General features: G+C 72.0%; 97 protein-coding genes, 2 tRNA genes and 1 pseudogene (1 of these 100 cut by a window edge). 47 read left to right on the top strand and 53 right to left on the bottom strand.

The window, feature by feature from the left end:
• Window positions 1–62: 62 nt before the first annotated feature.
• Window positions 63–1,310: an LCP family protein gene (locus AC3AGO_RS20955; RefSeq protein ID WP_487821759.1), complete on the top strand. Its 1,248-nt coding sequence runs from the start codon at window positions 63–65 to the stop codon at window positions 1,308–1,310.
• A 142-nt stretch (window positions 1,311–1,452) separates the two neighbouring features.
• On the opposite strand, the gene AC3AGO_RS20950 is transcribed toward AC3AGO_RS20955, so the two are convergent.
• Window positions 1,453–1,824, bottom strand: coding sequence for a VOC family protein (locus AC3AGO_RS20950; RefSeq protein WP_487821758.1), 372 nt, complete (start codon window positions 1,822–1,824; stop codon window positions 1,453–1,455).
• 76 nt (window positions 1,825–1,900) lie between these two features.
• Here AC3AGO_RS20950 and AC3AGO_RS20945 point away from each other — a divergent pair, with 76 nt between their 5' ends.
• Window positions 1,901–2,461, top strand: a complete 561-nt coding sequence (locus tag AC3AGO_RS20945; protein WP_487821757.1) for a CGNR zinc finger domain-containing protein — start codon at window positions 1,901–1,903, stop codon at window positions 2,459–2,461.
• Window positions 2,462–2,515: 54 nt separating this feature from the next.
• On the opposite strand, the gene AC3AGO_RS20940 is transcribed toward AC3AGO_RS20945, so the two are convergent.
• Window positions 2,516–3,868 carry a UDP-glucose dehydrogenase family protein gene (locus tag AC3AGO_RS20940; protein WP_487821756.1) on the bottom strand — a complete coding sequence of 451 codons (1,353 nt, stop codon included), beginning with the start codon at window positions 3,866–3,868 and terminating at the stop codon, window positions 2,516–2,518.
• Window positions 3,869–4,184: 316 nt separating this feature from the next.
• Between AC3AGO_RS20940 and AC3AGO_RS20935 the strand changes: the two genes are divergently transcribed.
• The gene (locus AC3AGO_RS20935; RefSeq protein ID WP_487824739.1) at window positions 4,185–5,291 is read left to right on the top strand and encodes an acyl-CoA dehydrogenase family protein; all 1,107 of its coding nucleotides are present in this window, start codon (window positions 4,185–4,187) and stop codon (window positions 5,289–5,291) included.
• 19 nt (window positions 5,292–5,310) lie between these two features.
• Here the strand turns inward: AC3AGO_RS20935 and AC3AGO_RS20930 are convergent, their stop codons facing one another.
• Both AC3AGO_RS20930 and AC3AGO_RS20925 read right to left on the bottom strand, forming a co-directional pair.
• Window positions 5,311–6,240, bottom strand: a complete 930-nt coding sequence (locus tag AC3AGO_RS20930; RefSeq protein ID WP_487821755.1) for an alpha/beta hydrolase — start codon at window positions 6,238–6,240, stop codon at window positions 5,311–5,313.
• A 170-nt stretch (window positions 6,241–6,410) separates the two neighbouring features.
• Entirely contained in the window at window positions 6,411–7,925 is a 1,515-nt protein-coding gene (locus AC3AGO_RS20925; RefSeq protein WP_487821754.1) for a peptide MFS transporter, read from the bottom strand.
• A gap of 342 nt (window positions 7,926–8,267) precedes the next feature.
• Here AC3AGO_RS20925 and AC3AGO_RS20920 point away from each other — a divergent pair, with 342 nt between their 5' ends.
• Both AC3AGO_RS20920 and AC3AGO_RS20915 read left to right on the top strand, forming a co-directional pair.
• Window positions 8,268–8,948: a response regulator transcription factor gene (locus AC3AGO_RS20920; RefSeq protein WP_487821753.1), complete on the top strand. Its 681-nt coding sequence runs from the start codon at window positions 8,268–8,270 to the stop codon at window positions 8,946–8,948.
• Between the two features lie 12 nt (window positions 8,949–8,960).
• Complete coding sequence (locus AC3AGO_RS20915) at window positions 8,961–10,253, top strand: ATP-binding protein (RefSeq protein WP_487821752.1); 1,293 nt, start codon at window positions 8,961–8,963, stop codon at window positions 10,251–10,253.
• On the opposite strand, the gene AC3AGO_RS20910 is transcribed toward AC3AGO_RS20915, so the two are convergent.
• Window positions 10,158–10,634, bottom strand: coding sequence for a GtrA family protein (locus AC3AGO_RS20910; RefSeq protein WP_487824738.1), 477 nt, complete (start codon window positions 10,632–10,634; stop codon window positions 10,158–10,160). The genes AC3AGO_RS20915 and AC3AGO_RS20910 overlap by 96 nt on opposite strands.
• A 177-nt stretch (window positions 10,635–10,811) precedes the next feature.
• On the opposite strand from AC3AGO_RS20910, the gene AC3AGO_RS20905 reads away from it, so the two are divergent.
• The 3 genes from AC3AGO_RS20905 to AC3AGO_RS20895 all read left to right on the top strand — a co-directional run bounded on the left by AC3AGO_RS20905 (window position 10,812) and on the right by AC3AGO_RS20895 (window position 13,776).
• The gene (locus tag AC3AGO_RS20905; RefSeq protein WP_487821751.1) at window positions 10,812–11,951 is read left to right on the top strand and encodes a 5-(carboxyamino)imidazole ribonucleotide synthase; all 1,140 of its coding nucleotides are present in this window, start codon (window positions 10,812–10,814) and stop codon (window positions 11,949–11,951) included.
• Window positions 11,952–11,989: 38 nt separating this feature from the next.
• Complete coding sequence (gene purE, locus AC3AGO_RS20900) at window positions 11,990–12,493, top strand: 5-(carboxyamino)imidazole ribonucleotide mutase (protein ID WP_487824737.1); 504 nt, start codon at window positions 11,990–11,992, stop codon at window positions 12,491–12,493.
• Between the two features lie 104 nt (window positions 12,494–12,597).
• Window positions 12,598–13,776: a dipeptidase gene (locus AC3AGO_RS20895; RefSeq protein WP_487824736.1), complete on the top strand. Its 1,179-nt coding sequence runs from the start codon at window positions 12,598–12,600 to the stop codon at window positions 13,774–13,776.
• Between the two features lie 219 nt (window positions 13,777–13,995).
• On the opposite strand, the pseudogene AC3AGO_RS20890 reads toward AC3AGO_RS20895, so the two are convergent.
• The 6 genes and pseudogenes from AC3AGO_RS20890 to AC3AGO_RS20865 all read right to left on the bottom strand — a co-directional run.
• Window positions 13,996–14,808, bottom strand: a pseudogene (locus AC3AGO_RS20890) (hypothetical protein); the annotation flags it as partial.
• A 206-nt stretch (window positions 14,809–15,014) separates the two neighbouring features.
• The gene (locus AC3AGO_RS20885; RefSeq protein WP_487824735.1) at window positions 15,015–16,208 is read right to left on the bottom strand and encodes a hypothetical protein; all 1,194 of its coding nucleotides are present in this window, start codon (window positions 16,206–16,208) and stop codon (window positions 15,015–15,017) included.
• A 587-nt stretch (window positions 16,209–16,795) separates the two neighbouring features.
• A complete protein-coding gene (locus AC3AGO_RS20880) occupies window positions 16,796–17,725 on the bottom strand; it encodes a COG1470 family protein (RefSeq protein ID WP_487821750.1) in 930 nt (309 codons plus the stop codon).
• Window positions 17,726–17,732: 7 nt separating this feature from the next.
• The gene (locus tag AC3AGO_RS20875; protein ID WP_487821749.1) at window positions 17,733–18,473 is read right to left on the bottom strand and encodes an LPXTG cell wall anchor domain-containing protein; all 741 of its coding nucleotides are present in this window, start codon (window positions 18,471–18,473) and stop codon (window positions 17,733–17,735) included.
• A gap of 267 nt (window positions 18,474–18,740) precedes the next feature.
• Window positions 18,741–19,454, bottom strand: a complete 714-nt coding sequence (locus tag AC3AGO_RS20870) for an ATP-binding protein (protein WP_487821748.1) — start codon at window positions 19,452–19,454, stop codon at window positions 18,741–18,743.
• Between the two features lie 164 nt (window positions 19,455–19,618).
• Window positions 19,619–19,999, bottom strand: a complete 381-nt coding sequence (locus tag AC3AGO_RS20865; RefSeq protein WP_487821747.1) for an STAS domain-containing protein — start codon at window positions 19,997–19,999, stop codon at window positions 19,619–19,621.
• A gap of 273 nt (window positions 20,000–20,272) precedes the next feature.
• Between AC3AGO_RS20865 and AC3AGO_RS20860 the strand changes: the two genes are divergently transcribed.
• From AC3AGO_RS20860 to AC3AGO_RS20850, 3 genes are all read left to right on the top strand, one after another.
• The gene (locus tag AC3AGO_RS20860) at window positions 20,273–21,208 is read left to right on the top strand and encodes an RNA polymerase sigma factor SigF (RefSeq protein WP_487821746.1); all 936 of its coding nucleotides are present in this window, start codon (window positions 20,273–20,275) and stop codon (window positions 21,206–21,208) included.
• 264 nt (window positions 21,209–21,472) lie between these two features.
• Window positions 21,473–21,928 (top strand): nitroreductase family deazaflavin-dependent oxidoreductase, encoded by a 456-nt coding sequence (locus tag AC3AGO_RS20855; protein WP_487821745.1) that lies wholly within the window; start codon window positions 21,473–21,475, stop codon window positions 21,926–21,928.
• A 256-nt stretch (window positions 21,929–22,184) separates the two neighbouring features.
• Entirely contained in the window at window positions 22,185–23,942 is a 1,758-nt protein-coding gene (locus AC3AGO_RS20850) for an APC family permease (protein ID WP_487821744.1), read from the top strand.
• 80 nt (window positions 23,943–24,022) lie between these two features.
• Here the strand turns inward: AC3AGO_RS20850 and hutI are convergent, their stop codons facing one another.
• From hutI to hutU, 4 genes are all read right to left on the bottom strand, one after another.
• A complete protein-coding gene (gene hutI, locus AC3AGO_RS20845; RefSeq protein ID WP_487821743.1) occupies window positions 24,023–25,195 on the bottom strand; it encodes an imidazolonepropionase in 1,173 nt (390 codons plus the stop codon).
• Between the two features lie 72 nt (window positions 25,196–25,267).
• Window positions 25,268–26,623, bottom strand: coding sequence for a formimidoylglutamate deiminase (locus AC3AGO_RS20840; protein WP_487821742.1), 1,356 nt, complete (start codon window positions 26,621–26,623; stop codon window positions 25,268–25,270).
• Window positions 26,608–27,807, bottom strand: a complete 1,200-nt coding sequence (locus tag AC3AGO_RS20835; RefSeq protein WP_487821741.1) for an allantoate amidohydrolase — start codon at window positions 27,805–27,807, stop codon at window positions 26,608–26,610. Before AC3AGO_RS20835 ends, AC3AGO_RS20840 begins: the two co-directional genes overlap by 16 nt.
• Before the next feature lie 92 nt (window positions 27,808–27,899).
• Complete coding sequence (gene hutU / locus AC3AGO_RS20830) at window positions 27,900–29,576, bottom strand: urocanate hydratase (protein WP_487821740.1); 1,677 nt, start codon at window positions 29,574–29,576, stop codon at window positions 27,900–27,902.
• A 125-nt stretch (window positions 29,577–29,701) separates the two neighbouring features.
• Here hutU and AC3AGO_RS20825 point away from each other — a divergent pair, with 125 nt between their 5' ends.
• Window positions 29,702–31,063: a type III PLP-dependent enzyme domain-containing protein gene (locus tag AC3AGO_RS20825; RefSeq protein WP_487821739.1), complete on the top strand. Its 1,362-nt coding sequence runs from the start codon at window positions 29,702–29,704 to the stop codon at window positions 31,061–31,063.
• Window positions 31,064–31,096: 33 nt separating this feature from the next.
• On the opposite strand, the gene AC3AGO_RS20820 is transcribed toward AC3AGO_RS20825, so the two are convergent.
• Both AC3AGO_RS20820 and AC3AGO_RS20815 read right to left on the bottom strand, forming a co-directional pair.
• Window positions 31,097–32,302: a carboxylesterase family protein gene (locus AC3AGO_RS20820; protein ID WP_487821738.1), complete on the bottom strand. Its 1,206-nt coding sequence runs from the start codon at window positions 32,300–32,302 to the stop codon at window positions 31,097–31,099.
• 146 nt (window positions 32,303–32,448) lie between these two features.
• Window positions 32,449–33,609, bottom strand: a complete 1,161-nt coding sequence (locus AC3AGO_RS20815; protein ID WP_487821737.1) for a 5-methyltetrahydropteroyltriglutamate--homocysteine S-methyltransferase — start codon at window positions 33,607–33,609, stop codon at window positions 32,449–32,451.
• A 926-nt stretch (window positions 33,610–34,535) separates the two neighbouring features.
• Here AC3AGO_RS20815 and AC3AGO_RS20810 point away from each other — a divergent pair.
• From AC3AGO_RS20810 to AC3AGO_RS20800, 3 genes are read left to right on the top strand one after another with little or no spacing between them, the layout of a single operon-like run.
• The gene (locus tag AC3AGO_RS20810) at window positions 34,536–35,972 is read left to right on the top strand and encodes an ABC transporter substrate-binding protein (protein ID WP_487821736.1); all 1,437 of its coding nucleotides are present in this window, start codon (window positions 34,536–34,538) and stop codon (window positions 35,970–35,972) included.
• A complete protein-coding gene (locus AC3AGO_RS20805) occupies window positions 35,969–36,871 on the top strand; it encodes a carbohydrate ABC transporter permease (protein ID WP_487821735.1) in 903 nt (300 codons plus the stop codon). The genes AC3AGO_RS20810 and AC3AGO_RS20805 overlap by 4 nt, the downstream gene beginning before the upstream one ends.
• Before the next feature lie 4 nt (window positions 36,872–36,875).
• Window positions 36,876–37,709, top strand: a complete 834-nt coding sequence (locus tag AC3AGO_RS20800; protein WP_487821734.1) for a carbohydrate ABC transporter permease — start codon at window positions 36,876–36,878, stop codon at window positions 37,707–37,709.
• Here the strand turns inward: AC3AGO_RS20800 and AC3AGO_RS20795 are convergent.
• Complete coding sequence (locus AC3AGO_RS20795) at window positions 37,699–38,253, bottom strand: pyridoxamine 5'-phosphate oxidase family protein (RefSeq protein WP_487821733.1); 555 nt, start codon at window positions 38,251–38,253, stop codon at window positions 37,699–37,701. The two genes, AC3AGO_RS20800 and AC3AGO_RS20795, sit on opposite strands and share 11 nt — an antisense overlap.
• A gap of 74 nt (window positions 38,254–38,327) precedes the next feature.
• On the opposite strand from AC3AGO_RS20795, the gene AC3AGO_RS20790 reads away from it, so the two are divergent.
• Together AC3AGO_RS20790 and AC3AGO_RS20785 are read left to right on the top strand one after the other, a co-directional pair.
• On the top strand, window positions 38,328–39,689 hold the full coding sequence (locus AC3AGO_RS20790) for an APC family permease (protein ID WP_487821732.1): 1,362 nt from the start codon (window positions 38,328–38,330) through the stop codon (window positions 39,687–39,689).
• Between the two features lie 72 nt (window positions 39,690–39,761).
• Window positions 39,762–40,394: a TIGR03086 family metal-binding protein gene (locus tag AC3AGO_RS20785; RefSeq protein ID WP_487821731.1), complete on the top strand. Its 633-nt coding sequence runs from the start codon at window positions 39,762–39,764 to the stop codon at window positions 40,392–40,394.
• Between the two features lie 28 nt (window positions 40,395–40,422).
• Here AC3AGO_RS20785 and AC3AGO_RS20780 read toward each other — a convergent pair whose 3' ends face one another.
• Both AC3AGO_RS20780 and AC3AGO_RS20775 read right to left on the bottom strand, forming a co-directional pair.
• Window positions 40,423–41,265 (bottom strand): MurR/RpiR family transcriptional regulator, encoded by an 843-nt coding sequence (locus AC3AGO_RS20780; RefSeq protein WP_487821730.1) that lies wholly within the window; start codon window positions 41,263–41,265, stop codon window positions 40,423–40,425.
• Entirely contained in the window at window positions 41,262–42,791 is a 1,530-nt protein-coding gene (locus AC3AGO_RS20775) for an aromatic amino acid ammonia-lyase (protein WP_487821729.1), read from the bottom strand. The genes AC3AGO_RS20780 and AC3AGO_RS20775 overlap by 4 nt, the downstream gene beginning before the upstream one ends.
• Before the next feature lie 152 nt (window positions 42,792–42,943).
• On the opposite strand from AC3AGO_RS20775, the gene AC3AGO_RS20770 reads away from it, so the two are divergent.
• Both AC3AGO_RS20770 and AC3AGO_RS20765 read left to right on the top strand, forming a co-directional pair.
• The gene (locus AC3AGO_RS20770; protein ID WP_487821728.1) at window positions 42,944–44,422 is read left to right on the top strand and encodes a purine-cytosine permease family protein; all 1,479 of its coding nucleotides are present in this window, start codon (window positions 42,944–42,946) and stop codon (window positions 44,420–44,422) included.
• Window positions 44,403–44,834 (top strand): hypothetical protein, encoded by a 432-nt coding sequence (locus AC3AGO_RS20765; protein WP_487821727.1) that lies wholly within the window; start codon window positions 44,403–44,405, stop codon window positions 44,832–44,834. The genes AC3AGO_RS20770 and AC3AGO_RS20765 overlap by 20 nt, the downstream gene beginning before the upstream one ends.
• Window positions 44,835–45,123: 289 nt before the next feature.
• Here AC3AGO_RS20765 and AC3AGO_RS20760 read toward each other — a convergent pair whose 3' ends face one another.
• Window positions 45,124–46,512 (bottom strand): cystathionine beta-synthase, encoded by a 1,389-nt coding sequence (locus AC3AGO_RS20760; protein WP_487821726.1) that lies wholly within the window; start codon window positions 46,510–46,512, stop codon window positions 45,124–45,126.
• A 309-nt stretch (window positions 46,513–46,821) separates the two neighbouring features.
• Between AC3AGO_RS20760 and AC3AGO_RS20755 the strand changes: the two genes are divergently transcribed.
• The 3 genes from AC3AGO_RS20755 to AC3AGO_RS20745 all read left to right on the top strand — a co-directional run bounded on the left by AC3AGO_RS20755 (window position 46,822) and on the right by AC3AGO_RS20745 (window position 50,800).
• Window positions 46,822–47,862: an SGNH/GDSL hydrolase family protein gene (locus AC3AGO_RS20755; RefSeq protein WP_487821725.1), complete on the top strand. Its 1,041-nt coding sequence runs from the start codon at window positions 46,822–46,824 to the stop codon at window positions 47,860–47,862.
• Between the two features lie 305 nt (window positions 47,863–48,167).
• On the top strand, window positions 48,168–49,388 hold the full coding sequence (locus AC3AGO_RS20750; RefSeq protein WP_487821724.1) for an acetyl-CoA C-acetyltransferase: 1,221 nt from the start codon (window positions 48,168–48,170) through the stop codon (window positions 49,386–49,388).
• A 254-nt stretch (window positions 49,389–49,642) separates the two neighbouring features.
• Window positions 49,643–50,800, top strand: coding sequence for a hypothetical protein (locus AC3AGO_RS20745; RefSeq protein ID WP_487821723.1), 1,158 nt, complete (start codon window positions 49,643–49,645; stop codon window positions 50,798–50,800).
• Window positions 50,801–50,847: 47 nt separating this feature from the next.
• On the opposite strand, the gene AC3AGO_RS20740 is transcribed toward AC3AGO_RS20745, so the two are convergent.
• Window positions 50,848–51,162, bottom strand: a complete 315-nt coding sequence (locus AC3AGO_RS20740) for a hypothetical protein (RefSeq protein ID WP_487821722.1) — start codon at window positions 51,160–51,162, stop codon at window positions 50,848–50,850.
• 98 nt (window positions 51,163–51,260) lie between these two features.
• Between AC3AGO_RS20740 and AC3AGO_RS20735 the strand changes: the two genes are divergently transcribed.
• The gene (locus AC3AGO_RS20735; RefSeq protein WP_487821721.1) at window positions 51,261–51,488 is read left to right on the top strand and encodes a DUF4287 domain-containing protein; all 228 of its coding nucleotides are present in this window, start codon (window positions 51,261–51,263) and stop codon (window positions 51,486–51,488) included.
• Window positions 51,489–51,679: 191 nt separating this feature from the next.
• Here the strand turns inward: AC3AGO_RS20735 and AC3AGO_RS20730 are convergent, their stop codons facing one another.
• Window positions 51,680–52,540, bottom strand: a complete 861-nt coding sequence (locus AC3AGO_RS20730) for a Bax inhibitor-1/YccA family protein (RefSeq protein WP_487821720.1) — start codon at window positions 52,538–52,540, stop codon at window positions 51,680–51,682.
• Window positions 52,541–52,750: 210 nt separating this feature from the next.
• On the opposite strand from AC3AGO_RS20730, the gene AC3AGO_RS20725 reads away from it, so the two are divergent.
• The gene (locus AC3AGO_RS20725) at window positions 52,751–53,089 is read left to right on the top strand and encodes an I78 family peptidase inhibitor (RefSeq protein ID WP_487821719.1); all 339 of its coding nucleotides are present in this window, start codon (window positions 52,751–52,753) and stop codon (window positions 53,087–53,089) included.
• 43 nt (window positions 53,090–53,132) lie between these two features.
• Here the strand turns inward: AC3AGO_RS20725 and AC3AGO_RS20720 are convergent, their stop codons facing one another.
• The 3 genes from AC3AGO_RS20720 to AC3AGO_RS20710 all read right to left on the bottom strand — a co-directional run bounded on the left by AC3AGO_RS20720 (window position 53,133) and on the right by AC3AGO_RS20710 (window position 55,827).
• Window positions 53,133–54,185 carry an NAD(P)-dependent alcohol dehydrogenase gene (locus tag AC3AGO_RS20720; RefSeq protein ID WP_487821718.1) on the bottom strand — a complete coding sequence of 351 codons (1,053 nt, stop codon included), beginning with the start codon at window positions 54,183–54,185 and terminating at the stop codon, window positions 53,133–53,135.
• A gap of 158 nt (window positions 54,186–54,343) precedes the next feature.
• The gene (locus AC3AGO_RS20715; protein WP_487821717.1) at window positions 54,344–55,048 is read right to left on the bottom strand and encodes a phosphonatase-like hydrolase; all 705 of its coding nucleotides are present in this window, start codon (window positions 55,046–55,048) and stop codon (window positions 54,344–54,346) included.
• A complete protein-coding gene (locus AC3AGO_RS20710) occupies window positions 55,045–55,827 on the bottom strand; it encodes a GntR family transcriptional regulator (RefSeq protein WP_487821716.1) in 783 nt (260 codons plus the stop codon). The genes AC3AGO_RS20715 and AC3AGO_RS20710 overlap by 4 nt, the downstream gene beginning before the upstream one ends.
• A gap of 157 nt (window positions 55,828–55,984) precedes the next feature.
• Between AC3AGO_RS20710 and AC3AGO_RS20705 the strand changes: the two genes are divergently transcribed.
• The gene (locus AC3AGO_RS20705) at window positions 55,985–57,199 is read left to right on the top strand and encodes a TIGR03364 family FAD-dependent oxidoreductase (RefSeq protein ID WP_487821715.1); all 1,215 of its coding nucleotides are present in this window, start codon (window positions 55,985–55,987) and stop codon (window positions 57,197–57,199) included.
• A gap of 58 nt (window positions 57,200–57,257) precedes the next feature.
• Here AC3AGO_RS20705 and AC3AGO_RS20700 read toward each other — a convergent pair whose 3' ends face one another.
• On the bottom strand, window positions 57,258–58,496 hold the full coding sequence (locus AC3AGO_RS20700) for an ROK family protein (protein WP_487821714.1): 1,239 nt from the start codon (window positions 58,494–58,496) through the stop codon (window positions 57,258–57,260).
• Window positions 58,497–58,693: 197 nt separating this feature from the next.
• Between AC3AGO_RS20700 and AC3AGO_RS20695 the strand changes: the two genes are divergently transcribed.
• A complete protein-coding gene (locus AC3AGO_RS20695; RefSeq protein ID WP_487821713.1) occupies window positions 58,694–59,866 on the top strand; it encodes a Gfo/Idh/MocA family protein in 1,173 nt (390 codons plus the stop codon).
• Between the two features lie 2 nt (window positions 59,867–59,868).
• Entirely contained in the window at window positions 59,869–60,792 is a 924-nt protein-coding gene (locus AC3AGO_RS20690; RefSeq protein ID WP_487821712.1) for a sugar phosphate isomerase/epimerase family protein, read from the top strand.
• A gap of 133 nt (window positions 60,793–60,925) precedes the next feature.
• On the opposite strand, the gene AC3AGO_RS20685 is transcribed toward AC3AGO_RS20690, so the two are convergent.
• A tRNA-Leu gene (locus AC3AGO_RS20685) sits at window positions 60,926–61,008 on the bottom strand.
• A 438-nt stretch (window positions 61,009–61,446) separates the two neighbouring features.
• On the opposite strand from AC3AGO_RS20685, the gene AC3AGO_RS20680 reads away from it, so the two are divergent.
• Entirely contained in the window at window positions 61,447–62,235 is a 789-nt protein-coding gene (locus AC3AGO_RS20680) for an ABC transporter ATP-binding protein (RefSeq protein ID WP_487821711.1), read from the top strand.
• Window positions 62,236–62,315: 80 nt separating this feature from the next.
• Complete coding sequence (locus AC3AGO_RS20675; RefSeq protein WP_487821710.1) at window positions 62,316–64,895, top strand: ABC transporter permease; 2,580 nt, start codon at window positions 62,316–62,318, stop codon at window positions 64,893–64,895.
• 296 nt (window positions 64,896–65,191) lie between these two features.
• On the opposite strand, the gene AC3AGO_RS20670 is transcribed toward AC3AGO_RS20675, so the two are convergent.
• From AC3AGO_RS20670 to AC3AGO_RS20610, 13 genes are all read right to left on the bottom strand, one after another.
• Window positions 65,192–66,496, bottom strand: coding sequence for a class I SAM-dependent methyltransferase (locus AC3AGO_RS20670; protein WP_487824734.1), 1,305 nt, complete (start codon window positions 66,494–66,496; stop codon window positions 65,192–65,194).
• Window positions 66,497–66,692: 196 nt separating this feature from the next.
• Window positions 66,693–68,141, bottom strand: a complete 1,449-nt coding sequence (locus AC3AGO_RS20665; protein WP_487821709.1) for an NAD(P)/FAD-dependent oxidoreductase — start codon at window positions 68,139–68,141, stop codon at window positions 66,693–66,695.
• 433 nt (window positions 68,142–68,574) lie between these two features.
• Window positions 68,575–69,534, bottom strand: a complete 960-nt coding sequence (locus AC3AGO_RS20660; protein WP_487821708.1) for a Ppx/GppA phosphatase family protein — start codon at window positions 69,532–69,534, stop codon at window positions 68,575–68,577.
• The gene (locus tag AC3AGO_RS20655; RefSeq protein WP_487821707.1) at window positions 69,531–70,079 is read right to left on the bottom strand and encodes a DUF501 domain-containing protein; all 549 of its coding nucleotides are present in this window, start codon (window positions 70,077–70,079) and stop codon (window positions 69,531–69,533) included. The genes AC3AGO_RS20660 and AC3AGO_RS20655 overlap by 4 nt, the downstream gene beginning before the upstream one ends.
• An 85-nt stretch (window positions 70,080–70,164) precedes the next feature.
• On the bottom strand, window positions 70,165–70,635 hold the full coding sequence (locus AC3AGO_RS20650; protein WP_487821706.1) for an FtsB family cell division protein: 471 nt from the start codon (window positions 70,633–70,635) through the stop codon (window positions 70,165–70,167).
• Between the two features lie 123 nt (window positions 70,636–70,758).
• A complete protein-coding gene (eno, locus tag AC3AGO_RS20645) occupies window positions 70,759–72,039 on the bottom strand; it encodes a phosphopyruvate hydratase (RefSeq protein WP_487824733.1) in 1,281 nt (426 codons plus the stop codon).
• A gap of 217 nt (window positions 72,040–72,256) precedes the next feature.
• The gene (locus AC3AGO_RS20640; RefSeq protein WP_487821705.1) at window positions 72,257–72,904 is read right to left on the bottom strand and encodes a transglycosylase family protein; all 648 of its coding nucleotides are present in this window, start codon (window positions 72,902–72,904) and stop codon (window positions 72,257–72,259) included.
• 215 nt (window positions 72,905–73,119) lie between these two features.
• Entirely contained in the window at window positions 73,120–74,079 is a 960-nt protein-coding gene (locus AC3AGO_RS20635; protein WP_487821704.1) for a transglycosylase family protein, read from the bottom strand.
• Between the two features lie 179 nt (window positions 74,080–74,258).
• Window positions 74,259–75,641 (bottom strand): cytochrome P450 family protein, encoded by a 1,383-nt coding sequence (locus AC3AGO_RS20630; protein ID WP_487821703.1) that lies wholly within the window; start codon window positions 75,639–75,641, stop codon window positions 74,259–74,261.
• Window positions 75,642–75,749: 108 nt separating this feature from the next.
• On the bottom strand, window positions 75,750–76,652 hold the full coding sequence (locus AC3AGO_RS20625) for a lysoplasmalogenase (RefSeq protein ID WP_487821702.1): 903 nt from the start codon (window positions 76,650–76,652) through the stop codon (window positions 75,750–75,752).
• Between the two features lie 130 nt (window positions 76,653–76,782).
• The gene (locus AC3AGO_RS20620) at window positions 76,783–77,133 is read right to left on the bottom strand and encodes a DUF6479 family protein (RefSeq protein ID WP_487821701.1); all 351 of its coding nucleotides are present in this window, start codon (window positions 77,131–77,133) and stop codon (window positions 76,783–76,785) included.
• 60 nt (window positions 77,134–77,193) lie between these two features.
• The gene (locus tag AC3AGO_RS20615) at window positions 77,194–78,168 is read right to left on the bottom strand and encodes a nucleoside triphosphate pyrophosphohydrolase (RefSeq protein ID WP_487821700.1); all 975 of its coding nucleotides are present in this window, start codon (window positions 78,166–78,168) and stop codon (window positions 77,194–77,196) included.
• A gap of 76 nt (window positions 78,169–78,244) precedes the next feature.
• The gene (locus tag AC3AGO_RS20610) at window positions 78,245–78,916 is read right to left on the bottom strand and encodes a SurA N-terminal domain-containing protein (protein WP_487821699.1); all 672 of its coding nucleotides are present in this window, start codon (window positions 78,914–78,916) and stop codon (window positions 78,245–78,247) included.
• A gap of 390 nt (window positions 78,917–79,306) precedes the next feature.
• Between AC3AGO_RS20610 and AC3AGO_RS20605 the strand changes: the two genes are divergently transcribed.
• Window positions 79,307–79,612: an EF-hand domain-containing protein gene (locus AC3AGO_RS20605; protein ID WP_487821698.1), complete on the top strand. Its 306-nt coding sequence runs from the start codon at window positions 79,307–79,309 to the stop codon at window positions 79,610–79,612.
• Between the two features lie 177 nt (window positions 79,613–79,789).
• Here the strand turns inward: AC3AGO_RS20605 and mfd are convergent, their stop codons facing one another.
• The 3 genes from mfd to AC3AGO_RS20590 all read right to left on the bottom strand — a co-directional run bounded on the left by mfd (window position 79,790) and on the right by AC3AGO_RS20590 (window position 87,287).
• On the bottom strand, window positions 79,790–83,368 hold the full coding sequence (gene mfd / locus AC3AGO_RS20600; protein ID WP_487821697.1) for a transcription-repair coupling factor: 3,579 nt from the start codon (window positions 83,366–83,368) through the stop codon (window positions 79,790–79,792).
• 503 nt (window positions 83,369–83,871) lie between these two features.
• Entirely contained in the window at window positions 83,872–86,406 is a 2,535-nt protein-coding gene (locus AC3AGO_RS20595) for an ABC transporter permease (RefSeq protein WP_487824732.1), read from the bottom strand.
• A 44-nt stretch (window positions 86,407–86,450) separates the two neighbouring features.
• Window positions 86,451–87,287 carry an ABC transporter ATP-binding protein gene (locus AC3AGO_RS20590; RefSeq protein ID WP_487821696.1) on the bottom strand — a complete coding sequence of 279 codons (837 nt, stop codon included), beginning with the start codon at window positions 87,285–87,287 and terminating at the stop codon, window positions 86,451–86,453.
• Window positions 87,288–87,665: 378 nt separating this feature from the next.
• Here AC3AGO_RS20590 and AC3AGO_RS20585 point away from each other — a divergent pair, with 378 nt between their 5' ends.
• Together AC3AGO_RS20585 and AC3AGO_RS20580 are read left to right on the top strand one after the other, a co-directional pair.
• Window positions 87,666–88,085: a DUF485 domain-containing protein gene (locus AC3AGO_RS20585; RefSeq protein WP_487821695.1), complete on the top strand. Its 420-nt coding sequence runs from the start codon at window positions 87,666–87,668 to the stop codon at window positions 88,083–88,085.
• Window positions 88,086–88,091: 6 nt separating this feature from the next.
• Window positions 88,092–89,696: a sodium/solute symporter gene (locus AC3AGO_RS20580; RefSeq protein ID WP_487821694.1), complete on the top strand. Its 1,605-nt coding sequence runs from the start codon at window positions 88,092–88,094 to the stop codon at window positions 89,694–89,696.
• A gap of 87 nt (window positions 89,697–89,783) precedes the next feature.
• Here the strand turns inward: AC3AGO_RS20580 and AC3AGO_RS20575 are convergent, their stop codons facing one another.
• The 5 genes from AC3AGO_RS20575 to AC3AGO_RS20555 all read right to left on the bottom strand — a co-directional run bounded on the left by AC3AGO_RS20575 (window position 89,784) and on the right by AC3AGO_RS20555 (window position 96,796).
• Window positions 89,784–90,707, bottom strand: a complete 924-nt coding sequence (locus AC3AGO_RS20575) for a cellulose-binding protein (RefSeq protein ID WP_487821693.1) — start codon at window positions 90,705–90,707, stop codon at window positions 89,784–89,786.
• A 109-nt stretch (window positions 90,708–90,816) separates the two neighbouring features.
• On the bottom strand, window positions 90,817–91,902 hold the full coding sequence (locus tag AC3AGO_RS20570; protein WP_487821692.1) for an LCP family protein: 1,086 nt from the start codon (window positions 91,900–91,902) through the stop codon (window positions 90,817–90,819).
• A 72-nt stretch (window positions 91,903–91,974) separates the two neighbouring features.
• On the bottom strand, window positions 91,975–94,911 hold the full coding sequence (locus tag AC3AGO_RS20565; protein ID WP_487821691.1) for an SUKH-4 family immunity protein: 2,937 nt from the start codon (window positions 94,909–94,911) through the stop codon (window positions 91,975–91,977).
• A 15-nt stretch (window positions 94,912–94,926) separates the two neighbouring features.
• On the bottom strand, window positions 94,927–95,907 hold the full coding sequence (locus tag AC3AGO_RS20560) for an SMI1/KNR4 family protein (RefSeq protein WP_487821690.1): 981 nt from the start codon (window positions 95,905–95,907) through the stop codon (window positions 94,927–94,929).
• 133 nt (window positions 95,908–96,040) lie between these two features.
• On the bottom strand, window positions 96,041–96,796 hold the full coding sequence (locus tag AC3AGO_RS20555; protein WP_487821689.1) for a hypothetical protein: 756 nt from the start codon (window positions 96,794–96,796) through the stop codon (window positions 96,041–96,043).
• A 295-nt stretch (window positions 96,797–97,091) separates the two neighbouring features.
• Here AC3AGO_RS20555 and AC3AGO_RS20550 point away from each other — a divergent pair, with 295 nt between their 5' ends.
• Window positions 97,092–97,676, top strand: a complete 585-nt coding sequence (locus AC3AGO_RS20550) for a YwqJ-related putative deaminase (protein ID WP_487821688.1) — start codon at window positions 97,092–97,094, stop codon at window positions 97,674–97,676.
• A complete protein-coding gene (locus AC3AGO_RS20545; protein ID WP_487821687.1) occupies window positions 97,673–98,182 on the top strand; it encodes an SUKH-3 domain-containing protein in 510 nt (169 codons plus the stop codon). The genes AC3AGO_RS20550 and AC3AGO_RS20545 overlap by 4 nt, the downstream gene beginning before the upstream one ends.
• A 36-nt stretch (window positions 98,183–98,218) precedes the next feature.
• Here the strand turns inward: AC3AGO_RS20545 and AC3AGO_RS20540 are convergent, their stop codons facing one another.
• Window positions 98,219–99,640, bottom strand: coding sequence for a sensor histidine kinase (locus tag AC3AGO_RS20540; protein WP_487821686.1), 1,422 nt, complete (start codon window positions 99,638–99,640; stop codon window positions 98,219–98,221).
• Between the two features lie 247 nt (window positions 99,641–99,887).
• Here AC3AGO_RS20540 and AC3AGO_RS20535 point away from each other — a divergent pair.
• The 6 genes from AC3AGO_RS20535 (at window position 99,888) to AC3AGO_RS20510 (ending at window position 104,741) form a co-directional block, all read left to right on the top strand.
• A tRNA-Gln gene (locus AC3AGO_RS20535) sits at window positions 99,888–99,959 on the top strand.
• Window positions 99,960–100,030: 71 nt separating this feature from the next.
• On the top strand, window positions 100,031–101,491 hold the full coding sequence (gene glmU, locus AC3AGO_RS20530) for a bifunctional UDP-N-acetylglucosamine diphosphorylase/glucosamine-1-phosphate N-acetyltransferase GlmU (protein WP_487821685.1): 1,461 nt from the start codon (window positions 100,031–100,033) through the stop codon (window positions 101,489–101,491).
• Between the two features lie 98 nt (window positions 101,492–101,589).
• Window positions 101,590–102,567 (top strand): ribose-phosphate diphosphokinase, encoded by a 978-nt coding sequence (locus tag AC3AGO_RS20525; protein ID WP_487821684.1) that lies wholly within the window; start codon window positions 101,590–101,592, stop codon window positions 102,565–102,567.
• 210 nt (window positions 102,568–102,777) lie between these two features.
• Window positions 102,778–103,368: a 50S ribosomal protein L25/general stress protein Ctc gene (locus AC3AGO_RS20520; protein ID WP_487821683.1), complete on the top strand. Its 591-nt coding sequence runs from the start codon at window positions 102,778–102,780 to the stop codon at window positions 103,366–103,368.
• A gap of 130 nt (window positions 103,369–103,498) precedes the next feature.
• A complete protein-coding gene (gene pth, locus AC3AGO_RS20515; RefSeq protein ID WP_487821682.1) occupies window positions 103,499–104,107 on the top strand; it encodes an aminoacyl-tRNA hydrolase in 609 nt (202 codons plus the stop codon).
• A 61-nt stretch (window positions 104,108–104,168) separates the two neighbouring features.
• On the top strand, window positions 104,169–104,741 hold the full coding sequence (locus AC3AGO_RS20510) for a hypothetical protein (RefSeq protein ID WP_487821681.1): 573 nt from the start codon (window positions 104,169–104,171) through the stop codon (window positions 104,739–104,741).
• A 59-nt stretch (window positions 104,742–104,800) separates the two neighbouring features.
• Here the strand turns inward: AC3AGO_RS20510 and ppc are convergent, their stop codons facing one another.
• Window positions 104,801–107,551 carry a phosphoenolpyruvate carboxylase gene (gene ppc / locus AC3AGO_RS20505; protein WP_487821680.1) on the bottom strand — a complete coding sequence of 917 codons (2,751 nt, stop codon included), beginning with the start codon at window positions 107,549–107,551 and terminating at the stop codon, window positions 104,801–104,803.
• A gap of 268 nt (window positions 107,552–107,819) precedes the next feature.
• On the opposite strand from ppc, the gene AC3AGO_RS20500 reads away from it, so the two are divergent.
• From AC3AGO_RS20500 to AC3AGO_RS20485, 4 genes are all read left to right on the top strand, one after another.
• Window positions 107,820–108,854, top strand: coding sequence for an acyl-CoA desaturase (locus tag AC3AGO_RS20500; protein ID WP_487821679.1), 1,035 nt, complete (start codon window positions 107,820–107,822; stop codon window positions 108,852–108,854).
• Complete coding sequence (locus tag AC3AGO_RS20495) at window positions 108,851–109,519, top strand: TetR family transcriptional regulator (protein WP_487821678.1); 669 nt, start codon at window positions 108,851–108,853, stop codon at window positions 109,517–109,519. Before AC3AGO_RS20500 ends, AC3AGO_RS20495 begins: the two co-directional genes overlap by 4 nt.
• 238 nt (window positions 109,520–109,757) lie before the next feature.
• The gene (locus AC3AGO_RS20490) at window positions 109,758–110,378 is read left to right on the top strand and encodes a Uma2 family endonuclease (protein ID WP_487821677.1); all 621 of its coding nucleotides are present in this window, start codon (window positions 109,758–109,760) and stop codon (window positions 110,376–110,378) included.
• A gap of 119 nt (window positions 110,379–110,497) precedes the next feature.
• Window positions 110,498–110,797: a DUF1330 domain-containing protein gene (locus AC3AGO_RS20485; RefSeq protein WP_487821676.1), complete on the top strand. Its 300-nt coding sequence runs from the start codon at window positions 110,498–110,500 to the stop codon at window positions 110,795–110,797.
• 76 nt (window positions 110,798–110,873) lie between these two features.
• On the opposite strand, the gene AC3AGO_RS20480 is transcribed toward AC3AGO_RS20485, so the two are convergent.
• Window positions 110,874–111,275, bottom strand: a complete 402-nt coding sequence (locus tag AC3AGO_RS20480; protein ID WP_487821675.1) for an RNHCP domain-containing protein — start codon at window positions 111,273–111,275, stop codon at window positions 110,874–110,876.
• Between the two features lie 286 nt (window positions 111,276–111,561).
• Window positions 111,562–112,413: a trans-aconitate 2-methyltransferase gene (locus AC3AGO_RS20475; protein ID WP_487821674.1), complete on the bottom strand. Its 852-nt coding sequence runs from the start codon at window positions 112,411–112,413 to the stop codon at window positions 111,562–111,564.
• A gap of 72 nt (window positions 112,414–112,485) precedes the next feature.
• Between AC3AGO_RS20475 and AC3AGO_RS20470 the strand changes: the two genes are divergently transcribed.
• The 3 genes from AC3AGO_RS20470 to AC3AGO_RS20460 all read left to right on the top strand — a co-directional run.
• Window positions 112,486–112,983 (top strand): MarR family winged helix-turn-helix transcriptional regulator, encoded by a 498-nt coding sequence (locus AC3AGO_RS20470; RefSeq protein ID WP_487821673.1) that lies wholly within the window; start codon window positions 112,486–112,488, stop codon window positions 112,981–112,983.
• Window positions 112,984–113,101: 118 nt separating this feature from the next.
• Window positions 113,102–113,860: an SDR family NAD(P)-dependent oxidoreductase gene (locus AC3AGO_RS20465; RefSeq protein ID WP_487821672.1), complete on the top strand. Its 759-nt coding sequence runs from the start codon at window positions 113,102–113,104 to the stop codon at window positions 113,858–113,860.
• 9 nt (window positions 113,861–113,869) lie between these two features.
• Window positions 113,870–114,358: the 5' end (the start) of a beta-galactosidase gene (locus AC3AGO_RS20460; protein WP_487821671.1), read on the top strand. 1,521 nt of this gene lie beyond the right edge of the window; 489 of the gene's 2,010 nt are visible here — the first part of the coding sequence; it begins with the start codon at window positions 113,870–113,872; its stop codon lies off the right edge, out of view.

Raw genomic sequence — 114,358 nt, 5'->3', positions numbered from 1 at the left:
CATTCGTCCGAACTGGACACCGGGCTGGGTTCACGCCGGGGGAAAGAGGCACACTGCCGGGCATGAATCAGTGGCCCGACGGATGGACCGACGGCTCCCGGAACCGGCGGCGCGGCGGCGCGCCCGGACCGGACCCGACGAGCGTCATGCCGCACACCCAGCAGCCGGGTATACCGCCCCAGTCGAGAGGCGGATACGACCCGTACGGCGACCCGGGCGCCGGTTACGACTCCGGATACAACACAGGCCAGGTCTACCGCGGCGGCGGTGACGGCGGCGGTTACGACGACGGCGGCCCCGGCCGGCGCGGCGGACGTCCGCGCCCGAACTACGGCCGGCGCTTCAAGGTGGGAATCATCACCCTGGTCGTCGTCGTGGCGGCGTGGTCGATCGGCACGTACTTCTGGGCCGACTCCAAGCTCCAGCGCAAGGTCGACCTGGGCATCGTCGAGAACCGTCCCGAGGCGGGCAGCGGCACGAACTACCTGATCGTGGGCTCGGACAGCCGCGAGGGCATGACCGCGAAGGAGAAGAAGGACCTGCACACCGGGTCGGCCGAGGGGAAGCGGACCGACTCGATGATGATCCTGCACGTCGGCTCGGACGGGCCGACGATGATCTCGCTGCCGCGCGACTCCTGGGTGGAGATCCCGCCGTTCACCGGCTCCACGTCCGGCAAGCACTACCCCAACACCCAGCACACCAGGCTCAACGCCGCCTACGCGCAGGACGGCCCGACGCTGCTCACCCGCACCGTCGAGCACAACACCGGCCTGAAGATCGACCACTACGCGGAGATCGGCTTCGGCGGCTTCGCGAAGATCGTGGACGCGGTCGGCGGTGTCGAGATGAACATCCCCGAGGACATCAAGGACAAGAACTCCGGGGCGGACTTCAAGAAGGGCAAGCAGACGCTGGACGGCAAGCAGGCGCTGTCCTTCGTCCGCAACAGGCACTCGGGCACCGGCGACAGCGACCTGGGCCGTACGAAGAACCAGCAGAAGTTCCTGGCCGCGATCGCCAACCAGACGGCCACCCCGTCGACGATCCTCAACCCGTTCCGGCTCTACCCGACGATGGGCGCGGGCCTGGACACCCTGATCGTGGACAAGGACATGAGCCTGTGGAACCTGGGCTCGATGTTCTTCGCGATGAAGGACGTCTCCGGCGGCCAGGGCAAGCGGATGAACATGCCCACCCAGATGGTCTCCGGCCCCTCCGGCTCCCTGCTGTGGGACAAGCCGAAGGTGCAGAAGATGGTCGAGCAGCTGAAGAACGACGAGAAGGTCACGGTCAAGTCCGACCGCTGACCGCACGGCTGCCGGCGCGCCACTGATTGCCCGGCCGCTCCGCGAGGGGCCCGTACGCACCCCGTACGGGCCCCTCGTGCTGTTCTGCGTGCTGTTCTGCCGTCCCGCCGGCCTGCAATCCGGTCGGCGGTCAGCAGTCCGGTCAGCAGGCGCAGAGGCAGAAGGGATGGCCGGCCGGGTCGAGGTACACGCGGAAGTCGCGCTTGCCCTCGTCGCTCTGGACGAGCTTCGCGCCGAGTTCGGTCACCTGCCGCTCCGCCTCGTCCCAGCGCGCCTTCGGCACGTTGAAGTCGAGGTGCAGCTGCTGGGCGTGCTCCAGGCTGGGCCACTGCGGCGGGATGAATCCGGGCGACTCCTGGAAGGCCAGCCGGACGCCGGGCGCGGACATGTTCACCCACTCGGTCTGCTCCCCCGGGTCCTCGACCTCCCCGCCGAGCACCGCCGCGTAGAACTCCGCGAGCTGCTTCGGGTCGGGACAGTCCAGGACGACGACGTTCATCGTTGCGATAGCCATGGTTACCCCTTGGTCGGGTCTACTGGTAACGCTCTCGGTTACCTCATGATGGGCCGCAACCGGTAACCTGGCAACCGTGGCAGACAGCGCGACGCCGGATTCCCTCTTTCTGGTGCAGGAGTTGGTGAACACCCTCGACGTCGAGACGGGTGAGGACTCCCTCGCACAGGACGACGGCGTCGGCGCGTTCGCACGCCGTCACGGGTTGACCGGTACGGGCCTGACCACACACGACCTGCCCGGCCTGCGGGAGCTCCGCGAGGAACTGCGGGCCGTCTGTCTCGCGCACAACACCGGTGCGGACGTCCCGGAGGGGACCGCCGCGGCGCTGGAGAAGCGGCTCGGCCGCGCCCCGCTCACGCTGACCGTGGACCCGGCGGGCACGGCCCGCGTACGCCCTGCCGCAGGGCTCGACGGGCTGGCCGCGCTCACCGCACGGATCGCGGCGGACATCGCCGCCGCGTCGGCGGACGGCGACTGGCAGCGGCTGAAGGTCTGCGAGACCCACGACTGCCTGTGGGCCTTCTACGACAGGAGCCCGGCGGGCCGCAGACGGTGGTGCACGATGTCCGTCTGCGGCAGCCGGGCGAAGATGCGCACCTACCGCGCCAAGAAGGCGCGCGGCGAGCAGAGTTGACGGGAGCGCCGTACGGGACGGGCCCCGGCGGTCACGGCGCGGGCGCCCCGGCGCTCACGCCGTGGGGCGGCCCAGGGCGCGGTACGTCCAGCCGGCCTTGCGCCACACCGCCGGGTCGAGGGTGTTGCGGCCGTCGAGGATGTGCCGGCGGCTGACATTCTCGCCGAGCACCGCCGGGTCCAGCTCCTTGAACTCGCGCCACTCGGTGAGGTGCAGCACCACGTCGGCGCTCCGTACCGCCTCCACGGCGCTCGGCGCGTAGCCCAGGGTCGGGAAGAGGGCGCGCGCGTTCTCGTTGCCCTTCGGGTCGTAGACCGTGACCTGCGCGCCCTGGAGGTGCAGCTGCCCGGCGACGTTCAGCGCGGGAGAGTCGCGCACGTCGTCGGAGTCCGGCTTGAAGGTGGCGCCCAGTACGGCGACCCGCTTGCCCAGCAGCGCGCCGCCGAGCGCCTCGCGGGTCAGCTCGACCATGTGGGCGCGGCGCCGCATGTTGATGGAGTCGACCTCGCGGAGGAAGCTCAGCGCCTCCGAGGCGCCCAGCTCGCCCGCGCGGGCCATGAACGCGCGGATGTCCTTGGGCAGACAGCCGCCGCCGAAGCCGATGCCGGCCCGCAGGAACTTCTTGCCGATCCGGTCGTCGTACCCGATCGCCTCGGCCAGCTTGGCCACGTCGCCGTCGGCGGCCTCGCACACCTCCGCCATGGCGTTGATGAACGAGATCTTCGTCGCCAGGAAGGAGTTGGCCGAGGTCTTCACCAGCTCGGCGGTCGGGAAGTCGGTGACCACGAAGGGCGAACCCTCGGCGATCGGCTGCGCGTACACGGTGCGCAGCAGGGTCTCCGCGCGGTCGCTGCGGACGCCCACGACGAGCCGGTCCGGGTGCAGCGTGTCCTGGACGGCGAAGCCCTCGCGGAGGAACTCCGGGTTCCAGGCGAGCTCGGCGTCCTCGCCCGCGGGGGCGAGTTCGGCGAGCCGGACCGCGAGCCGCTCGGCACTGCCGACCGGCACGGTCGACTTGCCGACCACCAGCGCGGGGCGCGTCAGGTGCGGGGCGAGGGACTCGACGGCGGCGTCCACGTAGCTCATGTCGCAGGCGTACTCGCCGTGCTTCTGCGGGGTGTTGACGCAGACGAAGTGGATGTCCCCGAACTCACCCGCCTCCGCGTACGAGGTGGTGAAGCGGAGCCGTCCGCTGGCGCCCTCGTGCCCGGCGACGTGCCGGCGCAGCAGGTCTTCGAGCCCCGGCTCGTACATCGGGGCCTCGCCGCGCTCCAGCGTGGCGATCTTCTCCGCCGAGATGTCCAGGCCCAGCACCTCGAAACCCAGCTCGGCCATGGCGGCGGCATGGGTGGCACCGAGGTATCCGGTGCCGATCACGGTGATCCTGGGGGCTGCGGACGGGGCCATGTGGAGTGCTCCTGTGAACTGCGGGAAAAGCTGGAACCCAGCAAACGCTGCCGCGAGCATAACGGGGGCCGTACGCGCGCAGGCCGGGGCGGCCACCCAGGGGCCCGAACGCCCCGGCAGAAGAGCTCGCGCACGGCCCGTTGTCGTGAAGCTCACGTATCCCCGGCCCGGCAACGACGCCTAGAATTCCTGTTACTTAACGGTAATTAGCTTGCGCGCTCACGGCAGCAGCTCAGAGGAGTGAGACAACTTGGCGTCCACCGGAAACAGCAACGCCGCCGACTTCGACCTCTACAGGCCGGCGGAGGAGCACGACATGCTCCGGGACTCGGTCCGTGCGCTGGCCGAGGCGAAGATCGCGCCGTTCGCGACCGCGGTCGACGAGGAGGCACGCTTCCCGCAGGAGGCGCGCGACGCGCTGGAGGCCAACGACCTGCACGCGGTGCACGTACCGGAGGAGTACGGCGGCGCGGGCGCGGACGCGCTGGCCACGGTCATCGTGATCGAGGAGGTCGCGCGGGTGTGCGGCTCCTCCTCGCTCATCCCGGCCGTGAACAAGCTCGGTTCGCTGCCGGTGATCCTCTCCGGTTCGGAGGACCTGAAGAAGAAGTACCTGGCGCCGCTGGCCCAGGGCGCGGGCATGTTCTCCTACTGCCTGTCCGAGCCGGACGCGGGCTCGGACGCGGGCGGCATGAAGACCAAGGCCGTCCGCGACGGCGACTACTGGGTGCTGAACGGCGTGAAGCGCTGGATCACCAACGCCGGTGTCTCGGACTACTACACGGTCATGGCCGTCACCGACCCCGACAAGCGCACCAAGGGCATCAGCGCCTTCGTCGTGGAGAAGGACGACGAGGGGGTCTCCTTCGGCGCGCCGGAGAAGAAGCTCGGCATCAAGGGCTCCCCCACCCGCGAGGTCTACCTCGACAACGTGCGCATCCCCGCCGACCGCATGATCGGCGAAGAGGGCACCGGCTTCGCCACCGCGATGAAGACCCTCGACCACACCCGCATCACCATCGCCGCGCAGGCGCTGGGCATCGCGCAGGGCGCGCTGGACTACGCGAAGGGCTACGTCGCCGAGCGCAAGCAGTTCGGCAAGCCCATCGGCGACTTCCAGGGCGTGCAGTTCATGCTCGCCGACATGGCCATGAAGCTGGAGGCCGCCCGCCAGCTCACCTACGCGGCGGCCGCCAAGTCCGAGCGCGTGGACGGCGACCTGACCTTCTTCGGCGCCGCGGCGAAGTGCTACGCCTCGGACGCCGCCATGGAGATCACCACCGACGCGGTGCAGCTGCTGGGCGGCTACGGCTACACCCGCGACTACCCGGTCGAGCGCATGATGCGCGACGCCAAGATCACCCAGATCTACGAGGGCACCAACCAGGTCCAGCGCGTCGTCATGGCCCGCAACCTGCCGTAACGGCAAGGGACTTGGGGGGTCACCCGCGCGCCTTGCTCCAGCGGAGCACCTCGCCGGTGGCCCCCTTCAGCCGCATCAGCGACAGGCCGTGCACCGTGCCCGGCTCTGTCCGTACGGCGATCTTCCGTGCGGAGGCGCCCTTCCGGCGCTCGGCGCGTTCCAGCGCACGCGCGTGCGTGGCCGGCACGAAGTCCCGCTCCGAATGGAGCAGCAGCATCGGCGCGTCGTCCTTGCCGGAGGCGTGCCGCAGTGCGCGCATGTCCTGCCAGCGGCGCGAACAGGGCGAGTGGGGGCGGCCCTTGTGGGGCGTGCAGTCCGCGAGCCGGCGGGCGGCCTTCCTGAGCCGCTGCTTCTGTGCGGCGGCCTTGCTGTCACGGCCGGCGTGCCGTGCCCCGTCGCGCCAGGCGCGCAGCGGGTCGGCCGGAGCGGACAGGCCGACGACGCCCGCCACGTGCTTCCGCCCGTGTCCGTACGTACCGGCGCTGACGGCGAGATGGCCTCCGGTTGAGGAGCCGATCAGCACGATTTTGTCCGGGTCGGCGCCGAAGGCGCGGGCCCGCTTCTTGATCCAGCGCACGGCGCGCAGCACGTCGTCGCGCGGTCCCGGCCAGCCGGTGTCGACGTGGCGGCGGTACTCGACCGTGAACGCGGAGACGCCGTGGTCCGTGAGCTCGGCCGCCCAGTCGTCCCAGCCGGGGCTCTTGTTCCCGCCCCAGAATCCGCCGTGCAGAAGGACGAGGGCCGTACGGTGCCCGGTGCCGCGCTTCCAGTGCGCGGTCAGCTTCTGCCGGGAGTGGGGGCCGTACGCGTACGTGTGCTGCGCCCGGGACGCGGCCGCGGCGCCGCCGGACGGAGGGGGGCTGTCGGCCGGGGAATCGCCGGGCACGGCGGGGGCCGTACCGAGCAGAACCGAGGCACAGACGGCGAGACAGATCAGGAGTCGGCGCACCCCCACAGCCTCACGAGCCCCGCACACCCCCGCACCAGCAGCACGCCCGAACGGGGCGAGCCCCGTCGGCGGCGGTGCCGCACATGCGGAACGGCCCGCGCGTACCGGAGTACGCACGGGCCGTTCCGGCCGGGGGCGGGACCCTGCGGGCCCCGGTCATCCGGCCGAGGTCACTTCACCTCGCTCATGTTCTCGGTCATCTTCTTGCGGTACATGAAGACCGCGAAGCCGGCGATCACGGCGAGGGCCGCCTCCAGGGCCACCACGCCGGCGCCGCTGAGGTCGGCGCCGCCGATGGAGAGCAGACCGGTGACGGAGTCGCCGGCGGTGACGGCGAGGAACCAGACGCCCATCAGCTGGCTCGCGTACTTGGCGGGCGCCAGCTTCGTGGTCACCGACAGGCCGACCGGGGACAGGCACAGCTCGCCGACGGTGTGCATCAGGAAGATGAGCACCAGCCACAGCGGCGTCACCTTCGTGTCACCCGTGGCCATGTTCATGGGGATGGTGAACACGAAGAACGAGAGCCCGATCATGACCAGACCGAAGGAGAACTTCACGGTCGTGCTGGGCTCCTTGCCGCGCCGGTTGAGCGCCAGCCAGAGGGAGGCGAAGACCGGGGCGAGCAGGATGATGAAGAGCGGGTTGATCGACTGGAACCAGGTGGCGGGGAAGCTCCAGCCGAGGATCTCGGTCTGGGCGTGACCGGCGCCGAACGCCTGGACGGTGGAACCGCCCTGGTCGAAGATCATCCAGAAGACGGCAGCGGCGGCGAAGAACCAGATGTAGCCGGACATCCGGCCCTGCTCGGCCTGCGTGAGCTCCTTGTCCCGCTTGATGCGCACCAGCATGCCGACGGGGATCAGCAGCCCCAGCAGGGTCAGCGGGACCATCGCCCAGTTGAGGGTGAAGGTGCCGGTGCCGACGACGATGCCGTAGAACACGACCGCGACGAGCAGCCAGATCAGGCCCTTGCGGAGCACGGCGTTGCGCTCGTCGGTGGAGAGCGGGCTGGGCACCTGGCTGCTCTTGGCGTCCAGGTGCTTCGAGCCGATCAGGAACTGGATCAGGCCGAGGGCCATGCCGATGGCGGCCAGGCTGAAGCCCAGGTGCCAGTTGACCTTCTCGCCGACGGTGCCGATGACGAACGGCGCGGTGAAGGCACCGAGGTTGATGCCCATGTAGAAGACGGTGAAGCCGCCGTCACGACGCGGGTCGTCGGGGCCGTTGTAGAGGTCGCCGACCATCGTGGAGATGTTGGCCTTCAGAAGGCCCGAGCCGAGGGCGACGAAGACGAGGCCCACGAAGAACATCGCCTCGCCGGGAACGGCGAGGCACAAGTGGCCGACCATGATGGTGCCCGCCGCGACGGCGACGGTCTTGCGCGGTCCCCATACCCGGTCGCCGATCCAGCCGCCGGGCAGTGCCAGCAGGTAGACCAGCGCGTTGTAGACGGAGTAGATCGCCGTCGCCGTGGCCAGGGTCATGGCCAGGCCGTTGCCCTGCGCGCCCGTCTGGTCAGGACCGCCGGAGACGAGATACATGACGAGCAGTGCCCGCATGCCGTAGAAGCTGAAGCGCTCCCACATCTCCGTCATGAACAGTGTGGCCAGGCCTCGTGGGTGGCCGAAGAAGGTCTTGCCGCCGGAGTTGCCGACCGCGCCCTTCGTCACGCTGGACGCCATGTGCGATTCCTTGTAGCTCGGGACGCGCGCGGGACCGTACACCCGCGTACGGAGGGCGCGCCCGGTGGGGGAGGTGCGTGCTCGGCCAGGGGTCGGCGCCGCTTGGCAGGCAGGTCAACCCTGGCGGTGCCGCGGAACCCAGAGGCCCTTGACGGTCACTGTTGAAGCTTCCACACCTTACGTCACACTTCTGCGTTCAACGGAAGGCGTTGGGACGCAGATCACAGGGAGATCATGAAACTTTCCTGTGCAATCAAAGGTGACGTGCCCATGCCGGTCCATGATCATTCGGGCTTGCCGGGCAGCGCCCTCGCGCTCCGGTACGAGGACTACCATCGGCGCATGACCCGTGTATTGCTGGCCGAGGATGACGCGTCGATCTCCGAACCGCTCGCCCGCGCGCTGCGCCGCGAGGGGTATGAGGTCGAGGTGCGGGAGGACGGCCCCACCGCTCTCGAGGCCGGCCTGCGGGACGGCATCGATCTGGTCGTGCTGGACCTCGGACTCCCCGGCATGGACGGCCTGGAGGTCTGCCGGCGCCTCCGCAACGAGGGCCATGCCTTTCCCGTACTCGTCCTCACGGCCCGCGCCGACGAGGTGGACACCGTCGTGGGGCTCGACGCCGGTGCGGACGACTACGTCACCAAGCCGTTCCGGCTCGCGGAGCTGCTCGCGCGGGTCCGCGCGCTGCTGCGCCGCGGCGCGACGGCGGAGCCCACGCCGCAGCCGACCACGCACGGAGTGCGCATCGACGTCGAGTCGCACCGCGCCTGGATGGGCGAGGAGGAACTCCAGCTGACCGCGAAGGAGTTCGACCTGCTGCGGGTGCTCGTACGGGACGCGGGCCGGGTCGTCACCCGGGACCAGCTGATGCGCGAGGTGTGGGACACGACCTGGTGGTCGTCCACGAAGACGCTCGACATGCACATCTCCTGGCTCCGCAAGAAGCTCGGTGACGACGCGGGGAACCCGCGCTTCATCGCCACCGTCCGCGGTGTCGGCTTCCGCTTCGAGAAGAACTGAGGCCCTGCTCAATTGAGGCGACGTCTGATCCAGTCCACCCTCGCGGTGGTGCTGGTCGTGGTGGCCGTCTTCGGCGTCTCGCTGGTGATCGTGGAGTCCCGGACCATCGAGAACAGCGCGCAGGAGAGCGTGCAGTCCGAAGCCGTACGGCTGGTGTCCGTCGTGGAGAGCCGGATCGTCGCGGGCGAGAAGGTGACGCAGGGGACGATGGGCACCACCGTCACCGGCAACCGCTATGTGCGGATCGACGTGCCCGGCAAGCGGCCCATCGAGCTGGGCCACAAGCCCTCCGGCAAGGTCATCAAGGGTGAGCAGACCGGCGGGCACGGCGAGAGAGTCACTGTCGAGGAGGCGCACAGCACCGTACGGGACGAGGTCGGCCGCACACTGCTGATCATCGCCGCCGTCGCGCTGCTGGCCGTCGGCGCCGCCGCGGTCCTCGCCGTACGCCAGGCGCACCGCGTCGCGGCCCCGCTCACCGACCTCGCCGAGACCGCGGAACGGCTCGGCTCCGGTGACCCGCGGCCGCGGCACCGCCGGTACGGGGTGCCCGAGCTGGACCGGGTCGCCGACGTGCTGGACGGCAGTGCGGACCGGATCGGGCGGATGCTCACGGCGGAGCGGCGGCTCGCCGCGGACGCCTCGCACCAGCTGCGTACGCCGCTGACGGCGCTCTCCATGCGCCTGGAGGAGATCATCGCGACCGCCGACCACGACGACCCGGAGGAGCGGGCCCTCGTGAAGGAGGAGGCGACGATCGCGCTGGCGCAGGTCGAGCGGCTCACGGACGTGGTGCAGCGGCTGCTGACGAACTCCCGCGACCCGCGCTCCGGTTCGGCCGTCGCCTTCGACCTCGACGAGGTCGTCAAACAGCAGATCGAGGAGTGGAAGCCGGCCTACCGCAGCGCCGGGCGGGCCCTGGTGACGTCCGGGAAGACGGGGCTGCGCGCGGTGGGCACGCCGGGCGCGGTGGCGCAGGTCGTGGCCACGCTCGTGGAGAACTCGCTGATGCACGGCACCGGGCGGGTCGCCCTGCGCACCCGTGTGACGGGCAATCAGGCCGTGGTCGAGGTGACCGACGAGGGCCCGGGCGTCGACCCCGAGCTGGGCTCGCGGGTCTTCGAGCGCACGGTCAGCGGGCGGAACTCCACCGGCCTGGGACTCGCCGTGGCCCGCGACCTCGCGGAGGCGGACGGCGGACGGCTGGAGCTACTTCAGCAGCATCCGCCGGTCTTCGCCCTCTTCCTCGGCCGGGAGTCGTCCGCCACGTCGGACCCGGACCCGGCGGACCACGCCCCCGCGTGAGCGGTCCCTGAACACCCAGGTGCGGTACGCCCAGAAGCGGAAGACGGTGCCGATGCCGAGGCCCACGACGTTCTTGGCGATGTTGTCGGCGAGCGGTGTCGTGTAGTCGAGGGCGTAGTGCGAGAAGGCGAGGATGCCGTTCTCGATGACCAGGGCGATGCCGCTGAAGAAGAAGAAGCTGACCGTCTCCCTGCGCACCCGCCGCTTGTCGGTGTGCCGGTACGTCCAGTAGCGGTTGCCCAGGTAGTTCGTCCCGATGGCGAGCACCTGCGCGATCACTCCGGAGCGCACGGGGGCGAGCTGGAACGTGTGGATGCACAGGTTGAACACGACGAGGTTGACGAGGAAGCCGACGGCGCCGACCGCGCCGAACTTGGCCAGTTCACCGGAGAGCCGCGCCAGCCGTGGGCGCAGAGTGCGCCATCCGCTCCTAATGATCGCTAAGCCCCGTTCCGGTCGGCGTTGTCCCGCAGCGTCCTCATGCTAACCAGCGGGCGCGCGCTCCCACAGAGGAAGCGCGGGCGCAGGCCGGTGCGCGAGGGCCGATAGGCTGGGGGCGTGACGTTCCCGGTAGTCGGCATGGTCGGCGGGGGGCAGCTCGCCCGCATGACACATGAGGCGGGCATCCCGCTCGGCATCAGATTCAAGCTCCTTTCGGACAGCCCCCAGGATTCCGCGGCGCAGGTGGTCAGTGATGTGACCGTCGGCGATTACCGCGACCTGGAGACGCTGCGCGAGTTCGCGCGCGGATGTGACGTGATCACCTTCGATCACGAGCACGTCCCGACCGAACATCTGCGCGCGCTCGAGGCGGACGGCATCCCCGTCCGCCCGGGGCCCGACGCGCTCGTGCACGCCCAGGACAAGGGGGTGATGCGAGCCCGTCTCGGCGATATCGGCGTGCCCTGTCCGCGGCACAGGATCGTGCGCGATCCCGCCGATGTGGCCGCCTTCGCGGAAGAGGGCGACGGCTTCCCCGTCGTCCTGAAGACGGTGCGCGGCGGCTACGACGGCAAGGGCGTGTGGATCGCGCGCAGCGCCGGCGACGCCGCCGAGCCGTTCAAGGCCGGGGTGCCGGTCCTCGCCGAGGAGAAGGTCGACTTCGCGCGGGAGCTGGCCGCGAACGTCGTCCGCTCCCCGCACGGCCAGGCCGTCGCGTACCCGGTGGTGGAGTCCATCCAGGTCGACGGCGTGTGCGACACGGTCATCGCGCCCGCGCCGGAACTGCCCGAGGACCGGGCCGTACGGGCGCAGGAGCTGGCGCTCACCGTGGCGCACGAGCTGGAGGTCGTCGGGCATCTCGCGGTCGAGCTGTTCGAGACCCGGGACGGCCGGATCCTCGTCAACGAACTGGCGATGCGTCCGCACAACAGCGGCCACTGGACGCAGGACGGCGCGGTCACCTCGCAGTTCGCCAACCACGTACGGGCTGTGCTCGATCTGCCGCTGGGCGACCCGCGGCCGCGGGCGCAGTGGACCGTGATGGCGAACGTGCTGGGCGGCGACTACCCGGACATGTTCGCCGGCTATCTGCACTGCATGGCCCGCGACCCGCAGTTGAAGATCCACATGTACGGCAAGGACGTGAAGCCCGGCCGGAAGGTCGGACACGTCAACACCTACGGCGACGACCTGGACGACGTGCGCGAGCGCGCCGCCCATGCCGCCGGCTACCTGCGAGGGACGATCACCGAGTGACAGCAACCGACGCCGAGAGCCCCGTCGTCGGCATCGTGATGGGGTCGGACTCCGACTGGCCCGTCATGGAGGCCGCGGCGCAGGCGCTCGCCGAGTTCGAGGTGCCGTTCGAGGTCGACGTGGTCTCCGCGCACCGGATGCCGCGCGAGATGGTGGCGTACGGCGAGGAGGCCGCGGGGCGCGGTCTGAAGGCGGTCATCGCCGGGGCCGGCGGCGCGGCGCACCTGCCGGGCATGCTCGCCGCCGTGACGCCGCTGCCGGTGATCGGTGTGCCGGTGCCGCTCAAGTACCTGGACGGCATGGACTCCCTGCTGTCGATCGTGCAGATGCCGGCCGGTGTGCCGGTGGCCACCGTGTCGGTGGGCGGCGCGCGCAACGCCGGACTGCTGGCCGTACGGATGCTCGCCGCGCACGACGAGGAGCTGCGGGAGCGCATGACGCGCTTCCAGGAGGACCTGAACGAGGAGGCCACGGAGAAGGGGCGGAGGCTGCGCGGCAAGGTCGGCGGCCAGACCGGCTTCGGCTTCGGCGGCGGCAAGTGACGGGCGGCGGCTCGGCGGACGGCTCGGCGGCGGAGGGCGGCGCTTCGGCGGACGGCTCGGCGGCGGGCAGCGCTGCGGTCGCCGGTGCGGCGGTGGACGGCTCGCTGTTGCGGCAGGCGCGTGAACTGCTCGCCGGATACCCCGTGGTGGACGGGCACAACGACCTGCCGTGGGCCCTGCGCGAACAGGTCCGCTACGACCTCGCACAGCGCGACATCTCCGCCGACCAGTCGGCCCATCTGCACACCGACCTGCCGCGGATGCGCGCGGGCGGCGTCGGGGCACAGTTCTGGTCGGTGTACGTGCGGACCGATCTGCAGGGCGACGAGGCCGTCAGCGCCTGCCTCGAACAGGTCGACGTGGTCCGCCAGTTGGCGGCCCGCCACCCGGACGAACTCCAACTGGTCTGCACGGCGGACGACATGGAGCGCGCCCGTACGGACGGCCGTATCGCCTCCCTGATGGGTGCCGAGGGCGGGCACAGCATCAACAACTCGCTCGCCACCCTGCGCGCGCTGCACCGGCTCGGCGTGCGCTACATGACGCTGACCCACAACGACTCGCTGGAGTGGGCGGATTCGGCGACGGACGAGCCGCGGGCCGGCGGCCTGTCGCGGTTCGGCGAAGAGGTCGTACGGGAGATGAACCGGGTCGGCATGCTGGTCGACCTGTCGCACGTCGCCGCGTCGACCATGCGGGACGCGCTGCGTGTGACGGAGGCGCCCGTCGTCTTCTCGCACTCCTCGGCGCGCGCCGTGTGCGACCACCCGCGCAACATTCCCGACGACGTGCTGGAGGCCCTGCCGGGCAACGGCGGGGTGGCGATGGCGACGTTCGTACCGAAGTTCATCCTGCCGGAGGCCATCGCCTGGACGCAGGACGCGGACGCCAACATGCGGGCGCACGGGCTGCACCATCTCGACACGAGCGCCGAGGCGATGAAGGTGCACCGCGCGTACGAGGCGGAGCACCCGCGGCCCGTGGCGACAGTCTCCACCGTCGCCGACCACCTGGACCACATGCGGGAGACCGCGGGCGTCGACCACATCGGCATCGGCGGCGACTTCGACGGCACGGCCTTCACGCCGGCCGGCCTCGACGACGTCTCCGGCTACCCGAACCTCGTGGCCGAACTGCTGCGGCGCGGGTGGTCCCGCGGGGACCTCGCGAAGCTCACGTGGCGGAACGCGGTACGGGTGCTGCGTGACGCGGAGGCGTGCGCTCGTGAGGCCTCCGCCTCGCGTGGTCCGTCGAACGCGACGATCGGTCAGCTCGACCGCTAGCGCGGGGCGTTGCCGGTTTCTTCGTGGCCGGGTTTCGCCGGGACCGCCGGGCCGTTCACGTGTGGTGACTTCCGCTGCGGCGGAGTGGAGGGCCCTGCGGGCCCTCCGACCCGCTGCTCGTGGGGAGTTCCGGGGGGCCTGCGGCCCTCCGGCCCCGGCCGTGCGGGAGGGGGCGGGCCCGTGGGCCTGTCCCCTCCCGGCTCAGCGCGTATCGCGCAGCTAGCGGCCGGCGTGGCCGCGCAGGCGGCGCCAGGGGGTGAAGGTGAAGACTGCTCCGCCCAGCAGGATCACCGTGCCGGCCGCGAGGCCCAGGGCCTCCACGCCGCCGCCGTCGGACGCGCCGGTCTCGGCGAGACCGCCGCCACCGCCCGTGGACTGGGCCTCGGCCCCGCCCGCCGCCGCGCCGCCGCCGGAGGCCGCGCCGCCGGACGCGGCCGAACCGCCGCCGCCACCGCTCGTACCGCCCTGGTCGGTGGTGTCCAACTCCAGTGACGGGCCCGGGTCCTTGGACGGGGTGCAGGTCGTCGTGGTGCCCATGGCCTTCACCGTGAGCACGCCCGGGCTGAGCGTCGCCTTGCCGTCGCCGCCCGGCTTGTACGGGCCCTTCAGGTCGGGGATCTCGATCGGGTCGCCCTGCTTGATCTCCTTCTCGTTCGGCGGCCCCGTGACCTTCGCCGTGCCCTTGTCGGCGCCGCCGACCTTCACGTCCATGGACGGCTTCACCTCGCCCTTCGGGATCTGGGCCGGGCTGTCCATCACGGACTTGCTGAATTTCACGGTGAGTTCATAGCTCTCACCGCTCTTCGCGGCGTCGATCTTCACCGGCGAGGTGGCGCTCTTGTCGCCGATCGGGGTCTTGCAGGAGTACGGGACCTTCACTTCCTTGCCGGAGAACGTTTTGCCGTCACCGGAGGACGAGCCGCCCGAGCCGCTGCCCCCTCCGCTGCCGCCGCTCGCCTCGGAGCCGCCGCTGCCGCCGCCCGAACTGCTGCCTCCGCCACCGCCGTTGGCGCCCGGGAGTTCCGGGGCGCCCGGCACCTTCGGCAGGCCGTCCGTGGGGGGCTTGGGCAGCTTGTCGGCGCCGGGCACGGAGGGCGTTTCGGGTGCCTGCGGCGCGCCGGGCACCTTCGGCAGACCGCCGGCGGGATCGTCGGCGGCCTGTACGGGTCCTGCTGCCATCAGCACGCCCGCGCTGCCGAACATCAAGGCGGCGCCGAGCGCGCGCCGTCGTTGCCTCATCACCTGTTTCCCTTCGATGGGGGGCGTTCATCGGGAGGTGCGGAGAGCGTGGTGCGGTGTGGGGGGTGCGTTGTGCCGGTGCCGCCGTCCGCAGGCGCCGGATTGGAGCCCGTACGGCTGTCCGTACGGCCGTCCGCACGGGGTGCGGCGGTGAGGGTGTCCGGGGTGAACCACGGCAACGCGCCGCCGCCTCCCGGCTCTTCGGGCCCGGCCCCGGTCCGCGCCTTCGGCGGCTTCGGTGCCTTTGGTTGCGCCGCCCTCGGTTTCGGCAGCCGTACGGGGATACGGGTGCGGGCCGTACGGGGCCCGGGCTCGCGGCCCGAGACGACCTGGCCCGGGCGGCGGGGGCGCAGCCGGTCGACGAGGGCCATGCCGGCCCGGAAGACGGCGGCCGGGACGACGAGGCAGAGCAGCACCCAGAAGAGGGTCACGCCCCAGGGGCGGCCCACCTCCCAGGGCTGTTCGGTGAGTACCTTCCCGCCGTACTTGGCGGCGACCGTGTAGTCGCCGTGCGCGCCCGCGGAGAGCTCCGCGGGCAGCGTGACCTTCGCCTTGCGGCCCGGTGCGACCGTGCCGCGCCACTGCTGCTGCTCCCACTTCGGCGCGTACACGCCGTGCGACGTGCCGACGTCGAAGACGGGGTTCTTCGCGGGGGTGGAGCCCACATTGCCGACGGTGAGGACGAGTTGGCGCTGCGGGGCCGCGCCGAACCACGTGAGGATGCCGCTGTCGCCCTCCAGCCGGGCCGCGAGTACGGTCAGCCGTCCGCCGCCGGCGTTCCGCGGCAGCGGCTTCACGGGGTGGCCCGCGACCGTGAACTTCGCGTCGGCCGCCGCGTAGGCGCCGGTCACGGTGGCGGCGCGGACGACGCACGGGCAGGCCGCGGGGGGCTCCGCCACGGGCAGCTTCTTGCGGAACCCGCCGTCGGAGCCGGTGGTGACGGCGCGGCCCTGGGGGTTGGCGCACGCGTTGGTGCCGCCGATGGCGTTCTGCCCGCAGATCAGCAGCGTGAGCAGGGCGTTGGGGCGCCAGCCCTTGCCGGTCACGGTGACGCTGCCGCCTGTGCCGGCCTCCTGGGAGGAGAGGCTCACGCGCGGCGCGGTTGCGGCTTGCGCCGCGGGCTGGGCGGTTGCGGCTTGCGCCGCGGGCTGGGCGGCGAATGCGCCTGCGCCTGCGGCGAGCAGCGCCCCTATGAGGAGGGCTACCGCCCATGCGAGGCCCTTCCGGGCGGGGGGCCGGTCTCCGGTGACGTCACGCCCGGACCGCCGGCCGGCCCCGTGCGGGGGGCTTGCCGCTGCGGCGGAAGTGAGAGGGGTGACCCCTCTCGCCCCTGGCGCTGGCGCGCCGGGAGTTGGGGCCTCTCGCTCGGGCCGCCGGCCTGTCCCGTGCGGGGGGCCTGGCGCTGCGGCGGAGATGAGAGGGGCAGCCCCTCTCGCACCTGGCGCTGGCGCGCCGGGAGTTGGGGCCTCGCGCTCGGGCCGCCGGCCGGCCCCGTGTGGGGGGCTCGGCGCTGCGGCGGGAGTGAGGGAGGTGGCCCCTTCCCCGTCTGGCGCTGGTACGTGGGGAGTTGGGGCCTCTCGCTCAGACCGCCGAGCTCCCCCGTGCGGGGCGCTTGCCGCTGCGGCGGGAGTGAGGGGGGTGGCCCCTTCCCCGTCTGGCGCTGGCGCGCCGGGAGTGGGGGCCTCGCCCTCGGGCCGCCGGCCGGCCCCGCGCGGGGCGCTTGGTGTGGTGGGGGTGGGGTGGTGGGGGGCCCCGGCGGGGGCGTTGGTGTGGTTGGGCTTCACGTCAGCGCTCCTGTCGGCTCCGGCTGCTCCCCCGTCGGCTCCCCCGCGTCGTCCGCGTCGTCCGCGTCGTCCCGGTGGCGCGTACGCACGTACCACGCGCCGCCCGCCGCCGCGGCCGCCGCCGTACCGAGGGCGGCGAACAGCCCCCACGGGACGGCGGTGTACGAGGCGTGGCCCGTACCCTTCGCGCCCGCCTCGGCGCTGACCCGCAGGGAGACGTCGGCCGCGTCCAGGGCCGGCGGGGACGGCCAGGGCTCTCTCATGGGCATGCGGGCGCCGGGCGGCAACTCCACGTTCAGCGCCCGCTCCTGACGCCGCATCAGCTCGCCGAACAGGCCGTCGGCCCGTACGGCGAGGCGCGGGGACAAGGTGGTGTTCCCGCGGTTGACCAGGACGTACGCGATCTGTGCACCGTCGCCGGTCTCCCGCACCCGTACGTTCTCCACGCTCAGCGCGGACAGCGCGGGCCCCATGACGCGCAGCCGGACACCGACCCGTTCGGTCCGCTCGCCGTCGCCGACGAGCACCGCCGACGGGTGGTCGCCCGGTACGGCGCCGTCCGGCACGGTCACGGTGAAGGGGACCTCCGCGCGGGTACGCGCCGGCACCGTCACCTTCCGTTCGGCGAAGGCGAGCCACTCGCCGGACTGCCCTCCCCCGCCGGCCCCGCGCAGTGTGTACGTACGGGCCCGCGGGCTCTCGTTGGTGACCGCGACGGTGTCCTTGAGCACCGCGCCCGGTTCGCCCTCCAGATAGAAGCGCGACCGGGCGTCGGCACCCGACGAGGAGGCGCCGTCGCCCGACGAGGGGGCGGCGGACCAGTCCGGGCCGGCCGCGGAGGCGGCCGTCCCGCACAGCACCGGCAGGGTCAGCAGCACCAGCAGCACGGACGGGATCCGGGTGCCCGCCGCTCGCAGCGCACGCAAGGCGGCGTCAGCGGGTACGGACGGTCGCGCCGCGCCGGCGGGTCAGCCAGAGCGCCCCGGCCACCCCGGACAGCAGCACCGTGCCGCCGAGCGTGCCGAGGGCGACGGCCGAGTCGGCCGGGCCGGTCTGCGGCAGTTCGGAGGCTCCGCCGCCGCCCGCCGCCGCACCGCCGGAGCCGCCCGAACCGGCGGGGGCTTCCGCTCCCCCGCCCGCGCCCTTCACGTCCAGGTCGAGCGACGGTTCCGGCTTGCTCTTCGGCTTGCACGTGGTGGTCGTCCCCATCGCCTTGATGGTGAGCGTGCCCGCGGTGAAGGTGACCTTGCCGCTCTTCTTCGGCGTGTACGTCCCCGACAAGTCACTGATCTTGATGGGGGTGTTGGGCGGGATCGCCTTGTCGTTGGGCGGTCCCTTCACGTTGACCGTGCCGCTCTCCGCACCGCCCAGCTCGATGACCGCGCTGGGGTTCATCGCGCCCTTGCCCAGCTCGACGGGGCTGGAGGACACGCCCTTCTTGAAGGACATGGTGAGCTTGTAACCGCTGCCGCTCTTCGTGCTCTTGATGTCGATCGGCGAGACGGCGCCCTTCTGTCCGATCGGTGTCTTGCACTGGTAGTCGACGTCCACCGTCTTCGCCTGGGCGGCGGGCGCGGCCAGCAGCACCACTGATCCCGCGGCCACCGCCGTGGTCAGTGCCGCCGCTGCGCGTCCGCGCGGGCGGCACGCCTGTCGTTTCCTGCTCCGGTACACCGGGGGTACCCCCTTCGTCCTGACTGCGCAGATAACTGACGGCTCATCAGATCGAGGCCGGGCGCTGACAGTACGCCGGGGACCTTGGAGAGGGAAGAGAGCGGACAAGGGCGATGCGCGAGGGCCTCACGGCCCGCCACAGCCCGCCGGCGCGGGGTCCGCCGCACCGCACACGTACAGCCCGCCGTACCGCACACGTACGGCCTGCCGTGGCGTACACGGCAGGCCGCAGGAGAGGTGAAAGGGGCCGCCCTCGGGCGGCCCTGCTCAGCTGGGTGCGGCCAGTTCGGCCCACACCGTCTTTCCGGTGCCCTCCGGGTTGCGGACGACACCCCAGTCCAGGCAGAGCCGCTGGACGATGAACATGCCGTGTCCGCCCGGGCGTCCGGCACGGTGCGGGGTGCGGGGCGAGGGCGCCCCCGTGCCCAGGTCGACGATCTCCAGCCGGAGCACCTTCGGGCCGGTGCCGAGGCGCAGCTCCTCCGGGCCGTCGGCGTGCAGGCAGGCGTTGGTGACGAGTTCCGAGACGACGAGCAGTACGTCCTCGGCGGCCGCGCGCTGGTCGCCGGTGGCGGCGGGCAGCCAGCCCCAGTCGTGCAGCGCCTGCCGGGTGAAGTCGCGGGCGCTGGGAACGGCGCCGCCGGCGCCGGCCAGGCGCAGCCTGCGCACCTGCCGTACGGACTGCGTCACCCCGGGCACGGCGCCCTCCTTCTCGGTATCCAGCGCTGCGGTGTCCGGCGCCGCGGTGTCCGGCGCTGGGGCATCCGGCGCTGCGGCATCCTGCGGTGCGGTGTCCTTCGATGCGGCAGTACGCGGTGCGGCGGCCGCGGCCGCCGATGAGCCCGTCACCCCGGCCGGGCCGGCCGGGGTGTCCCCGGAGGTCCCGCGCGAGGCGTCCCCGGCATCCGGTGCGGCCTCGGTCGCGGCGCCCTCGGGCTCCGGCCCGCAGTCGCCCGCCGGGTGCGGCCGGGTGGTGCTCATCCGTGATTCACCTCACCGATCACCGATTTACCGTTTCATCGCCTTGTGCCCTTCTGGGCAGCCGGCAGACGAATGTCTGACAGATTCAGGAGTCTCCTGCCCCTCCGGACCGTGAGAACACCCACGGATCGGACCGGGCCGATGTGACTCGTGTAACGCGCGGATTACGCGCCGGGGACATTCTCCAACGCCGCATCAAGATCATCATGCACCGTGAAGACGGCCTCCGCGCCAGTGATCTCGAAGACCCTGGCGACCACGGGCAGCATTCCGGCCAGATGGACGCCGCCACCGGCGGCCTCGGCCTTGAGCCGGGCGCCGAGAAGCACGTTGAGACCCGTCGAGTCGCAGAACTCGAGCCGCGAGCAGTCCACGACCAGCCGGCCGTACCCGTCCTCGACGCACCGCTCCAGCGGCTCGCTCAGCAGTTCCGCAGTGTGGTGATCGAGCTCACCCTCGGGCGTCACGACAGCACTGATGCCCTCGTGGCGTACGTCGACCGTCAGCCGGCCCCGGCTCGTGCTGCCGGGCATCCCGCGGTCCATGCAGTTCCCTTCGATTGCCCTCTGCTTGCGAAAGCGCCCGCTCTCTGCTGCCCCCCGCCAGGCGGTCCGAACCCTACGCCTTCCCCGCGATGTCCGGTAGCCGAACAACCAACACATTGGGGCAAATTCGGACATTAAGGACTTGCCATGCGTACGTGAAAGCAGGTAGGCGTAGAAGAGACATCCGCACACCACGTCGGCTTTGGAGGCGCCGCACTCCGCAGTGCACGCATCGGCTCCGGCAGCCATATGCCGAGAATGATGGAGGACACCATGTCACCCCGGCTCGACAACGGGATACCGGAACCCGCCGACCCGGCAGCCATCCTGGCGGTACCCGAGCAGTACACGCCGGAAGAGCTCCCGGAACCCACGAGTCCGGAAACGGTCGAAGAGCTCTTCGACCAGCTCCAGCTCCCCGAGATCCCACCCTATGACGAGGTGGGACCGCTGGACGCGCGGGCCCTGTCCAAGACCCTCTTCGAGCGCATGGAACACCTCGAGGAAGGGACGCACGAGTACGCGTACGTACGCAACACACTCGTCGAACTGAACCTCGCGCTCGTCAAGTTCGCCGCCTCCCGCTTCCGCTCGCGCAGCGAGCCCATGGAGGACATCGTCCAGGTCGGCACGATCGGACTGATCAAGGCGATCGACCGCTTCGAGCTCAGCCGGGGCGTCGAGTTCCCCACCTTCGCGATGCCGACCATCGTCGGCGAGATCAAGCGTTTCTTCCGGGACACCTCCTGGTCCGTCCGCGTCCCGCGGCGGCTGCAGGAGCTGCGTCTCGACCTCGCGAAGGCCGGCGACGAGCTCGCGCAGCGGCTGGACCGGGCCCCGACGGTGGAGGAACTGGCCCAGCGGCTGAACATCACCTCCGAGGAGGTCGTCGAGGGCATGGCGGCGAGCAACGCCTACACGGCGAGCTCGCTCGACGCGCAGCCCGAGGAGGACGACACCGAGGGCACGCTGGCCGACCGGATCGGGTACGAGGACCACGGCATCACCGGGATCGAGTACGTCGAGTCCCTGAAGCCGCTGATAGCCGAACTCCCGCCGCGCGACCGCCGGATCCTCTCGCTGCGCTTCGTCGCCAACATGACGCAGAGCGAGATCGGCGAGGAGCTGGGGATCTCCCAGATGCATGTGTCCCGGCTGCTGTCGCGGACCCTGGTGAAGCTCCGCAAGGGGCTGACCGTCGACGAGTGACGGTCGACGGGTGACAACACTCGAACAGTGACGTGCGACGCGGGCCCTGCCCGCTTACACGTTCGTGGGTGGGCCGTCCCGGTCCGTGGATGCACCGGGGCGGCCCACTACGTGTCTCTGCGCCCGGGTGCCGCCGCCGCGCGCTCCGCGGGAATTCCGGTGCGCGGACCCGGCGTTGCTCCGCGGGCGGTGCTCCGTACGCGGAGACCGTGGGGTGACCGCGTACGGGCCCGTACGCGGAGCCGCACCGAGAGGAGCGCGCACATGGCGGACGCGGACGAGTACACCGAGGACGAGGTCGTCATCAGCCCGACCGGCTGGGTCGCCGAACAGGCCCGGCTCTACGAGGAGTCGGGCGGCACCGAGGGCACCGGGATGCGGGGCGTGCCCTGCCTGCTGCTGGACTACAAGGGCCGCCGCTCGGGGGCGTGGCGGCGCACCGTCCTCATCTACGGCGAGGACGGGGGCGATCTGCTGATCGTCGCCTCGTACGGCGGCGCCGACAAGCACCCGGCCTGGTATCTGAATCTGCTGGAACACCCCGACGTACGGCTGCGGGTGGGCACCGAGCGGTTCCCGGCGCGCGCCGAGACGCTGTCGGCCGAGGAGAAACAGCGGGTGTGGCCGTACCTGGTCGAGCTGTTCTCGCCGTACGCCGACTATCAGGCGAAGACGGACCGGGACATTCCCGTCGTCAGGCTGCGCCGCACCGACGGCTGAGGCCAACTACGGGCCCGTACGCGGAGCGTGCGGCGACGGTTCCCCGCGGAGGCACGGAGTGGCTTTTCTCACCTGTGCCTCCGCAAAGAACGTGTATTCCACAGCGTTCACGCCGTGAGAGCATTCCGAGGTTGTGACATGAGAACGACCCTGTTGAACGGCGGACCCAGCCCCTTGCCGTAATCCGGCTTCTCCCTGAACCGACTCCGGGGGCGCGGTCCGATCTCCGTCACGGAGGCGAAGGGAGACCCCCACCTTGAGCAGCAGTACGCCTACGCCCGCATCCGCGGGCAGCAGCGGAAACGGCGGCTACCGCCGCTCGCTCGGCACCATCGCCCTCACGGCGACCGGCCTCGGCTCGATCATCGGCTCCGGCTGGCTGTTCGGCGCCGAACGCGCCGCCGCCATCGCGGGCCCCGCGGCGATCCTCGCCTGGGTCATCGGCGCCGTCGTGGCGCTGACCATCGCGCTCACCTACACCGAGCTCGGTTCGATGTTCCCGCGCGCCGGCGGCATGGTGCGCTACGGCCAGTACTCGCACGGCTCGCTCGCCGGCTATCTCGCGGCCTGGGCGAACTGGATCGCGATCGTGTCCGTCATACCCGGCGAGGCCACGGCCTCGGTGCAGTACATGGCCTCCTGGGAGTTCGGCTGGGCCCAGGGTCTGTACGACGGCAAGGAACTCACCGGCAGCGGCGTCGCGCTCGCGAGCGTGCTGCTGGTCTTCTACTTCTTCATGAACTGGTTCGCGATCACCCTGTTCGCGAAGACCAACACGGCGATCACCGTCTTCAAGGTGGTCGTGCCGATCCTCACCGCGGGCGCGCTGGTCGCCGCGCACTTCGACACCGGCAACATCGAGCGCAACGGCGGCTTCGCGCCCAACGGCTGGAGCGCGGTCTTCAGCGCCGTCGCCGTGTCCGGCATCGTCTGGGCGTACAACGGCTTCCAGTCGCCGATCAACCTCTCGGCCGAGGCCCGCACTCCGGGCCGCTCGCTGCCGAAGGCCGTCATCGGCTCCATCGTCATCGCGCTGCTGATCTACCTGGCCCTCCAGGTCGCCTTCCTCGGCGGCGTTCCGGCCGCGGACCTGGCCAAGGAGGGCTGGAGCGGCCTCTCGTACGACTCTCCGCTCGCCGACCTGTCGCTGGCCTGGGGCCTCAACTGGCTGGCCATGCTGCTCTACGCGGACGCCTTCATCTCCCCCTCCGGCACCGGCATGATCTACGCCGCGACGACCTCGCGCATGATCCACGGTGTGCAGGAGAACGGCCATCTGCCGGGCATCTTCGGCAAGGTCGACAAGAAGACCGGCATTCCGCGTCCGGCGCTGGTGCTCAACCTCGTGATCGCCTTCCTCTTCCTCGCGGTGTTCCGCGGCTGGGGCTCGCTGGCCGAGATCGTGTCGATCGCGACCGTCATCTCGTACATCACGGGCCCCGTCGCCGTGATGTCGCTGCGCAGGATGTCGCCGGACCTGAAGCGCCCGGTGAAGCTCCGTGCCATGCCGTTCATCGCCCCGCTGGCGATGGTCTTCGGCTCGCTGGTTCTCTACTGGGGCCGCTGGCCGCTCACCGGCAAGGTCATCCTGATCATGGCGGTCGGTCTGCCGGTCTGGGCCTGGTACGAACTGCGCAAGCCCTGGGCCGAGTTGAAGCCGCACCTGAAGGCCGGCTCGTGGATGGTCGCCTACCTGCTCGTGATGGCCTTCGTGTCCTGGGCGGGCGGCGCCGAGTTCGGCGGCAAGGGCTATCTGCCGCCCGGCTGGGACATGGCCGTCGTCGCCGTGCTCGGCCTCGTCTTCTACTACTGGGGCATCCGCAGCGCCTGGCGGAACCCGACCCTGGAGGCGGTGGAGCGCGAGATGGCCGAACCGGCCGACTCCGAGGGCCCCGAGGGCCCCGGCAGCGAGGGCGGTTCCGGCGGTCCGGGCGGCGGCGGCTCCGACGGTCCGGAGGACCAGAGCCCCACGGACGGCTCCGGCACGAAGGTGCCCGAGCCCGCGGGAGTCTGACGCGGAGCGCTGAACGAAACGAAGGCCGGGGCCATGGGCCCCGGCCTTCGTTGTGTTCCGCCGCTGTTCCCGCGGCCCGCTCAGTCCGCGGTCTCGCCGCGCCGCCACACGCGGGACACGAGCGGGACGCCCGGCCGGTACGCGAAGTGCACGTGCGAGGGCGCGTCGAGGAGCGCGAGGTCCGCGTACGCGCCGGGGGCGATCCGGCCGACGTCGTCCCGGCGCAGCGCGCGGGCGCCGCCCGCGGTCGCCGACCAGAGCGCCTCGTCCGGGGTCATGCCCATCTCGCGCACCGCGATCGCGATGCAGAACGGCATGGAAGAGGTGTACGAGGAGCCGGGGTTGGTGTCCGTGGACAGGGCGACCGTCGCCCCCGCGTCGAGCAGCCGGCGCGCGTCCGGGTAGACGGCGCGGGTGGAGAACTCGCAGCCCGGCAGCAGCGTGCCGACCGTGTCGCTCTGCGCGAGCGCGTCCACGTCGGCGTCGGTGAGGTGCGTGAGGTGGTCGGCGGACGCGGCGCCCACCTCGACGGCGAGCTGCACACCGGGGCCGTACGACAGCTGGTTGGCGTGCACCCGCGGGATCAGCCCCTTCGCCGCTCCCGCGGTGAGGATCGCGCGCGCCTGGTCGCCGTCGAAGGCGCCCTTCTCGCAGAACACGTCCACCCAACGGGCGTACGGGGCGCAGGCGTCCAGCATCGGGCCGGTGACGAGGTCGACGTAGCCGGCCGCGTCGTCCGCCTCGGCGTACTCGGGGGCGACGATGTGCGCGCCGAGGTACGTGACCTCGTCGGTGTGCGAGGCGGCGATCCGCAGGGCGCGGGCCTCCTGGTCCGCGGTGAGCCCGTAACCGGACTTGGTCTCCTGCGTGGTGGTGCCCTGCCGCAGGCCCTCGCGCAGATGCCGCGCGAGGGTCCGGCCCAGCTCCTCGTCGCTCGCCTCCCGCGTCGCGGCGACCGTCGTCCGGATGCCGCCCGCGGTGTACGCGCGGCCGGACATCCGGGCGTTGAACTCCGCGGTGCGGTCACCCGCGTAGAGCAGGTGGGAGTGCGAGTCGACGAACCCGGGGATGGCGGCGCGGTGTTCCGCGTCGTGCACCGCGTCGGCGGCCGGGGCCTCGGCGGTGGGGCCGACCCAGGCCACACGTTCGCCGTCGACGACGACGGCCGCGTCCTCGACGATCCCGAGCGGCCCCTCGCCGAGGGACGGATCGTTGGTCACCAGCGACCTGATGTTCCTGATGAGGGTGCTCATGTCTGCCTTCCGTGCGGGGTGTTGCTGTACGGCCTTGCTGTGCGCGGGCCCGGCCCGGCTGTGTGCGGTACGTCAGCTGAGGGCGGCCAGGGCCGTGTTGAGGGCCGCGGGCACGTCGCCGACCGTGCTGTGGTGTCCGTCGCGGACCACGTGCCGGGCGCCGACCACGACGTCCCGTACGTCCGCCGAGGTCGCCGCGAAGACGGCCGCCTCCGCCGCCATCCGCGGCACCGGGCCCGCCGTGCGGACCGTGTCCAGCGCGACGGCGGCGAAGTCCGCCACGGCGCCCGCCTCCAGCCGGCCCGCCTCGGGCCAGCCGAGCGCCGCGTGCCCGTCCTCCGTGGCGGCGCGCAGGAGCTGGGCCGCCGTCCAGTGGCCGCGGGTGCGGGAGCGCAGCCGTTCGTTCAGCTCCATGCCGCGCGCCTCCTCGAACAGGTCGATCACCGCGTGGCTGTCGCTGCCCAGCGACAGCACGGCGCCCGCCCGCTGGAGTTCCGGCGCGGGCCCGATGCCGTCCGCCAAGTCGCGTTCCGTTGTGGGGCACATGCACACGCCGGTCGACGCGTGACCGAGCAGGGCGATGTCGTCGTCCGTCATGTGCGTGGCGTGCACGGCGGTCGTCCGCGGCCCGAACACGCCGTGCTCGTCGAGCAGTTGGGATGGCGTACGGCCGTGCGCGGCACGGCACGCGTCGTTCTCCGCCGTCTGCTCGGAGAGGTGGACGTGCAGCGGCGCGGACCGCTCCTCCGCCCACCGTGCGACGGTCTCCAGCTCGCGCGCGGGCACCGCCCGTACGGAGTGGATCGCGGCGCCGATGCGCGCGCCCTCACCCGGCTTGAGCGCGGCGGCGCGGGCCGCCCACGCCTCCGCCGTACCGTCGGAGAACCGCAGCTGGTGCCGCTCCGGCGGCTCCCCCTCGCCCCGCTTCCCGAAGCCGGAGGCGAGATAGGCGGTGTCCAGCAGCGTGATGCGGATGCCCGCCTCGGAGGCCGCGGCGAGGAGTGCCTCGCCCATCGCGTTGGGGTCGGCGTACGGCGTGCCGCCCGGCGCGTGGTGCAGATAGTGGAACTCGCCGACGCACGTGACGCCGGCCAGCGCCATCTCCGCGTACACGGCGCGGGCCAGCGCGAAGTACGTGTCCGGGGTGAGCTCGGAGGCGACCCGGTACATCACCTCGCGCCAGGTCCAGAACGTGCCCGAGCCCACCTGGACGGTGCCGCGCAGCGCCCGGTGGAAGGCGTGCGAGTGGGCGTTGGCGAGGCCCGGTACGACGAGGCCGCGCAGCACCGTCGCGTCCGGCGGCGGCGCCGGGATCTCCGTACGGACGGCGGCGATCCGCCCGTCCGCCGTGGTGTCGAGCGCGACGCCCGGCTCCACGACGCCGTTCAGCCAGGCGTATTCACACCAGTACGTCAGGTTGTGCTGCACGCGAGCCCTTCCAGTACGCCGGCGAGTGCGCTCACCCCGGCCACGCAGTCGTCCTCCTCCGCGAATTCGGCCGGTGAGTGGGACACCCCCGTGGGATTCCTGACGAACAGCATGGCGGTCGGCACCGAAGCGGACAAAATACCCGCGTCGTGTCCCGCGCCGGTCGGCAGTACGGGCACCCCGCCGAGCATGTCCGCCAGCCGGTCGCGCAGCCCGTGCGCGAACTCCACGACGGGCGTGAACGATTCACGGGTCGTCAGGACCTTCACCCCGTCCCGCACGCCGCGCTGCTCCGCCTGCTCCTCGATCTCCCGTACGACCGCGGCGAGGGTCTCCTCGTCCGCGGCCCGCGAGTCGAGCCAGCCCCGTACGAGGGACGGCACGGCGTTGACGCCGTTCGGGGCGACCTCGACCTTGCCGAACGTGGCGCGGGCGCCCGCGAGGGCGGCCCGCTCGCGCGCGGCGAGCACGGTCGCCGCGTACGTCAGCATCGGGTCGCGGCGGTCCTCCAGACGGGTCGTGCCCGCGTGGTTGGCCTCGCCGTGGAAGTCGAACCGCCAGCGGCCGTGCGGCCAGATCGCGGACGCCACCCCGACGGGGGTGTGCCGCTCCCGCAGCGCGAGGTCCCGGCCCTGCTCCACGTGCAGCTCCACGAACACGCCGATCCGGGCGAGCAGTTCGGGATCGGGACCGATCGCGTCCGGGTCGAGCCCGGCACGCTCCATGGCCTGCGGGAGCCGCACCCCGTCCGCGTCCGTGAGCTCGTGCGCGGCCTCGGGGGTGAGGCTGCCGGCGACGAGCCGGGAGCCGACGCAGGAGAGGCCGAAGCGGGCGCCCTCCTCGTCGGCGAAGTTCACGATGCCGAAGGGGCGGGTGAACGTGGCGCCGCGGGCGCGGAGTTCGTCGAGCGCCGAGAACGCGGAGACGACTCCGAGGGGGCCGTCGAAAGCGCCGCCGTCCGGGACGGAGTCCAGGTGCGAGCCGGTGACGACGGCGTCACCGTGGGAGGGATCGCCGTACCAGGCCCACTGGTTGCCGTTCCGGTCGGTCTCGTACGTGAGGCCTCGGGTCTCGGCCTGTTCGCGGAACCAGGCTCGGCACTCGGTGTCCGGCGTCGTCCATGCGAAGCGGCGGTAGCCGCCGGATTCGGGGTTGCGGCCCAGCGGGTGAAGGTCCCGCCACATGGTGTGGAACGAAGGGGGTGCGGCTGCCGCTTGCGGTGCGCCGTGCCCACCCTGCGCCCCTGGCGCAGCCTGCCCACGGCTGTCGTGAGTTGTCACGCCTGGTCGCCCTCTCGCATGGGGATGCGGACTCCGCGGTCTTCCGCCACCCGTTCGGCGATGTCGTAGCCCGCGTCGACGTGGCGGATGACGCCCATGCCGGGGTCGTTGGTCAGTACGCGGCGGAGCTTCTCGCCGGCGAGGGCCGTACCGTCGGCGACCGTCACCTGGCCCGCGTGGATCGAGCGGCCCATGCCGACGCCGCCGCCGTGGTGCAGGGACACCCAGGACGCGCCGGAGGCCACGTTCACCATGGCGTTCAGCAGCGGCCAGTCCGCGATCGCGTCGGAGCCGTCGAGCATCGCCTCGGTCTCGCGGTACGGGGACGCCACCGAGCCGCAGTCCAGGTGGTCCCGGCCGAGCACGAGCGGGGCCTGGAGCGTGCCGTCCGCGACCATCTCGTTGAACCGCTCGCCCGCCCGGTCCCGTTCGCCCTGGCCGAGCCAGCAGATGCGCGCGGGCAGCCCCTGGAAGTGCACCCGCTCCCCCGCGAGCTTGATCCAGCGGGCGAGGGACTCGTTCTCCGGGAAGAGGTCGAGCAGCGCGCGGTCGGTGGCGGCGATGTCCTTCGGGTCGCCGCTCAGCGCCGCCCACCGGAACGGGCCCTTGCCCTCGCAGAACAGCGGCCTGATGTAGGCGGGGACGAAGCCGGGGAAGGCGAAGGCCCGCTCGTACCCGGCGAGTTGGGCCTCACCGCGGATGGAGTTGCCGTAGTCGAAGACCTCCGCTCCGGCGTCCTGGAAGCCGACCATGGCCTCGACGTGCCGCGCCATCGACTCGCGCGCCCGCTGGGTGAAGTCCGCCGGCTTCTCGGCCGCGAGCTCCGCCATGTCGTCGAAGTCGACGCCGAGCGGCAGATAGGCGAGCGGGTCGTGGGCGCTGGTCTGGTCCGTGACGATGTCGATCGGCGCGTCCATCTCCAGCAGCCGCGGCAGCACCTCGGCGGCGTTGCCCAGCAGGCCGATCGACAGCGGCCGGCGGGCGTCGCGCGCCTCGACGGCCAGCCGGAGCGCGTGCTCCAGCGAATCGGCGCGCACGTCCAGGTAGTTGTGCTCGATGCGCCGCTCGATACGGGAGGGGTCGCACTCGATGCAGATCGCCACGCCGTCGTTCATGGTCACGGCGAGCGGCTGGGCGCCGCCCATGCCGCCGAGTCCGGCGGTCACCGTGATCGTCCCGGCCAGCGTCCCGTTGAAGCGCTTCGCGGCGACGGCGGCGAAGGTCTCGTAGGTGCCCTGGAGGATGCCCTGGGTGCCGATGTAGATCCACGAACCGGCCGTCATCTGGCCGTACATGGTGAGTCCGAGCTGCTCCAGCCGCCGGAACTCCTCCCAGTTCGCCCAGTCGCCGACGAGGTTCGAGTTGGCGAGGAGGACGCGCGGCGCCCACTCGTGCGTCTGCATGACGCCGACGGGCCGGCCGGACTGGACGAGCATCGTCTCGTCGTCCTTCAGAGTGCGCAGGGTCCGCACCATGGCGTCGAAGGAGTTCCAGTCGCGCGCCGCCTTCCCGGTGCCGCCGTAGACGACGAGCTTCTCGGGGTGCTCGGCGACCTCGGGGTCGAGGTTGTTCTGCAGCATCCGCAGGGCGGCCTCCTGCTGCCACCCCCGCGCGCTCAGCTCGGTTCCGCGCGGTGCGCGCACGGTCCGCGGTCCTGAGGACGTTCCTGCCATGAGCCCTGCCTCCCTGGCTGTTCCTGCTGGTCGAGCAGCTATCTATTCAGACAGCCTACGCACTGAATAATTCCAGTCAATGAGCTCGCTGGGAAGAGAGGTTCGCGTCATGCTTCGCTGGCGGCATGGATCACGCAGCTCCGCACGCCCCGCACACCGCCGCAGAACGCCGTGACCTCGCCGTCCGGGCCGCCGTCGACCAGGGTCTTGTCACCGACGACCGGCAGCCGCTCGCCGCGCTGCTGGACGTGGCCTCCGTACGGGAGGCGGCCGCCGCTCTCCGTACGGCCTTCGACGAGGTCGCCGCGCCCGGTCAGTCCGTCCTGCACACCTTCGCCGTGAAGGCCGCCTCCCTCGTGCCCGTGCTGCGGCTGCTGCACGGCGAGGGGATCGGCTGCGAGGTCGCCAGCCCCGGCGAGCTCGCCCTCGCGCAGGCCGCCGGCGTGCCCGCCGCGCGGACCGTGCTGGACTCCCCCGCGAAGACCCGCGACGAACTGCGCGAGGCGCTGGACCTGGGCGTCGCGCTGAACGCCGACAATCCGCAGGAACTCGCCCGGCTGGACGGGCTGGTGCCCGCGGCTTCCGGTCCTGAAGCGCACAGTCCGCTCGGGCTGCGGGTCAATCCGCAGCTCGGCAGCGGCTCCATCGACGCGATGAGCACGGCGACCGCCACCTCCAAGTTCGGCGTAGCGCTGCGCGACCCGGGGGCGCGCGAGTGGGTCGTCCGCGCCTACCGGGAGCGGCCCTGGCTGACCCGGCTCCACGCGCACGTCGGCTCACAGGGCATCCCGCTGGAACTGATGGCGGACGGCGTGCGCGAGACGTACGGACTGGCCGAGGAGATCAACGCGGCGGTGGGCCGGCAGCAGATCGATACCCTGGACATCGGCGGCGGGCTGCCCGTCAACTTCGCCTCGGACGAGGTCAGTCCGACGTTCGCCGAGTACGCGCGGCTGCTGGCCGGACGCGTGCCGGGGCTGTTCGACGGGCGGTACGGGCTGGTCACCGAGTTCGGCCGGGCCCTGCTGGCGAAGGCGGGCACCGTGCTCGCCCGCGTCGAGTACACCAAGTCCGCCGGCGGCCGGCCCATCGCCGTCACGCACGCGGGAGCCCAGCTCGCCGTCCGTACGGTCTTCACGCCGGACGCCTGGCCGCTGCGGGTCGCGGCCTTCGACGCGAAGGGCCGGCCCAGGACGGGCGCCGCGGTGGCGCAGGACGTCGCGGGCCCGTGCTGCTTCGCGGGGGATCTCGTGGCGCGGGACCGGGAGCTGCCCCTCCTGGAGGAGGGCGACTACGCGGCCCTCCTGGACACCGGCGCCTACTACGCGTCCAACCCGTTCTCCTACAACTCCCTCCCCCGGCCCGCCATTTGGGGCTTCACGGTGACGGACGGGGCCGTCCGCTTCGCGCCCGTACGGGATGCGCAGCCCGTCGCGTCGATCGTCGAGGAGTCGGGCGGCGCGCACCGGGACGCGCTGACGGAATGAGCGCCGCCCGGGGCGCCGGCAGCTGTGCCCCGGTCAGTCGCCCCAGGTCACCGGCCAGGCCGCCGTCGCCTCCGTGTCGGGGGTGCCCGTACGCGCGAAGGCGGTCCAGGCCGTCCGCAGGGCCGCGCCGAACTCCTCGACGTCCTCCCACGGCGCCTCGCCCAGCATCGGGGCGCCCTCCCACGCCTCGCGGGAGCCCAGCAGCAGCGGGAGTTCGAGACAGTGCGTGGCCCCCAGCGGCGACCCTTCGGGGGACCAGTCGAGGCGGTATCCGAACGTACGGGCCCCGGCCTCGCGCAGCCGCGCCGTGAACTCCGCGAGCGGCTCCGGATAGGTGTGCTCCGTCAGTTCGGCCGGGTCGCCGTCGCCGGGGAAGGCCGTCATGTCGTCGGCGTTCCAGCCGTACAGCACGTCCAGCCCGTCCAGATCGCCCAGGCCGGGTGCCGCGCCGGAGAGGATCGGCTCGGCGCTCTCGACGGGGCCGAAGGACGGGTCGATGGCGCTGCCGGTCAGCTCCCGGTTCGCCACGGCCGTCTCCCGCTGGGCGCGCACCAGCTCCTCCACGCTCGCCGTCCGCGGGTCGCCGCCCAGCTTCTCCGCGAACAGGTCGCCGATGACGGAGGCCACCATGCGGGTCTTCCCGGCGTACGGCAGCGGGGCGCTCTGCAGGATCGCGCGCCGGAACAGGCCGCGTGCCTCCGGGAGTTCGAGCAGCCAGCTGATGGAGAGGGCGCCCGCCGACTGGCCGAACACGGTGACGTTGTCCGGGTCGCCGCCGTACGCGGTGATGTTCCGGCGCACCCAGCGGAGCGCCTCGATCTGGTCGTACAGGCCGAGGTTGCCGTCGCAGACCCCGTCCAGGCAGAGGTAACCGAGCGCGCCCAGCCGGTAGTTGACGCTGACGACGACCACGTCGCCCTGGGCGCTGAGCCTGCCGCCCTCGTACCAGTCCAGCAGGCCCGCGCCGCTGCTGAACCCGCCGCCGTGGAACCACACCAGGACGGGCCGCACCGCGCCGTCCCGGTCCGGGGCCGTCACCGACAGATTGAGACAGTCCTCGCCCTGCGGCGGGCGGTCCTTGGGCGGGCCCGTCACCGGCTCCAGCCGGGACGGCGGCTGCGGGCACACCTCGCCGCTCGACGGCCGGGTGTCGTCCGGGCCGACGGGGCGCGGGCGCGCGAAACGTTCCGCTGTGGCGTACCGGATGGGCGGCGTCCGGAGCGCTCCGGTCTCGGTCATGCGGTCCCTCCAACCTGAAGGCCCTCAGCTTGCCGCCCGCGCCCGCGCGCGGCGGTCCGCGACGCGCCCCCGGTGCGCGGCGGATCCGCGTACGTCCCGGCCGGACGCCGCGGATCCACGCTGTGTACGGGTCGGACCCGTACGGATCAGACGCCGCCCCAGACCTCCTCGGCGGTCTCCACGATCAGCCGCAGCTTCGCCAGCTGGTCCTCCTCCGTCAGCTTGTTGCCCTCCACCGTGGAGGAGAAGCCGCACTGCGGGGACAGGCACAGCTGGTCGAGGTCCACGTACTTCGACGCCTCCTCGATGCGGCGCTTCAGCAGATCCTTCGACTCCAGCTCCGGGCGCTTGCTCGTGACCAGGCCCAGCACCACCCGCTTGCCCTTCGGCACGAACCGCAGCGGCTCGAAGCCGCCCGAGCGCTCGTCGTCGAACTCCAGGAAGAAACCGTCCACATCGAGCTCGCTGAACAGCGCCTCCGCCACGAAGTCGTAGCCGCCGGTGGCGACCCACGAGGAGGCGAAGTTGCCCCGGCACATGTGCGTGGTGACGCGCATGTCGGAAGGCCGCGCCTCGATCGCCCGGTTGATGTTGGCGATGTACGTCTCGTGCTGGTGGTCCGGGTCGCCGCCGATCTCCGCGATGTGCCGGCGCTGCTCCGGGTCGTTGAGGTACGCGAGCGAGGTGTCGTCGAGCTGGAGGTAACGGCAGCCCAGGTCGTACACGTTGCGCACCTGCTGGGCGTACGCGTCCGTCAGATCCACCCAGAACCGGTCCAGATCGGGGTAGACCGACGCGTCGATCGCGGCCCGGCCGCCCCGGTAGTGGACCATGCTCGGCGACGGGATCGTCAGCTTCGGCGTCACGCCGGGGCCGGTGTTCTCCCGCAGGAAGGTGAAGTCGTCGCCGAAGACGGTGCGGTCCAGCCGGATACGGCCGTCGACCTGCGCGGAGGGCGGGGTGAACTCCACGTCTCCGTCGGCGTTGTGGAAGCGGATGCGCAGCGACTCGTCCTCGACGCGGCTGATGCCGCCGAGCGAGTAGATGAAGTCCATGTGCCACGAGGAGCGGCGGAACTCGCCGTCCGTGGCGCTGCGGAGGCCGGCCTCCGCCTGCATCCGTACGACGTCCCGTACGGCCGCGTCCTCGGCGGCGGCGAGATCCGTCGCCGACGTGCGGCCCGCGGCGCGGTCGTCCCTCGCCCGCTTCAGTGCGTCCGGGCGCAGCAGGCTCCCGACGTGATCCGCGCGGAACGGGGGTCCGTCTCCGGGCTGCGGTTCCGGCGGTGTCGCTGGTGATGTCGCCATGGTTTCCGTCCCCTTTCGGTCCGGCCCCCACCCTCCTGCGAGACCCTCCAATCCTCAACCACCTGACACGCCCTTCGCGCGTGGCGCCCGGTGTGGGCGGCCGCGTCGGATGTGCGGCTCCGCCGCGCGAGGCGGGCACACCGGACCGCACCCGCGCACCGCCCGGTGGGGGCGCTCCGCCCACGAGGTGTGGGCACGCGGTCCGCCAAGGGGCGGCTGCGTCGGATGTGCGGCTCCGCCGCGCGAGGCGGGCACACCTCCGAGGTGTGGGCACGCGGTCCGCCCAAGGGGCGGAACGGGTGGGCACACCGGACCGCAAGCCGCAAGGTCTGTCCCGCCCGCACCCAACGCACGCGCCGCCGTGAGGGGTTGAGGCCCAGACCCGCCCCTACCCGTTTCTTCCAGGGCTCCGCCCCGGCCCCCAGGCCGCGCTACGCGCGAAAGAGCGGGGCTCCCGCCCCGGCCCCCAGCCCTGCCCTGCGGGCAGGAAAGAGGGGGAACCGGGGCTCCGCCCCGGACCCCAGCCGCGCGCCGCGCGCAAGAACGGGCCTTGCGCCCCGAACCCCCGCGGGGCTCCGCCCCTGCACCCCACCGCGGCGCGCGGGATCGGGGGGCCGCGCCCACGCCCGGTGTGGGCAGCTGATCCGCCCAAGGGGCGGAGGGGGCACCTCCCAGCGGTAGCTGGGGGAGGGTGGGCACACCGGACCGCACCCGCGCAGGGCACGCACCCTGCATCCAACGCACGCGCCCCGGTGAGGGGTTGGCCCCAGACCCGCCCCTACCCGTTTCTTCCAGGGCTCCCGCCCCGGACCCCTCGACTCGCGCGGAAACACCGGCCGCCGTCCCGGAACGCCCCGTACGGGATCTGGCCCAACGGGCCACCCCCGTGCGAGCGTTGGCAGATCGTCTGACGCTGTGAGGCGCCCGTGCCGCAGTCCCACCGTCCCCGCCGCCGTACGGCCCTCAAAGCGGCCCTCGCGGCCCTCGCCGCCCCCGCGGCAAGCGTGCTCGGCGGATGCAGCGTTCCCGGCGCGGGCGGCGGCGGCGGAGGCGGCGGCGCCGCACTCGCGGGCGGTCAGATCACGGCGCCCGTCACGCCGCGGCAGGTGGCCCGGCACGGGAAGGTCACGCTGCGGATGATCGCCGACTCCGGCGACCAGGACTTCCTGAAGCGGCTCACCGCGCTGTACGAGAAGCGCTATCCGAACGTGCAGGTCCGCGTCGAGACCAAGGCGTTCGACGACTTCTCCAAGACCGTCGTGAACACCATGTCCGGGCCCAACCCGCCCGACCTGGTGCAGGGCAACCAGGGGTACGGCGTGGACGCGCTGCTCGTACAGGGCGGGCTGCTGCGCCCGCTGGACGACGTGTCCCACGCGTACGGCTGGGACCTGGACTTCCCCAGCGGCGCGACCAGCCAGTTCCGGTGGAGCGAGGACGGCCGGATCTTCGGCACGGGCAATCTGTGGGGCATCAGCCAGAGCAACGAGTTCGTCGGCGTGTTCAGCAACAGGAAGAAGCTGAGGAAGCTCGGGCTCGAACCGCCGGAGACTTATGAGGAGTTCACCGCCGCGCTGGAGAAGGCGCACGCCGCCGGCGAGCGGCCCCTGATGCTGGGCAACGCCGAGCAGTTCCCCGCGACGCAGCTGCTCGGCACCGTACAGGCGCAGTACGTGCCGGTCTCCGCGACCCGCGCCTGGATCAACGGCGTGCCCGGCACCAGCTTCGTCTCCGACGGCAACCGCCGGGCCGCGGCCACCGTCCGCGACTGGGCCCGCAAGGGGTGGCTCGGCTCCGGCTACGACGGGCTCGGCGCGGACGACGCCGTCACGCGGTTCACCGGCGGGGAGGGCGTGTTCCTCGTCGCCGGCTCGTGGAACTCGCCCGCCGTCATCGAGGGCCTGGGCCGCGACGGCAGTTTCACGGCGCTGCGCAAACACCGCGGCGGACGGACGGCGGCCGTCGGCGGTTTCGGACTGGCCTGGCACATCTCGGCGAAGACGGAGAATGCGGAGGCAGCGGCGGCCTTCCTCGGCATGATGCAGGGCGACGCGGGCGCGCAGGTGATGGCCGACGTGGGCCGGATCCCCGTACGGACGAAAGGGGTCACCTTCCGCCCCGGGCTGCCGTCCCAACAGGCCGAGGCGGGGCGGCGGATGATGGACGACGACGGGCAGACCTTCTACTTCGACTGGGCGAGCACGTCGATGCTGGACACCATCGGCTCCGCCACCCAGGACCTGCTCGCGGGGCAGCTCGGCGTGGACCGCTATCTGGCCGCCGTACAGAAGAACTGGCGCACTTTCCGCACGGCGCAGGACGCGGCGGCCCGGAAGAAGCCGGGCGGGGAGGCGGGCGGATGAGCGCCGGACTGCCGCCGGCGTTCCGCGCGTGGGCGCGCCGACAGCACTGGTCGGCGTATCTCTATCTGCTGCCCGGCGCCGTCTTCTACGTGCTGTTCGTGCTGCGTCCGCTGCTGCTGACGGGGTGGATCTCGCTGTTCCACTGGGACGGGCTCACCCTGGGCAGCTGGGCCGGTGCCGACAACTACACGGCGCTGTTCCGCGATCCGGCCCTGCGCTCCGCGCTGCTGCACTCGCTGGTGTTCCTGCTCTTCTACGCGCTGCTGCCGGTCGCCGTGGGGCTGGCGCTGACCGGGCTCATGGTCCGGGTCCGCATCCGCGGCCTGGCCTTCTTCCGCTCGGCGCTGTTCGTCCCGCAGGTCCTGTCCACGGTCGTCATCGCCGTGTCCTGGCGCTGGATCTACGACACGGACGGGCCGGTGAACGGGCTGCTGCGCGCCGTCGGCCTGGACTCCCTGACCCGCTCCTGGCTCGGCGACTACAGCACCGCGCTGCCCGCCGTGGGACTCATCGGCACCTGGGTCATGTACGGGCTGTGCATGGTGCTGTTCCTGGCCGGCGCTCAGCGCATCCCGCGCGAGCGGTTCGAGGCGGCGCGGCTCGACGGGGCGGGCCCCGTACGGGAGTTCCGTACCGTCGTCGTCCCGGCGCTGCGCGGGGAGATCGCGCTCGCGCTGGTGCTGACGGTCACGCAGGCGCTGCGCAACTTCGACATCGTGTGGAACACGACCACCGGAGGTCCGGGCGACAGCACCACCGTGCCGAGCGTGTTCCTGTACCAGGGCGCGTTCGTCACCCGCCAGGTGGGCGCCGCGGCGGCCGTGGGCATCGCGCTGACCGTGCTGACGCTGGCGGTGTCCGCCGTGATCCTGCGCGTGCTGCGCGAGAGGGAGGGGTGAGGCGGTGACCGTGACGGCCCGCCGCGAGTCCGTCGTCAGTCACGCGCTGCTGACCGTCGCGTCGCTGCTCGCGCTCTATCCGTTCCTGCAGATCCTGCTGGTGGCGCTGCACGAACCGGGCGCCCGCGTCAGCGGGTTCTCCGTTCCCTCGGTGCCGCACTTCGGCAACTTCGCCGAGGCGTGGGACCGCGGACTGCTCGAAGGTGCGCTGGCGTCCAGTCTGCTGGTGGCGGTGTCCGTGGTGCTGCTGACGCTGGCGGTGGCCGTGCCCGCCGGGTACGCCTTCGCCGTGCTGACCTTCCCGCTGAAGGGCGCCCTGCTGGCGGTTCTGCTGACGGGGCTGGTGATGCCGTACGAGGCGACGGTGATCCCGCTCTACTACCAGCTGCGCGACTGGGGCCTGCTCAACACGTACTGGGCGCTGATCCTCCCGCAGACCGGTCTCTCCTTCGCGCTCGGCACCTTCTGGATGCGGAACTTCTTCGCGGGCGTGCCCCGTTCACTGCGGGAGTCGGCCGAACTGGACGGGGCGAGCCGCCTCCAGACGCTGCGGCGCGTGATGCTGCCGCTGGCGCTGCCCGCACTCGGCACGCTCGCCGCGCTACTGTTCCTGTACGCGTGGAACGAGTTCCTGCTGGCGCTGGTGCTGGTGCCGGGCAACCCGGACGTACGGACGGCGCCGCTCGCGCTGTCGTTCTTCACCGGGGACCGCCGCAACAGCGACCCCGGTGTGACGTCCGCCGCCGCCGTCCTCGTCGCCCTGCCCGTGCTCGCCGCGTACCTCGCGCTGCAGCGGAAGTTCATCAGCGGCATGCTCGCCGGCGCGGTCAAGGAGTGAGCGCGCCCGGCCCGGTCTCCGGGTTCCTGAAGCGCCAACGGGTCTGCGCGAAGGGGAACTTGGCGAATCCGAAGACCGTCGCGGGGCGTACGCCGAAGACCAGCGCCTTCCCGCCGTCGCCGTGCCGGAAGCCCTCGTCGCCGTCGACGTCGAAGTGCCAGTCGGCCCCGTACTTCGTCTCCCAGTCGTCGGCCAGCTGTCGCAGCAGTGCCTCGTCCCGCACCCGGACGGCGGTGCCCTCGACGACGACGTCCAGGCCCGGCGCGTAGTCGTTGTGCCCTGTCGTCAGCACACAGTGCGGGCCTGCCGCCAGATTGCGGGCCTTGCGCTCCTCGGCGCCGGTGCAGAAGTAGAGGGTGTGCGGGTCGTCGCGCCAGACGGCGAGCAGTGTGGTGACGTGCGGACGGCCGTCGGGCCTGACCGTCGAGAGCCAGTACGTGCCGGCGCGCGCCAGTTCGTCGCGCGCCTCTTTCCAGGAGGCGGGCGACGCCTCCTCCTCGCTGTAGCGGGCGTCCAGTTCGGGCTGCGGTGCATCGGAGGTCATGGAGATACCGACCGTCCGGAGGAACGGAACTCATCGCTGCGGTAACGATCACTGTGGCGGGAATGCAGGATTCCATGCAGCCCACGAACACTCCCCGGGCGGACACCGGCGAGGACGGCACGCCGCTCAAGCGGGCCCTGGGCCCGAAGCTGCTGGTGCTGTTCGTCGTCGGCGACATCCTCGGCACCGGCGTGTACGCGACGACCGGTGAGGTCGCAGGGAAGATCGGCGGCGCCCTGTGGGTGCCGTACGTGATCGGCTTCGGACTGGCGCTGCTGACCGTCGGATCGTACGCGGAGCTCGTCGGCAAGTACCCGAAGGCGGCGGGCGCGGCGCTCTACACGCAGCGCGCCTTCAAGGTGCCGTTCCTGACGTTCATCGTCGCGTTCATGGTGATGTGCTCCGGGCTGTCGTCGGCGAGCGCGGCGGCGCGGGCCTTCGGCGGGGACTATCTGGCGGAGTTCGTCGACATCCCGCCGACTCTGGTGGCGATCCTGTTCATCCTGGCGCTGGCCGCGCTGAACCTGCGCGGTGTGTCGGAGTCGGTGAAGACGAACGTCGTGCTCACCGCCGTCGAGGTGACGGGCCTGCTGGTGATCATCGGGATCGGCGCGTACGCGGTGCTGTCCGGCGACGGGGACCCGTCCCGGCTCGGCGAGTTCCACGCGGCGGACGGCGGTACCGCGTACGCGGTGCTGACCAGCACGCTCGGCGCGACGGCCCTGGCGTTCTTCGCCTTCGTGGGCTTCGAGGACTCGGTCAACATGGCGGAGGAGACGCGGAATCCGGCCCGTACGTTCCCGCCCGCGCTGTTCCTCGGTGTCCTCATCACGGGCACCATCTACGTGCTGGTGGCGCTTGTCTCGTCGCTGCTGGTCGACTACCGGAAGCTGGAGGCCAGCAGCGGGCCGCTGCTGGAGGTGGTGAAGGCCGGCGGGGTCGACTTCCCGCCGAAACTGTTCGCCGTCATCGCCCTGTTCGCGCTGACCAACACCGCGCTGATCAACCTGATGATGGCGTCCCGGCTCTGCTACGGCATGGCCAACGAGCGCGTGCTGCCCGGTGTGATGGGCAAGGTGCTGCCCTCCCGGCAGACGCCCGTCGCCGGCATCGTCTTCGTCGCGGTCCTCGCGCTGGGCCTGGTCTCCACCGGGGAGATCGAAGGGCTCGGCGACACCACGTCGTTCCTGCTGCTGTGCGTGTTCGCGGTGGTCAACGTCGCGGTGCTGGTGCTGCGCAAGGACCCTGTGGAACACGGGCACTTCCGCACCCCGACAGTGCTGCCCGTCCTCGGCGCCTTCGCCGCGCTGGTGCTGGCCAGCCCACTGTCCGACAGGGCGGCCGATGTGTACGTACGGGCCGGTGTGCTGCTCGCCATCGGGATCGTGCTGTGGGCGGTCAACAAGCTGGTACTGCGGTCCGCTTCCCGTACGTGAACCCGTACGTGAGGCGCGGGCCGATGATTTCCGGACGGGCCCGCGGTCTGCACCCGTGACAGGGAAACGACCGTGAACCGTTCACCGGAGGTACGGCCCATGGACGGCTCGCTGGAGCCCGCCGCGGCACTGCTGGAACGGTCCACCGGCTATGCGCTGGGAGCCGTACGGTCCGTCACCCCGCAGTTGTCGGGCCGGGCCACGCCCTGCGCGTGCTGGGACCTGGACGATCTGCTGCGGCACCTCTGCGACTCGCTCGCGGCGCTGTGCGAGGGCATCGACGCCGGGTACGTCGGGGTGCCGGGTCCCGGCCCCTCCCGTCCCGTACTCCCGGACCCCGTCGCGGAGTTCAGGTCCCGCGCCGGGCTGCTGCTGGGCGTGTGCGCCGCGTCCCGCGGCCCTGCGGGACGGCTCGTCACCGTCACCGGGCTGCCGCTGACGGCCGGCGCGGTCGCCGGTGCGGGCGCTCTGGAGATCGCGGTGCACGGCTGGGACGTGTCCCGTACGACGGGCGAACGCTCTCCCCTGCCCGCGGCACTGGCGGAGGAACTGCTGCCGCTGGCGCACGCGTTGCTGCCCACGCCCGCGGAACGGCCGCCCCTGTTCGCGCCGCCGCTGCCGCCGCCGCCCGGCGCCGGAGCCGCCGGACGGCTGCTCGCCTTCCTCGGCCGTGACCCCAAGTGGCCCGGCCCACTGGCCTTCTGACAGTCCGGCAGGCAGACAGCCCGCCCGGCTACTCGGCGAACAGGCCGCGTTCCGCGGCGCGCGCGTCGAAGTCCTCCAGCCGGGCCTGCGCGTCCGGCAGGCCGTCGCACATGGCCTCCAGCAGCACCCGCCCGAGCAGCATCGGCGCGCACGCCGTGTCGAAGGCCAGGCCCGTACCGACCGCCGCGGGCAGCAGCAGGTCCTCGGGGCCCGCCACCGGCGCGAACGCGCTGTCCGCGACGGTCACCACGCGCAGCCCGGCCTCGCGCGCGTACTCCAGCGCGGTCACCGTCTCCTGCGGATACCGGGGCAGCGCGAAGCACATCAGCGCGCTCGCGCCGGCCCGTACGCAGCCGTCGATGCGGTCCTCCAGCATCGTGCCGCCCTCGTCCAGCAGCCGGACGTCCGGATGGACCTTCGCCGCGAAGTACGCGAAGCCGCTCGCCTGCGCGGACGCGGCCCGCAGCCCGAGGACCGGCAGCGGCCGGGACGCGGCGAGCACCTGCCCGGCGCGCTCCACCGGCCCCTGGTCGGCGAGCAGTTCGGAGAGGTGCCGCAGATTGTCGATCTCGGCCTGCACGGCCTGCTGGTACGCGTTGCCCTCCTCGTCGCCGTTCCCCGCCGGTGTACCGCCGCCGGGCATCTCCTCGCGGAGCTGTTTGCGCAGCGCCGGATAGCCGTCGAAGCCGAGGGCGACCGCGAAGCGGGTGACGGACGGCTGGCTGACACCGGCCAGTTCGGCGAGTTCCACGCTGGACAGGAACGGCGCGTCGTCGGCGCGCCGCACCATGCAGTGCGCGATACGGCGCTGCGTCGGCGTCAGCTTGTGCCCCTCGAAGAGCTTCAGCAGCCGTGCGCTGGCGCTGCTCATCCCCGTTCCCCACTTCTGTCCTCGTCGGCCGGGCTCCCGCCCGACCCTACGGTGCCGAGCCGGTCGAGTATCCCGGCAGCCGCGGCCACGTCCCCCGTGAGCGGCCGGTCGGTGGTGTCCGGGTCGAGTACGGCGCAGGCCAGCTCGTAGACCCGCCCGGCCGGTGTCGCGGGGTCCGGCACGGTGCCGCGCTGCCGCAACGCGCGGACGGCGGCGACCAGTTCGCACGCGAGCACCTGGCGGTGCAGCTCCGGCATCCGCAGCGCCTGCCGCGCGGCGACGTTCGCGAAGGCGGCCTGTTCCTCGGCGCCCCGCGAGAGCACCGCGTGGTGCAGCGCGGCGGGCTGGGCGAGGGTGGCGAGTTCGGTGAGCGCGGAGGCTGCCGCGTACTCCAGGATCATCACGCCGGAGCTGGCGGACGCCTCGTCGCCGAGGAACGGGCGCAGCCCGGTGATGCCCGGTTCGGCCAGCGAGGCGAGCCGGGCCGTGGACAGCCGCGCCGTCTGGAGGACGGCGGGGCGCAGCCCGTCCAGGGCGTGTGTGACGTGCCCGGCGTAGAAGTTGCCGTGGTGCAGGGCGCCCGCGGCGTCGATGAGGGGGTTCTCCGCCGCGGCGTTGAGGTCGGTGCGCAGCACCCCGTCCAGCGCGTCGGCCGCGTCCAGCGCGGGCCCGTGGACCTGCGGCAGACAGCGGAAGCCGAACGGGTCCTGGATCCTCGCCTCCGGGGCCGGCGGCGCGGGCCGGGCCGGGGCACCGAGCAGGGCCCGCATCCGGGCGGCCGCCGCGAGGGAGCCGGGGTGCGGCCGGGCGAGATGCACGGCCTCGGCGTACGGCTCCCAGGACCCGCCCACGGCGAGCAGCGACAGCGCGGCGACGGAGAGCGTGGCGTCCAGCAGCCGCCGGAACTCCTGGAGGGCGAGGGCCGACTGGCCGAGGGTGAGGGCGCTGCTGCTGATCAGCGCGAGGGCGTCGTTGGTGTCGAGGGCGATGGGCGGGGGCGGCTTGCCGTTCCCCTCCCAGGGGTGTTCGTCGGCGAGGGCGAGTCCCGTCTGGGCGAGCGCGGCGAGGTCGCCGGTGCCGACGGAGCCGTGTTCGTGGACGACCGGGTGCGCGCCGTTCCGCAGCGCCGTGAGCAGCGCGGGCACCACGTCGGGCCGGAGTCCCGCGCCGCCCGCCAGCAGCTGGTTGGCGCGGACCGCGAGCATGGCCCGCACCTCGCGGGCCGGCAGCTGCCGGCCCGTCGCGCCGGCGTGGCTGCGCAGCAGCCGCAGGCCGTGCCCCTCGTCGCCGACGGCCACGCCGCGGTTGGCGCCGACGCCGGTACTGCGCCCGTACACCCGGCTCGTCGCGGCGTGCCGGATGGCCGCCCGCCAGGCGTTCTCGACCCGGTCGCGGGCCGCGGGTTCGGCCTCGGGCGCGGGCGCCAGCACGCCGTCGGCGATGCCCGCGACCGTACGGCCGGTGAGCGTGCGCCCGTCCAGCACCACCGCGTCGCTCAGCACTTCTCTGCGTACATCTGTGAGCACAAGTAACCGCCCTTTAACTCCCACCCCTTGACACCCTATTCACACACCCATGACTCTGCATGACTATATGCAGCCAAGCAAGGGACAGCGGACGATCAGCTTCCAGGCAGCCGGCAAGCGTTAGCCGCTGCGGACCGAAAGGCAGGACCCCCATGGCCACCGCGCTCGTCGAGCGGCGCTCGATCGACGTCGTCCCCGACGACGAACGACACGGCAGCGCCTTCAGCCAGTTCACCCTCTGGCTGGGCGCCAATCTGCAGATCACCGCGGTGGTGACAGGCGCACTCGCCGTCGTCTTCGGGGCGAGTGCCCTCTGGGCCGTGCTCGGTCTCGCCCTCGGCAACCTGCTGGGCGGTGCCGTGATGGCCCTGCATTCGGCGCAGGGCCCACGGCTCGGCCTGCCACAGATGATCTCCTCCCGCGCCCAGTTCGGGGTGCGCGGCGCGATCGTCCCGCTGCTGCTGGTCATCCTGATGTACGTGGGCTTCTTCGCCAGCGGCACCGTTCTCGCGGGCCAGGCCGTAGGACAGCTCACGCACCTCGGCGACACCACGGGCATCATCGTCTTCGGCGTCATCACCGCGGTGACGGCCGCCGTCGGCTACAAGCTGATCCACGCCATCGGCCGGATCGCCTCCGTCGTCTGCGCACTCACCTTCGTCTACCTCGGCTTCCGGCTGCTGGAGCGCGCCGACCTCGGCACGCTGCTCGCCGACCGGGAGTTCGGCCTGCCGGTGTTCCTGCTCGCCATCTCGCTGTCCGCCTCGTGGCAGCTGGCCTTCGGCCCGTACGTCGCCGACTACTCCCGCTATCTGCCGCGCACGACCTCGGCCCGCGCCACGTTCTGGTGGACGCTCGGCGGCAGCGCGCTCGGCTCGCAGTGGTCGATGACGTTCGGCGCGCTCGCCGCGGCGGCCGCGGGCAACGCCTTCGTCGGGCACGAGGTGGGCTACATCGTGGGCCTCGGCGGCGCCGGACTGGCCGCCTCCGTCCTCTACTTCGTCATCGCGCTGGGCAAGCTGACCATCAACGTGCTCAACACGTACGGCGGTTTCATGTCGCTGGTCACCAGCGTCAGCGGCTTCCGCGGCCAGAAGGAGATCACGCAGCGCACCCGGGCCGCGTACATCGGCGGCATCATGGTCGCCGGCACCGCCCTCGCGCTGATCGGCAAGGACAGCTTCCTGACCTCGTTCAAGGACTTCCTGCTGTTCCTGCTGACCTTCTTCACGCCGTGGTCCGCCATCAACCTCGTCGACTACTACCTGATCGCCAAGGAGCGCTACGACCTGCCCGCGCTCTCCGACCCCGCGGGCCGCTACGGCGCCTGGCGGCGGACGGCGCTGTCGGTGTACGGCATCGGCGTCCTCGCCCAACTGCCCTTCCTGGCCACGCACTTCTACACCGGTCCGCTGGTCGCTCCGCTCGGCGGGGCCGACATCTCGTGGCTGGTGGGCCTGGCCGTACCGGCAGTGCTGTACTGGCTGCTCGCCCGCCGGGACACGGCACACCTCGACGGCCTCCCCTCGCCCAAGGACGCGGCGTCCCCCAGGGAGAAGTCGGGGGCTACCCCCACTGTCCCGGACGCCGGACAGCCGTACCGTGCCGAGCATGGAAGCACGCGACCCTGAGCTCAAACGCGACCTGGAAGCGACCTTGCAGACCCGCAAGGAGCTCGGTCCGGAGTACGAGAACGAACTCGTCGACTCCTTCGTCGGCAAGGTCGAACAGCGCATCGACGCGGTGGTCGACAAGCGGGTCCGGCGCCAACTCGCCGAACAGCAGATGGTGGTGGCCCGCAACGGCTCCCGCCCCGCACAGGGCGGCGGCCAGCCGTACAGCTACCCCGACGGCCTCGGGGCCCGGCTGGGACTGGCCATCGCCTCGCTCGTGCTGGCCATCCCGCTGTCCGCCATCGCCGTGGCCAACGCGGGCCTGCCCGGCCTGCTGATCTGCTGGGGAGGCATCGTGGGGGTCAACGCCCTGCAGGCGAGCCGCTCCTGGTTCGGCGACAAGGAGGAACGGCCTCCCCGGAGGGAGTGAACCGCGGGCATGTCCCGCGGAACGACGGAGGGGGAAGTGACGGGGCGGGGACCGCCGCACCCTGGTGCAAGCACCAAGGGCGGGACGACGGCGGTCCCCGCCGGGACGCGGCCCGTCTCTCAACAGGCGGCGTCCTGGGCGTCCGTGGAGGTCCGGGAGCCGCTCCGGAGGTCCTCGACGCCGACACCCACCAATGTGCCGTACGGGTGTTAACCGCGCTTTTCGACGCCGTGACACTTGGGAACTGACTGGGCGACAGCCCGGATCGGGCCGGGCTGCCGCCCGGCCCTCACTTCGCCTCGCGCGCCAGGTAGGACAGCAGGTCCTGCCGGCTCACGACGCCCACCGGCTTGCCGTCCGCCAGGACGACGGCCGCGTCCTGGCCCTGCAGCACCGCCATCAGATCGCCGACGGCCTCGCCGGAGCCAACGTGCGGCAGCGGCCCGCTCATGTGCTTCTCCAGCGGGTCCCCGAGGGAGGCCCGCTGCGCGAACAGCGCGTCCAGCAGCTCCCGTTCGACGACGGAGCCGACGACCTCGGCCGCCATCACGTCCGGGTGCCCGGCCCCCGGCTTGACCACGGGCATCTGCGAGACGCCGTACTCGCGCAGCACGTCGATGGCCTCGCCGACGGTCTCCTCCGGGTGCATGTGGACAAGGGTGGGGATCGGCCCCTCCTTGTGCCGCAGCACGTCCCCGACCCGTACGGACGCCGGTCCGCCCTCGTCGAGGAAGCCGTAGTCGTTCATCCAGTCGTCGTTGAAGATCTTGCTGAGGTAGCCGCGGCCGCTGTCCGGCAGCAGGACGACGACCACGTCGTCGGGGCCGAGCCGGCGGGCCACCTCCAGCGCGCCGACGACGGCCATCCCGCAGGAGCCGCCGACCAGCAGCCCCTCCTCCTTCGCCAGCCGCCGCGTCATCTGGAAGGAGTCCTTGTCGGTGACACCGACGATCTCGTCGGCGACCTCCCGGTCGTACGCCTCCGGCCAGAAGTCCTCACCGACGCCCTCGACGAGGTACGGCCGCCCGGACCCGCCCGAGTACACCGACCCCTCCGGGTCGGCGCCCACGACCCGGACCCGGCCGCCGCTGGCCTCCTTGAGGTAGCGGCCCGTCCCGGAGATGGTGCCGCCGGTGCCGATGCCGGTCACGAAGTGCGTGATCCGCCCGTCGGTCTGCTTCCACAGCTCGGGGCCCGTCGACTCGTAGTGCGAGCGCGGGTTGTCGGGGTTGCTGTACTGGTCCGGCTTCCACGCACCCGGCGTCTCCCGCACCAGCCGGTCGGAGACGTTGTAGTACGAATCGGGGTGCTCGGGATCCACGGCGGTCGGGCACACCACCACCTCGGCCCCGTAGGCGCGCAGCACATTGATCTTGTCCGTGGACACCTTGTCCGGGCAGACGAAGATGCACCGGTATCCCTTGCGCTGGGCGACCATGGCCAGACCCACGCCGGTGTTGCCGGACGTCGGTTCGACGATCACTCCACCGGGCTGCAGCGCGCCGGACGCCTCGGCCGACTCGATCATCCGCAGCGCGATCCTGTCCTTCACGGACCCGCCGGGGTTGAAGTACTCGACTTTCGCCAGGACGGTTGCCTGGACTCCCTCCGTCACACTGTTCAGCTTGACCAGCGGGGTGTTGCCGACAAGCTCGATCATGGACTCGTGATACTGCAACGTGGTCTCCGCGTATCAGTCGGGGGTGGCGCCTTCGCGTACCCGTACAGCCAGCCTATTGCTCAGGTTGTTCTCGTGATGTCGTTCCGGCCGGAGGTCCGGGGCTGCCCCCGGGCCGGCGCGGTGGCAACAGGCGCCCGCCTCATACGCGTTGCACGGCGGGCCGCAACGGGCAACACAGTCATGAGGGGCGCAAAGCAGCGCGCCCGCAGGGCGCACGGCGGGGCGCTCACACCTGCGCACCCTCACACGGAACCACGGGAATCCGGGAACACCCGGACGGCACACCCAGGAGGCGGGAACAGCAACATGCCGATGTCGAAGGCAGCGACCGCAAGGGTCGCACGGCGGATCGCCACCGCGGCCGCGTACGGCGGCGGGGGAATCGGCCTGCTCGGGGGCGCCACGATCGGCCTGTTGCTCACCGAAGTGCAGCTGGCCAAACGCAAAGTGGGCGGCTCCCACGTGGAACCTCCCCTCGCCGACGGGCTGTACGGCTCCGCCTTCGCCCAACTCCACGCGGGGCGCCCCGTACGGCTCGGGTTCCTCGGCGACTCCACTGCCGCGGGCCAGGGCGTGCACCGGCCGCGCCAGACGCCGGGCGCCCTGCTCGCCTCGGCGCTCGCCGCCGTCGCCGAACGCCCGGTGGAACTCCGCAACGTGGCACTCCCCGGCGCCCAGTCCGACGATCTGGAGCGGCAGGTCACCCTGCTGCTCGGCGAACACGAGGCGTCCCACGCGCCGGACGTCTGCATCATCATGATCGGCGCGAACGACGTCACCCACCGCACCCCGCCCGCCCGTTCGGTCCGGATGCTCTCGGACGCGGTGGCCCGGCTGCGCACAGCGGGCTGCGAGGTGGTCGTCGGCACCTGCCCTGATCTCGGCACCATCGAGCCGGTCGGCCAGCCGCTGCGCTGGGTGGCCCGGCGGCTGAGCCGTCAGCTGGCGGCGGCGCAGACGATCGCCGTGGTCGAGGAGGGCGCCCGTACGGTCTCGCTGGGCGACCTGCTGGGCCCGGAGTTCCTGGCCAACCCGCGCGAACTGTTCGGCCCCGACAACTACCACCCCTCCGCGGAGGGTTACGCCACGGCGGCGATGGCGGTGCTGCCCACCCTGTGCGCGGCGCTGGGCCTGTGGCCCACCGAGGACGAACGCCCGGACGCGGCACGCCGCGAGGGCATCCTGCCGGTCGCCCGCGCCGCGGCGGAGGCCGCGGCCGAGGGCGGTACGGAGGTCGCGGGCGTCCGCGGCCCGTGGGCCCTCCTCAAACACCGCCGCCGCAGGCGCCTCCCCCCGGCCGAGGACGTCACCCCCCACGAGGAAGGCGCAGACGCAGACGCACGCTGAACGACCGGCGCGCTCGCGGGCTGTGTTCTGCGGGGCTGCCCCAGGAGCCCCGACAAGGGGCGCGGGGAACTGCGCAAACCCCAGCGGCGCCGCAGCCGCCCGACGACAGGGGGGCGCGGGGAACTGCGCATCAAGGGGCGCGGGGAACTGCGCAGTTGACGGCGAACGAACCGCAACGCGGCATTGCGCCGCGACCAAGCGCACGCTTAGAAAAGAGGTCCGCGTCACACGCCTACTGCCGTGACCCCGGCCCTACGTGCGGGTAGCTTCCCGCACAGCCCCAACCTTCTTCCCACGGAGCCGTGATGCCCGAAGCAGTGATCGTTTCTGCCGCCCGCTCACCCATCGGACGCGCCTTCAAGGGCTCCCTCAAGGACGTCCGCCCCGACGATCTGACCGCCGGGATCGTCCGGGCCGCGCTCGACAAGGTGCCCGAGCTCGACCCCACCCAGATCGACGACCTCATGCTCGGCTGCGGCCTGCCCGGCGGCGAGCAGGGCCACAACCTCGGCCGGGTCGTCGCCGTACAGCTGGGCATGGACCATCTGCCCGGCTGCACGGTCACCCGCTACTGTTCCTCCTCGCTGCAGACCAGCCGGATGGCACTGCACGCCATCAAGGCGGGCGAGGGCGATGTGTTCATCTCGGCCGGCGTCGAGACCGTCTCGCGGCAGATCAACGGCTCCTCCGACGGCATGCCGAACACCCACAACCCGCTCTTCGCCGACGCCGAGGCACGTACCGCCGCGCGCGCCGAGCAGGGCGGCGAGGGCTGGACCGACCCGCGTGCGGACGGCCAGGTACCGGACGTCTACATGGCGATGGGCCAGACCGCGGAGAACCTCGCCCGGCACAAGGGCGTCACCCGCCGCGAGATGGACGAGTTCGGCGTCCGCTCGCAGAACCTCGCCGAGAAGGCCATCAAGGACGGCTTCTGGGAGCGCGAGATCACCCCGGTGACCACCCCGGACGGCACCGTCGTCAGCAAGGACGACGGCCCGCGCGCGGGTGTGTCCCTGGAGGCCGTCGAGGGCCTCAAGCCGGTCTTCCGCCCCGACGGCCTGGTGAACGCGGGCAACTGCTGCCCGCTCAACGACGGTGCCGCCGCGCTCGTCATCATGTCCGACACCAAGGCCCGCGAGCTGGGCCTGACCCCGCTCGCGCGGATCGTGTCCACCGGCGTCTCCGGACTCTCCCCCGAGATCATGGGCTACGGCCCGGTCGAGGCCAGCAAGCAGGCACTGGCCCGCGCCGGGATGACCATCGGCGACATCGATCTCGCCGAGATCAACGAGGCGTTCGCCGCCCAGGTCATTCCCTCCTACCAGGACCTCGGCATCGACCTGGACAAGCTGAACGTGAACGGCGGCGCCATCGCGGTCGGCCACCCCTTCGGCATGACCGGCGCCCGGATCACCACCACGCTGATCAACTCGCTCCAGTGGCACGACAAGCAGTTCGGCCTGGAGACCATGTGCGTGGGCGGCGGCCAGGGCATGGCCATGGTGCTGGAGCGCCTCAGCTGAGGAGCCCCCGCGGGCGGCCCGGGGAATTGTTGCCCAGCTCACCTTCCCCTCCATAAAAGCGAGATCAAATGGCCCCCAGGATGTGATTTAGGTCCTGGGGGCCTTGGATTACCCCTGGTCACAGCGGTGAGGCCAAAAGGCCAGGTCCTTTCCACCTGTCCCTTTCGCGATGTTTTGCTCTACGGTCCAATAAGGCTTACCGGCAAAGCTGAGGTAAGAATTCGGGGGAACGATTCGGAACCGGGAGTACGACAGTGAGCGCCATATCCCTCATCCTGCTCGTGGCCGCGGCCATAGCCGTGGCACTCGGCGCCGCCGCCCTGCACACCGTCCGCGGCCTGCGCGGTGAGCTCGTCGCGCTGCGCACCCAGCTCGCCGCCGCGGGCCGGCCGCAGACCGCCGACGCGGCCGTGCCCGCCGCCCGCACCGCGGACGCCGAGCACCCCCAGGCCGCCGCACAGCCCGCCACCGTGGGCGGCCCCGCACACTCCGCCACCAACTGCGCCGGCTCCTCCGGTTCCGGATCCGCCGGCGCGGGCCCGGACGAGATCCGGGCCGCCGTCGCCGACGCCCTCGCCGAGGAGCGGGAGCGCGAACTCGCCGAAGCGCGCGCCTTCTGGGCCGCGCAGGAGGCGCGCGACGCGGAGAACGACAACGGCTCGCTGCTGGCGGGCCAGGACGCCGAGTACGAGTACGGCGAGCTTCCCGACACCGACCCGGTCGGCCCGTCCGGCCTGGAGGCGGCACTCCTCGACGCGCTCCTCGAGGGCCGGCTGGAGGACAGCACCCTCGACGCGCTGGGCCGGCTGCCCGACGAGGGCAGCGCGTTCATCCCCCGTCAGGCGACGCGCGACGACGTGGAGCCCGACTTCGACCACGGGCCCGAGGTCGTCGAACCCACGGGCCCCGGCGGCCAGATGGACCGCGCCGAGCCCGCCGAGCACCTCGAAGCCGGCCTCGACCCCGGCTTCGACCCGGGCTTCGAGTCCGGCGAGGAGTCGCCCGAACTCGCCGCGGCCCGCCGCCGGCACCCCTCGCAGCGCGACTACACCCTGAACGGCGACCCCGTCGTCCCGGCCCCCGCGAGCCCCGCCTCGCCGCGCACCACCACCGACCGGGAGCGCACCCTGAGCCGGCTCACCGAGCTCGCCGAGGAGGGCACCCCGCTCGCGGACGTCCGCCCCGGCCCGCTCGGCACGCTGGACGTGTACGTCTTCGCCGACGGCACCACGGTCTGCCTGTCGCCCGGCCACCACGAGACCGCGGACCTGCTCACCGGCGCACTGCGGCGCGGCGAGTTCCCCGTCCTGATGGGCGGTTCGGCGATCTCCGGCGCCTACGCGCTGACCTTCGCCTACGGTCCGGGCCACACCGTCTATCTGCTGGCCGACCGGGTCATCGCCTCTCTCTGAGGCATCCTCCGCCGACCCGCGGGACCGGCCGCACCCGCCGGACTCCGCTAGCCGAGGTCCGCTTCCCGTACGACCCGCACCGCTTCCTCCACGGCGGCGGCCTCCGCGTCAACCGCGTGCAGCGCCGCCGCCAGATCGTGTCCGGCGACCGCGAGTTGGTCGCCGACAGCGAATTCTCCGGCCTCCGGCATCACGTACGGCTCCCTCCCGGGGAACTCCAGACGCTGCGCCCGCACCGCCAACTCGCGTGCCAGGGCGAGCCCTTCACCTGCGGCACCCCGGCGCAGAGCGCTCTGCGGGAGCGCGCGCAAACGGTCTGCGAGCCGGTCCACGGCGGCGGTCAACGGGGTCGTATCGGGCACGCCGCAACCCTACGCGCTGCCCTCAGACTGTTGCCAACGCCCCAACGCTCAGGCACGGTGCAGTGAAGGAGTCCATAAGGAAGCGTCCGGAGGCGCCGATGTCCCAAGTCTTCTCCGAGGAGACCCACCGGAACATGCTCTCCCGAATCCCCCACTGCACCGGTCGTGAAGTGTCCGACTGGATCCGCACAGTCGATGAAGGCCCCTCACTCTTCCGCTTCGAGGAGAAGGTCAGCTGGCTGCGCGGCGAGCACGATCTGGCGCACGGGCACGCCAAGGCAATCGTCCACGAATACGACCTGCGGCGCGCAGCGCGCAAACTCTGAAGGCACCACAGTCCGCACTCCTCCTCACAACGGCGAAGGGCCCGTGGGACGGTCTCCGTCCCACGGGCCCTTCTGCCGTGCGTGTGCGCTCCGCTGGGGAGCGCCGTTTTTGTGTGCTCCCGGAGGGGTGGGCGGCTGCGGTCCGGCACGTGGCCGGGTTCGCGCAGTTCCCCGCGCCCCTTCGGGACGCGCTAGTTGTCGTTCAGGATGGCGATCAGCCGCAGGAACTCCAGGTAGATCCACACCAGGGTGAGGGTCAGCCCGAAGGCCGCCAGCCACGACTCCTCCTTGGGGGCGCCGTACGCGATGCCGTCCTCGATCTGCTTGAAGTCCAGCGCGAGGAACAGTGCGCCGAGCACCACACCGGCGATGCCCAGGATGATGCCCAGACCACCGCTGCGGAAGCCGAGACCGTCACCGCCGCCGAACACGGCGAACAGCAGGTTCACCGCCATCAGCAGGATGAAGCCGACCGCCGCGATCATCACGAAGCGGTAGAAGCGCTGGGTGACGCGGATGATGCGCGTCTTGTACAGCACCAGCATGGCGACGAACACGCACATCGTGCCCAACACGGCCTGCATGGCCGCGCCGTTGGCGATCTGCTGGTCGATGAACCGGCTGATCGCTCCGAGGAAGAGCCCCTCGAACGCGGCGTACGCCAGGATCAGCGCGGGCGAGGCCTTGCGCTTGAAGGACTGCACCAGGCCGAGCACCATCGCGACCAGCGCGGCGCCGATGGCGATCGGCAGCGACACCTCGGCGATCCACGAGACGGCGGCCATCACGATCACGAGGCCGAGGGTCATCCCGGTACGGGCGACCACGTCGTCCATCGTCATGACCCCGGACCGCGGCGGCGCCGCCGGCGGTGCGGCGTACGGCTGCCCGGCGGGCTGCGTCTGCTGCTGGGCGTAAGGCTGTTGCTGCTGGGCGTAGGGATTCGTCGCGTACGGGTTCCCGGCCTGCGGCGCCTGACCGGCCTGGAAGCCGGCATAGCCGTTGTCCCGACTGAACCCCCGTCGCGAGAAGACCGGGTTGCTGCTCCTCATCTCACTCCTCCATGGCCGCACGGCACGGCCTTGCCTACAGGGTAATGGGTTAGCAAAACCCGCACGCTAGTGCAGGGGAAGAACGAAGGAAAGGGTGGACCTTGTTCCCGGACGCCCGCCACGCCCACGTACGAGTGATAGCCGGGCCTCCTTGCCGCTTCTCCTTTATTACTACTGCTTCCTGACCGCCCCGCGAAGGGAGCTCTCCCCGTGTTCGACCGTTTCCGCCGTTCGTCCGGTTCGCCCAGTCCGTCCCGCCGGGTGCTGGGCGCCACCGCGCTGGCAGCCGGGGGCATGCTGCTCGTCCCGGCCGCCTCCGTGGCGGACGCCGCGCCGCTGCCCCTGCCGCTCGTCCAGCACGAGCGCCCCGCCCCGGACCACTACCTCGGCATGCCCTGTGACCAGGCCAGGAACAAGGCGGAGGCGGACGGTTACGAGTCCGTCCGCGTCGTCGAGCAGGGCCAGGTCATGACGCAGGAGTACATGCCGGAGCGGCTCACGCTGCACTGTGACGCCGAGGGCCTCATCGAGAAGGCGGCGATGGGCTGACCCGGAACGGCGGCCGGGACACAGCGCGGCCGGGGTGCCGGTGTCAGTCCTGCGGCCGGACCAGCGGCTTGACCGTCGACGGGTCGTCGGCGCCCACCGTGAGCGCCCGCGCCGAGTCCCGCAGTCCGAACCGGTGCGAGACCAGCCGGTCCAGGTCGACCTCGCCGGATGCGGCGAGGCCGATCGCCGTCGGCCAGGTGTTGGCGTACCGGAAGGTGCCGGTCAGCTCGATCTCGCGCGTCTGTACGTGGGCCAACGGCAGCGGCATGGTGTCGCCGCCCATGCCGACCAGCACCACCCGTCCCGCCCGTCCCACGGAGCGGATCGCCTCGTCGGCCGCGGCGGGATTGCCGGAGCACTCCAGCAGCACGCTCGGCTCGAATTCGAGCTCGGCGAGGCGCTGTTCGCGTACGTCGACCGTGGCCGTCGCGCCCAGTTCCGCGGCGAGGGCGAGTCGGCGCGGTGACACGTCCGTCACCACGACCTCGCTCGCACCGAAGGCCAGTGCCGTCTGCAGGGCGACCAGGCCGATCGGCCCCGCACCGGTCACCAGCACCCGCGCGCCGGGCGCGACCCGCCCCTTCTGGCACGCCCACACGCCGACCGACAGCGGCTCCAGCAGCGCGGCGCCCTCCACGCTGACGGACTCCGGCACGGGGTGCGCGAAGTCGGCGTCCACGGCGACGTATCCGCACAGCGCGCCGTCGACAGGCGGGGTGGCGTAGAAGGTCACGTCGGGGCACAGGTTGTACCGGCCGTGCCGGCACTCGGCGCAGCGCCCGCACGGTACGCCGGGCTCGATGGAGACCCGCTGCCCCTCGTGCCGGCCGCGTACGCCGTCGCCGATTCCGACGACGGTGCCGCCCGGTTCGTGGCCGAGCACCATGGGGGCGCGGACCACGAAGTCGCCGAGCCGGCCGTGCTCGTAGAAGTGCACGTCGGATCCGCAGATCCCGACGGCCTCCACGCGCACCAGCACCTCTCCGGGGCCGGGCCGGGGCACCTGCCGTTCCTCCACCACGAGCTTTCCGGGCTCGTGCAGAACCGCCGCGCCCATGCTCTCGGGTACGTACGACGGCACCGTGCTGCTGCCCATTCCGGCCTCCTCGCCGCTCCACCAGGTACGGGATCCATCCGTACCCGCGCCCCCGCCCCCTCACAAGGGCGCGGACGGCAACGGGCAGGAGCGGGCGTCGGGGAGACGGGAACGGTCGGTGCCGACGGTCCGTCAGCCGGCCCGGAGCGGGGCGCGGTTCAGGCCGCGGGGACGGTGTCGAGGGCCGGGACGCCGGCGACGCTGTCCAGGACGCGGGTGTGCGGGTGGGCCTCCATCGCGGCGCGGGACAGCTCGCCGGTGAGCACGCCGACGACCTCGCCGGCGCCGGCGTTCATCCCGGCCTCCAGGTCGACCAAGGTGTCGCCCGCGGCCAGCACACGCCGTACGTCGACCACGCCGGTCTTCTCCATGGCGCGGTGGATCATGTGTGGCGCCGGCCTGCCGCGGGGCACCTCGTCGGAGGTGACGATGGCGTCGAGGTTGCCGCCCTCCCCCGTCGACCAGCCCAGCGACTCCAGCAGCGGTCCGGCGACGTCGTCGCTGAAGCCCGTGGTCAGGGCCACCTTGACGCCGCGTTCGCGGAGCTGCGCGAGCGCCTTCTCGGCGCCGGCCAGCGGCACCGGCGGTGTGTCGGCGTACGCCCGGCGCAGGATGCCGCGGAAGTCGGCGTAGGCCTCCTCCACCAGCTCGGGCGTCGGCGTACCGCCGCCGATGCGGACCAGCGCGTGGATGGCCTCCCGCTTGTCGGTGCCCATCCAGGTCTGCAAGTCGCCCTTGTCGACGGCCACTCCGGTGTGCTCGACGCAGCCGCGCAGCGCCGCGTAGACGGCGCCGTGCTCGTCGACGGTGGTGCCGGCCATGTCGAAGACGGCCAGCTCGATCACGGGGCTCTGGTCGGTCATGCGGGGTCTCCCTCATCCGTGCCGTGCCGCCCGACGACGGTCCGGCCCTCGACGGTGTTCTCTACGGTGAAGTTGGCCATCGACGGCAGATAGCGGTCGTCGGCGCTCTCCAGCGGCACGTCGTGCGCGGAGAACGTCCTGCGCCGCACCCGGAGCAGCGGGTGTCCCTCGTCGACGCGGAGCAGCTCCGCGTCCTGGGCCCCGGCGGCGACGGCGTCGATGGTGTGGCGTGCGTGGTGCAGGTCGACGTCGAGCTTGCGCAGCGCCGCGTAGATCGACCCGGCGTCCGGGTCGAAGTCGAAGAGGTGCCGCCCGACGTCGTGGACGAAGGCGGACCGCTCGACCATGGCGGGGATCCCGTCGAGCAGCCGGAGCCGGACGAGTTCGACGACGGGGGCGCCCTCCTCGACGGCCAGCCGCTGCGCGACGTACGGGCCGGCGCGGCGGCGGGCGACCTCGACGGTCACCTGCCCCGGCTCCCTGCCGACGGTGCGGGCCCACTGCGTGAAGGAGATCAGCGAGGAGAACGGCTGGGACGGCGTCGTACGGCAGGCGACGGGCGGCTTGCCGCGCCCCCCGACGAGATTCCCGTCCCGGCGCAGCAGCGCGAGCGCCTGGCGCACCGGGCCGCGGGACGTCCCGAACTCCCGGCACAGCCGGGCCTCGCTGGGCACCGGCTCGCCCTCGGGCCACTCGCCGGACTCGATGCGGCGCAGGAACTCCGCGCCCAGCTGCTGATGGAGCGGCTGCTCCCCGGCTTCTCCCTTACTTGTCTTCACAAGCCGACTATGACACCCCGCGGCCGCCCCTTCCAAGCCCCCCCGCGGTGACCGCCCGGAGAACCCCCGACGACGGGAAGACGCCGAAAGTAAACACGGCGGAAACTTGTATACACAGCCCTTGCCCCCGGCCTGCAAGCCGACGCACGCTCCTCCCATGAGCACTGCAGTGACAGCGACCGGAGACAGCACCGGGCCCGGCACCGACGACCGGTCCGGACACAGCGATCTGGTGATCGTCGGGGCCGGCATCGTCGGCCTCTCGCACGCGTACGAGGCGGTGCGCCGGGGTCTCTCCGTGACCGTCGTCGAGCGGGACACCCAGCCGGTGGGCGCCTCCATCCGCAACTTCGGCCACTGCTGCGTCACCGCACAGCACGGGGAACTCCTCGACCTCGCCCACGCGTCCCGGGCCGGCTGGCTGCGGGCCGCGGAGAGCACCGGCATGTGGGCCGAGGAGGCGGGCGCGTACGTGGTCGCCCGTACGGAGACCGAGCTCGCCGTCCTGGAGGAGCTGCGCGCCGAACGGGGGGACGCCTCGGTGCGGATGGGCACGGCGGAGCAGATCGCCGGGGTCCTCGGGCGCGACGACCGCGGCGGGACCGGCGCCCAGAGCGCGCGGGGCGGCCGGGTCCTGGGCGGCGCCTTCCTCCCGGACGACCTGCGGGTGAACCCCCGTACGGCCGCACCGGCGCTCGCCGAGTGGTTGTCCATACAGCCCAACGCCCGGATCCTGTGGGGCACTTCCGTACTCGGCGCGGAGACCGGGACGGTGCACACCAGCCGCGGCCCCGTGTACGGCGAGCAGGTGCTGGTCTGTGTCGGACACGACCTGGACCGGCTGTTCCCGGGCGCGGCCGAGGAGCACGGCATCGTCCGCTGCCGGCTCAACATGGCCCGCGTCACGGCACCGGACGCCTTCCGTACGCACGCCGCGGTGCTCACCAACACCTCGATGCTGCGCTACGACGGTTTCACCGCGCAGCCCTCGGCCGCGGCGCTGCGGGAGGAAACGACGGCGCACAGCCCGGAGTTGGTGGACATCGGCGCCAACGTGATGTGCACGCGGCTGCCCGACGGCACGGTGCTCGCCGGCGACTCGCACCACTACGGCGTGACGGCACACCCGTTCCTGGACGAGCGCACCTCGGGGCTGCTTCTGGACGCGCTTGCCGGGCTGCTCGGAGCCCGGCGCCTCGAGGTACTGGAGCGGTGGCAGGGCGTGTACGCCAGCAGTCCCCGAGGGCCCCTCCTGGTACGGGAGTTCGCGCCCGGCGTGCGGGCCCTATCCGTCACGTCCGGCATCGGCATGACCCTCGCCTTCGGCCTCGCCGCGGCGACGTTCGACGGTACGTTGCGGGTCACGGCCTGAGGGGCGTGTGGTTTGCGCAGTTCCCCGCGCCCCTTATCGGGGCCCACCCCTTCAGGACTCAGCGGGCTGTCATGAGGTCGGTGATTCCCGAGGGGGACAGCGCGTGTTCCAGGCCGGTTACCGTGCCGCCGGCCAGGCCCGCCGCGCGGCCCAGCGCGCTGTGGGTCAGGGACAGATGGCGGGTGGCCAGGGGCAGGGCCCGCCGGTACACGACGCTGCGCACTCCGGCGAGGAGATCGTCGCTGGCGGCGGTGATGAGACCGCCGAGGACGATCGTCTTCGGGTTGTAGAAGTGCACCAGCATGGCGACGACTTCGCCGATCGTCTCGGCGGCGGAGCGCACCAGCCGTACCGCCGTGGGGTCGCCGTCCCGCAGCAGCCGTGCCAGGTCCTCTATCGACTCGGCCCCGCCGGGACCCGGCCCGTCCTGCTCGGCCCGGAGCCGCCGCAGCACGGCGCCGGCGGAGGCGACGGCCTCGACGCAGCCGACGTTGCCGCACTGGCACACGACGTCGTCCGCTCCGGGCACCCGCATGTGCCCGATGTCGCCCGCCGCGCCGTCGGAGCCGCCGTGCAGCTGCCCGTCGGCGGAGATGATGCCGCCGCCGATGCCCGTACCGGTCTTGAGGAACAGCAGGGGCGCGGCGTCGGCGGGGAGCGCCCGGGCCTCGCCGAGGGCCATGAGGTTCACGTCGTTGTCCACGACGACCGCGCAGGAGAACCGCTCGCCGAGGGTCCGGCCCACGGGGAAGCTGTCCCAGCCCGGCATGATCGGCGGGCGTACGGGCACCCCCGCCTGCGAGTCGACCGGGCCCGGCAACCCGGCCACCAGCGCCCGCACTTCGGACGGGTCGACCCCCGACGTACGGAGCAGGCCGCGGAGTTGCTCCGTGAGTTCGTCCAGCGCCCGTTCCGGGCCGAGGGCGATGTCGACGGCGACCTGCTCCTCGGCCAGCAGGTTCTGCCCGAGGTCGGCGACGGCCAGCCGGGTGGTGTTGACGCCGACGTCGGCGACCAGGACCACCCCGGCGCGCGCGGCGAGGGCCAGCCGCTGCGCGGGACGCCCGCGTCCTCCGTTGCCCGCGGCGCCCGACTCGACGACCACGCCCGAGGCGAGGAGCGCCTCCAGGTGCGTGTTGACCGTCGAGCGGGCCAGACCCGTGGCCCGTACGAGCTCCACTCTGCTGTCCGCGGCGCCCGAGGCGATCAGCCGCGCCAGCGAGCTGTACACGAGGCTGCCGTCGGCCCGCCCGGACATCCTCGGCACGGCCAGCCGCACCGGATTCCAGCCCTCCATCACACTGCCCCCTGCCCTCTCCGCATCAACTGCCCCGCTCCGCACCGGCATTGTCTTCTCCGCTCCCCTATTTATGACTGAGAAGAACTTAAATCGGGGCTCTTGTGTACGTAAAGCCAGCGTCCTTATGTTGACGAGGTCGAAATCCGGGCGTGCGGCCCGTACTTCAGAACCTCTTCCGCGGAAGGAGGCTCCGTGTGAGCCCAGATCCCGCTTCCGGGCATCCGGCCCCTTCGGAAGCCCGGCCTCCACGCAGGCGGGTCGCGATCCTCGGCGCCGGGATGATCGCCTCGGTGCACCGGAGGGCCGCGCTGCTGGCCGGCGCCGAAGTGACCGGCGTACTGGCCTCGTCGGCACGCAGGTCGCGCCAAGTGGCCGACGAGTGGCGGCTGGGCACCGCGTACGCCGGTCTCGACGAGGTGCTCGCCGACGACCGGGTCGACGTCGTCCACATCTGCACCCCCAACGCCACGCACGCGCCGTTCGCCGAGGCCGCGCTGCGGGCCGGCAAGCACGTGGTGTGCGAGAAGCCGCTCGGCGTCGCGCCCGAGGAGGCCGAGCGGATGGCCGAACTCGCCGCGGACAGCGGGCTGGTGGCCACGGTGCCGTTCGTGTACCGCTACCACCCGATGGTCCGCGAGCTCCGCGCCCGGCGGCAGGCGGGCGAGTTCGGCGAGTGGCATCTGCTGCACGGCAGCTATCTGCAGGACTGGATGCTCTCCCCCGACGCCTCCGGCTGGCGCGTGGACCCCCGACTGGGCGGCGCCTCCCGGGCGTTCGCCGACATCGGCTCGCACTGGTGCGATCTCGTCGAGTGGGTCTCCGGCGAGCAGTTCGCCGAACTGTTCGCCGCGACCTCCGTCGCCGTACCGCACAGACCGGCCGCGGGCGGCCCGGCGTTCTCCTCACCCGCACGGGACGCGGAGGCGCCCCGGGTGGAGGTGGCCACGGAGGACGCGGCGGCCCTGCTGCTGCGCACCGCCGGCGGCGTACTGGCCTCGGCGACCGTCTCGCAGGTCTCGGCGGGGCGGAAGAACCGCCTCTGGTTCGAGCTCGACGGCGCGCAGGGCAGCGCCGTCTTCGACCAGGAAGCCCCGGAGTCGGTCTGGCTCGGCGGCCAGGACAGCAGCCGCGTCCTGGTCCGCGACACCGGCAGCGGCTCGGCCGAACAGCGTCGCCTCTCGCAGCTGCCCGCCGGCCACGCGCAGGGGTACGCGCAGTGCTTTGAAGCGTTCGTCGCGGACACCTACGCGGCGATCGACGGCGAAACCCCGGACGGACTCCCGACGTTCGCCGACGGGCTCCGCTCGGCGCGGCTCGTCGACGCCGTCCTCCGCTCCTCCCACAACGGCTCCTGGACAAAGGTCTGATCATGCAACTGGGAATGCTCACCGCCTGCCTTCCGCAGTGGACCCTGCGACAGATCGCGGAATGGGCCGAAGGCGCCGGCTACGAAGCGCTCGAGGTCGCCTGCTGGCCCGGCACCGGCGGCCGCGACTTCGAGGCCGCCCACCTGCCCGTCGCCGACTTCGGCCCGCGGGAGACCGAGGAGACCCTCGCCCTGTGCCGGCGGCACTCGCTGAACCTCTCGGCGCTGGCCTACTACGAGAACAACCTCCATCCGGACCCCGCGCGCCGCAAGGAGATCCACACCCACCTGCGGCACACCGTCGACACCGCGCAGGCGCTCGGCGTGCCGTACGTGGGGACCTTCATCGGCCGCGACTGGAACCGGTCCGTCGCCGACAACCTCGCCGAGGCCGAGCAGGTCTTCCCCGGCCTCGTCGAGTACGCCGGCGAGCGCGACGTGAAGATCATCATCGAGAACTGCGTCATGGAGGGCTGGCACCCCGACGGCTATCCGGGCAACCTCGCCTACTCGCCGGAGCTGTGGGAGTGGATGTTCTCCCTCGGCCTGTACCTCAACTGGGACCCCTCGCACCTGACTTGGATCGGCATCGACCCCGTCGAGACCATCGCCCCGTACGCCGACCGCATCGTGCACGCGCAGGCCAAGGACGTGGAGCTGCGGCCCCGCGACCGGCAGCGCTACGGCCACTTCGGTCCGGCCGTCGACCGCGGCGACAACCCCTGGGACATGGGCTGGTGGCGCTACCGCGTGCCCGGCCGCGGCCAGGTGGACTGGGGCCGCGTCGTGGACCGGCTGTACGAGCACGGCTTCACCGGCACGCTCTCCGTCGAGCACGAGGACCCCGTCTGGAGCGGCGACCCGCAGCGCGTCACCCAGGGCCTGACCATCGCCCACACCACACTGCGCCCGCACATCGTCGGCTGACACATACAGAATCGGCTGACCGGCGCAGGATCGGCTGACACAGGATCGGCCCTTACGGCCGGCGAGGGCATTCACGCCCCCGCCGGCCGTTTCGTATGCCGGGCCCCAGGGCGGGCTGCGTGGAGCGGTGGGGTGCCCGGAGCCGGACTTGAACCGGCACGGCCGTGAAGGCCAACGAGGTTTAAGCTCGTCGTGTCTGCATTCCACCATCCGGGCACCGGCTCCATGGCCGTGCCGCGCGCCCTCGCGCGCGCCCGGCCTGCCCCTTGAGCACGGGTACGTGCCTATCCAGCGTCGTCCCCCATACAGCGGAGCGACAGCTCGATGTTGTCTTATTTTATGGGCAACTGAGGATGCGTCAGCACTGCGCGCCCTCCTCGGAGGCCCCACGTCGGAGTGTCCGGGGTGCGAGGAATGACGGAAAGTCGCCGTCCGTACGTTCGGAACCTGGCGACAGGCGTGCGGTTACCGCGCTGTTACCGGAGGTTCACGGCCTCAGGGTCGCCGTCATCCCCAGGTATGACCGGCCGTCGCGGACGTACCTCGCAGGGCGGCCCCGGAAACCGGAGCGGGGGCTGATACCGGGGGCGGAAGGGGCCGGGAGGATAGGAGTGGCAAGAAGAGAACCACCCGTCCCGACAGGAGCACCCTCCAGTGACGACCACCATCAACCCCGGCGAGACCGCCGAATCCGCCCGCCCGGGCGTCGCCGCGGCGCGCGCCACGGATCTCTCCAAGGTCTACGGACAGGGCGAGACCAAGGTGGTCGCCCTGGACCAGGTCTCCGTGGAGTTCCGGCAGGCCGAGTTCACCGCGATCATGGGCCCGTCCGGCTCCGGCAAGTCGACCCTGATGCACTGCATGGCCGGTCTGGACAGCATCTCCAGCGGCAGCGCCCGTATAGGGGACACCGAGCTGACCGGTCTCAAGGACAAGAAGCTGACCCAACTGCGCCGCGACCGGATCGGGTTCATCTTCCAGGCGTTCAACCTGCTGCCCACGCTGAACGCCATCGAGAACATCACGCTCCCGATGGACATCGCCGGCCGTAAGCCGGACAAGCAGTGGGTGGAGCGCGTGATCGAGACCGTCGGTCTGTCGGAGCGGCTCAAGCACCGGCCGAACCAGCTGTCCGGCGGCCAGCAGCAGCGCGTCGCCGTCGCCCGGGCGCTGGCGAGCAAGCCGGAGATCATCTTCGGTGACGAGCCGACCGGCAACCTCGACTCCCGCTCCGGCGCCGAGGTGCTCGGCTTCCTGCGCAACTCGGTGCGCGAACTGGGCCAGACCGTCGTGATGGTCACCCACGACCCGGTCGCCGCCGCCTACGCGGACCGCGTCATCTTCCTCGCCGACGGCCGGATCGTCGACGACATGACCGGGCCGACCGCCGACTCGGTCCTGGAGCGGATGAAGGGCTTCGACGCCCGGGTGCGCACGAGCTGAGGGGCCGGACCCCCGCGCCCCCACCAGCCCGTACCGCCGCGCCCACCGCGCCGCGCCCACCCCACAGGGACTCAACGACCATGCTCCGTACAGCCTTGCGCAACGTCTTCGCGCACAAGGCCCGGCTGCTGATGACCGTGCTCGCCGTCATGCTCGGCGTCGCCTTCGTCTCCGGCACCCTGGTCTTCACCTCGACCATCTCCAACGCCCAGCAGAACGCCTCCGCCAAGGGCTACGACGGCACCGACCTCGCCGTCCGCACCACCGGCTCCGGCGGACAGCAGGCCGGCCCCGGCGGCGGCCAGGGCGGCCCCGGTCAGCAGGGCAAGGGGCCCGTGCTGACCCAGCAGACCCTCGGCAAGCTCAGCGATCTGCCCGGCGCGAAGTCCGCGACCGGCACCGTGAAGGGCTTCGCCGCGCTCGCCGACAAGCACGGCAAGCTCGTCGGCGACGGCTTCTCCTCCTCCGGCGCCAACTACGCGCCCGCGGACGGCAAGAAGACCGGCACCGACGCGCGGTACCCGATGAAGAGCGGGCACGCCCCGGAGCGCACCGGCGAGATCGCCATCGACTCCAAGACCGCACAGCGCACCGGCTACAAGGCGGGCGACACCGCCCGCCTCTCGGTCAACGGCCCGGTCAGCAAGGAGAAGATCACCGGCGTCTTCACCACCGACGACGGCCATGTCTCCGCGGGCGGCACCCTCGTCCTCTTCGACACGGCCACCGCGCAGAAGCTGTACGCGCAGCCCGGCACGTACGACCAGATCACGCTGCAGGCCGCGGACGGCACCGCGCAGGCGGAGCTCAAGTCCCAGGCGGAGAAGGTCCTTCCGGCGAAGACGGAGGCCGTCACCGGGCAGAAGCTCGCCGACGAGGAGTCGAAGGCGATCGAGCAGGGCATGAGCGGCATGCAGACCGCGCTGCTTGTGTTCGCCGGCATCGCGCTGTTCGTCGGCATCTTCATCATCGCCAACACGTTCACCATGCTGGTCGCCCAGCGCACCAAGGAGCTCGCGCTGCTCCGCGCGGTCGGCGCCAGCCGCCGCCAGGTGACCCGCTCCGTACGGTTCGAGGCGCTCGCCGTGGGCGCGGTCGCCTCCGTCGCCGGTCTCGCGGCCGGCATCGGCATCGGTGCCGGGATGCGCGCCCTGCTGCGCGCGTTCGGTACCGAACTCCCGGACGGCCCGCTCGTGGTGGACCCGTCCACGATCGTCGCGTCCCTCGTCACCGGCGTCGTGATCACGGTGCTGGCGGCCTGGCTGCCGGCCCGCCGCGCCGCGAAGGTCCCGCCGGTGGCGGCCATGGGCAGCGTGCACGCGCCGGCCACCACGCGCTCGCTCGTCGTACGGAACACCATCGGCGCGCTGCTCTCGGCCGCGGGTGTGGCGTTCGTGCTGTACGCCTCGGGGCTGGACTCCGTGGACGACGGCAAGGCCCCCATGGCACTGGGCGCCGGGCTGCTGGTGATCGGCGTGTTCGTGCTGACGCCGCTGCTGTCCCGGCCGCTGATCGCCGCCGCCTCGCCGGTACTCCGCCTCTTCGGGGTGTCCGGCAAGCTCGCCCGCCAGAACGCCGTACGGAACCCGCGGCGCACCGCCGCCACGGCCTCGGCGCTGATGATCGGGCTGACGCTGATCACCGGTATGACGGTGATCGCGGGCAGTGTGCAGCAGGGCATCGACAAGATGGCCACGGAGGCGCTGAAGGCCGACTACACGGTGAGCATGGCCAACATGTCGCCGCTGTCGCCCGAGGTCGAGAAGAAGCTGGCCGAGGACGACAAGGTCGAGGCGGTCAGCCCGCTGCGCAACTCGCCCGCGCAGGTGGGCGGTTCGACCGAGTACCTGACCGGTGTGAACGGCAAGGACATCGGCGAACTCACCAGCCTGGACTTCACCCACGGCGGCTGGGAGGGCCTCAGCGGCGACAAGGCCGTGGTGGACGACAAGACCGCGAAGTCGCACGGCTGGAAGGCCGGTTCGACGGTCCCCGTCACCTACCAGGACGGCAAGAAGGGCAAGCTGACCCTCACCGGCATCTACACCGGCAACGAGATGATCAAGGGGATCATGCTCGACACCGGCACGCTGACGCCGCACATCGCGCAGCCGACGGACATGCAGGTGATGGTCAAGACGAAGGGCGGCCCGAGCGAGTCGGCGCAGAGCGCGCTGGAGAAGACCCTCGGCAACAACCCGGCCGTCCAGGTCCAGGACAAGCAGGACATCTCCAACAGCATCGCGCAGATCTTCACGCTGCTGCTGAACATGCTGTACGGGCTGCTCGCGATGGCCGTGATCGTCGCCGTGCTGGGTGTGGTCAACACCCTGGCCATGTCGGTCTTCGAGCGCTCCCAGGAGATCGGGATGCTCCGCGCGATCGGCCTCGACCGCGCCCGTATCAAGCGGATGGTGCGGCTGGAATCACTGGTGATCTCGCTCTTCGGCGGGGTGCTGGGGATCGGGCTCGGCGTCTTCTTCGGCTGGTCGGCGGGTGAGCTGATCGGTTCGGCGATGCCGACGTACGAGATGGTGCTTCCCTGGGGCCGGATGGGCCTGTTCATCGCCCTCGCGGCGGTCGTGGGCGTCCTCGCGGCGCTCTGGCCCGCACGGCGGGCCGCGAAGCTCAACATGCTCGCCGCCATCAAGTCCGAGTAGCCCCGCCCCTTTTCCGGCCACGGGCCCGGCACCCCTTCGCGGGGGTGCCGGGCCCGAGTGCTTTCCCGCCGCGGCGGCGAGTCGTCCGGCGGGGCCGGCCGGCGGTGTCAGCGCGGCGCGCGCTCAGACCGCCGGCCCGGCCCGCTCAACTCCCCTCCCGCTGCGGCGGGAAGGATGAGAACCCGGCCCCTCACGGGCACGCCGCTGCGGCGGAAGGGCGGCCCTCACAGGGCCCCTGCGGCGGAAGGATGGCGCCTCATGGGGCCGCCCCGGAGAAGCCGGGCCCCTCGGGGCCCCTACGCCGTGAGCCACTCTCGGGTGCGGCGCGGGAGGTTCGAGGTGCCGGACTCCGGTGTACGGACGGCGAGGATCTGGTTGACGCCGATGCGGTTGCGCTCGAAGGCGAGCGCCGACGCGGCCATGTAGAGCCGCCACACCCGCGCCCGCCCCGGCGAGGTCAGCTGCGCGGCGCGGCCGAAGTCCGCCTCCAGGTTCGCGACCCAGGCGCGCAGCGTCAGCGCGTAGTGCTCCCGGATCGACTCCAGGTCCCGGACCTCGAATCCGGCGTCCTCCAGCAGCGTCACGGTCCGCCCGACCGGCGCGAGCTCCCCGTCGGGGAACACGTACCGGTCGATGAACTCGTCCACCGTGTACGAGGATTCGTCCGCCAGCGGCCGCCGCGCGATCTGATGGTTCAGCAGCCGGCCGCCGGGCTTCAGCAGCCCGTACAGGTCGTCCGCGTACTCGCGGTAGCGCGCCGCGCCGACGTGCTCGGCCATGCCGATCGACGAGATGGCGTCGTACGGGCCGTCGGGGATCTGCCGGTAGTCCTGGACGCGGATCTCCACCCGCTCCGTCAGCCCCTCCTCGGCGATCCTCTTGCGCGCGTACGCGGCCTGCTCCTGGGAGAGCGTCACGCCCACGGCGCTCACGCCGTACTCGCGGGCCGCGTGCAGCACCATGCCGCCCCAGCCGCAGCCGACGTCCAGCAGCCGCTGCCCCTCCTTCAGCGCCAGCTTGCGGCAGATCAGGTCGAGCTTGTCGTGCTGCGCGTCCTCCAGGCTGCCGCCGTCCGGCCAGTAGCCGCACGAGTAGACCATGCTCGGGCCGAGGACGAGCGAGTAGAAGTCGTTGCCGACGTCGTAGTGGTGGCTGATGGCCTCGCGGTCGCGGCGCAGCGTGTGCCGGAGGCCGCCGCGCTTGCGGGCCTCCTCGGGAGGCGGCGGGGGCGGCGGCAACGGCCGCGCCATGCCGATCAGTTCACGCCCGGCGGCCCGTACGTCGGGGTCGCGGAGCATCGCCAGGAGTCCCCTGGCATCCTCCCGGTCGTCGCCCTTCTCCCAGATGAGCTCGGCGAGCAGATCCAGCGCCCGGTAGAGGTCGCCGTCGACGTCGATCTCGCCCGCCACCCAGGCGCGGGCCAGGCCCAGCTCGCCCGGCCGCCACAGCAGTCGGCGCAGCGCCCGGCGGTCTCGGATGACGAGGACGGGCGCGCCCGGTGGACCGGATTCACTGCCGTCCCAGGCGCGGATGCGGACGGGCGGCGGACCCCCCAGCACCCTTGTGGCGAGAGCGGTGAGCCGCGACGCGGCGTCGACCATGGCGCGCACCTCCATGAGGAAAATGTGGTGTTGTCGTCCTTACGTAAACACCAACCCCCATCGGGCGCATGCCCGTTGCCAGGCAAAGCCATGGTCAACTTCGCTGCGCAGAAGACCCGGTCGCGGCATGCCGAAGGGGCGTGAGCCCCACGGATGGCTCACGCCCCTTCGGCGTACGCGTTCAGCTGACCGGGTGTCAGCCGGCGTTCGCCTTCTGGTCCTTCTTGTCAGCAGCCTTCTTGTCGGCGGCCTTCTTGTCGGCGGCCGCGGCGGCGGTCGCGCCCTCGGCGCCGTCCTTCTTCGCGGAGGCGGCGGCCGTCACCGGAGCGGCAGCCTCGTAGAACTCCTCGCGCGGGCGCTCCATGGCGCCGAGCGAGACGACCTCACGCTTGAGGAACATGCCGAGCGTCCAGTCGGCGAAGACGCGGATCTTGCGGTTCCAGGTCGGCACCGCCATGCCGTGGTAGGCGCGGTGGAAGTACCACGCGAGCCGGCCCTTGAGCTTGATCTTGGTCTTGCCGACGACGATCATCGCGACGCCCTTGTGCAGGCCGAGGCCCGCGACGGCGCCCTTGTTGTGGTGCTTGTAGTCGGACTGCGGGAAGCCGCGCAGACCGGACACCACGTTGTCGCCGAGCACCTTCGCCTGCCGCAGCGCGTGCTGCGCGTTCGGCGGGCAGAAGGCCACCTCCTTGTCGGAGGCCAGGTCCGGCACCTGGGCGTTGTCGCCCGCGGCCCAGACGTAGTCCATGCCCTTGACCTGCATGGTCGCGTCGACGTCGACGTGGCCCTTCGGCCCGAGCGGGATACCGAAGCGGGACAGCGCCGGGTTCGGCTTCACACCGGCGGTCCACACGATGGTGTTGGAGTCGACCTCGAGGCCGTTCTTCAGCACGACGTGGCCGTCGACGCAGGAGTCCATCGAGGTGCTGAGGTAGACCTCCACACCGCGCTTCTTCAGGTGCTCGAGGCCGTACTCGCCGAGCTTCGGCCCGACCTCGGGAAGGATGAACGGCGCCGCGTCCACGAGCACGAAGCGCATGTCCTCGCGCTTGATGTTCGGGTAGTACTTCGCGGCGTCCCGGGCCATGTCCTCGATCTCGCCGATGGTCTCCGCTCCCGCGAAGCCACCGCCGACGAACACGAAGGTCAGCGCGCGGCGCCGGATCTCCTCGTCGGTGGTCGAGTCGGCCTTGTCCAGCTGCTCCAGTACGTGATTGCGCAGGCCGATGGCCTCCTCGACGCCCTTCATGCCGATGCCGTTCTCGGCCAGGCCGGGGATCGGGAAGGTGCGGGAGACCGCGCCCATCGCGACAACGAGGTAGTCGAAGGGCAGCTCGTACGCCTCTCCCACGAGCGGCGTGATCGCCGCGACCTTGCGGTCCTGGTCGATGGTCGTGACACGACCGGTCAGGACCTCGGCCTTGGGGAGCACGCGGCGCAGCGGCACCACGACGTGGCGCGGAGAGATGCTGCCTGCGGCGGTTTCGGGAAGGAAGGGCTGGTACGTCATGTACGAGCGCGGGTCGACGACGGTGACGGTCGCCTCGCCGTACCGCATCTTCTTGAGGATGCGCCGTGCTGCGTACAAGCCGACATACCCGCCACCTACGACGAGGATTCGGGGACGCTCCGTGGTGCTCATGAATTCGAGTATCCACCCCCTTCCGGGGGTTACTTCGTGAGGGCCTTCACAAGCACTGGCGGCCCCTCTGCTACACTGCGCCACCCCCGTGACGGAGCCCACACTGCCGCGAGGGAACCAGTGGGCCTCACAAGCCGTTGAAAGCCGCTGTGAGCTGCACGGACAGCGTGCGTCACGGGGTATACCAGTCGCCGCTTCCGCCGCGTCGCGCCACGAGCCGGACGATCATTGCCCTGAGCTTGGACCGCCTGACGGACCCTTATCCCGGGCTTACGGGTGTGATGTGCGCCGGACAAGGCGCTTTCCCATGTGAAGAAATTCACGAAGGTTCTCGCACGACCCGCGCGCCGGTCCCCGCAGCGCGTCGAGTATGTCTACCAAGAGAGTCAGCGCCCGCTCAACTGAGTTCTCGAGCGGGCGCTTTCCGACCCCGTCAGGCCTCTCCTGCCACGTGCCAGGCGATGCCGTCGAGGATGTCGTGTTCGCTGACGACGACCTCGTCGGCGCCGGTCCGCTCCATGAGCGAAAGGAGCACCAGGGCACCGGCGTTGATGACGTCGACGCGGCCCGGGTGCATCACCGGGATCGCCGCGCGCTCGTCGTGGGTCGCGGCCAGCAGCCGCTCCGTGATCTCCCTCACCTGCGCGATGCCGACGCGGGAGTGGTGGATCGCGGCGGAGTCGTACGCGTCCAGGCCGAGGTGGATGGCGGCGAGGGTCGTCACCGTGCCGGCCAGCCCGACCAGGGTGCGGGCCTCGGTGAGCGGCACCGTCTTCGCCACGTCGTCCAGCGCGGCGGCGACGTCGTCCCGTACCGCCCGGATCTGCTCGGCGGACGGGGTCCCGGTGACCTCGCCGTCCCGGGTCAGATGGCGCTCGGTCATCCGGACGCAGCCGACGTCCACGCTGCGGGAGGCGCGGACGGCGTCGTCGCCGACGACGAACTCCGTGGAGCCGCCGCCGATGTCCACGACCAGGTACGGCTTCTCCAGGTCGGTGCGCCCGGTGAGTTCCTTGGTGGCGCCGGTGAAGGAGAACTCGGCCTCCTGCTCACCGGTGATCACCTCGGGTTCGACGCCGAGGAGGTCCAGCACGCCGCGTACGAACTCGTCGCGGTTCTCCGCGTCCCGGGAGGCGGAGGTGGCGACGAAGCGGAGGCGTTCCGCCGGCACCCCGTGCTCCTTTATCGCCCCGGCGTACTGCCGGCAGGCGGCGAAGGTGCGCTCCAGCGCCTCGGGCGCGAGCCGGCCCGTACGGTCCACGTCCTGGCCGAGCCGGACGATCTCCATCCGGCGGTCCAGTTCCTTGAGTTCGCCCGTGGCCGGATCCAGATCGGCGATCAGCAGGCGGATGGAGTTGGTGCCGCAGTCGATGGCGGCGACGCGCGTGCTCACTCGTTCTCCTCGGTGTCGGCTGTCCCGTTGCCCGGGACCGTGGCGCACGGCCCCTTCCGCCACCACTCGGGCAGCATCGCGATCGCCTCGTCGCCCAGCGGGTTCACGCCGGGCCCGGCGACCAGCGAGTGCGCGACGAGCACGTGCAGGCACTTCACGCGGTCCGGCATGCCGCCGGCGCTGGGGAAGCCGACGAGCTCCTCGATGGCGTCGCGGCGGGCGATGTAGTCCTCGTGCGCGGCGCGGTACGCGGCGGCCAGCTCGGGGTCCTGCGCGAGCCGCTCGGTCATCTCCTTCATCACGCCGTCCGCCTCCAGCGTGCCGATCGAGGACGCGGCGCGCGGGCAGGTCAGATAGTAGGTCGTCGGGAACGGCGTGCCGTCCTCCAGCCGCGGCGCCGTCTCGACGACGTCGGGCAGCCCGCAGGGGCAGCGGTGCGCGATGCAGCGCAGCCCGCGGGGCGGACGGCCCAACTGCTCCTTGAAGGCGGCGACATCCGCCTCTGTGGGCGGGGTGGGCTCGGTGAGCGGCGGGGGCGTGTCCATCGGTGCCTTCGGTAGCTGCGTGTCTGCGGTGTCTGGGAAAGCCGGTGTGTGCGGCTGTGCTTGCGGACTGTGGGGTGACGGCGCGTCAGCGGCTCTTGTCCGCCGTGTCCACGCCGTCCCAGAGGTTCTGGTACCAGGGCCGGTCGGCCGGCTGCTGGTCGGTGGGTGTCCTGGCACCCGCGGTGCCGTCGACGACGGTGTAGCCGGTCTCGCCGGGGCGCACGTAGTGCAGATGGCGGCGCGCCTGCTGCTCGACGTACGCCGGATCCTGCCAGCGTGCGCGCTCCTCGCGCAGCTCCTTGACCCGCTCGCGTGCGCGCTCGGCCTGCTGCTGCTGGTCGGCGATCTCGGAGCGCTGGGACACGTACTGGCGCATCGGGTAGGCGAGCGCCACGACGAGGGCGCACACCACCAGAGCCAGCAGCGCCGCTCTGCCGGTGAGCCGGGTCCGGACCGGCGTGCGCACCCTGCGGGTCTGCGCGCGGTAGACGCGCTCGGCCGCCTGGCTGCCGAGCGCCTTGAGCCGGGTCGCGGTGGAGAACCGATCCGCGGGCACGTTCCTCCCCTTGTGCTGTCTGCACTGCCTGTACGTACGTCCCCGTCACCGTAGGCGAACGGTGGCGGGGACGTACGCACTTGAGGCTGTGTCAGCCCAGGTGCCGCACCGGCGGGTGCGTGATCAGCCCTTGTAGCGCGGGAACGCGGTCCGGCCGGCGTACACCGCCGCGTCGTCGAGGATCTCCTCGATGCGCAGCAGCTGGTTGTACTTGGCGACGCGCTCGGAGCGGGCCGGGGCACCGGTCTTGATCTGGCCGCAGTTGGTGGCGACGGCCAGGTCGGCGATGGTGACGTCCTCGGTCTCGCCGGAGCGGTGGGACATCATGCACTTGAAGCCGTTGCGCTGGGCGAGCTCGACGGCGTCCAGGGTCTCGGTCAGCGAACCGATCTGGTTGACCTTGACCAGGAGGGAGTTGCCCGCGCCCTCCTCGATGCCGCGGGAGAGCCGCTCGGGGTTGGTGACGAACAGGTCGTCGCCGACCAGCTGCACCTTCTCGCCGATCTTCTCGGTGATGACGGTCCAGCCGGCCCAGTCGTCCTCGAACAGCGGGTCCTCGATGGAGACGAGCGGGTAGTCGTTGACCAGCTGCTCGTAGTACTCGGTCATCTCGGCGGCCGAGCGGTCCTTGCCCTCGAAGAGGTACTTGCCGTCCTTGTAGAACTCGGAGGCGGCGACGTCGAGGGCGAGGGCGATGTCCTGGCCGGGGGTGTAACCGGCCTTCTGGATCGCCTCGATGATCAGGTCGAGGGCCTCGCGGTTGGAGCCCAGGTTCGGCGCGAAGCCGCCCTCGTCGCCGAGGCCGGTGGCCAGACCGCGCTCCTTGAGCACGCTCTTCAGGGCGTGGTACGTCTCGGCGCCCCAGCGCACGGCCTCCGAGAAGGACTCGGCGCCGATCGGGGCGATCATGAACTCCTGGATGTCCACGTTCGAGTCCGCGTGGGACCCGCCGTTCAGGATGTTCATCATCGGGACCGGCAGCATGTGCGCGTTCGGGCCGCCGAGGTAGCGGAACAGGGGGAGGTCGCTGGCCTCCGAGGCGGCGTGCGCCACGGCGAGCGAGACGCCGAGGATGGCGTTCGCGCCGAGCGAGGACTTGTCGGCGGTGGCGTCCAGGTCGAACATCGCCTGGTCGATCAGGCGCTGCTCGGTGGCGTCATAGCCGACGAGCTCCGGGCCGATCTGCTCGATGACGGCGAGTACGGCCTTCTCGACACCCTTGCCGCCGTAGCGGGCGGTGTCGCCGTCACGGAGTTCGAGGGCCTCGAAGGCGCCGGTCGAGGCGCCGGACGGAACGGCAGCACGTCCGGTGCTGCCGTCGTCGAGGCCGACCTCGACCTCGACCGTGGGGTTGCCTCGCGAGTCGAGGATCTCGCGGGCTACGACGACGTCGATGGACGGCACGAGGATCTCCTTCTGGAAGAGTCTGGCGTTCTGCACCAGAGCCTAACCGCCCGCAGTCCGGTTCCCGGCGTCAGGCACAGCCGCGCCCTCGCCGTGCGCCGCCGTACGGTCCGGCACCGCGTCGTCACCGCTCTCGTGCCCGGCGCCGTTTTCCGGTGCCGTTCCGCGGGCGTTCCGGAGGCGTTCCCCCGGTGTTCCCGGCGCTGCCGCGCACCGGTCAGGCGCAGCCCCAGGCGCCCATGCCCTGCATCGAGGCGAGCTTGTCGGCGACGGCCATCTGCTCGTTCTTGGAGGCCATGTCGGCACGCGGCGCGTACTTGTCGCCGCCGGCGGCCTTCCAGCTGGAGGTGTCGAACTGCAGCCCGCCGTAGTAGCCGTTGCCGGTGTTGGCGCTCCAGTCGCCGCTGGACTCGCACTGGGCTATCTGCTCCCACTTGGCCGCGTTCGCGCTGCCCGCGGAGACCTGGGAACGGGCCTCGCCGCGGTCGGCGGCGGAGCTCTTGCGGGCCTCGGCGGCCTTCTTCGCCGCCTTCTCCTGCGCGGCCTTCTGCTCGGCGGCGCGCTTCTCGGCCTGCGCTGCCTGCCGTGCCTGTACGGCCTTGTCCTGCGCGGCGTCCGCGGCCCTGGCCCGGCTCTTCGCCTGGGCGGCGTCGATCTTGGCGTCCTTCGCGCGCTCCTGGACGGTGTCTGCCTGCGTACGTATCGACGAGGCGGAGGAGGCGGCCTCCTGGTCCGCGCCGACCGTCGCCGCGTGTGCGGCGCCCGCGGTCGCGAACGGAACCGCCAGGGCCAGCACCGTGCCGCCCGCCAGCTTGGCGATACGACGGTTACCGGTGCTCTGGCGGGTGGAGAGGTGGCCGGACATGGATCATCCTCGCAAGGCTGGGGTCGGGGTACGGTCCGCACTCGACTGAGGGCGAACTCGGTCGACCGTAGGGATGACTCCCAAAAGCCTCAAGGGGCGTACGACCCAAGACAAACCGGACACCTTGACAGGGTCACGTGTCCTTCCGTGCAGGTGAGCCACCCCGCCCGGCCCGGGCAAAAGTCCCGAACCGGACAGGGCGGCCGAGAGTCATGTCACAGCCGGAGGGACTGCCCGGGCCGGATCAGGTCCGGGTCGGAACCGACGACATCGCGGTTCTGCTCGTACAGACCGGTCCAGCCGTCCCGTACGCCGTGCTCCGCGGCGATCCCGGAGAGGGACTCGCCGGGCCGTACGCGGTACGTCCCGTCCGCGTCCTTGCCGTCGCCCTCGTCGCCGTCGCGGGCGTGGCCGCCGCGCGAGGGGTGCCCGTCGTGCTCGTGCTCGTCGGGCTGCCCGCGGTGCTTGCCGGTGCCTGTGCCGGTGCCGCTGTCCGCGCCGGAGCCCGTGCCGGAGTCCGCGCCGGGGTCGGTGCTGCTGTCGCCGGAGGGCTCTCCGGTGGGCTCGTCCGGCTGGCCGCTCTTGTCCGGCTGCTCCGCCGTGGGGCTGTCGCCCGGGCCGGGACTGTCACTCGGAGACGTCGTGTCGCTCGGGGCGGGGCTGTCGTCCGGGTCGGGGGCCGTGTCGCCCGTGGAGGGCGACGGGTCCGGGGACTCCGGCGTCGCGTCATCTGACGGGGCGTCGGAGGGCTCGTCCGACGGCTGGTGCGACGGCTCGTCCGTCGGCGCCGGGGACGCCTCGTCCGAGGGCGCGTCGGACGGCCCGCCGAGGATGCCGCCCGGGTCCACGTCGGGGGCCTGCGTCGAGTCCTCGGTGAGACCCGCGCCCACCGCGCAGTTGGGGAACGCCTGGATCCCGCTCTTGTCGAGGATCTTCTCCCCGACGGATATCTGCTGGCTGCGACTGGCGAGGTCGGGGCGCTCGGCGAAGTCCGTACCGCCGAACTCCTCCCAGGTGTCCAGCGGGAGCTGAAGACCGCCGTAGTAGCCGTTGTTCTCGTTGGCGCTCCACAGGCCGCCGCTCTCGCACTTGGCGACCTTGTCCCACGTCGCCCCGTCCGCGGCGTGTGCCCCGGTCGCCCCCAGCAGGGGCAGAGCGAGGCCCGCTCCCGTCACACCGGCGGTGACGAAAAGGGCGGGAGCCTGACGAGGGCGACGATGTCGACCGTTCCCGGAACGCATGGGGCGACCTCTCCTAGGGGCACACAAGTTGGCGCTCGAACGTAGCCTCGAACGATGGTCGTCACAAGACAATGTCGTGCAGATCACGTGACGGTCACATCCGTGACGCACCGTCAACTGACCGCCGAGTGCCCGCTCTCGGGTCCGCTCCCGGGTGTGCCCTTCGGACCGTTCTCGCCCGGATTCTCCGCAACCGGGCCGTACTCCACGGGCAGTGTGCGCAGCCCGCGCATGATGAGGCCGCCGCGCCAGCGCAGTTCGTCCGGATCCACGGCCAGCCGCAGGTCGGGGAGCCGGCGCAGCAGCGTCGCGAGCGCGGTCTGGCCCTCCAGCCGGGCGAGGGGCGCGCCGAGGCAGTAGTGGATGCCGTGCCCGTAGCCCACGTGCTGGTTGTCGCGCCGTCCGAGGTCCAGCACGTCGGGCTGGTCGAACTTCTCCGGGTCGCGGTCGGCGGCCGCGAGGACGACGAGTACGGGCTCGCCCTCCGCGATCGCCTCCCCGCCGATCTCCAGCGCTTCGGTGGCGAACCGCCACGTGGCGAGCTCCACCGGCCCGTCGTAGCGCAGGAGTTCCTCCACGGCGGTCTCCAGCAGCCCCGAGTCGCCGTCCGCGAGGGCCTGTTGGAGCCGGGCGCGTTCGGCGGGGTGGTCGAGCAGCGTGAGGGTGCCGTTGCCGATGAGGTTGACCGTGGTCTCGAATCCTGCGAAGAGCAGGATGAACGCCATGGCGGCGGCCTCGTTCTCGGTGAGGTGCTCGCCGTGGTCGCTCGCCCGGATCAGCGCGGAGATCAGGTCGTCGCCGAGCCCCAGGTCCGTACGCTTCCGGTGGATCAGCTCCGCCAGATAGCGCCGCATCTTCTTCACGGCCCGGCCGACGCCGCCCCGCGGGGCGTTGCCGTGCCGCAGCATCATGGCCGCCCAGTCGCGGAAGTCCGCCTGGTCCTCGGCGGGGACACCGAGCAGGTCGCAGATCGCGTAGATCGGCAGCGGGAACGCGAACTCGTGGATGAGGTCGGCCTCGCCGCGCTCCGGATCCTGCTGGCGGGCGACGATCGCGTCGATCAGCTGGTCCGTCAGTTCCTGCACGCGCGGCGCGAAGGCGTTCACGCGGCGCGGGGTGAACGCCTTGGAGACGAGCCGGCGCAGCCGCGTGTGGTCGGGCGGATCGATGTTCAGCAGATGGGTCATCAGGTTCGCGCTGCGCTCCCCCGGGATGCCGACCTTGCCCTTGCCGTGCGCGCCCTGCTCGCTGTGGTGGTGCGGGTTCTTGCTGAGCCGGGTGTCCGCGAGGGCCTCGCGCGCGTCGGCGTACCGGGTCACGAGCCAGGCGTCGACGCCGCTCGGGAGGGTGGCCTTGTGGACGGGCGCGTGTTCCCGCAGCCAGGCGTACGTCGGGTACGGGTCGGCTGCGAACTCCCAGCCGAACAAGGGGGGCATGGGTGGGACGGGCGTGGAGGTCTGGTCGTGCACCCCCTGACGGTATCGGGCCCCGCCCATGGGCGTTTGCGCAGTTCCCCGCGCCCCTTGTTGCGCCGTTCCCCGCGCCCCTGTTCGCGCTGTGCGGCTGCGGTTCCGCTGTGGTTTGCGCAGTTCCCCGCGCCCCTTTTACCGGGGTTCTCGGTGGGTCAGCCAGCCTGTGGTGATCAGGTATTGGCCTGTCAGGTAGCCGCCCATGATCAGGGGTTCCTGGCCGCGGAAGCGGTGGCCCGCGGCCTGGAGGCCGATCAGCGCGTCGGAGCCGAGGAACGCGGCGGCGCCCGCGCCCACCCTGCCGCCGACGCCGAGGGCCGCGGCCCCCATCGCGGTGAGGGCCAGGCTGTAGCCGGCGACCGGCAGCCGCATCCGGCGTTCCAGGCCGGGGGCCAGCACCGCGTTGGCCACGCCCCACGCCGCGAGGCAGCCGAGGGCCACCTTCGGGCGGGCGCGCAGGCCCCGTACGGCGCCCAACTCGCCCGCCATGCCCGCCGTATAGCTCAGCTGGGTACCGAGGAACGCGGCCATGCCCGTGAGGAAGGCGGGCTCCCGCTTGTCGAAGAGCAGCGCCGTGTCGCCCACCGCGGCGCAGGCGAGCCCCGCGACGAGGGGGCGCGGGGCGCGGCGGCGCAGCGCGTGCGTGGCGAGCGCCGGCATCAGCAGCGGCTTGGCCGCCCGTACGGGGCCGCGTGCCGTACTGCTGCGCGCCGTGGCCAGCAGATCGAGCGCGCCGAGCGCCCCGTACGCGACGAGCGCCCCGTTCCCGTGCCCGTCGGGCCGGGTCAGCCGGGCCACGGCGGCACCCAGCGAACGGGCGGCGCCCGCCCGGCCGTCGGACCCTGAGGGCTCCTGGGCCCGGTCCGGTGCGCCGGCCGCTCGCGCGGGCGCTTCGGCAGCCGGGGGTCCGCCGCCGAAGTCGACCGTCACGACGGAACCCTGTGAGTTCCCGGGCGCCGCGTCACGTACCGCCCCGTCCGCGCGCCCGTCCGCCGCGGCACTCCCCCGCACCCGCGCCCATATCGCCTTGATCGCCATGACGTGCAGTCTCACGGCGCCCCGTACACAGGGTCAACGGGTCTGCGCCGCAACCCCGTTCACACCGGAAGCCGCCCGCGCGCCGGGGGCGTGAGGTGGTCTTGAGTGCGAGGGGCTTGCCGGGGACGGGTCAGGTGTGGCCGGGGCCGCCGCTGCCGAAGCCGCCGCTGGAGCCCTCGTTCCAGCGCGGCGGCTCGTCGCTGTCCGCGTGCCGGGAGTCGACGCCGCCCAGCTCGGAGGGGAACCGGCGGACGCCGTCCCGCGGCACGTCCTCCGTCTCGCGGCGCTCCACCTGGTCACCGACGGGCTCGGTCGGGCCGAGCTCGCCGCGTTCCGAGGTGCGCATGTCGCCGCGGTCGCGCAGGCGCATGCCGTACACAACCGCCAGGATCAGGCCCGCGACGACGATCAGGCCGACCACGAACGGCGCGAGGCCGATCAGCAGATCACGAGCGTGCGACGAGGCAAGCTCGACGTTCATTGCGTACGTGTACATACCGGACGCGTACCCCCGCCACAGGAATCATGCGGAGGGCACGAATCATGCGAGGCCCTCGGCCGCCCTGAGGGTGTCGCGGTAGGCGCGGGCCGCGGCGCGCAGCGCCGTCTCCGGGTCGGTGCCCTCCGCCTCGGCGCGGGCGGCCAGCGCGAGGAGCTCGTAGCCGACGCCGGGGCCGTGCGGCCGCGGCGCCTCCAGCCCCGCCGTACGGGCCCGGCCCGCCAGCTTCGCCGCCAGCGCCAGCGCCGGCTGGCCCAGCGGGATGCCGTCCGTCACGGAGTCGCGGCCCTTCTCCGCGGCCTTGGTGCGCAGCCAGTGCTCCCGGACCTCCTCGGGCGTCTCGGCCGCCTCCTCGCCGAAGACGTGCGGATGCCGGTGGATCAGCTTCTCCACGATCGTCCCGGCGACGTCGTCGATGGCGAACGGCTCGGCCGGGTCGTCCTGGGCGATCCGGGCGTGGAAGACGACCTGCAGCAGGACGTCGCCGAGTTCCTCGCAGAGCGCGCCCCTGTCGTCCTCCTCGATGGCCTCGACGAGTTCGTACATCTCCTCGACGCCGTACTTCACCAGGTCCTCGTGGGTACGGGCGCCGCTCCACGGGCACTGCGTGCGGATCCGGTCCATGACCTGGACGAGGTCGAGGAGGCGCGCGCCGGGCAGGTCGTACGAACCGGGCAGCAGCTCCAGGTCCGGCATCGCGGGCTCACGGCCGGAACCGGCGATGCGGGCGAGGCCGTCGGTGAGCCGGGGTTCGCCCTCGGCGCCGGCGAGGACCACGACGTCGTGCCCGGCCACGCAGGCGTCGACCAGCTCACGGGCCGGGGGCAGCTCGCCGGCAGTCACCTCGACGCCGGCCTCCCGTACGTACGGCAGCTGCGGGTGTCCCGGGTCGGCGCACAGGACGCGGTGCGCGCCGCGCAGCGCCTGCCAGGCGGGCCAGGACAGCAGACCGGGCGCCACCCTGTGGGTGGTGGTGAGCAGGACGAGACGGCCGGGAGCGGGGCTGATGTCGTTCACGCAGTCGAACGTAACCCACCCGGCGGGGCCGCCCGTACGGCACGGGCTCCGGTGTGAACTCCCGCGCGGGGCGGCGTCACATGGCCTGTTCGCGGTCGGCCTTCGCGCCGGTGAGGTCGCGCAGCCACGGTTCCTTCTCCGTGCCGAGCGTGGCCTTCTTCGTGTCCCACTTGCCGTAGCGAGGGTTCACGTCGATGCGCATCGTGTCGGAGGTCTTCGCGAACATCGCGTTCAGCCGGGCGTTGCCCGTGGGCGACTGGGGGTCGATGCCCCGCTTCTTCGCGATCTTGTCGACGCCGATCTGCATCCGGATCCGGTCGTCGATCTCCCCCGGCGCGATGGCCTGCTGCTGCAGCAGCGTGGCCTCCATCTGCCGGGCGCCGCCCGCCTGTTGCTCCAGCGTGGCGCGCAACTTCTGCACCTCGCCGCGGGACACGGAGACGCCGGCCTCCTTCTCCGCCTGCCGGACGATCCGGTCGCGGATCATCCCGTCCAGCGTGGCGCGGGTCAGCTGTCCGCTGCCCTTGACCATCTGCTCGCCCTGCGGGGCCGCCTGCTGCGCGTCGCGCACGGCGGTGACCTGCGACTGGAGGGCCGCTGTCGTGATGCGGTCCTGCTGCACGACGGCCGCCGCGCCCGGGTGGGCGTCGCTTCCGCACGCGGTGAGCAGCGGAGCCGCGACGGTGAGCGCGGCGGCGGAACACACGGTGAGCGCGGACCTGCGACGGCGGCTGTGCATGAAGCGCATGGGGCCTCCCGGCTGCGGCGAGGGTCGTGCGACGTTGCATGACCTGGCGGTTGCTGATGTTAGGCAAGGGATGTGCCCGTGACCACTGATTCGACGGGGTTCGACGCGGATGCACACGGAAAAGTCCCGTTCCGGGCCAACGAGCAACCCGGCGAGAGGTGGCGCTCCCTGACCCCACGTCAGCCGCGCGCGGGCTCCGCGGGGCTGTCCTCGCCGGGTCCGTGGAGCGAGGGCGGCGGGGGTGCGGGGGCGTCCCCCGGGAGAACGCAGTACGGCCGCCGGGCGGGTGAAGCGGCGCGGGTGCGCCGGGCCGTACGCGGCGTACGGCGGCAGGCTCGGGCCCGTCCGTACACCCGCCGGCACCCCGCCGGCTCCGGAAAGGAACCGTCCATGCGCCGACTCACCGCCACCCTCCTCGCCGCGGCCGCCGCCGGCTGCGCCCTCGCCGCCGCCCCGGCCGCCGTGGCGGTGCCCATGCCGCCGCCCGTCTCGGCGAGCCAGCAGGGCTGGACCCTGGAGTCCGTCGACCGGAACGGCGACGAGTACGTCTCCCTGCGGGAGTTCAGGGACGCCTGGCTGGAGCGCGGCGGCTCGCCCCGGGACGTCGAGAAGACGTTCCGCGAGGCGGACACCGACAAGAACGGCTACCTCTGCGTCAAGGAATGGCCCAACGTGAAGTCCCCGGCCCGCGCCTGACCGGCGCCCCGCGGTACGGCCCCATGGACGTAGGCGACTGGCACCATACGTCCATGGGCCTGCAGCGGATCACCGCGCCCGCACGGGCCCGCCGGGGTACGGGGCCGCCTCGCGGTGGCCCTCACCGGCCACGAGCGCGACCGCGGTCCCTGTCGCCCCGGTGGGGCGCCGTCGCCGTCACGTTCCCACGATCGTGGTGAGGAACTCGCCCACCCAGGAGAGGAGTTCGCGGCCCGTGAGGGGCTTGGCGCCGATGCCGCCCGCCTTGGGGCGGGGGACCAGGATCTGGCTCGCCGCGGACTTGATCACCGAGCGGGGGTAGACGCGGTTCAGGCGGAGCTCCTGGGACTCGCGGAGCTCCACGGGCGAGAACCGTACGTTGTTGCCCTGCAGGGTGATGTCCGTGACGCCGCAGGACCGGGCCAGCATGCGGAGGCCCGCGACGAGCAGCAGGTTCTCCACGGGCTCGGGCAACGGGCCGTAGCGGTCGGTGAGTTCCTCGCGGACGGACTTGATGTCCTCCTCGGAGTTCGCCGAGGCGATGGCGCGGTACGCCTGGAGACGGAGCCGCTCGCCGGGCGCGTAGTCGTGCGGGACATGCGCGTCGACCGGCAGCTCGATCTTGACCTCCAGCGGGGCCTCTTCCTCCTCCGCGCCGCCCTCTTCGAGGGACTTGCGGTAGTCCGCGACGGCCTCGCCGACCATCCGTACGTACAGGTCGAAGCCGACGCCCGCGATGTGCCCGGACTGTTCACCGCCGAGCAGGTTGCCCGCGCCGCGGATCTCCAGGTCCTTCATGGCGACGTACATGCCGGCGCCCATCTCGGTGTGCTGGGCGATCGTCGCCAGCCGCTCGTGCGCGGTCTCGGTGAGCGGCTTCTCCGGCGGGTAGAGGAAGTACGCGTAGCCGCGGTCCCGGCCGCGGCCCACCCGGCCGCGCAGCTGGTGCAGTTGGGACAGCCCGAAGTTGTCGCCGCGCTCCACGATGAGGGTGTTGGCGTTGGAGATGTCGATGCCGTTCTCGACGATGGTGGTCGAGACGAGGACGTCGAACTTCTTCTCCCAGAAGTCCACGACCACCTGTTCCAGGGCCTGTTCGGACATCTGCCCGTGCGCCGTGGCGATGCGCGCCTCGGGGACGGCCTGGCGGAGGCGGGCCGCCGCGCGGTCGATGGAGTCGACCCGGTTGTGGATGTAGAAGACCTGGCCCTCGCGCAGCAGTTCACGCCGGATCGCGGCGCCGATCTGCCGCTCCTCGTACGGCCCGACGAAGGTCAGCACGGGGTGCCGCTCCTCCGGCGGGGTGGTGATCGTCGACATCTCGCGGATGCCGGTGACCGCCATCTCCAGGGTGCGCGGGATGGGCGTCGCCGACATGGTGAGCACGTCGACGTTGGCGCGCAGCTTCTTCAGCTGCTCCTTGTGCTCGACGCCGAACCGCTGCTCCTCGTCGACGACGACCAGGCCCAGCTCCTTGAACTTGGTGTCCGACGAGAACAGCCGGTGGGTGCCGATGACCACGTCCACCGTGCCGTCCTTCAGCCCCTCCAGCACCGCCTTCACCTCGGTGTCGGTCTGGAAGCGGGACAGGGCACGGATGTTGACGGGGAACTGGTGGTAGCGCTCGGTGAACGTCGAGAAGTGCTGCTGCACGAGGAGCGTCGTCGGCACCAGGACGGCGACCTGCTTGCCGTCCTGGACGGCCTTGAACGCGGCCCGCACCGCGATCTCCGTCTTGCCGTAGCCGACGTCGCCGCAGATCAGCCGGTCCATCGGGACCGTCTTCTGCATGTCCTCCTTGACCTCGCCGATGGTGGTCAGCTGGTCCGGCGTCTCCGCGTACGGGAAGGCGTCCTCCAGCTCGCGCTGCCAGGGCGTGTCCGCGCCGAAGGCGTGCCCGGGGGCCGCCATGCGGGCGCTGTAGAGCTTGATGAGGTCGGCGGCGATCTCCTTGACGGCCTTCTTGGCCCGCGCCTTCGTCTTCGTCCAGTCGGCGCCGCCGAGCCGGTGCAGCGAAGGGGCCTCGCCGCCCACGTACTTGGTGATCTGCTCCAGCTGGTCGGTGGGGATGTAGAGCCGGTCGCCGGGCTGGCCCTTCTTCGCCGGCGCGTACTCGACGAGCAGATACTCGCGGGTGGCGCCCTGCACGGTGCGCTGCACCATCTCGATGTACCGGCCCACACCGTGCTGTTCGTGCACGATGAAGTCGCCCGCCTCCAGCGTGAGCGGGTCGATCTGCTTGCGGCGCCGGGCCGGCATCCGCGCGGTGTCCTTGCCCGCGGCCTTCTGGCCCGACAGGTCGGTCTCCGTGAGGACGACGAGCCGCAGCGACTCGTCGATGAAGCCGTGCTCGATGGAGCCGCAGGCGACGTGCACCACGGAGGGGCTGATCTCCCCGAGGTCCGAGTCCAGCCGGGCCGCGACGCCCTCGCCGCTGAGGACCTCGACCGTACGGGCGGCCGGACCGTGGCCCTCCGTCACGTACACACAGCGCCAGCCGTCGGAGAGCCGCCCCTTGGTGTCGGCGATCGCGCGCGCGACGTCGCCGCGGTACGTCTCGGAGGCGCGCATGCCGAGGGTGAGGGTGTCGTCTCCGTCCTCGGCGTCCTCGATCTCACCAGCCGCGCTGCGGCCCATGTCGCCAGAGGCGAACTGGCTCACCGACCACCACATCATGCCCAGTTCGCGGGCGTGTTCGCGGACGTCGGCGATGCCCCAGAGCGAGGCCGCGCCCACGTCGATGGGGGCCTCGCCGCCGCCGGCCGTCGCCGCCCAGGACGCCTGGAGGAACTCCTGACTGGTCGCCACCAGATCGGCGGCGCGCGTACGGACCCGCTCCGGGTCGCAGACCATCGCCATGCTGCCCTCCGGCAGCACGTCGAGCAGCAGCTCCATCTCGTCGACCAGGACCGGCGCGAGGGACTCCATGCCCTCGACGGCGATCCCCTCGGCGATCTTGCCGAGCAGTTCGTCCAGCTCGGGGTGGGCCTCGGCGAGCGCGGCGGCCCGCTCCCGTACGTCCTCGGTCAGCAGCAGCTCACGGCACGGCGGCGCCCACAGGCCGTGCTCGGCGACCTCCAGCGAGCGCTGGTCGGCCACCTTGAAGTAGCGGATCTCCTCGACGTCGTCGCCCCAGAACTCCACCCGCAGCGGGTGCTCCTCGGTGGGCGGGAAGACGTCGAGGATGCCGCCGCGGACGGCGAACTCACCGCGCTTCTCGACCAGTTCGACACGGCTGTACGCGGCGGCCGCGAGCGCGTCGACCGTCTCCTCCAGGTCGTGCGTCTCGCCCTGGTGCAGCGCGACGGGCACCAGATCTCCCAGGCCCTTCACCTGCGGCTGGAGCACGGAACGCACCGGCGCGACGACGACCTGCACCGGCCCGGTCGTCGGGTCGCCGTCGCCGGACGTGGGGTGCGCGAGGCGGCGCAGCACGGCGAGCCGGCGGCCGACGGTGTCGGACCGCGGCGAGAGCCGCTCGTGCGGGAGCGTCTCCCACGAGGGGAACTCCACGATGCCGTCCGGCGGCAGCAGCGTACGGAGCGCCGCCGCGAGGTCCTCCGCCTCGCGGCCCGTCGCCGTGACGGCCAGCACGGGCCGGTCGGCGGAACGGGCGAGGGCGGCGACGGCGAAGGGGCGGGCGGCGGCGGGGCCGACCAGGTCGACGTGCTGCCGGTTTCCGCCGGCCGCGGCCTTGACGGCCTCGTCCAGCGCGGGATCCCGCGCGACGGCATCGAGCAGTCCGGTGAGACTCATGTGACGCATTCCGTCTCGTGTGCTGTGAGTGGGGCGCGCGGTCCCTGAGCGGACAGCGCGTCGGGCCCGGCACGCGGGGCGGGCCGGGGGCGGCCTCCAGCGTACGACGGGCCTGCGGGGCGTGGCGTGGAGTGCGGCGTTCCCCTCCTGTCGGGTGACGGCCTCCCTGGCGGGAGGGGCCCGCCCTTCGCCCCGCATCCCGGGTGGGGTGCGGGGCGAAGGGGCGCACGGGGTCCGGGGCGGAGCCCCGGGAGAAACGGGTAAGGGCGGGACCGGGGCGAACCCCGCACCGGGCGCGGGGGCCCGGAGAAGAGGTGACCCCGCACCCGGGGCGCGTGCCTTGGGGTGCGGGGTGCGTTGCCCTCGCGGGTGCGGTCCGGTGTGCCCACCCGTTCCGCCCCCAGGGCGGACCAGCTGCCCACACCTCCGCGCGGAGCGCGTGCCCACCCCGGGGCGGGGCGGGCCACACCTCGGCGGGCGCCGGCCCACACCGGGCGTGCGGACTACTCCGTGGCTATCGCGTTGAGGACGTTCATTCGGCCGGCCCGGAACGCGGGGACGAGGGCCGCTATCAGGCCCACCAGTGCCGAGCCCGCGAAGACGGCGATGATCGTGCCCCACGGGATCGCCAGTACGCCGAGGCCCTCCAGCGCCAGCAGCTGCTGGGCCGTCGCGCCCCAGCCCATTCCGAGGCCGAGTCCGAGCAGCGCGCCGAACAGGGCGATGACGACGGATTCCAGCCGGACCATCCGCCGCAGCTGCCGCCGCGACAGTCCGATGGCGCGCATGAGGCCGATCTCCCGGGTCCGTTCGACGACGGACAGGGCGAGCGTGTTCACGACGCCCAGGATGGCCACGATGATCGCCAGCGCCAGCAGCCCGTACACGATGTTGAGCAGCTGGCCGATCTGGTCCTTCAGGGTCTCCTTGAAGTCGGCCTGGTCCCGCACCTGGTACTGCGGGTACGGCTTCAGCTCGTCCTTGAGCTGCGAGTACGCGGCCGCTTCCTTGCCGTCCTCCGCCGTGCCGAACATGATCATGTTGAGCGGTACACGGCCCGCCGGGAGGTAGCGCTCGGCCGTGGTGATGCTCGTGTACATCGCGCCCTTGTCGATGGACGTGTCGTCCGAGGTGACCGCGGCGACCCGCAGCTTCGCCGTACGGCCCTTGTCGAACGCGACGGTCAGCGTGTCGCCGGCCTTGACGCCGTGCTTCTTCGCGTAGTCGGTGCCGACCGACATGGCGTTCCTGCCGTACGCGCCGGCCAGTTCGCCCTGGGTCACGTCGCGCTGCAGGTCGTTCATGTACGAGGGGTCGGTGGCGGCGAGTTCCTGGTCCTCCCGCTTGCCGTCCGGCGAGGTGATCTTCGCGTCGACCATCTTGTACGAGGTGACGGTCTCCAGCCCCGGTGTGTTCTCCATCTTCTTCTGCGCGTCCGGGGTGATGGGCTGGCCGCCGTCGGACTGCACGATGAAGTCGGCGCCGACGGACTTGTCCAGCTGGTCCGAGGCGGAGGCCACCATCGAGGAGCCGACCACCGACAGGGACGCGACGAGCGCGAGCCCGATCATCAGCGCGGCCGCGGTGGCGCCCGTACGCCGCGGGTTGCGCAGCGCGTTGCGTTCGGCGAGCCGGCCGACCCGGCCGAAGGGCCGCAGGACGACGGCGGCGAGGCCGCGGACGAACACGGAGGCCAGAACGGGTCCGACGACGATGAAGCCGATCAGGGTGAGGACGATCCCGCCGGCCAGCCACACGGAGCCCGTACCGGCCTTGGTCGCCTGCGTCGCCACGAACAGCAGCACTCCGCCGCCCAGGCTGAGCACCAGTCCGAGCGTGGCGCGTACCGCGCCGGCCCGGCCGCCGGAGGAGATGCCGGCGGAACCGGCGTCGCGCAGGGCCGCCATCGGCGAGACCTTCGCGGCTCGGCGGGCCGGCAGCCATGCGGCGAGCAGGGTGACCACGACGCCGAGCAGGATGCCGGCGGCCGGGGTGGTCCACTTCAGGGTGAGTTCGTCGGTGCTCAGGTTCATGCCGAGCATGCCCATGAGTTCCATGAGCCCGATCGCGAGTCCGACTCCGGCTCCGGCTCCCACCACGGAGCCGACGACGCCGAGCAGCAGCGCCTCGGTGAGCACCGAGCGGTTGACCTGGCTGCGGCTCGATCCGACGGCGCGCATCAGCCCGATCTCCCTGGTGCGCTGGGCGACCAGCATGGAGAACGTGTTGACGATGAGGAAGATGCCGACCAGGACGGCGATTCCGGCGAAGCCGAGCATCGCGTACTTGATGACGTCCATGAAGCCGGCGACGTCCTTCTGCCCCTCGTCGGCCGACTCGCTCTGCGTACGGAAGGTGTAGGCCCCGGCGCCGAACTCCTCGGTGACGTTCTTCTTCAGCGCGGCGTCGGAGACCGTGCCGTCGCCGGTGACCGCGACGCCGGTGAACACGCCCTGCTTGCCGAGGAGTTCACGCTGTGCGCTGGCGGTGTCGAGGTAGAGCACGGCGGCACCGGGGTTGGTGACCCGGAAGGTGGCGACGCCGCTGATGCGCGCGGTGAAGTCGCCGGTGGCGGCGATGGTGCGCAGTTCGTCGCCGAGCTCGAGGTGCTTCTTCTTCGCGGTGTCCGCGTCGATCATCACCTCGGTGGGGCCGCGGGGCCGGTGGCCCTGGGTGACGTCCATGGTGCGGGCGTCGGTCGAGGTCCAGTTGCCGGCGATGGTGGGGGCTCCGGTGGTGGAACCCATGTTCTCGTTGTCGGAGTTGACGACGGTGACGCCCATGCTGACGACCATGCCCTCGGCGGACTTGGCCCCTTCGGCCTTGCCGGCCCGCGCGATGGCGGAGGCGGGCAGCGTCTCCGGCCTGCCGTTGGCGGGCTGTTCGTCGTCGGCCGCCGCCCCCTTGGGGGTGACGGTGACGTCGGGCGAGGTGGCCGCGAAGAGCTTGTCGAAGGTCGCGGTCATGGTGTCGGAGAAGACCAGCGTCCCGCAGACGAAGGCCACGGAGAGCACCACGGCGACGGCGCTGAGCGCCATCCGCCCCTTGTGCGCGACGAAGCCGCGCAGCGAGGTCTTGAGGATCACGACACCCTCCCCGAGGGTTCCGCGCCACCGGCGGCACGGGTCGCCGTACCGGCCGGGCCCGCGCTGTCCATCCGCTTGAGCCTGTCGAGCACGGCGTCCGCGGTGGGCTGCCGCATCTCGTCCACGATCCGGCCGTCGGCGAGGAAGATGACGCGGTCCGCGTAGGCGGCGGCCATCGGGTCGTGCGTGACCATCACGATGGTCTGGCCGAGTTCGTCGACCGAACGCCGTAAGAAGCCCAGGACTTCGGTGCCGGCGCGGGAGTCGAGGTTGCCGGTCGGCTCGTCACCGAAGATGATCTCCGGCTTGCTCGCCAGCGCCCGGGCTACGGCGACGCGCTGCTGCTGGCCGCCGGACAGCTGGCTCGGCCGGTGCTTCAGGCGGTCGCCGATCCCTAGGGTCGCGATCACCATCTGCACCCACTCCTTGTCGGGCTTGCGGCCCGCGATGTCCATGGGGAGCGTGATGTTCTCGCCCGCGTTCAGCGTGGGCAGCAGGTTGAACGCCTGGAAGACGAACCCGATCCGGTCGCGGCGCAGTTGGGTGAGCTTCTTGTCCTTCAGCCCCGTGATCTCCTGCCCGCCCAGCCAGATCTGCCCTTCCGTCACCGTGTCGAGCCCGGCGAGGCAGTGCATCAGCGTGGACTTGCCGGACCCGGAGGGGCCCATGATGGCGGTGAAGGCTCCCCGTTCGATGTCCGCGTCGACCCGGTCCAGGGCCAGCACCCGGGTCTCCCCCGACCCGTACGCCTTGACGACCTGACGTGCTGCGGCGACGACGGACGTCCCCGCGCCCCGGCCCCCGCTCGTGAACTCCGTTACAGCCGTGGTCACAGCTTTTCCCCTCAAGTCATCGGAAGCCGGTTGTGGGTACCGAGCTTTCCGTGTCGAAGAGGCCCCCGCGATGGTGCTGTTCCGCGTCTTCGGCCTGTGGTTACCCCCACCACGCCGATGCGGCCCCCTGCTGCACAGCAGGCTAGGGAGGGGCGAAGACCAACTCGTCGTGCCGGAGGACGACACGCATCTCATCCTCCCAACGGGGCTTCCCCTAGGGGCTGTTGCACTTCCGCTGGACAGAACCGGGGTTACTGTCGGTTCGGATGCGCGGCCCGTGACAGCTTCGTCCACGGCCCTTCCGCCCGGAGTGCACTCGTGAGTAACGTGCGTCCACCCCCCGGGCGCCCGGCCCCCTGCACAAGGGAGGACCCGCGCATGTCGTTCCACACCCCCCGCCACCGCTACGTCCCCGCCCCGCCCGCGTACCCGCCGGCCCCCACGGTGCCGCCCGCACCGCCGCCCGCCGCCGGCGACGAACTGCGCCGGCTGCGCTCCGCGTACCGGCTGCTGCGCCGCAGCACGACGTTCGCCGCGCTCGGCTATTACGTCGCGTTCCTCCTCCTCGCCGGCTACGCGCCCGACGTGATGGGGGCGTACGTCGGCGGTACGTCGTTCACCCTCGGCACCGTCCTGGGGCTGCTGCAGATCCCGGTGACGCTGCTGGCCGTCGCCGGGTACGAGCGGATCGCCCGCAGCACGGTCGACCCCGCGGCCCAGCGCGTCCGCACCGCGGAACGCGAGGCCGCGGCCGCCGCCCCGGCGGGCCGGCCGTACGCACGCGAGCGGCGGAGGTGAACCGCCGTGCCGGGCCACAGCATTGACGCCTCGTCACAGTCCCTGTCCTTCGCGATCTTCGCGGCGGTCGTCAGCATCACCCTGCTGCTGTGCATCATGACCAGCGCCGAACGCGAGGACCTGACGGAGTACTACACCGGCTTCCGCACTCTCGCCCCGCTGCGCAACGGCCTCGCCATCGCGGGCGACTACATCTCCGCGGCGGCCGTACTGTCCACCGTCGGCATCATCGCGCTCACCGGCTTCGACGGGCTGACCCTAGCGCTCAGCACCGCCCTGTCGCTGCTGCTGATGATGTTCCTGCTGGCCGAACCGCTGCGGAACGCGGGCCGGTTCACCATGGCCGACGTCCTCACCCGGCGCGCCGGCAGCCGTGCCGTACGGATCGCGTCCTGCGCGGTGACGCTGCTCGCCCTGCTGCCGATGATGGTGTTCCAACTGGTCGGCACCGGCCATCTGGTCACCCTGATCCTGGGCTTCGAGGGCTCCTCCGTCCGTACGGGCACGATCGTCACGCTCGGCCTGCTGATGATCGGTTACGCCTCGCTCGGCGGGATGAAGGGCACCGCGCTGATCCACATCATCAAGATCGTGGTGCTGATGGGGGCCGCGGCGCTGCTGGCCGCTCTCGTACTGGAGAGGGTCGGCTGGAACCCCTCGCACCTGCTCGCCATGGCCCGGGACGGCAGCGGCGCGGGCGACGCCTATCTGCGCGCGGGACTGCTCCAGGCGAGCAGCGGCGGCCCGTCCGGGCTGAGCGAACTCGACATGATCAGCGCCGCGTTGACGGTGGTGCTGGGCGCGGCCTGCCTGCCGCACGTCACGATGCGCATGAACACCGCGCGGGACGCGCCCGCCATCCGCCGCGCGATGAGCTGGGCTGTCGGCATCACCACGGTGTTCGTCCTGCTCATCGCGATCATCGGTACGGGCGCCGTGGCGCTCCTGGGGCACCGCGCGATCGCGGCGGGCGGACCGCAGGGCAGCACCGCGTTCATCCAGCTGGGGCAGGCCGTGGTCCGCAGCAGCCAGGGCTTCGCGACCTTCGTCTTCGCGGCCGTCGCCACCGCGGTCTTCCTCACCCTGCTCTCGTCCGTCGCCGGCATGATCCTGGCCTGCGGCAACTCCCTCGCACACGATCTGTACGCGGAGGTGCTGCGCCGCGGACGGGCCGGTATGGCGGGCGAGATGCTCACCGCGCGGCTGGCCGGCTTCGCCGTGGGCCTGCCCGCCATCGCGCTCGCCGTCGTCGTCCAGGACCGCGGACTGCAGTCGCTGATCACGCTCTCGTTCTGCGTCGGCGCGTCCGCGATCGCGCCCGCGCTGGTCTACAGCCTCTTCTGGCGCGGCTACACCCGTACCGGCCTGCTGTGGACCCTGCTCGGCGGCACCGTCTCGGTGGTGGTGGTGCTGGTGTTCTCGCGGATGTTCTCCGGCAGCCCCCAGGCCCTCCTCCCCGAGGAGGACTTCAGCGTCTTCCCGCTGACCACGACCGGGCTGATCACGATCCCGGTCGGCTTCCTGCTGGGCCGGCTCGGCTCCCGCGGCGGACGCGGCACCCCCCTGCCGTACGCGGAGGCCGAGCCGCACATCCTCGCCGGACGGTCCTGACGCTGACTCGCCGGGCGGTCCTGAGCCGCGGCCCCTGGCCGGGGTGCCCCGGGCGGCGGCCCCGGCAGGGCCGCCGCGGGGTCCGGGTCAGTCCGCCATGCTCCGCTGGGTCTGCTCGGGCAGCGAGACCCCGGCGTCCGGGGCCTTGCCGGTGAGGGAGGCCAGGCTGCTGCGCACGTGCGTCATGTGCTGCCGCAACTCCTCGGCGCGCTCCTCGTGTTCGCGCAGCACCCGCTCCGTCTCGCGGTCGATGCCCTCCTCCCGCATCCGCGCCTTGGTGATCAGCTCCTCGCCCTGCGCGTCCGCGTCCTCCTGGCGGTGCCGCGCCGCCTCCGACGCCTCGGCCTTGGCCCGCTTCGCCTCCGCGATCAGATGCTCGCCGCGCTCCTCCAGGTCCGCGATCCGCGTCTCGATCGCGCTCTCCTTCTCGTCCAGCTCCCGGTCCAGCGCGTCCGACTCGGCGGCCTGCTCCTTCTCCTGCTCGGCCAGCAGCGCCGAGCACCGCCGCGAGGTGTCCTTCAGCGTGTCGGCCGCGGCCCGCCGGGTCTCCTCCGCCTCGTCCCGCGCCGCGGCACGGAGCCCGTCCGCCGACTCCTGCGCCGCGTCGAGGGTGCGGACGGCCGCGGCCTCCGTCTCGGCCCGCACCCGGGACGACTCCTCGCGGGCGGCGTCGCGCAGCTCCCGGGCCGCCTCGTCGACGCGTTCGCCCAGCTCCTGCACCTCGGCCTGGGCCGCGGCCCGTACTTCCTCGGCCTCCGCCTCGGCCATCCCGAGCAGCTCCTGCGCACGGTCCCCGAGCGATTCGAAGGTCTGCGGCGGCAGCGCGGTGACCACACCCTGCAGCCGCTCGGCCTCATCCGACAGCTCCTTCGCGAGTACGGTCAGCTTCGCGGCGCGCTCCCACGCCGCCTCGCACTCCTCCCGCAGATCGGACGCCCTGACGTCGACCTGCTCGGGACGGTAGCCGCGACCCCGTACGACAACGAAGCCGTGCGGTGACGACGCACTCATATCGAGCCCCTTACCTCAGCGAACCTGCAACACAGCGGCACATCATTCTTCGTCCGGCCGAAGCGCCCATAACGCGACACTCCGCCCCGAGCCCGCCCCCAAGGATGCGCTACTTCACCTGTGTTGCCGTAATCGGCACATCCCGGCCCAACTGCTCGAAAAGTTCCCTCGCCCGATCCCTGTCCCAGAGCACCACATCGCCGATCCCGGGCACGCTGAGCGCGCTGTTCGCGACCGGGACCGTCGTCGTACCCCCGTCGCCCTTCGTCAGTCCTCTGACCTTCCACGCCATCCATGTGAGTGACGGAACGCCGGTACCGTCGTCGACGGTCACCGCGTCCAGCGCCGCGCCGGTGAACGGATAGAAGGTGAACGGGTTCAGCAGCACCGACGGCGAGGTCGCCTGCTGCGCGATCGCCGCGAGCAGCTTCTGCTGCCGCTTGACCCGGCCCAGATCGCCCTCCGGATCGCTGTAGCGGGCCCGCGCGAAGGCGAGCGCCTGGTTGCCGTCCAGCGTCTGGCAGCCGGCGTCGAGGTCGGCCCCCGACTTCTCGTCGTGCAGCGGCTTGTCGAGGCAGACCCGCACCCCGCCGAGCGCGTCGACGATGCCGGTGAAACCGAGGAAGTCGACCTCCGCGTAATGGTCGAGGCGCAGCCCGGTCGTCTCCTCGACGGTGCGGGTCAGAAGCTCGGGACCGCCGGTGGCGTACGCGGAGTTGAGCTTGTTCCTGCCGTGCCCGGGGACCGGTACGTACGAGTCGCGGGGCAGGCTGACGAGGTAGGGGCCGGACGAGCCGTAGTGCAGCACCATCATCGTGTCGGTGTTCCGCTCGTCGGCGCCGCCCACATGCAGCTCCTTGCGCTGCTCCGGCGTCAGGTCGGCACGCGAGTCGGTGCCGATCACCAGCCAGTTGGTGCCCTTGCCCGACTCGGGGCGGCCCGCGTAGTCGGCGAGCGCCGGGGTCTCCTTGAGCCGGTACTCGGCCCACGCGTACGTACCGACGGCGACGATCACGACCAGCGCGGCGACCAGCAGGGCGATGCGGCGGAGCCGGCCGGGGCGCCGCGGTCCCTTCCGCGGGCCCCACCCCGACGGGCCCTGGCCTCTCGGGTTCTGACGCCGTTTCCGGCCGCGGAAGTGACGCTCTGCCCGGTAGAGCGTGCTGTTGCTCGGCGGAGGCAGCTGGTCGCTCATCCCCCGAACCTGACACGTAAAGCGGCGGGCTGCGCGTCGGCGGCCCGCCGGGTTACGGCGTTCGGGCGGGCCTCAGAACAGGCCGTCCCACATCTGCTCCAGCAGCACCGACCACCAGTTCTCCGGCGAGGACAGCGCCGCCGGGTCCAGCGCGGCCAGCTGCATCTGGAAGTCGACGGTCCAGCGGCCCGCCTGTTCCTGCGTCAGCCCGTAGCGCAGCCGCCACATCCGGCCGAGCAGGGCGAGGCAGCGGGTGAACTCCGGGAGCCCGGTGTTCACGAACTGCGGCTGCGCGGGCTGCCCTCCGGGGCCGCCCTCCATCGGGACGGCGACAATGTGCGCCGTCCCGTACTGCACGCACAGCTGCCGGCCGAAGTCGTTGCCCATCACGAGGTACGAGCCGGCGTCGGCGCCCGGCTGCACGCCGCGCTCCTGCGCCAGCTCCGCCAGCGTCGGCACCGGGCGGCCCGGCTGGGCCTGGCCCCAGAAGAACGGGCCCATGTCGAGCGGCAGTCCGGCCCACACCAGCAGCTGCCCGACGATGTCGGGCACGCCCTGCCGGGACACCGCGTGCTGGTCGAAGCGGAACACGCCCTGCGGGCCGAAGGCCTGCTGGAGCTCCTGGCCGATCGCGTCCGGCGGGACCGGCGGCGCGGGCTGGATCTGCTGCGGCGGCGGCAGCGGCGCCCGGTGCGGCGCCGGCCGCGCCGGGCCGTCCGCGACCTGGTGCAGCTCGCCCTGATGCTCCAGCAGATGCCGCATGCCCTGCCGGCGGGACGCGTGGTCCGTGCCGTACGGCGCTGTGCTGGTGATCCGCACCTGCGGCCACGTCTCGCGGATCATCCGCGCGCAGTAGCCGCCCGGCAGATCGCAGGACTCCAACTCCGTGTGCAGCTCCAGCACTTGCTGCGGCGGCACGTTCATCCCGCGCAGCTCGTGCAGGATCTGCCACTCCGGATGCGGGGTGCCGGGCGCGGAACGGCGGATCAGCTGCTGCTCGGAGCCGTCCGGCGCGCGGTAGCGCAGTACGGCCATGTAGCCGGGGCCCACGGTGGGCTGGCCGGTGTTCTGCGGATAGCCGTACGCGGGGCCGCCTGCGGGCGGGCCGCCGGCCGGCTGCGGGGGCGGCCCGGGCGGAGGCGGCGTACCGGCAGGCACCACTGGCGGAGTGCCCGGGGCGCCCGGCGCTGGGGGCGGGCCCGGAGCGGCGGGCGGGGCTCCCGGCGGGGGCGGGGTCCCGGCGGGGCCGGCGAGCATGGTCGCGGCGTGGTGCACGTCGTTGCCGCCACCCGGGCCGCCGGCCGGGGCCGACGGGGCGGGCGGGGGCGCGGGGGGCTGGGGCGGGGCACCGGGTCCGCTGCCCTGCGCGGGCTCGGCGAACACGGTCGCCGCGTGGTGCACGCCGTCCTTGTCGTCCGAACCGGCGGGCTGTCCACCGCTGTTGGCCACGTCGTCGGCGGACACCATCTGGGTCGGCACATAGCCGCCCGCGGGCGCACCGGGCGCACCGGAGCCGGCGGGTGCGGAGGCACCCGGGCGGGCGCCGGGGGTGCCGGGCGCGCCGGGAGGCGGCGGCACGGAGGGGCCGCTGCCGCGCCGCGAGGGGCCCGACGGGGCGGAACCCTCCCGCGGGGCACGGCTGGTGTCGGCGTCCGCGATGTCGGCGGCGCCGGCCTCGGCAGGCAGCGGGCCGCCGGGCGGGTTCGGGGTGTGGGGCGCGTGGGGCACACCGGGAGCCGCGGGGGCGGCCTGTCCGCTCGGTCCGCCCTGTCCGCCCGGTTCGGCGAGCATGGTCGCCGCGTGGTGCACGCCGCCCGTGGAGTCGTCGCCCGAGGGGGCGTCCGGGGAGTCGCCGCCCTGCTTCCCCTCCGGGCCGTCGGCGGCCGGGGAGGCCGCGGTCTGCGGCAACCCCCCGCCGTCCGGCATCAGTTCGGTACGCGCCTCGGCCTCCGGGGCCGGCGCGGGCTCCTCCTCGTCGTCCTCCCCGGCGAGGGGCGGCGCGAACACGGTGGCGGGCGGCGCCTGCGCCTCGCCGCTCCCGGAGGAGCTGGTGTCCGCGGCGTCCCAGGCGCTCCCGGCGCCCCGCGTCACGGCGTCCCAGCCGCTGCCCGGGCCGGGCGTACCGGCGGCAGAGCCCGCACCCGGCGCGCTGGAGACCGCGTCCCAACCACTCGCGGACGCGGGCGGACCGGGCGGCGGAGCGTCGGCGGAAGGCACGGCGTCGGCGGGCGTGGCACCGCCCGAACCGTTCGTCGCACCGGGCGCGTTGGTCTCCGCGCCGGAGCCGGAAGCCGACGGCGTGGCCGCACCCGGCCCGCTGGACACGGCGTCCCAGTCGCTCGCGGCCGCGGCCGGGCCGGCGGGCGTACCGGGCGGTGGAGCGTCGGCGGAAGGCACCGCGTCGGCAGGTGTGAAGCCGGAGGGCACGGCGTCGGCGGGCGTGTCACCGGACGAACCGTTCGGCGTACCGGGCGAGTCGGACCCCGCGCCGGGGCCGCGGGATACGGCGTCCCAGTCCGGCGTGCCCGCCGAGGGCGGCGCGCTCGGCGGCGGAGGCGCACCCGGACCCGCGGACGCGGCAGCGGGCGTGCCGGCAACGGGGGTGCCGGCGACAGGGGTGCCGGCGGCGGGGCGGTCCGAGGCGGAGCGGTCCGCCGCCTCCTGGAGCCACTCGGGCGGGGTGAGCAGGAAGGACGTCGCCTCCAAGTCCACGCGCTGGGGCGGCGCGTCGGAGGGCGCGGGCGCGGCGCGGCGGCCGTACTCCTCCTCGTAGCGGCGGATGACCTCGCCCACGGGGAGGCCCGGCCACAGCGTCACATCGCCGGTGTCCCGGGCCACGACGAGCCGGACCCGGCTGCCGTCCGACGTCGGGCCGTCGTCGCGGTCCTCCGCCCACGCCACGAAGCCCAGGTCGAACTCCCGGACCCGCACCTCGCGTTGCTGGTAGCCGGGGACGTCCGCGTTCACCCAGCGCTCCGCGCGCTCCTGCGCCTGTGCGAAGGTCACCATCGCGCCCTCAACTCCCTACACCTGGACGGCGCGCGCGAAGCCGCCGTCCACCATCAGGTTCGCCACGGTCTCCAGCTCGGGCGGGCTGCCCGCGAGCCGCAGCAGAAAGTCGTCGAAGTCCGCGCCGCACGGCCGCAGCAGCCGGTCGACCCGCTCCTGTACGCCGAGCCCCTCGCCGTCCCGCGCGTCGTCGTACGCGCAGAACCACACCGAACCGATCGCGTCGCCCTTCACCTTGACCGCCACCAGGCCGCCCTGGACGAAGCCGACGCCGAGGTAGTCCTTGGTGAGGTGGTCGCGCAGACACTTGTTGATGTAGACGAGGTCGTTGACCGCCGCCTCGTCGCGGACGGTGAAGAACGGCTGGTCCACCAGCAGTCCGAGCTCCGCGTCCAGCGCGGCGCCGCGCGGCGCGCAGCCGCCCGCCGCCTTCAGGAACGCGCGGTACGCGCCGGGCAGCCGGTACCCCAGCTTCTCCTCCGCCTCGGCCACCTGAGCCTCGCTGACGGCCGTACCGTGCGGCACCTCGAAGTGCGCCGGCTTGGTCTCCTGGAGGGGGCGCGTACCGCCCTTGCCGTGGTCGACGGCGGCCGTCGCCAGCCCGCCGTGGTGCCGCAGCAGCGCCTTCACCTCGACGGGCACCAGCTCCATGCGGCGGCTGCGCGCGACATGGTGCCAGGTCCAGCCGTGCGGGGTCGCCACCATCGGCAGATCCGCCCACAGTTCGTGCCCGGAGGCGTGCAGCGCGGCGTTCGCGGACACAAAGTCCGTCAGCCGCAGCTCGTCCCCGCCGAACCCCTCGGGCGGGGCGGCGATTTCGGCGGCGGCGCGCGCGTACGGGGTGAAGACGGGGAAGCCGTCCTCGTCCACCCGGACGCCCCGCGGGTGCCGGGCGGCCCGTACCGGGTCCGGGAAGTTCACGAGCTGCCCGGCGTAGGCCCGGTTCGGCGGTGCTGACGTCCGGTGACTGGCCGTCCCACTCCCACCTGTCGTCATGGCGGTTGCCCCCTGCTGCGTCTGGCTGACTCACGACAGCCTATGCGCTAGTGGCTCGGCCAGTCACCGGCCCTCCGCCCGGCAGCGGGGGCCGGGACTCCGCTGCCCGAGCGGCCTTCCGGCGGCCCCTGTCTCAACTCCGTTCCGCCGCCGCCAACTTCTCGTGCTGCTTCGCCACGACGGGTTCCGCGACCGGTACGGGCTCGCCGGAAACGCCCACCGACATGAACGTCGCCGTACTGTCCCCCGCGCGCACGACCGTGAACACCGTCGGTGAGTCCTTCCCCCGCGCGTCCTTCATGGTGAAGCGCACCGAGTCGTCCCCGACCCGTACGTCCTCGCCCGGTTCGATCACCAACCGGGCCTGCTCGCCCGTCCCGACGGACCCCGTGAACCGTTCGCACTCGCCCACGGCACGCTTCAGCTCCGCCAGCCACTTGCGTGCGTCGCCCGCCTTGTACGAGGCGAGCAGCACCTGCTGGAGCACGCTGCCGGTGCCGAGGTCGCCCTTGGCCACGGTGCCGCTGACGTATGCCGTCCTGGCGTACTCGGGGCGGGAGTCGACCGTGTCGGTGACCGGGGCGCACTCCCGTCTGTCGGCGGACATGGTGTTCTCCGGGGGCAGCGCGTCCTGGCTGTTGCGCTGCGCCCGGTAGCCGCGCACGTCCCCGTCCTTCAGCAGCGCGGACGCCAACCGCCGCTCGTCCGGCGGCCGTACGGACCCGCCGCCCGCTTTACCGCCGGAGCCGCCGGCGCCCGCGGAGTCCTCCGGGCTCCCGCCCGCACGCTGCCCGCGCCCCTCGCCCCGCTCTCCCCCGCCGCCGGAGCCGTCGGTACCGCACGCCGTCACGGCGCACACCAGAACCGGTACGGCCACCGCGACCGTCATCACACGGCGAAGGCCCTTCACACGACGGGACGCACTGCCACGACGAGACGTACTGCGCATCACAGGACTCCTGCCTCACAGCCGGACCAACGCACCGATGCTCGCCCGCTCCGGGCGGGATCACCAGCCCTGTACCCGGCCCAGCGGAAAACCGTCACACGCCCATGACATGACGGTCGGCATGATCGACTCACCCGGCACACTGCATACTTGGCGCGGCCCCCGACGGCACACACGACACATGCGACAGGAACGACACGCACGACACAAGGGGCTGCCCGGGGAGGAAAGGCACATGCAGCACACCGCACCACCGCCAGACGCAGACGCCGCACCCCGCGGCGCGCACAACGGCGCCGCCGCACAGGGCTCGGGCGCCTCGGACCCGCGCGTCGGCTGGGTCAACGCGCCCACCGACACCGCGCCCGTGCCACAACACCGCCGCGACGGCATCCTCCCCGCCGTGGCCGCCGCGCTCTTCGTCCGCGGCGAGACGCTCACCTGCACCGGGAGCAAGAGCGACCGGCCTCCCGAACTGCACCCGCTGGTCCAGGACTTCCTGGACACCCTCACCACGGAGTACCGCGAACGGTGGACGGGACGCTGCCCCGAGACGGTGCTGCTCTCCCGCCATCTCACCGCGGCCGAGACGGCGCGGGCCGGGAAACGTACGGGCAAGAAAGCCGGAAAACCAGCCAAACCCCTCACCCACACGGAGGCCAAACGGGCGCTGAAACACGCCAAACTCACCGCCCGTCACATCCGCGAGGACGGCGACCCCCTGCACGGCGGCTACGCCCCGCCCTGCCGCACCTGCACGGCGCTCCTCGCCCACTTCGGCGTCCGCGCCACCGATCCCGCCCAGGAGGAGTCCCGTTGAGCGTTCCCCACGAACGCAGCTCCACCACCCGCTTCTCCGTCGCCGTCGACGACGCGCTGCGCGCCTCCGGCTGGCAGCCGGGCCGCTGGGACATGCTGCGGGCCGAACAGTGGGCCGACACCCTGCGCGGGCACACCACCGCCGCCGGCCACCAGCACTCGGTGCTGCCCGCGGCGGTCGAGATCTGGGCCGAGTTCGGCGCGCTGACCGTCGACCCCACGGGGCCCGGCCGCCATGTCGCCCCGGCGTCCGTGCGGATCGACCCGCTCCCCGGGCTGCACTCCGCCCGTACGCTCTCCGACCTCGGCCGCGCCCTCGGTACGGAGATCTGCCCGCTCGGCACGGAGGGGGACGGCACGACCCTGCTCGCCGTGGACCGGGACGGCCGCGTGTACGGGCTGGACCACACCGGCGACTGGTACCTCGGCGCCGACTTCGACGCGGCGCTCACCGCGCTCATCACCGGCACCCGCCCGCAACGGCTCACCCCGTACGAGGCGGAGTAACCGCACCGGCCCGGGCCCCTCAGGCCCGGTCCGCTCTCACGACGCGGCGTCCTCGCTCTCGGGGATGACCGCCGACACCCGGAAGCCGCCCGCCTCCGTGGGGCCCGAAACGAAGCCCCCGCCCAGCGCGGAGATCCTCTCCCGCATCCCCACCAGGCCGTTGCCGCCGCTCGGCAGTCCGGCGTCGGCCGGGCCCGCGCCCTCGGCCGGCGGCGCGTTCTCCACCCGTACGGCGACCTCGCCGTCCCGGCACGCGAGCCGCACCCACGCGCGGGCGCCGCCCGCGTGCTTGTGCACGTTCGTCAGCGCTTCCTGCACGACGCGGAACGCGGCCCGCTCGACGTGCGGCGCGTAGCCCTTCGTGTCCCCCTCGACGGACAGCTCGACCGTCATCCCCGCGGCCCTCGACTGCTCGACCAGACCGTCGAGTTCACCGAGCGAGGGGCCACCGTCGCCGCCCTCCCCCTCGGACGCGGACTCCGCGGCACCCGTGCCGTACACGGCCGTCCGCACCGGCGCCTCCTGCCGCGTCGCCCCGCCGGAGGAGACCGCCCGCATTCCGTCCGCCGGCGCTCCGTCCCCGTCCGGGCGCGGGGATCTGGCCGGACGCGACGGCGTCGCACCCGCGGGCTCGGAACGCAGAACGCCGAGCATGGTGCGCAGCTCGGTGAGCGCCTGCCGGCCCATGTCGCCGACCAGCCCTGCGTTCTGCGAGGCCTTCGCCATGTCGTCCTGCGTCTCGGCCTTCGACGCGACCGCCTGTACGGCCGTCGCGTGCACGACCATCAGGCTCACCCGGTGCGCCACCACGTCGTGCATCTCGCGCGCGATGCGCGTGCGTTCCTCGTTGCGCGCCCACTCGGCGCGCTCCTCCGCGCGGTCCGCGAGCAGCGCGAGCTCCCGCTCCAGTCCGTCGGCCCGCTCCCGCAGCGACTCCACCAGCCGCCGCCGCGCGCCCACATAGAGCCCGAACAGCACGGGAGGCGCGGTCAGGCCGAGCGCCATCAGCACCGACACCAGCGGAATGAACCAGGTCGGCGGGTTGAAGTCCGGGTCCTGCCCGATGCTCTGGTGCACCCGGATCAGGATGATGATCAATGCCCCCGCCGCCTGCATCCCCGTGAGCAGCCCGATGGTCCGGCGCGGCACGTCGGAGGCGGCGAGCGAATACAGCCCCACGAAGCCGAGCAGGAACCCCATTTCGGCCGGTGTCACCGCGATCGACACCAGCACGACGGCGATCGGCCACTGCCGTCGCAGCACCAGCACGGCTCCGGCCAGTATCCCCAGCGCGACCCCGAACCCCTCCGGAATCCCCGCCTCATGAGCGAACGGCACACCCTGCACCGCGCACTCGACGGCCGCCCCCGCGGCCAGCAGCACATCCAGCACCATGCCCCGTGGCCGGTCCCACCACCACGGTCCCGCCACGGCTGGTTTGTCCCCCGTCCCGGTCATACCGCCCAGCGTACGACCGCTGTCGACCGGTTATCCGGGAGAGCCCCGGAAGGTCCTGTTCCATCCGCTCTGCCGCCGGTACGGAGGGGCGTGCGCGCCGACGTGCGAAGAGACGTGCGCGGGAACATGTGCGGGAACGCGTGGTGCCGTGATCGCATACCGTCGCGTCGAAGGCCGGTGGTACGGCATAGTGTTGGGTGTCGGATCGACCAGGCGGAGCAACTGTCCGAATTGGTCTGATGTGCCATCCCCTGTGGTGTAATCGGCAACACTATCGTTTTTGGTGCGATCGTTCCAGGTTCGAGTCCTGGCGGGGGAGCCTTCCTTGCTTTACCCCCCGGTATCCTGCGGGTGTCATCCCCGGACCCCCAGTAGCCGAAGGGCACACCCGTGAGCGCCAATCGCCCGGCAGCCGTCGTCGTACTCGCAGCGGGTGAAGGCACCCGCATGAAGTCGGCGACGCCCAAGGTCTTGCACGACATCTGCGGCCGTTCCCTGGTCGGCCATGTCGTCGCCGCCTCCCGCAGCCTCGGCCCCGAGCACCTCGTCGTGGTCGTCGGTCACGCGCGGGAGCAGGTCACAGCGCACCTCTCCGAGGCGGACGCGGAGGTGCGGACCGCCGTACAGCACGAGCAGAACGGCACGGGGCACGCCGTACGGATGGGCCTGGAGTCCCTCGCGGACGACGGCGTCACGCTGGAGGGCACGGTCGTGGTCGCCTGCGGCGACACCCCGCTGCTCAGCGGCGCCACCCTCCAGTCGCTCGCCGACACGCACGCCGCCGACGGCAACGCTGTCACCGTGCTCACCGCCGAGGTGCCGGACGCCACCGGCTACGGGCGGATCGTGCGCGACCCGGAGAGCGCCGAAGTGACCGCGATCGTCGAGCACAAGGACGCGACCGAGGCACAGCGGCACGCCATCCGGGAGATCAACTCCGGGGTGTTCGCCTTCGACGCGCGACTGCTGGGCGACGCGCTGGGCAAGGTCCGTACGGACAACAGCCAGGGCGAGGAGTACCTCACCGACGTACTCGGCATCCTCCGGGAAGCGGGCCACCGTGTCGGCGCCGCACTCGCCGGCGACCACCGGGAGATCGCCGGCATCAACAACCGCGTACAGCTGGCCGAGGCGCGCCGGATGCTCAACGACCGGCTGCTGGAGGACGCGATGCTCGCCGGCGTCACCGTCGTCGACCCCGCGTCGACCTGGCTGGACGTCGGCGTGACGTACGAGCCGGACGCGCAGGTCGAGCCCAACACCCTGCTGCGCGGCAGCACCCACCTCGGCGCGGGCTGCACCGCGGGGCCCAACTCGCGGCTCACGGACACCTTTCTCGGCGCCGGCGCGAAGGCCGACAACACCGTCGCGGACAGCGCGGAGATCGGCCCGGGCGCCTCGGTCGGCCCGTACACGTATCTGCGCCCCGGCACCCGGCTCGGCGTGAAGGCGAAGGCCGGCAGCTACGTCGAGATCAAGAACGCGGAGATCGGCGAGGGCACGAAGGTGCCGCATCTCTCGTACGTGGGGGACGCCACCATCGGCGAGCACAGCAACATCGGTGCGGCGAGCGTGTTCGTCAACTACGACGGGGTCAACAAGCACCGCACGTCGATCGGTTCGCACTGCCGGACGGGCGCGGACAACATGTTTGTGGCACCTGTCACTGTCGGGGACGGTGCCTACACCGCCGCGGGCTCCGTCATCACCAAGGACGTGCCCGCCGGTTCGCTCGCCGTCGCCCGCGGTCAGCAGCGGAACATCACGGGCTGGGTGGCCAGAAAGCGCCCCGGCAGCGCCGCCGCACAGGCCGCCGAGAGCGCCTCGGAGCCCTCGGAAGACGCGGGCTGAGCCGACTGCGTCACACCAGGACCGGGTACGCACCCCTCTGTAGTGGGGCGTACGGTAAAGGCGCACGCACGCGCAGCGGAACTCAAGGAGACAGTCCAGTGACCGGGATCAAGACGACCGGCGAGAAGAAGCTGATGTTCTTCTCCGGCCGCGCCCACCCTGAGCTCGCCGAGGAGGTCGCGAAGCAGCTGGGTATCGGTGTGGTCCCGACCAAGGCCTTCGACTTCGCGAACGGTGAGATCTACGTCCGCTTCCAGGAGTCCGCGCGCGGCGCCGACTGCTTCCTGATGCAGAGCCACACGGCTCCCATCAACAAGTGGATCATGGAACAGCTCATCATGATCGATGCTCTGAAGCGCGCCTCGGCGCGGAGCATCACCGTGATCGTGCCGTTCTACGGCTACGCCCGGCAGGACAAGAAGCACCGCGGCCGCGAGCCCATCTCGGCCCGGCTGATGGCGGACATGCTCAAGACCGCGGGCGCCGACCGGATCCTCACGGTCGACCTGCACACCGACCAGATCCAGGGCTACTTCGACGGCCCGGTGGACCACCTGTTCGCGCTGCCGCTGCTCGCGGACTACGTGGGTGCCAAGGTCGACCGGGACAAGCTGACCATCGTCTCGCCGGACGCCGGCCGCGTGCGTGTCGCCGACCGTTGGGCGGACCGCCTCGGTGCCCCGCTGGCCATCGTGCACAAGCGGCGCGACCCGGACGTGGCGAACCAGGTGACGGTGCACGAGGTCGTGGGCGAGGTCGAGGGCCGGATCTGCGTGCTGGTCGACGACATGATCGACACCGGCGGCACGATCGTGGCCGCCGCCGACGCGCTGTTCGCCAACGGCGCGGAGGACGTCATCGTCACGGCGACGCACGGCGTGCTGTCCGGCCCGGCCGCCGACCGTCTGAAGAACTCCAAGGTGAGCGAGTTCGTGTTCACGAACACGCTGCCGACTCCGGGTGAGCTGGAGCTGGACAAGATCACGGTGCTCTCGATGGCGCCGACGATCGCGCGTGCGGTCCAGGAGGTCTTCGAGGACGGCTCGGTGACCAGCCTCTTCGAAGAGCAGGCCTGACACCCGGGGCCTACCCGAGATCGATTTCCGGACGGCCTCCCCCGCCGCGTAGACTCTGCGAGTCGCTCGGCGAGGGAGGCCGCTTCGTTTGCGCAGTGCGCGGACGTACGGCTCATCCGTTATCGACGCGCGCTCTTCGTAGCCGCTGGTCTGTCGTGGACGGACCGAGTGACACCGCAACTGTCCCGTCGCTACGAATGGAGCGCGATCATGGCTGAAGTCAACATCTCCGCCACCGTCCGCAAGGAGTTCGGCAAGGGCGCCGCCCGCCGTCTCCGCCGCGAGGAGAAGGTCCCGGCGGTCATCTACGGCCACGGTGCCGAGCCGGTGCACGTCGAGCTTCCCCGCTACGACATGTTCATGGCCCTCAAGAACTCCAACGTCCTGATCAACCTGGACGTCGAGGGCAAGAAGGAACTCGTCATCCCGAAGGCCGTGCAGCGCGAGGCGATCCGCCAGTTCCTGCTGCACATCGACCTGCTCACCGTGAAGAAGGGTGAGAAGGTCCACGTCGAGGTCCCGATCCACACCGAGGGTGACCTCGGCCCGGGTCAGAACCTGCTGGAGAACGTCTGGGTGGCGCTGCCGGTCGAGGCCGAGGCCACGCACATCCCGGAGTCGGTGACCGTCAGCATCGAGGGCCTGGTCGCGGGCGACACCGTCTACGCCAAGGACGTCAAGCTGCCGAAGGGCACCACCCTGACGCTCGACGACGACGAGGCCGTCATCCACATCCTCTCCGCGCAGGCCGAGGAGCCCGCCGAGGGCGAAGAGGGCGCCGAGGGCGAGACCGCCGAGTAACTCCCCGGCGACGCCTGCTCTTTCCGCGTCCCACGCAACACGATTGCCGCCGCGCGCCGCTGACGCGCGGCGGCAGTCGTGTATGTGTGGACCCGTCAGCGACCACCCACCGACCTCCCGAGGACCGGAGATGCCGACCAACGAGACCGCCCCCTCCCCCAACGACCCCTGGCTCGTCCTGGGTCTGGGCAATCCGGGGCCCGGATACGCCGGCAACCGGCACAACGTGGGCTTCATGGTGGCCGATCTCCTCGCGGCCCGGATGGGCGGCAAGTTCAAGGCGCACAAGTCCCGCGCCCAGGTGGTCGAGGGCCGGATGGGAACCCCCGGGGTCTCCAGCCGCCGGGTGATCCTGGCCAAGCCGATGACGTACATGAACCTGTCCGGCGGCCCGGGCACCGCGCTGCGGGACTTCTACAAGCTGCCGTTGGAGCGGATCGTCGTCATCCACGACGAACTCGACATCGACTACGGCGCGCTGCGGCTGAAGCTGGGCGGCGGCGACAACGGCCACAACGGGCTCAAGTCGCTCTCGAAGTCGCTGGGCCGCGACTACTACCGGGTGCGGTTCGGCGTCGGCCGGCCGCCCGGGCGGATGCAGGTGGCGGACTACGTCCTCAAGGACTTCTCCGGCGCCGAGCGCAAGGAGCTGGACTACTTCACGGACCGCGCCGCCGACGCCGTGGAGTCCCTGATCGTGGACGGCCTCGAGCGGGCACAGGGGACGTATAACACGTAATACGGACCAAGCGGGGTGCGGAGGTTGACCTTCCACACGGTCTTCCCGAAGGATCCCGTCCATGCCGAACAGCCAGAAGAGCAAGCGCAGCCGCACCCGTCGAGCCGGGGAGAGTGCGTACGGACTGCTGCTCCTGGTGAAACAGCTCTTCATGACGCTCGTCGCCGTCCTGCTCATAGGCGTCGGCGTCTGGACGTCGTGGGGGACGGCGAAGACCGCGATGCAGGGCGACACCCGCGGCACCCTCAAGGTCACCAGCTGCGCCGCGGACACCTGCTCGGGCCCGTTCACCCCGGCCGCGGGCCAGGGGGACGCACGGGGGAAGGTCACGATCTCGTCGACGGTCTCGGGAGAGCCCGGCGACACGCTGGACGTGGCGCTCCGGGACGGCTCCGGCGAGCCGTCCGACGGCAAGGGCGGCGCTCAGACTGGCGACACCGCGGCCGAGAACGGCGAGGCCGTACGCACCGGGCCCGCCGGAATCCTGTACGCCTGGGTCCCGTTGGCCGGCGCGCTGCTGCTGGCCTCGCTCGTGGTGGCGGGCGGCCTGCGCATGCGGCGCACCGCCTGGACGCTGGGCGCGCTCGGCGCCCTGATGATGGCGGGGGCATGGGCGCTGCTGCACTTCATGTGAGGCTGCCGCACTCCATGTGACCAAGTGCGCGAGCGCCCACGCCCCGTACTGCCGCCGGTTCAGCCGGTGTTGCGCAGTCCGGCGGCCACGCCGTTGACGGTCAGCAGCAGCGCGCGGCCGAGCGTCTCGTCGGGCTCCTCCTCCGCTGCCGCCGCGGTGCGCTGCCGGTCGAGCAGGGCCACCTGGAGGTAGGAGATCGGGTCCAGGTAGGCGTCGCGGATCTTCAGGGTCTGCTTCAGCACCGGGTCCGCTTCGAGCAGTTCGCTCTCCCCGGTGATCCGCAGCACCTCGCGCACGGTCAGCTCGTGCTCCGCCACGATGGTGTCGAAGACGTGCTTGAGCTCGTCGGGCACCAGCGTGTCCACGTAGTGCCGGGCGATCCGCAGATCCGTCTTGGCCAGCGTCATCTCGACGTTGGAGAGGAAGTTGCGGAAGAAGTGCCAGTGCTCCTGGGCCTCTTCGAGCACCGAGTCGAGCCCGGCCTCGCGGGCCGCCTTCAGCCCCGTACCGACGCCGAACCAGCCGGGCACGATCTGCCGGGACTGGGTCCAGCCGAACACCCACGGGATCGCCCGCAGTCCGTCCAGGCCCTTGCCGCTGTCCGGGCGGCGCGAGGGGCGCGAGCCCAGGTGCAGCTCGGCGAGCTGGTCGACGGGCGTGGCCGCGAAGAAGTACGCGGGCAGGTCCGGGTCCTCCACCAGCCGCCGGTACGCGCCGTGCGCCGCGTCCGAGACGGTGTCCATCGCGGCGTCCCAGCGGGCCAGCGCCTCGTCGGACTGGCGGGGCGCGGTGTGCAGCGCGGACGCCTGGAGTGTGGCGGCGACGGTGAGTTCGAGGTTCTCCCGGGCCAGCGACGGCACGAGGTACTTGTCGGAGATGACCTCGCCCTGCTCGGTCACCTTGATCTCGCCCTCCAGGGTTCCCCAGGGCTGGGCGAGGATCGCGTCGTGCGTGGGGCCGCCGCCGCGGCCGACGGTGCCGCCGCGGCCGTGGAAGAGGCTCAGCCGTACGCCGTGCCGGTGCGCGACGTCACGGAGCCGGCGCTGCGCGCGGTGGATCTCCCACTGACTCGTGGTGATGCCGCCGAACTTGGAGGAGTCCGAGTAGCCGAGCATGACCTCCTGGAGATCGCCGCGGAGCGAGACGAGGCGGCGGTAGGAGGGGTCGGAGAGCATCGCGTCGAGCAGCTCGTCGGCGATCTTCAGCTCGTCCGTGGTCTCCAGCAGCGGCACGATGCCGATCTTCGCCCAGCCGGCGTGCAGATCGATCAGCCCGGCCTCGCGGGCCAGCACGGCGGCGGCGAACACGTCGTCCGCGCCCTGGCACATGGAGATGATGTACGACTCGACGACCTCGGGGCCGAAGGTCTCCAGCGCCTGCCGCACGGTGTGGAAGACGCCCAGCGTCTTGGAGCCCGCCGCGTCCAGCGGCGCCGGCGCCGGCGAGAGCGGGCGGCGGGAGCGCAGCTCCTTGGCCAGCAGCCGCTGCCGGTAGTCGCGCGGCATGTCGACGTACCGCCAGGACTCCTCGCCGAGGCGGTCGAAGAGCTGGCCGAGCGCGTGGTGGTGCGCGTCGGCGTGCTCGCGCACGTCCATCGTGGCGAGCTGCAGGCCGAACGCGGCGAGCGTGCGCAGCACCCGCTCCAGCCGCCCGTCGGCGACGAGTTCACCGCGGTGCTCGCGCAGCGAGTCCTGGATCAGGGTGAGGTCGTCGACGAGCTCGCCCGTACCCAGGTAGTCGCGGCCCTCGGCGTGCGGGATGCCCTCCGCCAGCCGCTCGCGGGTGTTCAGCAGCTTCTGCCGTACGCAGGTGGCCTTGAGCCGGTAGGGCTCCTCGGAGTTCAGCCGCTTGTAGCGGGGGCTGATCTCCGGGAGGCGCTCCAGGTCCCGCTCCAGGGAGTCCAGCAGCTCCTGCGAGGCGCCGCTGTTCCGGATGGAGTTGGACAGCGCGCCGCGGAGCTCGTCGACCTGCTTGAGCGCCTCGGTGATGCCGTGCTCGTGCTGGAGCAGCAGCACGTCCCAAGTGACGGCGGGGGTGACGTTCGGGTTGCCGTCGCGGTCGCCGCCGATCCAGGTGCCGAAGGTGAGCGGGCGGGTGCCCTGCGGCAGCGGCGCCCCGGCGCGCTCCAGCTCGGCCGCCAGGTCCTCCAGCACGTCGCCGACGGCGCCGCTGTGCAGCTCGTCCAGGTAGTAGACGGCGTTGCGGGCCTCGTCGGCGGGCTCGGGCCGGGCGACACGGAGCTCGTCGGTCTGCCAGACGAGGTCGATGTTCTCGGCGAGCCGCAGATCGGTGCGGCGGCGCTCGGAGGGGTCGCTGTCCTCCAGCAGTTCGGCGATCTTGCGGAGCTTCGTCAGCACGGAGCGCCGGGCCGCCTCGGTGGGGTGCGCCGTGAAGACGGGGCGCACGCCGAGGTTCCGGACGGTCTCCTGAAGGTGCGCCGGGTCGGCGTCCTTGAGCATGTCCGCCGTGCGGGAGAGGTTGCCGCCCTCTTCGGCACGGCGCTGCCGCAGCTCGTGGCCGCGGTGCACCTGCTCGGTGACGTTCGCCAGGTGGAAGTACGTGGAGAAGGCGCGCACCAGCTTGATGGCGGTGGGCAGGTCCGTCCGGCCGAGCAGCGCGGCGGCGGCCTCCCCGTCGCTCCGGGTCAGCGCCCTGACGCGCTCGACGAGGTCGAGAAGGTCCCGGCCCTCCTGGCGGACGAGGGTCTCACCCAGCAGGTCGCCCAGGCGGCGGATGTCGGCGCGGAGCGCGGACGTCTCGGATTCCGCGCCGGGCCCCTGCCGGCGCTGTTGGCTGTCGGCACTGCTCACAGGTACGGCTCCTTGCAGCTTTGCTTCTGACAGGTCGCGGACCGCGCTGTCCGGCGCGCACCCAGGATATGCGGCAGTCGCACTCCCCCGGTCCGGCGTCCGCTGTGTGGTCAGGACGGGCCGACGCGGGTACCGGGACGGAGTCCCCGGGGTGCTCTCGGAGGTACGTATCCCCCTCGCACCTCTTGATACGCCTGTGGGGGCTGCCATACTTACGACTCCGTAGGTTACGGAACCGTAGCCTGCCCCGGTCTGAAGAGGGACATCTATGACCACTAGTCCGGAGCTGCTCGGCAGCGCCGCGAACGCCGAAAACGACACCGCGGACAGCACGGACTCCCAGGCCTCCGCCGCGGTGGGGGCCTCCGGGACGCCGCAGGAGTCCGCCACGCTGGGCGGTGAGAAGCGCCGTTCCGTCGAGCAGATCACCCTGCTCCTGTTCATCACCGTGCCCTTCCTCGCCCTGGTCGCAGCGGTACCGCTGACGTGGGGCTGGGGGGTGAGCTGGCTCGACCTGGGCCTGATGACGTTCATGTACTTCCTCGGGTGCCACGGCATCACCATCGGCTTCCACCGCTACTTCACGCACGGCTCGTTCAAGGCGAAGCGGCCGCTGCGGATCGCGCTGGCGATCATGGGCTCGATGGCCGTCGAGGGACCGCTGGTGCGCTGGGTCGCCGACCACCGCAAGCACCACAAGTTCTCCGACGCCGAGGGCGACCCGCACTCGCCGTGGCGCTACGGCGAGACCGTGCCGGCCCTGCTGAAGGGCCTGTGGTGGGCGCACATCGCCTGGATGTTCGACGAGGAGCAGACGCCTCAGCAGAAGTACGCGCCCGACCTGGTCAACGACCCGACGATCCGCCGGATCTCCCGCCAGTTCGTGCTGTGGACGGTCGTCTCGCTGCTGCTTCCCGCCGTCGTCGGCGGTCTGGTGACCTGGTCCTGGTGGGGTGCCGCCACCGCGTTCTTCTGGGGCTCGCTGGTGCGGGTCGCGCTGCTGCACCACGTGACGTGGTCCATCAACTCCATCTGCCACGCGGTCGGCAAGCGCCCCTTCAAGTCGCGCGACAAGTCCGGCAACGTCTGGTGGCTGGCGGTCCTGTCCTGCGGTGAGTCCTGGCACAACCTGCACCACGCGGACCCGACCTGCGCCCGGCACGGCGTCGAGAAGGGGCAGCTGGACTCCAGCGCCCGGTTCATCAGCTGGTTCGAGCGGGCGGGCTGGGCGTACAACGTGCGCTGGCCGAAGCAGACCCGTATCGACTCCCGCCGCAAGGAGCAGACAGCCGACGCGGCATGATGGAACCCGTGCCGACCGACGAGACCAGCACCCCCGCGCCGAAGAAACGCCCCCGCCGCCGTATGACGGGGAAGGAACGCCGCGAGCAGCTGCTGGACATCGGCCGGCGGCTCTTCGCCGAACGCGGCTTCGAGGGCACGTCCGTCGAGGAGATCGCGGCCAAGGCCGGGGTCTCCAAGCCGGTGGTCTACGAGCACTTCGGCGGCAAGGAGGGCCTGTACGCGGTCGTCGTCGACCGTGAGATGCGGGCCCTGCTGGACATGGTCACCGGTGCGCTCACCGGGGGGCATCCCCGAGAGCTCCTGGAGCAGGCGGCGTTCGCCCTGCTCGACTACATCGAGCAGGACACGGACGGCTTCCGGATCCTCGTCCGCGACTCCCCCGTCGCCCAGTCCACGGGCAACTTCGCCTCCCTCATCAGCGACATCGCCACCCAGGTCGAGGACATCCTGGGCCGCGAGTTCAAGTCGCGCGGCTTCGACCCGAAGCTGTCCCCGCTGTACGCGCAGGCCCTGGTCGGCATGGTGGCCCTCACCGGCCAGTGGTGGCTGAACGCGCGCAAGCCGAAGAAGGCGGAGGTCGCCGCGCACCTGGTGAACCTCGCCTGGCACGGCCTCGACGGCATGGAAGCCAAACCCCGCCTGATAGGCCACCGCAAAAGCTGACCCGCCCTTCGGGCGGGGCGGGCTCCCCGCGCTGCTCTGCGCCGCGCGGGGAGCGCGCCTCGCCTCATCTCAAGTGCAGGGCACTTCCACCGCACTTGAGGCAGGCGACGAGCACAGCAGATCCGGGTGAGCGGGGTGGGGCCACGCTCCACTTTCGGGTGGCTGTCTCCATACGCGACGTCCAGGGGGCCGCCGTCCTACGATGATTGCCTCGACACCAGCCCCTGGGAGGCACGCGATGTCCGCAGCACCCGTCGAGTACCCGTACGCGGAGGACGACCGTCCGCTGACGCTGCTCCAGGCTGCCGACGAGATCGCGGAGCGTATGCCCGGCTACCGCGTCGAGATCATCGGAGGCATCCTCACTGTGACCCCGGCACCGGATGCCGCCCACGCAAGGGCATTGACCAAGCTCATGCGGCCCTTCATCGCGGCGGGCCTGGACGAGGAAGAGACCGCCGTGCTTCAGAACGTCGGCCTGTGGCTGCCCGACGGCCCGGAGGACTTCGCCATTCCCGATCTCGCCGTGGTGGACTCCGACATCGAAGAGCACCACATCAAAGAGAACTGCTATGACCCGGCAGTGTTCCGGCTGGTCCTGGAAGTGACCTCCGGCAACTACAAAAACGACCTCCGCGACAAGGTCGCCGCCTACGCCAACGCAAAGGTGCCGGTCTACGTGATCGTCGACCGGAAGCACGACCGCCTGCACGTTCTCCACGACCCCGTCGCGGACAAGTACGACGTCCACCCCGTCTATGCCCGCGGACAGCAGGTCACACTTCCCGACTCGATCGGCGCCGAAGTCACTCTCGACGCGACCGAAGTCCTTGACTGGGCACGGCAGAAACACGCCTGACACGGCGCCCCGCATCCTGGTCGACCGTGAGATGCGGGCCCTGCTGGACGGGGCCACCGGGGTGCTCGCCATCGCGGAAGCCGCTTGCGCGCCTGTCCCGCGCGGCGAAGGGTGGGCGCATGTCTGCCTATGTGATCTCCGAAGTGACGGTGCTGGACGAGGAAGCCGCCGACACGTACCGCGAGTTGGCCGCCGCCTCGATCGCGCGGTACGAGGGGCGCTATCTGTCCCGCGGGCTGCGCCCGGACGCGGTGGAGGGCGTCTGGCCCTCCGAAGCGCGGCTGATGATCGTGGAGTTCCCGTCCATGGAGGCGGCCCGGCGCTGGTACGTCTCCCCGGAGTACGCCGAGGCGTTGGCGGTCCGCGAGACCGCCCTCGACCGTCGGCTCCTGTTCGTGGACGGCACGCCGGGAGCGTGACCGCCGGGCGGGGTGAGGACAGCTCGGTACGCCGGCCGCCCGGTCCCCGCGCGGGGCGGGGGCCGGGCGGGCGGCGTTACAGGCTGCCGAGCCGTTCCAGGGGGAACGGGGGCTGGGCCAGGGGGCGGACCGCGAGGCGGGTCAGGGGGAGGGCGTTGTCGTCGCCCGCCGTGCGGTTGGCGTGCAGGACGCCACAGCCCGTGCAGCGGTGCACGAGCACCCATTCGCCGTCGCCGCGTACGGAGATGGCGAGCGGCTCCATACGGGCCGCGCAGTCGGCTGCCCGGTCGCCCGGGGTGTCGTCGACGTGCCGGCTCCACAGGCAGTTCGGGCAGTGGTTGCGGTGCCGGGTGCCGGCCGCGGCGGTCGGTACGTCGAGGCCGCAGTGCAGGCAGCGGAAGGACGCGGTGCGCGCCTCGGTACGGGCGCGCCGTGAAGTGCCGCCGGAGCGGCGGGTGTTGCGGGTGTGGCTGGACATCGGAGAGAGACTCCCGGAGAGATGCGGAAAGCACGGCCAGAGATCAACTGACGTCTCGCATCGAGGAGTTCGTGCCGGGTTCAGCGCCGCCGCTCAGCGGGTGGCGCTGACGCGGAAGACCTTCCTCGAGTGCGAGAACGGTTCCGCGGGGCCCTGGGCATACATCTCCACCTTTGTTCGTCCGGTCCGGATCCCCCGATGAAAGCCGCCCCCTGGGGACGACGGCAACCGATTATTCGAGGGGCGCGAGTGGACCCGGACGACCTCCGGCGCGGCGGACACGCCGTCAGCGCTTCACGGCCACCGCGAAGACGCGGCGGAACGGGAACGGGGTGCCGTACGGGCCGGGCGGGTAGGCCTCGCGGAGCAGCGCGGCGTACTCGGCGAGGAACGCGTCCCGCGCCTCCGGATCGCCGTCGAGCGCGGTGAGGACGGGGCGCAGGGTCGTGCCCTTCACCCAGTCGAAGACGGCGTCCTCGCCGGGCAGCAGCTGGAGGTACGTGGTCTCCCACGTGTCGATCTCGCAGCCGTGCGGGGCCAGCAGTGCGGCGTACCCCGCGGGGTCGAGCACCGGCGTGGGCCGTACGCAGTGCGCCAGCCGCCCGCGCCAGCGCGCGCCGCGGCACAGGTCCGCGAGCAGAGTGTGGCTCGGGGCGCCGGAGTTGCCCGGCACCTGGAAGGCGAGGACACCGCCGTGGGCGAGCCCGTCGAGCCAGCCGGGGAGCGCGTCGGCGTGGCCGGGCACCCACTGCAGCGCGGCGTTGGAGAAGAGCAGGTCGAAGGTGCCGTCCGGCTGCCACTGAGTCAAGTCGGCCTGGACGAAGTCGATGACGCCGCCCTCCGCGGTGCGGCCCGCGTACCCGGCCGCCTCGGCGAGCATGGCGGGCGAGCTGTCGTACCCGGTCACGTGCGCGGCGGGCCAGCGCGTCAGCAGCGGGAGGCTCGGGCCGCCCGGACCGCATCCGAGGTCCGCGATGCGGGGTGCCTGTCCCGCCGGGAGCGCGGGGACCCGCGCGAGCAGGTCGTGCAGGGGGCGCGAGCGGTGGTCGCCGTGCCGGAGATACTGGTGCGGGTCCCAGGCGGCCGGCGGCAGGGGTGAGGGCGCGGCCGCGGAGGCCGTAGGGTCCGTGTGGTCCATGAGCTCAGCCTCGCGCCAGCTTTGTCTCGACGTCAAGAGACTTCACGTCGACACAACTACTACACTGGTCCCATGGAGGACGAGGTCGATCGACTGGTGGCAGCGTGGCGTCGCGAGCGCCCGGACCTCGACGTGGATCCGCTCGAGGTGCTGAGCCGCGTCAGCCGGCTCGCACGGCACCTGGACCGCGCACGCCGGATCGCCTTCTCCGAGCACGAGTTGGAGCCCTGGGAGTTCGACGTGCTCACCGCGCTGCGCCGCGCGGGCACCCCGTACCAGCTCTCGCCGGGGCAGTTGCTCACCCAGACGCTGGTGACCTCGGGGACGATGACGAACCGGATCGACCGGCTCGCCAAGAAGGGCCTCGTCGAACGGCTTCCGGACCCCAGCGACCGGCGCGGCGTCCTCGTACGGCTGACCGCCGAGGGCCGGGACCGCGCGGACAGCGCGCTGGCCGGACTGCTCGCGCAGGAACGGGCCATCCTCGTCGAACTGTCGACCGCTCAGCGGGCTGAACTCTCCGGCCTGCTGCGGCAGCTGACGGCTCCGTTCGACAACATTCCCGGCTAGACCCCCGTTCCGGGCAGGCGCACGCGCCCGGCGTACCGGGGGCGCATCGCGGCACACCCGGGAGCCCCCGGCCGCGCACCGTGGTCACGCGCGGCACGCAGCGCCTAGCATGCGGCGCATGGGTGGACGCTTCGTTGACCGGACCGTGATCGTCACCGGGGGCGGTGCCGGGATCGGGGCCGCCGTGGCACACCGGCTCGCCGACGAGGGGGCCGCCGTGGTCATCCTCGACAGCGAGGAGGAGGGCGCCCGCCGTACGGCCCGCGAGATCACCGCCTCGGGTGCCCGCGCCGCCTTCGTCCTCGGCGATGTGACGGACCCGCCCGCGTGGGAGCGGGCCGTGGGCACCGCGCACGACGGCTTCCGCAGCCCCGTCGGGGGTCTCGTCAGCAACGCGGCGCTGATGCGCCCCGGTACGGCCCAGACGCTCTCGCTCTCCGACTGGCAGGCGCAGTTGGACGTCAATCTCACCGGCGCCTTCCTCGGCGTACGGGCCTGCCTCGACGACCTCCGCGCGCGCGGCGGCTCCGTCGTGCTGACGTCGTCCGTGCACGCGCACTTCGGGCTGCCGGGCCGGCCCGCGTACGCCGCGACGAAGGCCGGGCTGACCGGCTTCGGCCGGCAGCTGGCCGTGGACTACGGGCCCGAGGTGCGGGTCAACTGCGTGCTGCCCGGCCCCATCTGGACCCGCGCCTGGGAGCAGGTCGGCGCGGAGGACGTACAGCGGACCGTCGAGCAGACGGTCGCCGGCCGGCACGGGCGCCCGGACGAGGTGGCGGGGACCGTCGCGTTCCTGCTGTCGGACGACGCGTCCTATGTGACGGGGCAGAACCTCGTCGTCGACGGCGGATGGAGCATCTACAAGACCTCGGCCTGAGGAGGCCCCTTGCGCACACCACCCGTTCAGCGCATCAGCTTCGGCGGCGACTACAACCCCGAGCAGTGGCCGGAGGAGGTGTGGACCGAGGACCTCCAGCTGATGAAGGAGGCCGGGGTCACCATGGTCACGGCCGGGATCTTCTCCTGGGCGAAGGTCGAACCCCGCCCGGACGAATGGGACTTCGGCTGGTTCGACCGCGTGATGGGCAACATGGCGGACGCCGGCATCGACGTCTGTCTGGCCACGATGACCGCCTCACCACCGCCGTGGCTCACCCACGCGCATCCGGAGATCCTCCCCGTGACCGCCGGGGGCGTGGTCATGAACCCCGGTTCGCGCCAGCACTACTGCCCCTCCAGCCCCGTCTACCGCAGGCACGCGAAACGGCTCGTGGAGCACCTCGCCACCCGGTACGCCGACCATCCGGCGCTCGCGATGTGGCACATCGGCAACGAGTACGGCTGCCACACCCGGCAGTGCTTCTGCGACGTGTCG

Source organism: Streptomyces sp. BL1 (genome assembly GCF_057628045.1).
This window is presented reverse-complemented; position numbering and strand designations above follow the sequence as displayed.

Coding starts and splice junctions, on each gene's coding strand:
- AC3AGO_RS20955 (WP_487821759.1), top strand. CDS start 63: ATGAATCAGTGGCCCGACGGATGGACCGACGGCTCCCGGAACCGGCGG.
- AC3AGO_RS20950 (WP_487821758.1), bottom strand. CDS start 1,824: ATGGCTATCGCAACGATGAACGTCGTCGTCCTGGACTGTCCCGACCCG.
- AC3AGO_RS20940 (WP_487821756.1), bottom strand. CDS start 3,868: ATGGCCCCGTCCGCAGCCCCCAGGATCACCGTGATCGGCACCGGATAC.
- AC3AGO_RS20935 (WP_487824739.1), top strand. CDS start 4,185: ATGCTCCGGGACTCGGTCCGTGCGCTGGCCGAGGCGAAGATCGCGCCG.
- AC3AGO_RS20925 (WP_487821754.1), bottom strand. CDS start 7,925: ATGGCGTCCAGCGTGACGAAGGGCGCGGTCGGCAACTCCGGCGGCAAG.
- AC3AGO_RS20920 (WP_487821753.1), top strand. CDS start 8,268: ATGACCCGTGTATTGCTGGCCGAGGATGACGCGTCGATCTCCGAACCG.
- purE (WP_487824737.1), top strand. CDS start 11,990: ATGGGGTCGGACTCCGACTGGCCCGTCATGGAGGCCGCGGCGCAGGCG.
- AC3AGO_RS20870 (WP_487821748.1), bottom strand. CDS start 19,454: ATGAGCACCACCCGGCCGCACCCGGCGGGCGACTGCGGGCCGGAGCCC.
- AC3AGO_RS20865 (WP_487821747.1), bottom strand. CDS start 19,999: ATGGACCGCGGGATGCCCGGCAGCACGAGCCGGGGCCGGCTGACGGTC.
- AC3AGO_RS20860 (WP_487821746.1), top strand. CDS start 20,273: ATGTCACCCCGGCTCGACAACGGGATACCGGAACCCGCCGACCCGGCA.
- AC3AGO_RS20855 (WP_487821745.1), top strand. CDS start 21,473: ATGGCGGACGCGGACGAGTACACCGAGGACGAGGTCGTCATCAGCCCG.
- hutI (WP_487821743.1), bottom strand. CDS start 25,195: ATGAGCACCCTCATCAGGAACATCAGGTCGCTGGTGACCAACGATCCG.
- AC3AGO_RS20835 (WP_487821741.1), bottom strand. CDS start 27,807: ATGTGGCGGGACCTTCACCCGCTGGGCCGCAACCCCGAATCCGGCGGC.
- hutU (WP_487821740.1), bottom strand. CDS start 29,576: ATGGCAGGAACGTCCTCAGGACCGCGGACCGTGCGCGCACCGCGCGGA.
- AC3AGO_RS20825 (WP_487821739.1), top strand. CDS start 29,702: ATGGATCACGCAGCTCCGCACGCCCCGCACACCGCCGCAGAACGCCGT.
- AC3AGO_RS20820 (WP_487821738.1), bottom strand. CDS start 32,302: ATGACCGAGACCGGAGCGCTCCGGACGCCGCCCATCCGGTACGCCACA.
- AC3AGO_RS20815 (WP_487821737.1), bottom strand. CDS start 33,609: ATGGCGACATCACCAGCGACACCGCCGGAACCGCAGCCCGGAGACGGA.
- AC3AGO_RS20805 (WP_487821735.1), top strand. CDS start 35,969: ATGAGCGCCGGACTGCCGCCGGCGTTCCGCGCGTGGGCGCGCCGACAG.
- AC3AGO_RS20795 (WP_487821733.1), bottom strand. CDS start 38,253: ATGACCTCCGATGCACCGCAGCCCGAACTGGACGCCCGCTACAGCGAG.
- AC3AGO_RS20790 (WP_487821732.1), top strand. CDS start 38,328: ATGCAGCCCACGAACACTCCCCGGGCGGACACCGGCGAGGACGGCACG.
- AC3AGO_RS20780 (WP_487821730.1), bottom strand. CDS start 41,265: ATGAGCAGCGCCAGCGCACGGCTGCTGAAGCTCTTCGAGGGGCACAAG.
- AC3AGO_RS20770 (WP_487821728.1), top strand. CDS start 42,944: ATGGCCACCGCGCTCGTCGAGCGGCGCTCGATCGACGTCGTCCCCGAC.
- AC3AGO_RS20765 (WP_487821727.1), top strand. CDS start 44,403: ATGGAAGCACGCGACCCTGAGCTCAAACGCGACCTGGAAGCGACCTTG.
- AC3AGO_RS20755 (WP_487821725.1), top strand. CDS start 46,822: ATGCCGATGTCGAAGGCAGCGACCGCAAGGGTCGCACGGCGGATCGCC.
- AC3AGO_RS20750 (WP_487821724.1), top strand. CDS start 48,168: ATGCCCGAAGCAGTGATCGTTTCTGCCGCCCGCTCACCCATCGGACGC.
- AC3AGO_RS20735 (WP_487821721.1), top strand. CDS start 51,261: ATGTCCCAAGTCTTCTCCGAGGAGACCCACCGGAACATGCTCTCCCGA.
- AC3AGO_RS20730 (WP_487821720.1), bottom strand. CDS start 52,540: ATGAGGAGCAGCAACCCGGTCTTCTCGCGACGGGGGTTCAGTCGGGAC.
- AC3AGO_RS20720 (WP_487821718.1), bottom strand. CDS start 54,185: ATGGGCAGCAGCACGGTGCCGTCGTACGTACCCGAGAGCATGGGCGCG.
- AC3AGO_RS20715 (WP_487821717.1), bottom strand. CDS start 55,048: ATGACCGACCAGAGCCCCGTGATCGAGCTGGCCGTCTTCGACATGGCC.
- AC3AGO_RS20705 (WP_487821715.1), top strand. CDS start 55,985: ATGAGCACTGCAGTGACAGCGACCGGAGACAGCACCGGGCCCGGCACC.
- AC3AGO_RS20700 (WP_487821714.1), bottom strand. CDS start 58,496: ATGGAGGGCTGGAATCCGGTGCGGCTGGCCGTGCCGAGGATGTCCGGG.
- AC3AGO_RS20690 (WP_487821712.1), top strand. CDS start 59,869: ATGCAACTGGGAATGCTCACCGCCTGCCTTCCGCAGTGGACCCTGCGA.
- AC3AGO_RS20675 (WP_487821710.1), top strand. CDS start 62,316: ATGCTCCGTACAGCCTTGCGCAACGTCTTCGCGCACAAGGCCCGGCTG.
- AC3AGO_RS20670 (WP_487824734.1), bottom strand. CDS start 66,496: ATGGTCGACGCCGCGTCGCGGCTCACCGCTCTCGCCACAAGGGTGCTG.
- AC3AGO_RS20665 (WP_487821709.1), bottom strand. CDS start 68,141: ATGAGCACCACGGAGCGTCCCCGAATCCTCGTCGTAGGTGGCGGGTAT.
- AC3AGO_RS20655 (WP_487821707.1), bottom strand. CDS start 70,079: ATGGACACGCCCCCGCCGCTCACCGAGCCCACCCCGCCCACAGAGGCG.
- AC3AGO_RS20640 (WP_487821705.1), bottom strand. CDS start 72,904: ATGTCCGGCCACCTCTCCACCCGCCAGAGCACCGGTAACCGTCGTATC.
- AC3AGO_RS20630 (WP_487821703.1), bottom strand. CDS start 75,641: ATGGGCGGGGCCCGATACCGTCAGGGGGTGCACGACCAGACCTCCACG.
- AC3AGO_RS20625 (WP_487821702.1), bottom strand. CDS start 76,652: ATGGCGATCAAGGCGATATGGGCGCGGGTGCGGGGGAGTGCCGCGGCG.
- AC3AGO_RS20620 (WP_487821701.1), bottom strand. CDS start 77,133: ATGAACGTCGAGCTTGCCTCGTCGCACGCTCGTGATCTGCTGATCGGC.
- AC3AGO_RS20610 (WP_487821699.1), bottom strand. CDS start 78,916: ATGCGCTTCATGCACAGCCGCCGTCGCAGGTCCGCGCTCACCGTGTGT.
- AC3AGO_RS20605 (WP_487821698.1), top strand. CDS start 79,307: ATGCGCCGACTCACCGCCACCCTCCTCGCCGCGGCCGCCGCCGGCTGC.
- mfd (WP_487821697.1), bottom strand. CDS start 83,368: ATGAGTCTCACCGGACTGCTCGATGCCGTCGCGCGGGATCCCGCGCTG.
- AC3AGO_RS20595 (WP_487824732.1), bottom strand. CDS start 86,406: ATGGCGCTCAGCGCCGTCGCCGTGGTGCTCTCCGTGGCCTTCGTCTGC.
- AC3AGO_RS20585 (WP_487821695.1), top strand. CDS start 87,666: ATGTCGTTCCACACCCCCCGCCACCGCTACGTCCCCGCCCCGCCCGCG.
- AC3AGO_RS20575 (WP_487821693.1), bottom strand. CDS start 90,707: ATGAGTGCGTCGTCACCGCACGGCTTCGTTGTCGTACGGGGTCGCGGC.
- AC3AGO_RS20570 (WP_487821692.1), bottom strand. CDS start 91,902: ATGAGCGACCAGCTGCCTCCGCCGAGCAACAGCACGCTCTACCGGGCA.
- AC3AGO_RS20565 (WP_487821691.1), bottom strand. CDS start 94,911: ATGGTGACCTTCGCACAGGCGCAGGAGCGCGCGGAGCGCTGGGTGAAC.
- AC3AGO_RS20560 (WP_487821690.1), bottom strand. CDS start 95,907: ATGACGACAGGTGGGAGTGGGACGGCCAGTCACCGGACGTCAGCACCG.
- AC3AGO_RS20555 (WP_487821689.1), bottom strand. CDS start 96,796: ATGACGGTCGCGGTGGCCGTACCGGTTCTGGTGTGCGCCGTGACGGCG.
- AC3AGO_RS20550 (WP_487821688.1), top strand. CDS start 97,092: ATGCAGCACACCGCACCACCGCCAGACGCAGACGCCGCACCCCGCGGC.
- AC3AGO_RS20540 (WP_487821686.1), bottom strand. CDS start 99,640: ATGACCGGGACGGGGGACAAACCAGCCGTGGCGGGACCGTGGTGGTGG.
- AC3AGO_RS20520 (WP_487821683.1), top strand. CDS start 102,778: ATGGCTGAAGTCAACATCTCCGCCACCGTCCGCAAGGAGTTCGGCAAG.
- pth (WP_487821682.1), top strand. CDS start 103,499: ATGCCGACCAACGAGACCGCCCCCTCCCCCAACGACCCCTGGCTCGTC.
- AC3AGO_RS20510 (WP_487821681.1), top strand. CDS start 104,169: ATGCCGAACAGCCAGAAGAGCAAGCGCAGCCGCACCCGTCGAGCCGGG.
- AC3AGO_RS20500 (WP_487821679.1), top strand. CDS start 107,820: ATGACCACTAGTCCGGAGCTGCTCGGCAGCGCCGCGAACGCCGAAAAC.
- AC3AGO_RS20495 (WP_487821678.1), top strand. CDS start 108,851: ATGATGGAACCCGTGCCGACCGACGAGACCAGCACCCCCGCGCCGAAG.
- AC3AGO_RS20490 (WP_487821677.1), top strand. CDS start 109,758: ATGTCCGCAGCACCCGTCGAGTACCCGTACGCGGAGGACGACCGTCCG.
- AC3AGO_RS20485 (WP_487821676.1), top strand. CDS start 110,498: ATGTCTGCCTATGTGATCTCCGAAGTGACGGTGCTGGACGAGGAAGCC.
- AC3AGO_RS20480 (WP_487821675.1), bottom strand. CDS start 111,275: ATGTCCAGCCACACCCGCAACACCCGCCGCTCCGGCGGCACTTCACGG.
- AC3AGO_RS20475 (WP_487821674.1), bottom strand. CDS start 112,413: ATGGACCACACGGACCCTACGGCCTCCGCGGCCGCGCCCTCACCCCTG.
- AC3AGO_RS20470 (WP_487821673.1), top strand. CDS start 112,486: ATGGAGGACGAGGTCGATCGACTGGTGGCAGCGTGGCGTCGCGAGCGC.
- AC3AGO_RS20465 (WP_487821672.1), top strand. CDS start 113,102: ATGGGTGGACGCTTCGTTGACCGGACCGTGATCGTCACCGGGGGCGGT.